The organism is Paraburkholderia sp. GAS33 (assembly GCF_050436645.1).
Classification (GTDB): Bacteria; Pseudomonadota; Gammaproteobacteria; order Burkholderiales; family Burkholderiaceae; genus Paraburkholderia; species Paraburkholderia phenazinium_B.
Map to the genome: position 1 here is coordinate 1 of NZ_JBNDMP010000018.1, position 115,343 is coordinate 115,343.

94 protein-coding genes and 1 rRNA gene (1 of these 95 running past the window's edge) are annotated in these 115,343 nt (G+C 61.2%); 39 read left to right on the forward strand and 56 right to left on the reverse strand.

Annotated features, from left to right (window positions below):
* Positions 1 to 313, reverse strand: a 16S ribosomal RNA gene (locus P3T24_RS35020); the annotation flags it as partial.
* Between the two features lie 771 nt (positions 314 to 1,084).
* On the opposite strand from P3T24_RS35020, the gene rpoD reads away from it, so the two are divergent.
* On the forward strand, positions 1,085 to 3,070 hold the full coding sequence (gene rpoD, locus P3T24_RS35025) for an RNA polymerase sigma factor RpoD (RefSeq protein ID WP_074266426.1): 1,986 nt from the start codon (positions 1,085 to 1,087) through the stop codon (positions 3,068 to 3,070).
* Positions 3,071 to 3,177: 107 nt separating this feature from the next.
* Here the strand turns inward: rpoD and P3T24_RS35030 are convergent, their stop codons facing one another.
* From P3T24_RS35030 to P3T24_RS35040, 3 genes are read right to left on the reverse strand one after another with little or no spacing between them, the layout of a single operon-like run.
* Complete coding sequence (locus P3T24_RS35030; protein ID WP_429441359.1) at positions 3,178 to 3,927, reverse strand: response regulator transcription factor; 750 nt, start codon at positions 3,925 to 3,927, stop codon at positions 3,178 to 3,180.
* A 12-nt stretch (positions 3,928 to 3,939) separates the two neighbouring features.
* On the reverse strand, positions 3,940 to 5,301 hold the full coding sequence (locus tag P3T24_RS35035) for an ATP-binding protein (RefSeq protein ID WP_429441361.1): 1,362 nt from the start codon (positions 5,299 to 5,301) through the stop codon (positions 3,940 to 3,942).
* A gap of 9 nt (positions 5,302 to 5,310) precedes the next feature.
* A complete protein-coding gene (locus P3T24_RS35040) occupies positions 5,311 to 5,988 on the reverse strand; it encodes a response regulator transcription factor (RefSeq protein ID WP_429441363.1) in 678 nt (225 codons plus the stop codon).
* A 257-nt stretch (positions 5,989 to 6,245) separates the two neighbouring features.
* Between P3T24_RS35040 and P3T24_RS35045 the strand changes: the two genes are divergently transcribed.
* Together P3T24_RS35045 and P3T24_RS35050 are read left to right on the forward strand one after the other, a co-directional pair.
* Positions 6,246 to 6,512: a DUF4148 domain-containing protein gene (locus P3T24_RS35045; protein ID WP_429441364.1), complete on the forward strand. Its 267-nt coding sequence runs from the start codon at positions 6,246 to 6,248 to the stop codon at positions 6,510 to 6,512.
* Between the two features lie 200 nt (positions 6,513 to 6,712).
* Positions 6,713 to 8,383 (forward strand): glycoside hydrolase family 13 protein, encoded by a 1,671-nt coding sequence (locus P3T24_RS35050; RefSeq protein WP_429441366.1) that lies wholly within the window; start codon positions 6,713 to 6,715, stop codon positions 8,381 to 8,383.
* Between the two features lie 52 nt (positions 8,384 to 8,435).
* On the opposite strand, the gene P3T24_RS35055 is transcribed toward P3T24_RS35050, so the two are convergent.
* The 8 genes from P3T24_RS35055 to P3T24_RS35090 form a co-directional block, all read right to left on the reverse strand.
* Positions 8,436 to 9,821 (reverse strand): FAD-binding oxidoreductase, encoded by a 1,386-nt coding sequence (locus P3T24_RS35055; protein ID WP_429441368.1) that lies wholly within the window; start codon positions 9,819 to 9,821, stop codon positions 8,436 to 8,438.
* Positions 9,822 to 9,858: 37 nt separating this feature from the next.
* Entirely contained in the window at positions 9,859 to 11,028 is a 1,170-nt protein-coding gene (locus P3T24_RS35060; RefSeq protein ID WP_429441370.1) for a fumarylacetoacetate hydrolase family protein, read from the reverse strand.
* 100 nt (positions 11,029 to 11,128) lie between these two features.
* Positions 11,129 to 13,168 carry an acetoacetate--CoA ligase gene (locus P3T24_RS35065; RefSeq protein ID WP_429441371.1) on the reverse strand — a complete coding sequence of 680 codons (2,040 nt, stop codon included), beginning with the start codon at positions 13,166 to 13,168 and terminating at the stop codon, positions 11,129 to 11,131.
* 25 nt (positions 13,169 to 13,193) lie between these two features.
* Complete coding sequence (locus tag P3T24_RS35070; RefSeq protein WP_429441372.1) at positions 13,194 to 13,907, reverse strand: ABC transporter ATP-binding protein; 714 nt, start codon at positions 13,905 to 13,907, stop codon at positions 13,194 to 13,196.
* A complete protein-coding gene (locus P3T24_RS35075; protein ID WP_074266435.1) occupies positions 13,907 to 14,680 on the reverse strand; it encodes an ABC transporter ATP-binding protein in 774 nt (257 codons plus the stop codon). The genes P3T24_RS35070 and P3T24_RS35075 overlap by 1 nt, the downstream gene beginning before the upstream one ends.
* The gene (locus P3T24_RS35080) at positions 14,677 to 15,993 is read right to left on the reverse strand and encodes a branched-chain amino acid ABC transporter permease (protein WP_429441373.1); all 1,317 of its coding nucleotides are present in this window, start codon (positions 15,991 to 15,993) and stop codon (positions 14,677 to 14,679) included. The genes P3T24_RS35075 and P3T24_RS35080 overlap by 4 nt, the downstream gene beginning before the upstream one ends.
* 3 nt (positions 15,994 to 15,996) lie before the next feature.
* The gene (locus tag P3T24_RS35085; RefSeq protein WP_074266437.1) at positions 15,997 to 16,944 is read right to left on the reverse strand and encodes a branched-chain amino acid ABC transporter permease; all 948 of its coding nucleotides are present in this window, start codon (positions 16,942 to 16,944) and stop codon (positions 15,997 to 15,999) included.
* 67 nt (positions 16,945 to 17,011) lie between these two features.
* Complete coding sequence (locus P3T24_RS35090; protein ID WP_074266438.1) at positions 17,012 to 18,256, reverse strand: branched-chain amino acid ABC transporter substrate-binding protein; 1,245 nt, start codon at positions 18,254 to 18,256, stop codon at positions 17,012 to 17,014.
* A 543-nt stretch (positions 18,257 to 18,799) separates the two neighbouring features.
* Here P3T24_RS35090 and P3T24_RS35095 point away from each other — a divergent pair.
* Positions 18,800 to 20,356: a class I adenylate-forming enzyme family protein gene (locus P3T24_RS35095; RefSeq protein WP_429441459.1), complete on the forward strand. Its 1,557-nt coding sequence runs from the start codon at positions 18,800 to 18,802 to the stop codon at positions 20,354 to 20,356.
* A gap of 24 nt (positions 20,357 to 20,380) precedes the next feature.
* On the opposite strand, the gene P3T24_RS35100 is transcribed toward P3T24_RS35095, so the two are convergent.
* Positions 20,381 to 21,526 carry an acyl-CoA dehydrogenase family protein gene (locus P3T24_RS35100; protein ID WP_429441374.1) on the reverse strand — a complete coding sequence of 382 codons (1,146 nt, stop codon included), beginning with the start codon at positions 21,524 to 21,526 and terminating at the stop codon, positions 20,381 to 20,383.
* 101 nt (positions 21,527 to 21,627) lie between these two features.
* Positions 21,628 to 21,777 (reverse strand): hypothetical protein, encoded by a 150-nt coding sequence (locus P3T24_RS35105; RefSeq protein ID WP_167379415.1) that lies wholly within the window; start codon positions 21,775 to 21,777, stop codon positions 21,628 to 21,630.
* Between the two features lie 133 nt (positions 21,778 to 21,910).
* Between P3T24_RS35105 and P3T24_RS35110 the strand changes: the two genes are divergently transcribed.
* A complete protein-coding gene (locus P3T24_RS35110) occupies positions 21,911 to 22,537 on the forward strand; it encodes a helix-turn-helix domain-containing protein (RefSeq protein WP_074266440.1) in 627 nt (208 codons plus the stop codon).
* On the opposite strand, the gene P3T24_RS35115 is transcribed toward P3T24_RS35110, so the two are convergent.
* Positions 22,455 to 25,490 carry an FAD-binding and (Fe-S)-binding domain-containing protein gene (locus tag P3T24_RS35115; RefSeq protein WP_429441376.1) on the reverse strand — a complete coding sequence of 1,012 codons (3,036 nt, stop codon included), beginning with the start codon at positions 25,488 to 25,490 and terminating at the stop codon, positions 22,455 to 22,457. The genes P3T24_RS35110 and P3T24_RS35115 overlap by 83 nt on opposite strands.
* 156 nt (positions 25,491 to 25,646) lie before the next feature.
* A complete protein-coding gene (locus P3T24_RS35120; RefSeq protein ID WP_429441378.1) occupies positions 25,647 to 26,684 on the reverse strand; it encodes a DUF1338 domain-containing protein in 1,038 nt (345 codons plus the stop codon).
* Positions 26,685 to 26,851: 167 nt separating this feature from the next.
* Here P3T24_RS35120 and P3T24_RS35125 point away from each other — a divergent pair, with 167 nt between their 5' ends.
* Entirely contained in the window at positions 26,852 to 27,784 is a 933-nt protein-coding gene (locus P3T24_RS35125; protein ID WP_174567543.1) for a LysR substrate-binding domain-containing protein, read from the forward strand.
* A gap of 70 nt (positions 27,785 to 27,854) precedes the next feature.
* Here the strand turns inward: P3T24_RS35125 and P3T24_RS35130 are convergent, their stop codons facing one another.
* Together P3T24_RS35130 and pcaQ are read right to left on the reverse strand one after the other, a co-directional pair.
* Positions 27,855 to 28,973 (reverse strand): 4-hydroxyphenylpyruvate dioxygenase family protein, encoded by a 1,119-nt coding sequence (locus P3T24_RS35130; RefSeq protein WP_429405567.1) that lies wholly within the window; start codon positions 28,971 to 28,973, stop codon positions 27,855 to 27,857.
* Between the two features lie 253 nt (positions 28,974 to 29,226).
* Complete coding sequence (gene pcaQ / locus P3T24_RS35135; protein ID WP_429441380.1) at positions 29,227 to 30,291, reverse strand: pca operon transcription factor PcaQ; 1,065 nt, start codon at positions 30,289 to 30,291, stop codon at positions 29,227 to 29,229.
* A 109-nt stretch (positions 30,292 to 30,400) separates the two neighbouring features.
* Between pcaQ and pcaH the strand changes: the two genes are divergently transcribed.
* Both pcaH and pcaG read left to right on the forward strand, forming a co-directional pair.
* A complete protein-coding gene (pcaH, locus tag P3T24_RS35140; protein ID WP_074266444.1) occupies positions 30,401 to 31,105 on the forward strand; it encodes a protocatechuate 3,4-dioxygenase subunit beta in 705 nt (234 codons plus the stop codon).
* Between the two features lie 3 nt (positions 31,106 to 31,108).
* A complete protein-coding gene (gene pcaG / locus P3T24_RS35145; protein ID WP_429441382.1) occupies positions 31,109 to 31,699 on the forward strand; it encodes a protocatechuate 3,4-dioxygenase subunit alpha in 591 nt (196 codons plus the stop codon).
* Between the two features lie 142 nt (positions 31,700 to 31,841).
* On the opposite strand, the gene P3T24_RS35150 is transcribed toward pcaG, so the two are convergent.
* The 5 genes from P3T24_RS35150 to P3T24_RS35170 form a co-directional block, all read right to left on the reverse strand.
* Positions 31,842 to 32,420: an NnrU family protein gene (locus P3T24_RS35150; protein WP_429441384.1), complete on the reverse strand. Its 579-nt coding sequence runs from the start codon at positions 32,418 to 32,420 to the stop codon at positions 31,842 to 31,844.
* A gap of 101 nt (positions 32,421 to 32,521) precedes the next feature.
* Positions 32,522 to 33,592 (reverse strand): substrate-binding domain-containing protein, encoded by a 1,071-nt coding sequence (locus P3T24_RS35155; RefSeq protein ID WP_429441386.1) that lies wholly within the window; start codon positions 33,590 to 33,592, stop codon positions 32,522 to 32,524.
* A gap of 59 nt (positions 33,593 to 33,651) precedes the next feature.
* A complete protein-coding gene (locus P3T24_RS35160) occupies positions 33,652 to 35,034 on the reverse strand; it encodes an LLM class flavin-dependent oxidoreductase (RefSeq protein WP_429441388.1) in 1,383 nt (460 codons plus the stop codon).
* A gap of 55 nt (positions 35,035 to 35,089) precedes the next feature.
* Entirely contained in the window at positions 35,090 to 36,319 is a 1,230-nt protein-coding gene (locus tag P3T24_RS35165) for an SfnB family sulfur acquisition oxidoreductase (protein ID WP_429441389.1), read from the reverse strand.
* Between the two features lie 4 nt (positions 36,320 to 36,323).
* On the reverse strand, positions 36,324 to 37,562 hold the full coding sequence (locus P3T24_RS35170) for an SfnB family sulfur acquisition oxidoreductase (RefSeq protein ID WP_429441391.1): 1,239 nt from the start codon (positions 37,560 to 37,562) through the stop codon (positions 36,324 to 36,326).
* A gap of 237 nt (positions 37,563 to 37,799) precedes the next feature.
* Here P3T24_RS35170 and P3T24_RS35175 point away from each other — a divergent pair, with 237 nt between their 5' ends.
* Genes P3T24_RS35175 through P3T24_RS35190 form a run of 4 tightly spaced genes read left to right on the forward strand, consistent with a single transcriptional unit; the run spans position 37,800 to position 42,358 of the window.
* A complete protein-coding gene (locus P3T24_RS35175) occupies positions 37,800 to 38,828 on the forward strand; it encodes a sugar ABC transporter substrate-binding protein (protein WP_429405576.1) in 1,029 nt (342 codons plus the stop codon).
* Positions 38,825 to 40,384: a sugar ABC transporter ATP-binding protein gene (locus P3T24_RS35180; protein WP_429441393.1), complete on the forward strand. Its 1,560-nt coding sequence runs from the start codon at positions 38,825 to 38,827 to the stop codon at positions 40,382 to 40,384. Before P3T24_RS35175 ends, P3T24_RS35180 begins: the two co-directional genes overlap by 4 nt.
* A complete protein-coding gene (locus P3T24_RS35185) occupies positions 40,381 to 41,406 on the forward strand; it encodes an ABC transporter permease (RefSeq protein WP_429441395.1) in 1,026 nt (341 codons plus the stop codon). The genes P3T24_RS35180 and P3T24_RS35185 overlap by 4 nt, the downstream gene beginning before the upstream one ends.
* Positions 41,399 to 42,358, forward strand: coding sequence for an ABC transporter permease (locus tag P3T24_RS35190; protein WP_429441397.1), 960 nt, complete (start codon positions 41,399 to 41,401; stop codon positions 42,356 to 42,358). The genes P3T24_RS35185 and P3T24_RS35190 overlap by 8 nt, the downstream gene beginning before the upstream one ends.
* On the opposite strand, the gene P3T24_RS35195 is transcribed toward P3T24_RS35190, so the two are convergent.
* From P3T24_RS35195 to P3T24_RS35205, 3 genes are all read right to left on the reverse strand, one after another.
* Positions 42,349 to 43,305, reverse strand: a complete 957-nt coding sequence (locus tag P3T24_RS35195; protein WP_429289304.1) for an ABC transporter permease — start codon at positions 43,303 to 43,305, stop codon at positions 42,349 to 42,351. The genes P3T24_RS35190 and P3T24_RS35195 overlap by 10 nt on opposite strands.
* Before the next feature lie 122 nt (positions 43,306 to 43,427).
* Positions 43,428 to 44,939, reverse strand: a complete 1,512-nt coding sequence (locus tag P3T24_RS35200; protein WP_429441398.1) for a sugar ABC transporter ATP-binding protein — start codon at positions 44,937 to 44,939, stop codon at positions 43,428 to 43,430.
* 221 nt (positions 44,940 to 45,160) lie between these two features.
* The gene (locus tag P3T24_RS35205) at positions 45,161 to 45,424 is read right to left on the reverse strand and encodes an H-NS family nucleoid-associated regulatory protein (RefSeq protein WP_074266457.1); all 264 of its coding nucleotides are present in this window, start codon (positions 45,422 to 45,424) and stop codon (positions 45,161 to 45,163) included.
* 373 nt (positions 45,425 to 45,797) lie between these two features.
* Here P3T24_RS35205 and P3T24_RS35210 point away from each other — a divergent pair, with 373 nt between their 5' ends.
* The 3 genes from P3T24_RS35210 (at position 45,798) to P3T24_RS35220 (ending at position 47,442) form a co-directional block, all read left to right on the forward strand.
* Positions 45,798 to 46,436 (forward strand): LysE family translocator, encoded by a 639-nt coding sequence (locus P3T24_RS35210; protein WP_074266458.1) that lies wholly within the window; start codon positions 45,798 to 45,800, stop codon positions 46,434 to 46,436.
* Between the two features lie 332 nt (positions 46,437 to 46,768).
* A complete protein-coding gene (locus P3T24_RS35215) occupies positions 46,769 to 46,972 on the forward strand; it encodes a cold-shock protein (protein ID WP_012428559.1) in 204 nt (67 codons plus the stop codon).
* A gap of 245 nt (positions 46,973 to 47,217) precedes the next feature.
* The gene (locus P3T24_RS35220) at positions 47,218 to 47,442 is read left to right on the forward strand and encodes a hypothetical protein (protein ID WP_074266459.1); all 225 of its coding nucleotides are present in this window, start codon (positions 47,218 to 47,220) and stop codon (positions 47,440 to 47,442) included.
* A 16-nt stretch (positions 47,443 to 47,458) separates the two neighbouring features.
* Here the strand turns inward: P3T24_RS35220 and P3T24_RS35225 are convergent, their stop codons facing one another.
* The 8 genes from P3T24_RS35225 to P3T24_RS35260 all read right to left on the reverse strand — a co-directional run bounded on the left by P3T24_RS35225 (position 47,459) and on the right by P3T24_RS35260 (position 64,065).
* Positions 47,459 to 49,132, reverse strand: coding sequence for an acyl-CoA synthetase (locus tag P3T24_RS35225; RefSeq protein ID WP_429405585.1), 1,674 nt, complete (start codon positions 49,130 to 49,132; stop codon positions 47,459 to 47,461).
* Between the two features lie 151 nt (positions 49,133 to 49,283).
* Positions 49,284 to 49,658 (reverse strand): transposase, encoded by a 375-nt coding sequence (locus P3T24_RS35230; RefSeq protein ID WP_074266461.1) that lies wholly within the window; start codon positions 49,656 to 49,658, stop codon positions 49,284 to 49,286.
* 154 nt (positions 49,659 to 49,812) lie between these two features.
* Positions 49,813 to 50,523, reverse strand: a complete 711-nt coding sequence (locus tag P3T24_RS35235; RefSeq protein WP_074266462.1) for a response regulator transcription factor — start codon at positions 50,521 to 50,523, stop codon at positions 49,813 to 49,815.
* A gap of 106 nt (positions 50,524 to 50,629) precedes the next feature.
* On the reverse strand, positions 50,630 to 52,780 hold the full coding sequence (gene recD / locus P3T24_RS35240) for an exodeoxyribonuclease V subunit alpha (protein ID WP_429405587.1): 2,151 nt from the start codon (positions 52,778 to 52,780) through the stop codon (positions 50,630 to 50,632).
* Positions 52,777 to 56,685 carry an exodeoxyribonuclease V subunit beta gene (gene recB / locus P3T24_RS35245; RefSeq protein WP_429441400.1) on the reverse strand — a complete coding sequence of 1,303 codons (3,909 nt, stop codon included), beginning with the start codon at positions 56,683 to 56,685 and terminating at the stop codon, positions 52,777 to 52,779. The genes recD and recB overlap by 4 nt, the downstream gene beginning before the upstream one ends.
* Positions 56,682 to 60,326: an exodeoxyribonuclease V subunit gamma gene (recC, locus tag P3T24_RS35250; protein ID WP_429441401.1), complete on the reverse strand. Its 3,645-nt coding sequence runs from the start codon at positions 60,324 to 60,326 to the stop codon at positions 56,682 to 56,684. Before recC ends, recB begins: the two co-directional genes overlap by 4 nt.
* Positions 60,323 to 62,950 carry an AAA family ATPase gene (locus P3T24_RS35255; protein WP_429405593.1) on the reverse strand — a complete coding sequence of 876 codons (2,628 nt, stop codon included), beginning with the start codon at positions 62,948 to 62,950 and terminating at the stop codon, positions 60,323 to 60,325. The genes recC and P3T24_RS35255 overlap by 4 nt, the downstream gene beginning before the upstream one ends.
* Positions 62,947 to 64,065 (reverse strand): metallophosphoesterase family protein, encoded by a 1,119-nt coding sequence (locus tag P3T24_RS35260; protein ID WP_429405595.1) that lies wholly within the window; start codon positions 64,063 to 64,065, stop codon positions 62,947 to 62,949. The genes P3T24_RS35255 and P3T24_RS35260 overlap by 4 nt, the downstream gene beginning before the upstream one ends.
* Positions 64,066 to 64,308: 243 nt before the next feature.
* Between P3T24_RS35260 and alr the strand changes: the two genes are divergently transcribed.
* On the forward strand, positions 64,309 to 65,376 hold the full coding sequence (gene alr / locus P3T24_RS35265) for an alanine racemase (protein WP_429405597.1): 1,068 nt from the start codon (positions 64,309 to 64,311) through the stop codon (positions 65,374 to 65,376).
* Between the two features lie 14 nt (positions 65,377 to 65,390).
* On the opposite strand, the gene P3T24_RS35270 is transcribed toward alr, so the two are convergent.
* A complete protein-coding gene (locus P3T24_RS35270) occupies positions 65,391 to 66,872 on the reverse strand; it encodes an ATP-binding protein (RefSeq protein WP_429405598.1) in 1,482 nt (493 codons plus the stop codon).
* The gene (locus P3T24_RS35275) at positions 66,869 to 67,618 is read right to left on the reverse strand and encodes a response regulator transcription factor (RefSeq protein ID WP_429405600.1); all 750 of its coding nucleotides are present in this window, start codon (positions 67,616 to 67,618) and stop codon (positions 66,869 to 66,871) included. The genes P3T24_RS35270 and P3T24_RS35275 overlap by 4 nt, the downstream gene beginning before the upstream one ends.
* A gap of 198 nt (positions 67,619 to 67,816) precedes the next feature.
* Here P3T24_RS35275 and msrB point away from each other — a divergent pair, with 198 nt between their 5' ends.
* The 4 genes from msrB (at position 67,817) to P3T24_RS35295 (ending at position 72,199) form a co-directional block, all read left to right on the forward strand.
* Positions 67,817 to 68,329 carry a peptide-methionine (R)-S-oxide reductase MsrB gene (msrB, locus tag P3T24_RS35280; RefSeq protein WP_074266471.1) on the forward strand — a complete coding sequence of 171 codons (513 nt, stop codon included), beginning with the start codon at positions 67,817 to 67,819 and terminating at the stop codon, positions 68,327 to 68,329.
* Between the two features lie 45 nt (positions 68,330 to 68,374).
* Positions 68,375 to 70,258 carry a cytochrome c biogenesis protein DipZ gene (locus P3T24_RS35285; RefSeq protein ID WP_429405602.1) on the forward strand — a complete coding sequence of 628 codons (1,884 nt, stop codon included), beginning with the start codon at positions 68,375 to 68,377 and terminating at the stop codon, positions 70,256 to 70,258.
* Positions 70,259 to 70,362: 104 nt separating this feature from the next.
* A complete protein-coding gene (gene msrA / locus P3T24_RS35290) occupies positions 70,363 to 71,070 on the forward strand; it encodes a peptide-methionine (S)-S-oxide reductase MsrA (RefSeq protein WP_429289303.1) in 708 nt (235 codons plus the stop codon).
* A gap of 190 nt (positions 71,071 to 71,260) precedes the next feature.
* Positions 71,261 to 72,199, forward strand: a complete 939-nt coding sequence (locus P3T24_RS35295) for a glycoside hydrolase family 6 protein (protein WP_429441403.1) — start codon at positions 71,261 to 71,263, stop codon at positions 72,197 to 72,199.
* A gap of 6 nt (positions 72,200 to 72,205) precedes the next feature.
* Here the strand turns inward: P3T24_RS35295 and P3T24_RS35300 are convergent, their stop codons facing one another.
* Entirely contained in the window at positions 72,206 to 73,105 is a 900-nt protein-coding gene (locus P3T24_RS35300; RefSeq protein WP_429441404.1) for a LysR substrate-binding domain-containing protein, read from the reverse strand.
* A 104-nt stretch (positions 73,106 to 73,209) separates the two neighbouring features.
* Between P3T24_RS35300 and P3T24_RS35305 the strand changes: the two genes are divergently transcribed.
* A complete protein-coding gene (locus tag P3T24_RS35305; RefSeq protein ID WP_429441406.1) occupies positions 73,210 to 74,493 on the forward strand; it encodes an MFS transporter in 1,284 nt (427 codons plus the stop codon).
* Positions 74,494 to 74,676: 183 nt separating this feature from the next.
* Positions 74,677 to 74,922, forward strand: a complete 246-nt coding sequence (locus P3T24_RS35310) for a hypothetical protein (RefSeq protein ID WP_429441408.1) — start codon at positions 74,677 to 74,679, stop codon at positions 74,920 to 74,922.
* A gap of 65 nt (positions 74,923 to 74,987) precedes the next feature.
* Here P3T24_RS35310 and P3T24_RS35315 read toward each other — a convergent pair whose 3' ends face one another.
* Positions 74,988 to 76,163, reverse strand: coding sequence for a porin (locus tag P3T24_RS35315; protein WP_429441409.1), 1,176 nt, complete (start codon positions 76,161 to 76,163; stop codon positions 74,988 to 74,990).
* A 395-nt stretch (positions 76,164 to 76,558) separates the two neighbouring features.
* Positions 76,559 to 77,473, reverse strand: a complete 915-nt coding sequence (locus tag P3T24_RS35320; RefSeq protein WP_429441411.1) for a LysR family transcriptional regulator — start codon at positions 77,471 to 77,473, stop codon at positions 76,559 to 76,561.
* A gap of 85 nt (positions 77,474 to 77,558) precedes the next feature.
* Here P3T24_RS35320 and P3T24_RS35325 point away from each other — a divergent pair, with 85 nt between their 5' ends.
* Positions 77,559 to 78,950, forward strand: a complete 1,392-nt coding sequence (locus P3T24_RS35325) for an NCS2 family permease (protein WP_429441413.1) — start codon at positions 77,559 to 77,561, stop codon at positions 78,948 to 78,950.
* Between the two features lie 27 nt (positions 78,951 to 78,977).
* Positions 78,978 to 80,072, forward strand: coding sequence for an adenosine deaminase (gene add, locus P3T24_RS35330; RefSeq protein ID WP_429441415.1), 1,095 nt, complete (start codon positions 78,978 to 78,980; stop codon positions 80,070 to 80,072).
* Positions 80,073 to 80,100: 28 nt separating this feature from the next.
* On the opposite strand, the gene P3T24_RS35335 is transcribed toward add, so the two are convergent.
* The gene (locus tag P3T24_RS35335; protein WP_429441417.1) at positions 80,101 to 81,057 is read right to left on the reverse strand and encodes a helix-turn-helix domain-containing protein; all 957 of its coding nucleotides are present in this window, start codon (positions 81,055 to 81,057) and stop codon (positions 80,101 to 80,103) included.
* 122 nt (positions 81,058 to 81,179) lie between these two features.
* Here P3T24_RS35335 and P3T24_RS35340 point away from each other — a divergent pair, with 122 nt between their 5' ends.
* A complete protein-coding gene (locus tag P3T24_RS35340) occupies positions 81,180 to 81,701 on the forward strand; it encodes a cysteine hydrolase family protein (protein ID WP_429441419.1) in 522 nt (173 codons plus the stop codon).
* Positions 81,702 to 81,794: 93 nt separating this feature from the next.
* Here the strand turns inward: P3T24_RS35340 and katG are convergent, their stop codons facing one another.
* The 5 genes from katG to P3T24_RS35365 all read right to left on the reverse strand — a co-directional run bounded on the left by katG (position 81,795) and on the right by P3T24_RS35365 (position 87,300).
* Positions 81,795 to 83,975, reverse strand: a complete 2,181-nt coding sequence (katG, locus tag P3T24_RS35345) for a catalase/peroxidase HPI (RefSeq protein WP_429441421.1) — start codon at positions 83,973 to 83,975, stop codon at positions 81,795 to 81,797.
* A 206-nt stretch (positions 83,976 to 84,181) separates the two neighbouring features.
* Positions 84,182 to 84,622: an ester cyclase gene (locus P3T24_RS35350; protein WP_074266479.1), complete on the reverse strand. Its 441-nt coding sequence runs from the start codon at positions 84,620 to 84,622 to the stop codon at positions 84,182 to 84,184.
* Between the two features lie 122 nt (positions 84,623 to 84,744).
* On the reverse strand, positions 84,745 to 85,632 hold the full coding sequence (locus P3T24_RS35355) for a LysR family transcriptional regulator (protein WP_429289251.1): 888 nt from the start codon (positions 85,630 to 85,632) through the stop codon (positions 84,745 to 84,747).
* A gap of 101 nt (positions 85,633 to 85,733) precedes the next feature.
* On the reverse strand, positions 85,734 to 86,489 hold the full coding sequence (locus tag P3T24_RS35360; RefSeq protein WP_429441422.1) for an aldolase: 756 nt from the start codon (positions 86,487 to 86,489) through the stop codon (positions 85,734 to 85,736).
* A gap of 40 nt (positions 86,490 to 86,529) precedes the next feature.
* A complete protein-coding gene (locus tag P3T24_RS35365) occupies positions 86,530 to 87,300 on the reverse strand; it encodes an SDR family oxidoreductase (protein WP_429441424.1) in 771 nt (256 codons plus the stop codon).
* Positions 87,301 to 87,593: 293 nt separating this feature from the next.
* Between P3T24_RS35365 and P3T24_RS35370 the strand changes: the two genes are divergently transcribed.
* The gene (locus tag P3T24_RS35370; protein WP_429441425.1) at positions 87,594 to 89,405 is read left to right on the forward strand and encodes an IlvD/Edd family dehydratase; all 1,812 of its coding nucleotides are present in this window, start codon (positions 87,594 to 87,596) and stop codon (positions 89,403 to 89,405) included.
* Positions 89,406 to 89,460: 55 nt separating this feature from the next.
* Here P3T24_RS35370 and P3T24_RS35375 read toward each other — a convergent pair whose 3' ends face one another.
* The 4 genes from P3T24_RS35375 to P3T24_RS35390 all read right to left on the reverse strand — a co-directional run bounded on the left by P3T24_RS35375 (position 89,461) and on the right by P3T24_RS35390 (position 93,133).
* Positions 89,461 to 90,609: an iron-containing alcohol dehydrogenase gene (locus P3T24_RS35375; protein ID WP_429441427.1), complete on the reverse strand. Its 1,149-nt coding sequence runs from the start codon at positions 90,607 to 90,609 to the stop codon at positions 89,461 to 89,463.
* A 121-nt stretch (positions 90,610 to 90,730) separates the two neighbouring features.
* A complete protein-coding gene (locus P3T24_RS35380; protein ID WP_429441428.1) occupies positions 90,731 to 91,561 on the reverse strand; it encodes a class I SAM-dependent methyltransferase in 831 nt (276 codons plus the stop codon).
* A 154-nt stretch (positions 91,562 to 91,715) separates the two neighbouring features.
* A complete protein-coding gene (locus tag P3T24_RS35385; RefSeq protein WP_074266485.1) occupies positions 91,716 to 92,006 on the reverse strand; it encodes a hypothetical protein in 291 nt (96 codons plus the stop codon).
* A gap of 161 nt (positions 92,007 to 92,167) precedes the next feature.
* Positions 92,168 to 93,133, reverse strand: coding sequence for a GlxA family transcriptional regulator (locus tag P3T24_RS35390; RefSeq protein WP_429441430.1), 966 nt, complete (start codon positions 93,131 to 93,133; stop codon positions 92,168 to 92,170).
* A 197-nt stretch (positions 93,134 to 93,330) separates the two neighbouring features.
* On the opposite strand from P3T24_RS35390, the gene P3T24_RS35395 reads away from it, so the two are divergent.
* The gene (locus P3T24_RS35395; protein WP_429441431.1) at positions 93,331 to 94,122 is read left to right on the forward strand and encodes an SDR family NAD(P)-dependent oxidoreductase; all 792 of its coding nucleotides are present in this window, start codon (positions 93,331 to 93,333) and stop codon (positions 94,120 to 94,122) included.
* A gap of 263 nt (positions 94,123 to 94,385) precedes the next feature.
* Positions 94,386 to 95,921, forward strand: a complete 1,536-nt coding sequence (metG, locus tag P3T24_RS35400) for a methionine--tRNA ligase (protein WP_429441432.1) — start codon at positions 94,386 to 94,388, stop codon at positions 95,919 to 95,921.
* Between the two features lie 137 nt (positions 95,922 to 96,058).
* Here metG and P3T24_RS35405 read toward each other — a convergent pair whose 3' ends face one another.
* The 3 genes from P3T24_RS35405 to P3T24_RS35415 form a co-directional block, all read right to left on the reverse strand.
* Positions 96,059 to 96,796 carry a dienelactone hydrolase family protein gene (locus P3T24_RS35405; protein WP_429441434.1) on the reverse strand — a complete coding sequence of 246 codons (738 nt, stop codon included), beginning with the start codon at positions 96,794 to 96,796 and terminating at the stop codon, positions 96,059 to 96,061.
* 229 nt (positions 96,797 to 97,025) lie between these two features.
* Complete coding sequence (locus P3T24_RS35410) at positions 97,026 to 97,325, reverse strand: ArsR/SmtB family transcription factor (RefSeq protein WP_429441461.1); 300 nt, start codon at positions 97,323 to 97,325, stop codon at positions 97,026 to 97,028.
* A gap of 65 nt (positions 97,326 to 97,390) precedes the next feature.
* On the reverse strand, positions 97,391 to 97,966 hold the full coding sequence (locus P3T24_RS35415; protein WP_429441435.1) for an AraC family transcriptional regulator: 576 nt from the start codon (positions 97,964 to 97,966) through the stop codon (positions 97,391 to 97,393).
* A 299-nt stretch (positions 97,967 to 98,265) separates the two neighbouring features.
* Between P3T24_RS35415 and P3T24_RS35420 the strand changes: the two genes are divergently transcribed.
* Both P3T24_RS35420 and mug read left to right on the forward strand, forming a co-directional pair.
* Positions 98,266 to 99,291: a GlxA family transcriptional regulator gene (locus tag P3T24_RS35420; protein WP_429441437.1), complete on the forward strand. Its 1,026-nt coding sequence runs from the start codon at positions 98,266 to 98,268 to the stop codon at positions 99,289 to 99,291.
* Positions 99,288 to 99,818 carry a G/U mismatch-specific DNA glycosylase gene (gene mug / locus P3T24_RS35425; RefSeq protein ID WP_429441439.1) on the forward strand — a complete coding sequence of 177 codons (531 nt, stop codon included), beginning with the start codon at positions 99,288 to 99,290 and terminating at the stop codon, positions 99,816 to 99,818. Before P3T24_RS35420 ends, mug begins: the two co-directional genes overlap by 4 nt.
* On the opposite strand, the gene P3T24_RS35430 is transcribed toward mug, so the two are convergent.
* Entirely contained in the window at positions 99,779 to 100,711 is a 933-nt protein-coding gene (locus tag P3T24_RS35430) for a LysR family transcriptional regulator (protein WP_074266493.1), read from the reverse strand. The genes mug and P3T24_RS35430 overlap by 40 nt on opposite strands.
* A gap of 241 nt (positions 100,712 to 100,952) precedes the next feature.
* Between P3T24_RS35430 and P3T24_RS35435 the strand changes: the two genes are divergently transcribed.
* From P3T24_RS35435 to P3T24_RS35450, 4 genes are all read left to right on the forward strand, one after another.
* Positions 100,953 to 101,627 (forward strand): antibiotic biosynthesis monooxygenase family protein, encoded by a 675-nt coding sequence (locus tag P3T24_RS35435; RefSeq protein WP_429289302.1) that lies wholly within the window; start codon positions 100,953 to 100,955, stop codon positions 101,625 to 101,627.
* Between the two features lie 105 nt (positions 101,628 to 101,732).
* Positions 101,733 to 103,304 (forward strand): MFS transporter, encoded by a 1,572-nt coding sequence (locus tag P3T24_RS35440; RefSeq protein WP_429441463.1) that lies wholly within the window; start codon positions 101,733 to 101,735, stop codon positions 103,302 to 103,304.
* Positions 103,305 to 103,315: 11 nt separating this feature from the next.
* Positions 103,316 to 104,392 carry an HlyD family secretion protein gene (locus P3T24_RS35445; RefSeq protein ID WP_074266496.1) on the forward strand — a complete coding sequence of 359 codons (1,077 nt, stop codon included), beginning with the start codon at positions 103,316 to 103,318 and terminating at the stop codon, positions 104,390 to 104,392.
* On the forward strand, positions 104,389 to 105,930 hold the full coding sequence (locus P3T24_RS35450; protein ID WP_429289237.1) for an efflux transporter outer membrane subunit: 1,542 nt from the start codon (positions 104,389 to 104,391) through the stop codon (positions 105,928 to 105,930). The genes P3T24_RS35445 and P3T24_RS35450 overlap by 4 nt, the downstream gene beginning before the upstream one ends.
* 12 nt (positions 105,931 to 105,942) lie before the next feature.
* On the opposite strand, the gene P3T24_RS35455 is transcribed toward P3T24_RS35450, so the two are convergent.
* Positions 105,943 to 106,869 carry a sterol desaturase family protein gene (locus P3T24_RS35455; RefSeq protein WP_074266498.1) on the reverse strand — a complete coding sequence of 309 codons (927 nt, stop codon included), beginning with the start codon at positions 106,867 to 106,869 and terminating at the stop codon, positions 105,943 to 105,945.
* Between the two features lie 302 nt (positions 106,870 to 107,171).
* On the opposite strand from P3T24_RS35455, the gene P3T24_RS35460 reads away from it, so the two are divergent.
* The 5 genes from P3T24_RS35460 (at position 107,172) to P3T24_RS35480 (ending at position 111,547) form a co-directional block, all read left to right on the forward strand.
* Positions 107,172 to 108,170: a hypothetical protein gene (locus P3T24_RS35460; protein ID WP_429289236.1), complete on the forward strand. Its 999-nt coding sequence runs from the start codon at positions 107,172 to 107,174 to the stop codon at positions 108,168 to 108,170.
* Positions 108,171 to 108,237: 67 nt separating this feature from the next.
* On the forward strand, positions 108,238 to 108,528 hold the full coding sequence (locus P3T24_RS35465; protein ID WP_429441465.1) for an EF-hand domain-containing protein: 291 nt from the start codon (positions 108,238 to 108,240) through the stop codon (positions 108,526 to 108,528).
* Between the two features lie 26 nt (positions 108,529 to 108,554).
* Positions 108,555 to 109,268 (forward strand): response regulator, encoded by a 714-nt coding sequence (locus P3T24_RS35470; protein ID WP_074266501.1) that lies wholly within the window; start codon positions 108,555 to 108,557, stop codon positions 109,266 to 109,268.
* Positions 109,269 to 109,270: 2 nt separating this feature from the next.
* The gene (locus P3T24_RS35475; protein ID WP_429441441.1) at positions 109,271 to 110,620 is read left to right on the forward strand and encodes an ATP-binding protein; all 1,350 of its coding nucleotides are present in this window, start codon (positions 109,271 to 109,273) and stop codon (positions 110,618 to 110,620) included.
* Positions 110,621 to 110,785: 165 nt separating this feature from the next.
* Positions 110,786 to 111,547: a DUF4410 domain-containing protein gene (locus P3T24_RS35480; RefSeq protein ID WP_429441443.1), complete on the forward strand. Its 762-nt coding sequence runs from the start codon at positions 110,786 to 110,788 to the stop codon at positions 111,545 to 111,547.
* A 90-nt stretch (positions 111,548 to 111,637) separates the two neighbouring features.
* Here P3T24_RS35480 and P3T24_RS35485 read toward each other — a convergent pair whose 3' ends face one another.
* Together P3T24_RS35485 and P3T24_RS35490 are read right to left on the reverse strand one after the other, a co-directional pair.
* Complete coding sequence (locus tag P3T24_RS35485) at positions 111,638 to 112,429, reverse strand: SDR family NAD(P)-dependent oxidoreductase (RefSeq protein ID WP_429405643.1); 792 nt, start codon at positions 112,427 to 112,429, stop codon at positions 111,638 to 111,640.
* 139 nt (positions 112,430 to 112,568) lie between these two features.
* A protein-coding gene (locus P3T24_RS35490; protein WP_429441445.1) for a sensor domain-containing protein crosses the window boundary here: on the reverse strand, positions 112,569 to 115,343 show its 3' portion. The gene runs 354 nt beyond the window's last position; the window shows 2,775 of its 3,129 coding nt (coding positions 355–3,129); the start codon falls outside the window, past its right edge — the gene reads right to left on this strand; it ends in the stop codon at positions 112,569 to 112,571.

A 115,343-nucleotide genomic window follows, 5' to 3' on the forward strand; every position in this document is an offset into this window, starting at 1 on the left:
CCAGTGTGGCTGGTCGTCCTCTCAGACCAGCTACAGATCGTCGCCTTGGTAGGCCTTTACCCCACCAACTAGCTAATCTGCCATCGGCCGCCCCTGTAGCGAGAGGTCCTAAGATCCCCCCCTTTCCTCCGTAGAGCGTATGCGGTATTAATCCGGCTTTCGCCGGGCTATCCCCCACTACAGGACACGTTCCGATGTATTACTCACCCGTTCGCCACTCGCCACCAGGGTTGCCCCCGTGCTGCCGTTCGACTTGCATGTGTAAGGCATGCCGCCAGCGTTCAATCTGAGCCAGGATCAAACTCTTCAGTTCAATTCCTGTTACTGTTTTCTATTCTTCCGAATAGGTCGCTCACTCAACGTACTGACGAATTGTTCAATCATCTTGCGATGAAAAAACCTTCCTTTCATTACTGTGTGAGACTTGATACTTTCGCTTTCGCGGCAAACCCCGAAAGGTCCACCGCCGCGTCGCCATCAAGCGCCCACACTTATCGGCTGTTAATTTTTAAAGAACTCTCGCTCAGAAGCTCTGCTTTCTTCGCGTCCGTCATCAAACGGGAGGCGAATTATGCGATGCGGTTCCGGGGCCGTCAACCCCATCCACGAAAAAAGTTTGCGAGCACATCGAAGTCAACGTTCATGACCTCCGCTGCGTTGATGAAGACGACGATCGCGCATGTATTGCGCCCCACGTCGCAAGCGCGCAGCTCGTTCCCCACGTATCTCGCAACAACATCTTGTTTGCCGCGAGGTCGCCCCTACATATGGAGGGCAACGCAAGGAACGTCGTCACGCGCGGGGATTCGTCATCATGGTGATCTGCCCCCAGGGCACACACCACTTGACCATTTTCAACATATATCTCACGAAAGAGAGGAGTTCGCCCTCTAGTTCGTATATAATCGTTGGCCGCGCGAATTTCGCGCGTCTCTATGGGCCCGCTTCGAGCGGGCCAATCTTTTCGCTCTTTGCGAGCATAGACAAACCAGCCGCATGTATCACTCAGGTGATGTTGCGGCCTAGCCGAAACGCCTGAGCGACGCGTCTTGCGCCTCATAGCGAAGCCTTCGAGGAGAAGACATTGAACCCTTTCGATCGGGATGATTCCGGAGACAACGCCGGATACTCAATCAAGGCCCCTGCCGGGCGAACCGCCAAAGGCAAGGGCGCGGGTAAAGCGATCCCGGTTGCTGCCGAAACGTCGCAGCAAGTCGAAGAACAGCAACGCCAGATGCGCGCCCTGATCCAGCTGGGCAAGGAGCGCGGCTACCTGACGCACGCGCAGATCAACGACCATCTGCCCGACAACTTCGCGCAAACCGCGGCGATGGAAACCATCGTCGCCACCTTCAACGACATGGGCGTGGCCGTCTACGAGACGGCGCCCGACGCTGAAGCGCTGCTGCTGAACGCCAACTCGCCGGTGGTCACTGACGACCAGGCCGACGAAGAAGCCGAAGTCGCGCTGTCGACGGTGGACTCCGAGTTTGGCCGCACCACCGACCCCGTGCGGATGTATATGCGCGAAATGGGTGCAACGGAACTGCTGACCCGCGCCGGCGAAATCGCCATTGCCAAGCGTATCGAAGATGGCCTGCATGAGATGGTGCAGGCGATCGCCGCCTGCCCGTCGGCCGTGTCGGCCATTCTGGCCAGCGCGGATCAGGTCGCGGCCGGTGAGTTGCGCATCGACGAGCTCGTCGATGGTCTGAACGAAAACATCAACGCCGAAGAAGTGGCGGATGACAGCGTCGAAGCCGCAGCGGATCTCGACACCGACTCAGCAGACAGCGACGAAGCCGACGGCGACGACGACATCGCCGCAGACTCGAGCGCGGTGGACGAAGCACGTCTGAAGAAGCTGACGGCCGACTGCCTCGAGATCTTCGACCGCGTGCGTACCCGTTTCGACGAAGTGGGCACGCTCCACGAGAAAGAGGGTAGTTCCTCGGAAGCGCATCTGCGCGCGCGCCAGGACATCCAGCAGGAACTCGCGGCGCTGCGCTTCACGGCGCGCACGATCGACCGCCTCTGTGGTGACGTGCACCATCAGGTCACGCAGGTCCGCGCTATCGAGCGGCGCGTGCAGCAAATTGTGCTCGAAAAGAGCGGGATGCCGCGCGAGCTGTTCATCGACTCGTTCCCCGGTCACGAAACCGATCTGGGCTGGACGATGCGCATGGCCGCCAAGTCGAAGGAATTCGGTGCCGCACTCGAGCGTAATCTGCCGGCCATTCAGGCCGAACAGCAGAAGCTGATCGCCATCGAAGCCGCCGTCGCCCTGCCGCTGAAGCAACTGAAGGACATCAACCGGAAGATGGTTGCTGCCGAATCGAAGATGCGCAAGGCGAAAGGCGAGATGATCGAGGCGAATCTGCGTCTCGTGATCTCGATCGCGAAGAAGTACGTCAACCGCGGGATGCAGTTCCTGGATCTGATCCAGGAAGGCAACATCGGGCTGATGAAGGCCGTGGACAAGTTCGAATACCGCCGCGGCTGGAAATTCTCCACGTACGCCACGTGGTGGGTGCGTCAGGCTGTGACGCGTTCGCTGGCCGATCAGGCGCGCACGATTCGCGTGCCGGTGCACATGATCGAGACGATCAACAAGCTGAACCGCATCTCGCGTGAGATTCTGCAACAGACCGGCCAGGAAGCGCATCCTTCCGTACTGGCTGCGCGGATGGATCTGTCGGAAGAAAAGGTCCGCAGTATCCTGAAGATTGCCCGTCAGCCGGTTTCGATGGAAACCCCGATGGGCGAAGACGGCGATGCAACGCTGGGCGACATGATCGAAGATTCCTCGGCCACGTCGCCGGCGGAAGCAGCGGTGCAGGCCGACTTGCGGATCGCGATCGACGACGCGCTTGATTCGCTGTCGCCGCGTGAGGCGAAGGTGCTGCGCATGCGTTACGGTATCGACACGAAGTCGGACCATACGCTGGAAGAGGTCGGCAAGCAGTTCGACGTCACGCGCGAACGGATCCGCCAGATCGAAAGCAAGGCGATGCGCAAGCTGATGCATCCTAGCCGCGCGGATCGACTGAAATCGTTCCTCGACCGGTAAATCGGTACGTTTAAAAAAGGGCTCTGGTTGTTGAAACCAGAGCCCTTTTTCTATGCATTCGGCAGATCGATCAAAGAGACGGGTGCGCAAATCCGCTCCTCGATCTGTCATGGAGAATTCTCCACGGCAGTGCGCTTCCGTGAATCGCCCGAGTACGGCTCGGAAGCATCTTGCATATTGAGGACTAGGCGATACCCTACCCGCGGCATCGTAACGAGGCGCAAGCCCCATGCGGACTCCACTATCCTGCGCCGTAACGCCGACACGAGGCGCTGCAGTGAAACGCCATCTGCCTCCGCATCGCCAAACACGTAACCGATCAGTTCATCGCGCTGCACGACGCTGCCGGCATTGCGCAGCAGGCATTCCATCAACAGGTACTCGCGCCTCGTCAAAGGCAATTCAGTGCCATCCGCGCCGATCAGGCTGCGCTTGGTGCGAGAAAGCACCGGACCGCCAGCCAAAGACGACGATGATGCGACCGGTACAAGCATGTCCGCATCCACTTGTGCACCATCACGCCAAAGCGCATGCAATCGCGCCTCCAGTTCAGCGTACTCATAGTCCCCAGTAAAACACGCGTCTGCGCCCGCATACAGCGCCTCAATCCGCGCATCCTGATTGCCTGGCGCATCGATGATCACCAGCACGGTATGGACCGGCCGCGCCACCATCGCGCGTGCTGCGTCCGCAGCGGCTCCCGCGCAGAGCACGATCGCCGCATCAATATGCTCGACTGCCACCAGATAAGCCGCATCGACAACGCGTTCCACGCTCGAAACACTGTGATTCGCTTCGATCAGCGCGGCGGCCAGATACTCGGCACGTGTCCCGCTTCCCACACACAAGATGCGCATGACATCCCCCGCTCATAAGCCGCGCCGCTCGGGCCAGCAATCGAGCGCGACACACGTGCCCGGATTGGCATCCTCGAGCGCCAGTCTGAAATCATGCAGACGAGCGACCGCCTGCACAACCGAAAGACCCAGCCCGGAGCCCGGCGTGTCGCGCGTGCGCTCGCTGCGATAGAACCGCTGCAGCACCGCGAGCTTTTCTTCGCGCCGAATCCCGGGGCCGTCATCGCGCACCGTGATACGCGGCCCTTCCGCGCATTGCGACACCGCGATCACCACTGTCCCATCTTCTGGCGCAAACTTGATCGCGTTATCGACAATGTTGACCAACGCTTCGTACATCAACGGATAATCGGCGCGCACATGAAGCACGGGTTGCAAATCGAGTTTCAATTCGACGCTTCTCGCAGCGGCAACAGGCGCATAAAGCTCGCCTATCTGCTGGCACAAGGCACGCATATCCGTATCGCTGAACTCTGCGCGACGATGCAATGCTTCGATCTCCGAAATACGAAGTATCGCGGCGAAGCGCTTGAGCACTTCGTCCGTCTCTTGCGCGGCTAGCTGCACACGCTGCGCATCGGCATCCCTGAGCGCTGTAGGCTCGATACGTGCAAGCAGCGACCGGATATGAATGAGCGGTGTACGCAAATCGTGAGCAATCCCATCGCATGCGCTTTTGACCTCGTTCATCAAACGCGATATTTCGTCGAGCATATGATTGACGATCTGCGACAACCATGCGAGTTCATCGCCGCCACGCTCCGGCAAGCGCGTATTCAGGTTGCCTTGCGCGATCAGATTCGCGAGACGGCGCATCTCCTTGATACGCCGCAGTTGCACAGCCGAACACAGGACGCCGAAACCGAGGCCACCCAGCAACGCAATCGCGCCGCTCCATGCGATGCCGCCCAGCATGTAATCGCGCAAACGTGTCATTTCGTCCACGTCACGGGCAATCACCAGCACATCGCCATCGGCAAGCCTCGTGGCCTTGGTCCGCATATATTGTGGCCGCTCGATTTTTAGCGATGTCAGCTGCGGCCTGAACCAGACGCCATCTCCGTTGGGCTCGACAACGGTCGGCCGCACGGCGATATCACCCTTGAGATACTGGCCATCCGGCGCGAACACACCGTAGTAGTTAACCGGCCGGTGGATCGTCGTCCTGATACGCGCATCGATCTGCTCGAGCATGAGATTGCGAGGCAATGCCGCGAAGTACTGGAATTGCCAGTTGATGTTGTAATCGGCCTGGGTCGCCGTGTAGTTCGCAGAGCTACAGTAGTTAACCCATACGAGTCCCAACACGGAGCCGGCAAACACCAGCGCGTAGATCATCAGCAAACGGAATATCGTGCTACGCCACAAGCTCATTGTCATGGCCTAGCCCAGCATGTAACCCGATCCACGCACGGTCTTCAACAACGGACGCATGCCTGCGAGATCTATCTTCCGCCGCAGCAACCCAACGTACACCTCAATCAGATTGGTGCCCGGATCGAAATGCATGTCCCATACAGACTGAAAGATCATCGTGCGGGTCAGGATCTGCCCGGAGTTGCGCGCGAAGTATTCAAGCAGTTTGAATTCCACCGGCGGTAGCGCGACCACATGCTCGCCACGTGTCGCCGTGCGGGCAATCAGATCGATCTCGAGATCGCCGACGCGCAGCACCGTGGACGCAGCTTGCTGCCGACGTCCGCGCCTGCGTAGCAGCACTTCGATACGCGCCTTCATCTCCTCCGCGGAAAACGGCTTGGGAATGTAATCGTCACCGCCTGCGAGCAGTCCGCGCACCCGCTCGTCGACATCGGACAACGCGCTGATCATCAAGACCGGCGTTTCGATGCCCACGCCGCGGATTGTCTTGAGAATCGTCAGCCCATCGATGCCGGGCAGCACGCGGTCGAGCGTAATGACATCGAACTCGTCGTGCACCGCACGCGCGATGCCGTCCTGTCCGCTCAAAACCCACTCCACCTCGAAACCGGCGTCGCACAACGTATCCACGATGTCGCGCCCGACAATGCGATCGTCTTCAATCGTCAAGATTTTTGCCATGGTCTGCATGGCCGGCGTTATGGAAGCCGGCGCCAGGAAAGCGAACCTGCAGTATCTCAAATGCGCTGCAGTGCAACATGAAAGATCCTTTAGGTACGCATTCAATGCGACCCCATCACTCGTTAAACAAACCTTAATCTTTGCCAAGCGAGCGCCCGCGACCACGTTGCGAAGATGTGAATGCACCGCGTGCAGAGGGCAACAAGCGCCTGTCTCGCGGTGCGGAACCATTCACTCCCCTCCCAAGGTTGCCACTCATGAAACGCACACTCGCCACGCTGTTGCTTACCGGTACGCTTTCCCTGTTTGCCGCTGCTGCCCATGCCTCTCCCGCTCAAGTCCCTTCGCAGGGTTTGACACGGGAACAAGTGAAGGCGCAGTTGTACCAAGCATTCTTGAACGGCACGACCGCCGCCGACGAGAAGACGTCCTATCCGTCACCTCCCGAGGATCGGGCAGAAGTCGCGGCGCAGCGTGTCAAGGAAGCACGCGTGGACCCCGCCTATGCGAACTTCGTCAGGTAAGCGCTCGCGCGCTATCTGCCTTCGAGGCCGCATAATCACGGTTGCGCGCCGGCATGCTGTGCATGCCGGCTCTACGTCGGGGGTTCACCGTTAGCGGTTGCGACGTCGTGATGCCGTCGTGCACCTGGCACCTTGTCATCCTGCCAATCCGGGGCTTTACCAGAGGCTCTGTCCGGGCAGACTCACAAGAGGGGCGCAACATGAATATGCGCACGAAAGACTTCACCACCCCCGCAGCCTGCACCAATCTGGAATGGTGGCGCAGCGCGGTGATATATCAGATTTATCCCCGTTCTTTCGCAGACTCGGACGGCGACGGTATCGGCGATCTGCCGGGTATCACGGCAAAACTGCCCTACCTGGGGCGTCTTGGTATCGACGCTATCTGGCTGTCGCCGTTTTATCTCTCGCCGCAAGCGGATGCCGGCTACGACGTCGCCGACTATCGCGTCGTCGATCCGTTATTCGGCACACTGGACGACTTTGACCGCATGCTTGAGCAGGCGCACGCGCTGGGCATGAGGGTGATCGTCGATCTGGTGCCCAATCACACGTCCGACGAACACGCATGGTTTCAGGCCGCGCTGCAATCGCCGCCCGGCAGCGCCCAGCGGGCGCGTTACCTGTTTCGCGACGGCAAAGGCGAGCACGGCAATTTGCCGCCGAATAACTGGCAAAGCGTGTTTGGCGGTAACGCGTGGTCGCGTGCACCGGGCGACTCGCAGTGGTATCTGCACCTGTTCGACCGCAGGCAGCCAGATCTGAACTGGGACCACCCCGACGTTCGTTCGGAGTTCGAAGATGTACTGAAGTTCTGGCTAGACCGCGGCGTGGATGGCTTCCGCGTCGACGTCGCCCACGGCCTCGTCAAGGCGCCCGGGCTGCCCGACTGGGCCGGTCAGGCCGCAATGGTGGAAGGCACCGAGGGCGGAGACGACAATCCGGGCCCCATGTGGGATCAGGAGGACGTGCACGAGATTTACCGGAGCTGGCGCCGGCTGCTGGACAGTTACCCCGGCGAGCGCATGATGGTGGCGGAGGCATGGATCGCGCCGCAGGCCCGGCTTACCCGCTACATTCGCCCCGATGAAATGCAGCAGGCCTTCAATTTCGACTACCTGCTGACGCACTGGGATGCGGCTGAAATCAAGGCTGTCGTCGACAGTTCGCTGGCTGCCTCGGCAGCAGTCGGCGCGCCCACGACCTGGGTGATGTCCAACCACGACTCCGTGCGTCATACGTCGCGCTATGGCTTGAGCAAACCGGGGGCTCGACCTAAAGGCATCGCTGCGGACGGCGAGCAGCCAGACGAAGCGTTGGGATTGCGCCGCGCGCGTGCCGCCGCCTTCCTCACGCTTGCGCTGCCGGGATCGGCATACATCTATCAGGGCGAGGAACTGGGTTTGCCCGAGCACACCACGCTCGAAGCGCATTATCGGCAAGACCCCGCCTTTTTCCGCACCAATGGCGAAGAAATCGGACGCGACGGCTGCCGGGTGCCGCTGCCCTGGCTAGCGGACGCACCGTCCTTCGGCTTCGGTCCGAGCGAGAAAAGCTGGTTGCCGCAGCCGGAAAATTTCGCGCGCTATGCGGTGGATCGCCAGGAAGGCGTGTACGGTTCGACGCTGGAACTGTATCGACAACTTCTTCAATTGCGGCATGACTACAAGCTCGGCAATGGCCAGTTGCGCTGGCAGTCCGGCGATTCGTCAGATGTGCTGAGCTTTGACAACGGCACGCTATGCGCGGTGATCAATCTGGGAATGCGCCCCGTCACACTGCCGCCCGGTAGGCTGCTGCTATCGAGCGAACAGCGAGACGCATCGGGACGCTTGCCTGGTAACGCGGCGGCGTGGCTGGCTTTGCGCTGAGACTAACGTTAAAGACCAAGAGGCCACCTACTCCATCGGAGAGGTGGCCGCCCTAAAATATCTTCCCCGGATTCAAGATCCCATTCGGATCGAGCGCGGCTTTCACGGCACGCATCGCGGCAACATCCGCATCGCTGCGCGTGAACTCAAGATACGCTTTCTTCTTGGTGCCAATGCCGTGCTCGGCGGAAACCGATCCGTGGAATTCGCGCGTGACATCGTAAATCACGTCGTCGATCTCGCCATGCAAAGTCTTGCCTGCTCCCGGCACATCCACAACGATATGGATGTTGCCGTCGCCAAGGTGACCGTAAATCATCACCACGGCCTGCGGCCAGCGCTCACGCAAACGGACGTCGCATCGCTGGGCGACATCGCCAACGTTGCTGATTGAGAAGCTCACGTCGAACGCGGCATGATCTGGAATGAACTTCGGATACTCGCCCGGCGCATCGCGGATCGCCCAGAACGCAAGCGCATCCGACTCCGAGACAGCTAACGCCGCATCACTGACTATCTCCGCCTCCAACATACGGCCGAGAAATTCCTCAAACGCTTGCGCATGCCGCACCGGATCACCGCCTACGCTTTCGAGCAACACGTAAAACGGATAGCGCTCCGCCACAGGCGCACGAAGTTCAGGCAGATTCGCAAGCACCGCGTCGTAGTAACCGGCCCACATCACCTCGAAGGCGGAAACGCCAGCCGCGAGTCCGGCCTGGGCTTCTTCGAGCAACTTCGTCACCGCACTGTATGACGGCAGCGCGCACCATGCAGTCGCAACCGCTCGAGGCCGCGGCCTCAAACGCAGCACCGCACTCGTGATGACACCGAGGGTGCCCTCGCTGCCGATCAGCAGATTCCGCAGGTCGTAGCCGCTATTGTTCTTGATCATCTTGTGCAGCGCGCCTACCACTTCGCCGCTCGCCAGCACCGCTTCGACGCCAAGCACCTGGTCTCGCATCATTCCGTATTTAATGACGCGGTTACCGCCTGCATTCGTTGCGAGATTGCCGCCAATCGTGCAACTACCGCGCGCGCCCAGATCGAGTGGGAAGTAAAGATCCGCGTCGAGTGCGGCCTCCTGCACGACCTGCAACGGCGTTCCGGCTTCGACCGTCATCGTGCCTGAAATACGATCGATTTCGACGATGTGGTTCATCCGGTCAAGACTCAGCGCCAGTTCGGCATCGAGCACATTCGCACCACCAACGAGCCCAGTCAGTCCGCCTTGCGTAACGACAGGCTGGCGATATTCGTTGCAGATCCTCATCGCCGTTGCGACTTCGTCCGTATTGCGCGGCCGGATGAGAGCGCGCGGCGTCTTGCCCGGCAACCCGCTCCAATCCACCACCTGACGTGAACCGAACTGCTCCGGCAACGTCACCACGTCTGCACCTAGCGCCTCAAGCAACGCCTTCACAACATCGCCTTGCATGACTGTCTCTTTTAAAGGAATGCGCTTCAGGAAGGATCTACAGCAGTCCGCGTTTTGCAAGACTCTGATAGAGCGCTCTGACACCAAATGTCCACGGAGGAATCTCGGTCGAAAGCTGCACTGTGTTCACCAAAGCACCTAGCGAAGGCGTCGCAATCGTCACCACATCGCCGAGATGGTGAGTGAAACCCGCACCGGGCGCATCGCGATCCTTGATCGGCGAGAACATCGTGCCGAGGAACAACATAAAACCATCGGGGTACTGATGATGCTTTCCACTGGTCTGTGCGACGAGATCAGCCGGATCGCGACTAATCTCCTTCATATGACTCACACCTTCCAGCACAAAATCATCTGTGCCTTCGATGCGCAGCGACAAACTCGCTGCGCGTACTGTATCCAGTGTGAAGCGCTCGTCGAACAGACGCACGAACGGCCCAATCGCACACGAGCCGTTATTGTCTTTTGCCTTGCCGAGCAGCAAAGCCGAACGGCCTTCGATATCGCGCAGATTCACATCGTTACCGAGCGTTGCGCCAACAATCTGAGCCGAGCTATTTACGGCCAGCACGATCTCCGGTTCCGGATTGTTCCACACGGACGTGGGGTACAGACCAACGTCCGCACCGAGCCCCACGGCCGACATCGGCTGGGACTTAGAAAACACCTCGGCGTCCGGCCCGATACCGACCTCCATGTATTGGGACCATGCACCACGTCGCTCGAGTTCAGCTTTCAGTTTCATCGCCGCGTCCGAGCCGGGTTTGATCTTCGCGAGGTCGGTGCCGATCAGTTCCGTGATGGTCCGGCGCACTTCGTCAGCCTTGCCGGCGTCGCCGCCCGCCTGCTCCTCGATCACCCGTTCCAGCAGGCTCACGGCGAAGGTTACGCCGCACGCCTTGATCGCCTGCACATCGCAAGGCGCAAGCAGTCGTATGCCAGCTTGACCCGCCGACGCCAAACTTGCTTCTAGCAACGCATGGACTGATCCCAGCGCCTCACCGGGCGCAGTGCGGGCGATTTGCACGGCGTCGGCCCGATCGAACAGATCGGCCGTCGTGGGCACCGTGGAAGTGATATCGAAGACCTGCCCGCCGCGAACTACCACGACAGACGGTCCATTAACCGGCGCGGGGCGCCATACGCGGCCTACGAGCAGCGCCTGGTCGAGATCGTTGGGAAGCAAGGAAGCGGGTTCGATTCGCATATCGTCATGTCCGGAGCATTGACCAAAAACCGATCCTATCCATGACGACGCAGAGTGTCCACCTCTTGATGCACGCGGCACGTTCTGGGAACGCGCCGCACTACGCCTGACGATGCGCCGCGTGCAGGGCGGCTTGCCGCACATACCAGTCCAGACACTGCGGATTGGCCATGGCTTCGCGATTGACCACCTTCTCGAGTGCGTGGCCGAGAAACAGTTTCTTGATCGGTACTTCCTGCTTCTTGCCGGACAGGGTGCGCGGAATTTCCGGTGCCTGCAGAATCTGATCCGGCACGAAACGCGGCGATAGCGATGTCCTGATTGCTGCCGCCAAACGCGATTCGAGCGCAGCGTCCAGCACGATGCCGTCGCGCAGCACCACAAACAGCGCCATATAGCTCTCGCGGCCGAGAAACTCGAGATCGATCACCATTGAATCGAGCACTTCAGGCAAGGCCTCGACCGCGGCGTAGATCTCGCTTGTGCCCATGCGCAAGCCGCTACGGTTGATCGTGGCGTCGCTACGGCCGTAAATGATGCATCCTCCGTCCGCTTCGATCTTGAGCCAGTCCCCGTGACGCCACACGCCGGGATAAACGTCGAAATAGCTCGAAAGATAGCGGGCGTTGCCTTCATCCCCCCAGAAATACAGCGGCATGCCTGGGATGGGCCGGGTGCATACCAGTTCGCCGACCTCGCCAATCACCGGCTGCCCCACTTCGCTCCAGACCTCGACTGCAGCGCCCAGTTGACGGCACTGCATTTGCCCCGGCACCTGCGGCAGTTCCCGGTTACCGGTGGCGAAGTTGCAGCACAGATCGGTGCCACCCGAGATATTGATCCACCAGATGTCCGGCGTACCGATTGCAGCAAATTGCTCAGTACCCCAGCGCTGGACATCTTCCGGCAGCGGCGAGCCAGTGCTGCCGATCGCACGCATCCGCGAAAGATCGCCGCAGTCGGCCAGAGAAAGCCCCGCCTTCTTGCAGTTGCCGTGAAAAGCCGCGCCTGCTCCCAACACGGTAATGCGATGGCGGGCGGCGAAGCGCCACAGCACGCCCCAGTCCGGATATTCCTTGCTGCCATTCGGACTACCGTCGTAAAGGCAGATCGTCGTGCCGGCCAACAAACCTGAAAGCTGCACGTTCCACATGATCCAGCCGGTCGACGTGTACCAGTGGAATCGTTCGCCAAGATTGTTGCTGCTATAGCTCGCGCCGAGGTCGTTAAGCAGCGCGACGGCCATTGCGGTCACCGCGACGCCGCCCTGGCTTTGCACAATCGCTTTAGGCAGGCCCGTGGTGCCGCTCGAATACACCACCCATAGCGGATGATCGAACGGCAGCCACTCGGGAACAAACGCGGCCGTAGCCGCATCGTCGCGCGCGACCGCGTCGGCAAAGCTGAGCGCATCGTCCACGCGTGATGCCGCATGCGGCGTTTCCAGCACGATCAACGTATGCACATCCGGCAGCGCGGCACGCAACGAGGCCACCACCTGGCTGCGGTCCATTGGACGGCCGGCATAGTGGACACCATCGGCCGCGATCAGAACGCGCGGCTCGATCTGACGAAACCGGTCGATTACAGCGTTAAGCCCCATGTCAGGTGCACACACGCTCCACACCGCCCCGATACTGCTGCAGGCGAGAAACGCCACAATCGTCTCTGGCACATTGGGTAAATAAGCCACAACGCGATCGCCGCGCTGCACTCCACGTTCACGCAAGGTCAGTGCAAGCGAGGCAGCCTGTCGTTTCAGTTCGGGCCAGCCTAGCTCTCTTGTCCGGCCCTGCTCGTCCTCGCTGACGATAGCTGGCATACCTGCGGCATGTGCGGCGTCCGCATGCCTAAACACCTGATGCGCGTAGTTCACCTGTGCACCAGGAAACCACCGTGCCCCCGGCATGCGTTCCTCGGCCAGCACCGCGCTGTAGGGTGTCGGCGAGAGCATGCCGCCAAACTCCCAAACGCTTGCCCAGAACGCGTCGAGGTCGGAGACCGACCAGCGCCACAGCGCATCGTACGAATCGAAGGAGAGGCCGCGGGTTTGCTGCAACCACTCCTGGTAGAGGCGAATTTGCGGAACGCAGGTGGGACCAACAGCCGGGTCTCTAGCGACAGAATCTGCTTGGTTCATATTTTCGATCGGCAATAGAGGAACACTAAACCTCCAGCCACTCCTTGCGTACCTGCGCGTTGGCCTTTAGCTCGGCAGGCGTGCCTTCGAACACGATGTTTCCGTGGCCCATGACATAGACGCGCTGCGAGATGTCGAGCGCAATGGCGAGCTTCTGTTCGATCAGCAGCACCGACACGCCGCGCTCCTTGAGCGCCTGCAGATACTCACCCACCAGCGCCACCAGCTTGGGCGCGAGTCCTTCTGTGGGCTCGTCGATGAGAATCAGATCCGGGTCGCCCATCAGCGTTCGGCACAGCGTCAACATCTGCTGCTCGCCGCCCGAAAGCACGCCCGCTGCGGTACTCTCGCGCTCCTTGAGGCGCGGGAACATTCCGTACATCTCCGCTAGCGTCCAGCGTGGTTTGTGTTGTCGACGGTTACGCTTTTCGCCTAACAGCAGATTCTGGCGCACCGTTAGCGTGGGGAAGATATCGCGGTTCTCGGGAACGTATCCAATGCCTAACTGGGCGATCTCAAACGTGCGGCGCCCTAGAATTTCTTCGTCGCGAAATCGCACCGACCCCGCAGCCTTGACCATCCCGAGGATCGTCTTAGCCATGGTGGAACGCCCTACCCCGTTGCGCCCTAGCAAGGTGACGATCTCGCCCTCGTCGACATGCACATCGACGCCTTGCAGAATATGGCTCTTGCCGTAGTAGGCGTGCAGACCTTGCACGTCGAGCATGCGCTGGGTCATTAGTGCGCTCCTTCCGTGGAGCTTTCGTCGAGGGAGGCGCCGAGATAGGCCTCCTTGACCTTGCTGTTGTTGCGAATCGCCTCAGGCGTATCCGTTGCGATGACCTCGCCATAAACCAGCACCGAGATACGGTCCGCGAGACCGAACACCACGCCCATATCGTGCTCGACCATCACGAGCGTCTTGCCTACCGTTACATTGCGAATCAACTCCACCGCCTGATCCGATTCCGAGCGGCTCATGCCCGCTGTCGGTTCGTCGAGCAGGATCACCTCGGCGCCGCCGGCGATAGTGATGCCGATCTCCAGCGCGCGCTGTTCCGCGTAGGTCAGCAGGCTCGCCTGCGTATCGCGGCGACGTTGCAGCCCGATCAGTTCGAGCACCTCGTCGGCACGCTGACGCGCGTCGTGCAACTGGGACAGCCGATGCCAGAACGAGTATTTGTAGCCAAGCGACCAGAGCACCGCGCAGCGCAAGTTCTCGAACACCGAAAGCCGATGAAAAATGTTGGTGATCTGGAAGCTGCGCGAAAGGCCCATACGGTTGATCACAAACGGCTTGAGTCCGCCGATCTCGGTACCGTTGAGCTTGACCGAGCCTGAACTCGGCACACTGCGCCCCGAAATCAGATTGAAGGTGGTCGACTTGCCCGCACCATTGGGGCCGATCAGCGCATGGCGTTCGCCCTTCGGAACGCTCAGGTTAACGCCGCGGATGATCTCCGTCTGTCCGAAGTTCTTGCGGACGTCTGTTAGCTCAAGTGCGGCCGTCATCGTGCGCCTCCTGCCATTTCCGCCTGCACTGCGTCCCAGGCCTGATGCACACGCGCCACCGCTGCGCGCCAACCCAGCGCACCCGCTAGCCATAGCACCACGGCAACCGCCCAAGGCTTGAACGACGACGCATCGAAGCTAAAGCCGGCGAGTGTCATGCCCGTGCCGTTGTCACTATCGATCTGCAGCTTGTAGGTCAACTCCACCGTCAGGATCAACGCGGCCAACAGGATCAGGCCCGCCCCCAACGCGACTGAGTACGTCGGCAACATGCGGCCAAACTTGCGCTTAGCTAGCAACGGCACCTGCTTCATCAGCAGACTGGAGACGCCGCCGGGCACGAACATCACCATGAGCACGAAGAACAGCCCCAGATACAGCAGCCACGCCTGTGTCAGGCTGGACAGGGCGACTGCAAACAGCACAAAGACCACAGCACCGATGACGGGCCCGAAGAAAAAGCCACCACCGCCGATAAACGTGGCCAGCAACACACTGCCCGAGTGCACGGCACCCACGTTCTCCGCCGAGACGATCTCGAAGTTGATAACCGACAACCCGCCGGAAATGCCCGCAAAGAACGCCGAGAGAATTACCACCAGATAGCGTACGCGCTGCGTGTTGTAGCCGACAAACTCGGCCCGTTCCGCGTTGTCACGCACGGCGTTGGCGATGCGACCCAAAGGAGTCTGCGTCCAGGCATACATTGCGATCATCGACAGCAGGCACCACACCGCGATCAGGTAATACACCTGGCGCCCGGGTCCGTACGTAATGCCGAGCACCGCATTGCCGACGACCCGGTTAGTCGAGACGCCACCTTCTCCACCAAAGAAGTCGGGAAACATCAGCGAACTGGCGAACACCATCTCGCCGATACCGAGCGTGATCATGGCGAATGTCGTGCCCGCTTTGCGCGTCGTCACGTAACCGAATAGCACGCCGAACAAAGCCCCACCGAGGCCTCCCACCAGCGGCAACAACGAGACCGGAAACCAGTACGCCCCCGCACCGACCTGATTGAGCACATGCACGGCGATGAACGCGCCCATGCCCGAATAGACCGCATGACCGAAGGACAACATGCCAGACTGCCCGAGCAGCATGTTGTACGACAGCGCGAAGATGATCATGATGCCCATCTGCGACAACAGGGTGATCGCGAAGCCGCTGGAGAAGATTAGCGGCGCGATCGCCATCACAAGAGCCGTTATCCCCCAGATCAGGTAGCGCGCGAGATGACGCGGTGGAGAAGCCGCACGTCCCTCTTGTGCCATGGCCCGTTCGTAGCTCTGCCTCATGGTTGGTTTCATGACCTAGCCCTCCCGGGTTCCCATGAGACCACGTGGGCGCACAATCATCATCACCACCATCAAAAGATAAGGCAGCACTGGCGCCATCTGCGAGACGGTCAGCTTCCACACCGAGGACAGCGGCGTGGCACTCGTCACATGCAAGCCAATGAAGCCGAACAGGTCGGCTAGTGAGGAGTCGATGGTGACGGCGAATGTCTGCAAGAGTCCTATCAATAGCGAAGCGATGAACGCCCCTGCAAGCGAACCCATGCCGCCCACCACCGCCACGACGAATACGATGGTGCCCACTGAAGCAGCCATCGATGGTGAAGTGACAAACGCATTGCCGCCGATCACGCCCGCGATGCCCGCAAGCGCTGCGCCGCCGGCGAACACCAGCATGAACACACGCTGCACATTGTGGCCGAGCGCCTCGACCATCTGCGGATGCGTCAGCGCAGCCTGAATCACGAGCCCGATGCGCGTGCGAGTAAGCACGAGGTACATCGTCACCAGCATCAACACCGACACGAGCATCATGAAGGCACGATACTTCGGAAACACCGACGAGAACACCTGAAACAGCGGACCATCCAGTTCCTGCGGAATCCGATAAGGCACCGCGGACTGTCCCCAGACGAGCTTGACGGCCTCTTCAATCAGATAGGCAAGACCGAACGTAAACAGCAGTTCGGCCACATGCCCGTACTTGTGCACGGTGCGCAAGCCGAAACGTTCGACGAGCGCCCCGACAACCACGATCAGCAATGGCGCTAACACGAGCGCGGGCCAAAAGCCGATCTTGCTGGCGATGGCATACGCAAAATAAGCGCCCAGCATGTAAAAGCTGGCGTGAGCGAAATTGAGCACGCCCATCATGCTGAAAATCAGCGTAAGCCCCGATGACAACAGGAACAGTAACAGCCCGTAGCTGATGCCGTTCAACAGGGAAATGACGAAGAATTCCACAGACAATATTCCTTGCTTCTTGCGCCAGTATCGGGAAACTCGTGCCGCACGATGGAGAGCGCGCCGCCTAGTTCGGTCGCTTCATCTGGCAGGTTGTCGGCTGCACTGACGACGAAGTATCGAGCACCGCATCGGTTCGCCAGCCATAGCCGGTTTTCTCCTGGTCGTACTTGACGTCTTTGCCATCCGCCTTGACCCACGTGGCGATCACGAGGGGTTGCTCAGCCTGATGGTCCGACGCCCGCATCTCGACGGTGCCGTTCAGGCTTTGTACCTTCATGCCCTCCATCGCCTTGGCCACCTTGACCGGATCGGTGGATCGGGTGTCCTTGATCGCCTTGCTCAGCAATGCCACGCCCGTATAGGCGGCCATTTCGAAGAAATCGTCGTCGTACTTCTTCTTGAAGCCGTCCATGATCTGATTCGCTTGCGGCGGATTGCTCGCGGTATTCGCGCCCATGTAACCCACGTATCTGACGCGCCCGGCGCCAGCCGCTCCCATCGCCGTCGGCACGCCAGTGGTCGAGGCATAGTAAGTATAGTAATTGGCGGTCACACCTGCGTCCTTACCGGCCTTGATGAGCAGCGCCAGATCGCTGCCCCAGTTACCCGTGATAACCGTATCGGCACCGGATGCCTTGATTTTGCTCGCATAGGGCGAGAAATCTTTGACCTGTGCAAGCGGATGAAAATCGTCGCCCACTATCTGGATGTCCGGACGCTTGCGCTTGAGGTATTCCTGCGCAGTACGCGACACATCATGGCCGAAGGAATAATCCTGATCGATCAGATAGACCTTCTTGACGTTCGGATCCTTGGCAAGAAATGTCGTCAACGCTTCCATCTTCATGTCCGAGTTTGCATCGAGACGGAAGTGCCAGTAGTCGCACTTGGCGTTGGTCATGGCCGGATCCACCGCCGCAAAATTCAGGTAGATGATCTCCTTGCCAGGATTGCGCGCATTGTACTTGGACACCGCATCTTCGAGCGCAAGGCCTACGGAAGAGCCGTTACCCTGCGTGATGTAACGGATGCCCTGATCGGCCGCTTCGTTGAGCAGCGTAAGACTCTGTTGCGGAGACAACTTGTTGTCGAACGGGACCATTTCGAATTTTGTTCCACCGGCCCAGTCCTGCTGGTTGGCCACCTCGGTCACGTATTGCCAGCTCTTCAGTTCGTTGTTGCCTAGCGCACCCATCAGGCCCGACAGCGTATCGATATACGCAATCCGGACCGTTTCCGCCGAGGCGATACTGGACGCGAGCGCGAAGACAATCGTTGCGCCAGCCATTAAGGAACGCATCTTGTTCATGCAGTTGTCTCCTACGATTCTGGAATCGATTCTTTCTTAGGTATAACTAACTATATGCGAAGCTGAAGCGGCCCTGCACGTTTGCGCTGGGCGTTATGAGACGTTGGGAACGGTGCTGCCGCGACACGTAAACAGGAACGGCTGGCCGACATGCTTCGTATCTCCGTGTCAGTTGAAATCGCTTCAATTGACGAAGTGATGCGCGTCTATCCGGGATGGCTATCGAGGGGATTCGACACACAATTTCGCACGACCGTTCGTAGCGTGTCAACGGGCAAACCGCGCAAAAGTCCTCCCCGGCAGGGGTTGGCCGGGAAAACACCTAGCGCAGTGATGCGCCCCACGAAGTGAATGAACGTGCTTTTATTTACACGGCACAAGTGCGCACGTATGATCGTCAAACAATACGCGCGTACGCCTGCGCCACACAACAACATCGAGGAGCGCTGTAATGCCTGTGAAAGACGTGTTTCATCCGCTTCGCAAGACGATGCTATCTGTTACATCGAATGGTGGCATGAAGACCTGCTGGGGCACGCGCAAATGACATGGCTCGACACATTGGTGGACGAACCGTTCGTCTGCATCACGGATACGTTACGCCGCTTCGCCACCGAACGCGGCGATCATCCCGCCTTGATCTGCGACGGCGAGGTTGTGACGTACGCTGAACTGGCCGCAAGAGTCGACCGCTTCGCGGCCGCGTTACAGCGCGACGGACTTAAGCCGTGCGATGCGGTGGCGCTATGCGCGGCGGCTTCGGTTGAATACGTAGTCGCTTTTCTTGGCGGCCTGAGGGCGGGCGCAGCGGTTGCGCCGCTTGCACCGACGTCGAGCACGGCGAGCCTTGTCAGCATGATCGGCAATTCAGGCGCGCGATTGCTGTTTCTGGATGCCGAGGTCAAGCGTCTGCTCGAGCCGCTGGCCGGCGACATCAACGCCAAGGCCATCGGACTTGATGGGCACTCAGGCAGCATCGCCCTGCAGACATGGCTCGCGCCCGAGGGTACGGCGCCCCTGCCAGTCGCGATCAATCCTGCATGGGCATTCAACATCATCTATTCCTCGGGTACCACGGGTACGCCGAAAGGCATCGTGCAGTCGCACGGCATGCGTTGGGCTTACGCGCAGCGCAGCGTCGAGCGTGGCTATGGACCGCACGCCACAACGCTGATCTCGACGCCGCTGTATTCGAACACCACGCTCGTGAGCTTCATGCCGACGCTCACCTTCGGTGGCACCGTCGTGCTGATGCCGAAATTCGATACCACGCGTTACCTGACACTCGCGCAGCAATACCGCGTGACGCATACGATGCTCGTTCCGGTCCAGTATCAGCGGCTGATGGCGCACCCCGAGTTCGACCGTTACGACTTGTCCAGCTTCCAGGCCAAGTTTTGCACCAGCGCGCCATTCTCGGCCAGTGTGAAGGCCGACGTGGTACGGCGCTGGCCCGGCAAGCTCACCGAGTACTACGGCATGACCGAAGGCGGAGGTTCATGTCAGCTGGAAGCACACGCGTTCCCCGACAAACTGCATACGGTTGGCAAACCCGTGGAAGGGCACGATATCCGCCTCATCGACGAGCACGGCAAAGAGGTCGCGCAAGGCGAAGTCGGTGAGATCGTCGGCAACTCACCGGCAATGATGACCGGCTATTACCGGCAACCCGAAAAAACCGCTGAAGCGGAATGGTACGACCCGAGCGGCAAGCGCTTTATCCGCACCGGCGATATGGGACGTTTCGACGAAGACGGCTTTCTCACGTTGCTCGATCGCAAGAAGGACATGATCATTTCGGGCGGCTTCAATGTGTACCCAAGCGATCTGGAAGCAGAACTGCATAGGCATCCTGATGTTGCGGATGCCGCCGTGGTCGGCGCGCTGTCCGAGCAATGGGGCGAAACGCCTGTGGCCTTCGTCGTGCGCCGCCTGGGCGCAACGCTAGACGAAGACGCGTTGCTAACGTGGATCAATGCGCGTCTGGGGAAGATGCAGAGGCTCTCCGCGCTGAGATTTGTCGATACACTGCCGCGCAGCCCCATCGGCAAGGTGCTGAAACGGGAGTTGCGCGAGCAGTTCAGTTCGGGAACGCGTTGAACGTTCTCGCCGGGCATTCGTCCGTTAGAACCTGTAAGTACCGGGGTGCATACCGAGCAGCACGCGCCCGGCGGTTTCCATATTGCGTTGGGAAAACGCCAGGTGCTGGGCCGCCGCCTGCGCGTCCCGCAGATACGCACTGAACGGCGAACGCTCGTGTAGAGCCGAGCCGCCGGCCGCCTCGAACATCTGCATCGCAACCTTCTTTCCCATATCGACGACATTGCAACTCGCCATGCGGACGAGCGCGCGCTGCTTCATATCGTCCGGTTGCCCTGAAACGCGGCGATCCCATAGATCCTGGACCGATTCAAAAAGAAATCCCCGCGCCGAACGAAGCGCTGTTTCAGCTTGAGCAACGGCAGCCTGGACACTGGCTTGCTCTCGCAACGGGCCTTGTGCGCCCGCGGCGACCTTGTGCTGTGCCAGTTCAACCAGCGCATCGATAGACCCACGAGCGACACCAAGCGATACGGCCGTGATCCCTAAAGCAAACATGGTAATGAAAGGCAGTCCGTAAAGCGCCCCTTGCTGGCACGGTTCAGGGTTGAAGTCGGTTAAGGCGAATGTACGTGCGTCTTCGACAAACCCATTCTCGATAGCGAAGTCATGACTGCCCGACGAGCGTAATCCACCGCCGTCCCACGTGCGGATGATATTAACTTCGCGCGTGGGCAGCAGCGCTGCTCTGAGCACCGGGCCGCCTTCACGGGTTGAACGTGCGACGCCGTCTTCGTACTCCACGCAGACCGCCAGCGTGACCTTGCTGTATACGATGAAGCTTCCCCAAGGCCAACGTCCGTTAATTCGCCAGCCGTCCTTTTCCTTGACGATCTTACCGGTCGGACTGAGGCTGCCCGAGACAAAGCCCCCGTCTGCGAGCAATTGCGCTGCGGACGACTGCGGTATCAGGCCAGCCGCGCGCGTTCCCGTGGACGCAATGCTCGCGCACCAGCCGACTGAACCGTCGTGTCTGGAAACCGCTTCCATTACGCGGAAGTAATCTACTGGAGATAGCTCCATGCCTCCAATATTTCGGGGAAGCCACAGACGGGTTAAGCCCGCGGCCTCGAGTGCCTCGGCGATTTCAAGCGGAAGATCCGGGCCCAGTGCCAGTGCTTTCTTATGCTTTGCGACGATGGGGCCGAGTGCATCGGCCGCATCGATCAAGGCTTGCGTTGCGTCGGGGGCAGCGGTATCGGTCATTTGTGTTCTCGTCTCTTAAGATCGGCAACAACTGCGCGATATCGTTTTATAGAACGCATGAGCGACTACTTTATTCCATGCTGGCGGCGCACACCGTAGCGCAGCACGTCAGGGGCACCGTACTCGGTAAGGATGATCGCTTCCAGTGGTGTCTTCCCCTCGGCGCTCCAGGAACCGTTGGCGTTTCCGATGAGAAAACCTGAGCGAAATGCCATAAGGTCGGGCTCCAGGCGCACCGACTGTTAAGCCTGTTTTGGACGACCTCCGACAGAAAAGGCTTGGGAGGTCACCCAATGTTATGATCGGAAACATTACCCGCCAAAAGGCGAACGTCGGTCCCTACATTTCATGGATACCCATCTCACCAAACCCGCGGAGCCGTCCACCTCGGATCTGGGCCGGCGCGTGCGTGCCGCGCGCCAGGCGCAGGACCTGACGCTCGAGACCGCGAGCCGCCTGTGCGGCGTGTCGCGCTCGACGCTTTCGAAAGTCGAAAACGGCCTGATGTCGCCGACCTTCGACGTGCTGCAAAAGATCGTGCTCGGCCTGAAGATCGAGATCGGCGAGCTGTTCGGCTCCACGCCGAAGGTCAGCGCCGGCGGTCGCCGTGCGCTGACTCGCAAGGATGCGGGTCAACGCCACGCGTATCGCGGCTACCAGATGGAGCTGCTCGCCACCGACCTCGCCCACAAGGCAATGCTGCCGTTTCGCATCCGTATCTCGGCGCACACGCTGGATGCATTCGACGACTGGGGGCGTCACGAAGGCGAAGAGTTTCTGTATGTGATCAGCGGCAGCGTGTGCCTGTACTCCGAGCTCTACGCCCCTACGCATCTGAATGCGGGGGACAGTATCTATTTCGATAGCCGCACGGGTCACGCTGCGGTTTCCACTAGCGATGAAGATGCCGAAGTACTCTGGATGGCGACCAGCGCGGACATTCCACAAGTAGCGGCTGATTCGGCGAAGAAATAGGCGCCGCGCGAGTCGCTGCGTGCACGGCACCTCGTTTTAACAACGCCCGCTGCGCCAACTGCGCAATATGCAATGCATGACGCCCCGTGCCGTGCTCGATCTGCTCACGGCAGCTAAACCCGTTGGTCAATACGATGGTTTGCGCCGCCGCGCCGCGAATCGCCGGAAACAGTTTGTCTTCGCCGATCTTCTCCGAGAGCTCATGGTGTTCCGCGTTAAAGCCAAATGAACCGGCCATGCCGCAGCAACCGGTATCGAGCAGCTTCCATTTCACACCGAGCCGTTCCAGCAGTGCCGTATCGCCTTGCATGCCGAACAGCGCCTTCTGATGGCAGTGGCCGTGTACGACCACCTCGGCGTCGAGCCTGGGCCAGTCGTACGGCTCGCGCACGACGAAGTCCGAGAACAGGAAAGTCTGTGCCGATAGACGCTTCGCCTGGGCATGATCGGGTAGCTGCTTGAGCAGTTCATCCTTGAACACCGACAGGCAGCCGGGCTCAAGACCGACTAGCGGCACACCTGCTGCGATATCGTCGGCGAGGTCGTCAAGCACGTTCACGAGCAATTGCCGCGCACGGTCCAGCAGGCCGAAGTCGTACAGCGGGCGACCGCAGCACAAGCGATTTTCAGGCAGCACGACCTGCCAACCGAGTTGGGTTAGCACGTCCGCGGCGGCCTCGGCGATCTCCGGCGAGAAGTGATCGCTGAACGTATCCACCCAGAGGATGACTTTGCGAGCGGCCGGCCTAGGTGCGGCCGGCCCAGGTGCGACCGGCTTAGGTGCGGCCGGCTTAGACAAGCCCAAATCAAACGCCGTCAGCCTCGCACGTTCCCGATACGTCTGCTTCGCAAACTTCGGCAACTCACGCGCCTGCGCCACCCCAGCCATCCACTTACCCAACGACGCCAACCCCGGCGCCGAAGTCATAAAATTGGCCAACCGTGGAAAGCGCGCTGCAATCGGCGCCCACTCGCCAATCCGGCCCATGAACATCGCCTGGCGTGGCCGGCGATTCGTTTCATAGTAATGCGAAAGAAATTCCGCTTTGTACGTGGCCATGTCGGTATGCGTGGGGCAATCGGACTTGCAGCCCTTGCAGGCAAGACACGTATCGAGCGCTTCCTTGATTTCCCGGCTCTGCCAGCCATCTTTAATGACTTCGCCTTGCAGCATTTCCCAAAACAGGTGAGCGCGGCCGCGAGTCGAATACTTCTCTTCGCGCGTAGCCCGATAACTGGGACACATCGTGCCTCCTTCCAGCGAACGGCACTTGCCCATGCCAATACAACGTTCCACCGCGCGCTGAAAACCATCGCCCTCCTGACTGGCGAACGTCAGTCTGGTCTGCAAGGTCACCGTCCTGTACGCCGGCCCCATGCGCAAGTTTTCATCGGCACGATACGCATGCACTACCTTGCCGGGATTGAGACGGTTAGCCGGATCCCAGATCGCCTTGAACTGCTCCATCGCCTGCATCAGTTCAGGCCCATACATGATGGGCAAAAACTCAGCCTTCGCCTGACCATCGCCATGTTCGCCCGACAACGAGCCGCCAAATTCCACCACCAGTTCGGCCGCTTCACGCAGAAAACCGCGCCATGTCGCAATGCCCTCTGCCGTACGCAGATCGAAGGTGATGCGCGCGTGCACGCAGCCGTCGCCGAAGTGGCCGTACAAGCTGGTTTCATAGCCGTAACGATCGACCATCGCCTGAAAAGCACGCAGATAATCGCCGAGCCGTAGAGGATCGACCGCCGCATCTTCCCATCCGACGATCGGATCGGGACGCGCAGGGTCAACGGAAAGCGCCACCGCCGATGCACCCGTCTCGCGAATCGACCAGACCTTCGCCTGCAACGCACGATCTTCGACGAGCACCATCGAAACATCAGGCCCTGCCGCGCCCGATGCAAAATACTCAGCCGCCGCGCGAGCCTGCAGCACTGCCTCGTCGTGCGTATCCGCGCCGAATTCGAGCACGACCCACGCATCGCCCGTGGGCAGGAGCGCAATCTCTTCCTTTTTCAGACCACGCGCCTGCAGGCCACGAATGATTGCCCGGTCGAGTCCCTCGATGGCGATCGGTCCGCAATGCATGAAATGCGGTACCGCGTCGGCGGCCGTGAAGATATCCGTAAAGCCAAGCGTGAGCAGCACGCGCTTCGCGGGACTTTTCACCAGCCGTACTTTCGCCTGCAAGGTGATCGCACACGTGCCCTCAGTCCCAACTAGCGCACGCGCGACATTAAAGCCGTTTTCCGGCAACAGCTGGTCGAGATTGAAGCCCGACACGCGCCGTTTGATTTGCGGGAATTTCGCGCGAATCAGGTCGGCATACTTATCGCGCAGTTGTCTGAGTGCCGCATAAATCTCGCCCTGCCGACCGCCAGCCGCAATGATGCGTTCGAGTTCATCATCCTGCGTAGGACCGACCCAGAAGCGCGCACCGTCGTAAGTGACGATCTCGAGCGCTTCGATGTTCTCGACCGTCTTGCCGGCCATCACCGAATGCGCGCCGCAAGAATTGTTGGCGATCATGCCGCCCAGCGTGCAGCGACTGTGCGTAGCCGGATCCGGAGCAAAGGTCAGCCCGTGCTGTTCCGCGGCATCGCGCAACGTGTCGCAGACGACGCCCGGTTCGACGATCGCGGTGCGCGCCGCCGGGTCCACCGAGACGACGCGATTCACATACTTGCTTGCGTCCGCGACGACTGCCACATTCACGCACTGTCCATTCTGCGACGTGCCCCCGCCGCGCGGCAGGAACGGCACATCGTTGCGTCGGCACACGGTGACGGTGGCAACGAGATCGTCGACATTGGCCGGCACGACCACCGCAAGCGGCACCTGTCGATAGTTCGACGCATCCGACGAGTACAGCGCTTTGGATGCGTGATCGAACCGCACTTCGCCGCGCACATGCTGCCGCAGATCGGCTTCGAGCGATTGCATGACGGCCGCCGTACCGCGAAACGGCGTAGCGACGGATGGGGTGCCAGTTGCTTTAACCCGTGTCTCATCGGTTGACGATTCCACCTCGACTGCCCTCTCGTGCGAATGAGCGCGGCACGCTCATAGACCTGCTAATCAAGCAGCCCGGAAGCGTATTTACGCAGCCTGACTGGCGGTCATCTTGAAGATCCCCTGCGCATTACCCGCATCGAAACGCAGGTCCGTTTCCCAGCGGCGCGTATCCTGATCGAACGTCCGCTTGCGCGTGATGAACTCGTAGAACGATCCCGGCACCTCACGCGTCACCGTGCTGCCATCCGCCGCGCGGAATTCGCGCTTCACGATATCCGCCCGGTAAGCGGTCTGAAATACCCGGCCCGAACGCGAACGCTCGACTTCCGGTTTCATCGGACGTCCCTTGGCTTTTTCGTCATCCGAAAGCTGGAACACGTCGGCGACGCGATCCGTCGCGTGATTGAACGCATTACCTTCGGTGGCGATCCACGCCATTTCCGCCGACTCCTTCAACAATACTTCGTAATCGGCCTCGCGTGGCGTCTCGTGTTGCCGCGCAAACGCGCCCACGATCACCGGTAGCAATTCGTGCGCCGCCGCGAGCGGCAGCACGCCTTCACGCTCGAGCTCCCAAAGATGCGCCGTGGCGAGCGGCGTCAACGGATCGCGCGATGTCCCGATCACATTCGTGACGGCCTGCTGAAATTCAGGCGAGAAGCGCTCCGGATGCAGTTCGCTGACGAAGAACTGGGCGATTTCATCGGGTGCATCCTCATGCGCCCATGCGCGGCCCGTCATGCCAAGACGATCGAGCGGATAGCGTCCGTTGATGCGAAAACCGAGCGGCCGCAAAATGCGAGCGAATGCGGCCTCGCCCGGCGGCAGCGCTCCACTCGACGCCCAACGCACCGTGCGCAGCGCCCCGTGATCGAAGTACACGCTGCCGCCCGCGGTCAGCGCGTCCTGCGTGTAGGCGCGGCCGTTCGCCGAGCGCGCCAACAGGTCTTCGAACAGGACCATGTTCATCGCCTGCGCGAGCTCCGCGCGGGTGACCACGCCGGGTTCCCATTCATTGAGTACTTGCGGATGGTTCAGCGTCTTGAAGAGCGCCGCGGTCTTCTCGGCGCCGATCAGTTTCAGCAGCAGTTGTTCGACATTTGCATTTCGCGGGTTCTGCACGGTCTTTCTCCGGAGCACGGGCTGCATGAGCCAACGCATGTAGGGGGATCCGCCAGTGCCGCGTCGCTTGGACGCAAGCCCGGCATCGTTCGACGGCAATTATTCAAATCCACGCGGGTGCCGTAAAGCGAGATAAACTTCAGACTTGATGCGTTTTCGGAATCAACGTGCGAAAGTTCAAGATCCCCAACATGGGCGCGCTGCTCGCTTTCGAAGCGTCGGCACGGCATGAAAGCTTCACCCACGCAGCACGCGAACTCTTTCTCACCGAGAGCGCGGTCTCGCGGCAGATTGCGACGCTCGAGGGCAATCTCGGCGTACGGCTATTCGTGCGGGTCAAGCAACGCGTCGTGCTCACCAAGGCGGGCAAGGTCTACAGCGCCCAGGTGCGCCGAGCGCTGGAAGGACTCGACCGCGACACGCTATCGATCGTCGCGCACGGCAGCGGCGGCGGTTACCTTGAACTGGCCGCCCTCCCCACCTTCGCATCGCACTGGTTAATTCCGCGCATGGGCGAATTCAACGCGCGCTATCCCGACGTCCGCGTGAACATGGGCGTGCGCACCGGCACGTTTCCGTTTGCAGAGACCCACTTCGAAGCGGCGATTCACTACGGCAAGCCGACCTGGCCCGGCACGTCTGCGGACTTCCTGTTTCGCGAGGAGGTCATTCCGGTCTGCGCGGCGAGTCTATTGAAGCGGCCCGTGACCACGCCCGCCGAACTGCTCGACTACCCGCTGCTGCACTCGACGACGCGCCCGGATGGCTGGGCGAACTGGTTCGAGAAACTGGGTGTGGACGATAACCGTACGATGCAGGGCGTACGCTACGAATTGCATACGATGTTGATCAGCGGCGCCGCGGCGGGGCTCGGCATCGCACTGGTGCCGCGCTTCTTCGTGGATGCGCAGTTCGCTCGACTCGGGCTGATCGTGCCGTTCGACGCGCCGGCGATTGCCGAAGCCGCCTACTACCTGGTCTATCCCACCGAGCTCAGCCACGGTCGCCCGCTAGCGAGCTTCCGCGAGTGGTTGCTGGAGCAGGCTGCGGCCTATGGGGCCGCGAATCCTGTGTTGGCCAGCGAGGCAGACGAAGACTGAGCGGCCGCTTCCGGCCTTCTGGCATTCGATTCGCTAACGCTTCTGGTCGATTTGGCAATAGAGACGTCGATCAACGGGCCTTGGCGAGCGCGCTCAGATTGCCCTCGCCGAATCCGTGATGTCCCTTGCGCTGCACGATTTCGAAGAAGATCTCGCCGGCGCGGCGCCGCACAAACGTCTGAAAGAACAGCAACGGCACGCCATCCACACCGATCTCGCCGTCCACCAGAATCCGCCCGCGCTTGAGGCGCTCGAGATCGAGCCCATGCCCCGGCAAACGCGCATCGATCTGCTCGTAATAGCGCGGCGGCGGTTCGACGAATTCAATGCCATTGGCCATCAGTTGCTCGACGCAGGCAAAGATATCGCCGGTGGCCAAGGCGATATGCTGCACACCCTCGCCCGGATGGTCAGGCAAATACTCATGCATCAGACTCGTGCGCTGCGTGCCTTCCTCGTAGAGCGGAATACGGATCGCCCCGCACGGCGACACCATCACGCGCGATTCCGCGGCGACATGCCAGTTGGCGTGCAACTCGTGAATCTCGCGGAAGTTAAGCAGGTCGCGATAGAAATCGAGCCACTCCTGCATCCTGCCCGCGCCGACGGTTTGCGTCAGATGATCGATGGCGACCAGACCCGTGCCGGCATGACTCAGATCCGCGTGGGCGGTGTCGATTTCGATAGGACGAAAATCGATGTCGAAGATCGAGATGTCGCCTACACCGCCGCGCAGACCACCCCGGCCGCGCCAGCGGTCGACGAAGTAGATATGCGAATCGCCGATGCCCTGGATGGACGGGATCACCAGTTCGCCCTTGCCGACCTTCTCGCCTTCGAAGGCCCAGGCGCCTAGCTCGACGGCCCGGTCGAAGGCCCGCTGGGCGTCGGCTACGCGAATGCCCACAGCGCAGATGCCCGCGCCGTATTCCTCTGCGTAGCGCGCAGCGAACGAATCCGGCTCGGCATTGAGCAGAAAATTCATCTCGCCCTGGCGGTATAGCGTGACGTCCTTGCTGACGTGCCGCGCAATCGGTTTGAAGCCGAGTTGCTCGAAGGTCTGCCCGAGCCCCTGCGGATCGCGCGCGGCGAACTCCACGAACTCAAGACCAGCTGTGCCGAGCGGATTGTGTTCCGGGTCCGATACGGCCTGCATCGCGTCGCCCGGAGTGGGCAGGTCGCTGGGCATGGCACTCTCCTTGTTCATACGTTCCGACGCTCTTCCTGATGTTGTACGCAGGCCATCGCGATTGCGCAATGCCGCTGCGACCTGGGGATGTTACGCACTACGCAAATTGCGCCATGACTTTCGCACCGTGTTTGTACACCGGAGACGGGGCAGCCCGCAACTGCATTTTGTACTGAATGGTTCACTTTCGCGTGAGCTCGCTGGATTGGCGGTACTGTCTCGCTGAACGAGCCTGGGCGCGGCGGAAGCAGGCTCAGGCGGGCTTGCGGCGGCGCTTTGACGCCTTTGGCGCGCCGGTGTCTGCGTTTGCGCTGACGCTGGTGCCGTTGCTCCCGCGTGCTCGGGCACCGGCACTAGCGCTGGCCTTGACCGGCGCCGCCGCCGTATCCGCCATGCGTTGCCGCGCGACCGTTCGCAGCGCATCGATCAGGGCCAGCCCCACCGGCGACGGTTGCGTATCGGAGCGCCGGATCAGGCCGACTGGCTCGCCGGTCCCGGCGAACGGCAACGGGAGGCGTACCAGCATGCCATGTGCCAACTCGTATTCGACGGCGCTTTGCGGCACGAACCAGACCGCGTCGTTCTCGAGCGCCAGCGCGCGGCCCGTCGATACCGACAGCACCTCGACGAAGGCCGAAAGCGGCGGCACACCCCACGCCGCCAGCAGACTATCTGCGGACTGCCGGATCAGCGTGCCGAACGGAGGCACGACCACCGTGAGGCCTTCGAGCAACGCGGCCGGCAACCCGGCGCTTGCCTCGAGCGGATGCCCGGCGCGCACGACCGCAATCAGCGGCTCGGTGAAAAGTTGCTCGAAGCTAAGTCCGACCATTCGCTCGGGATCGGCCAGACGCCCCACAGCGAACTCAATCGAACCGGCCTTCAAACGCTCCAGCAGTTCCGCGTTCGCGCCGGTCGCAAGACGCACGATCACGCGTGGCCATTGCTCGCCGAACAGCTTGAGCACCCGCGGCACCAGCGCGCTGGCGACGGTGGGCAGAATACCGATCTCCAGCGTCGCCGGCGCCGCGCCTTCGGCCCTCGACAGCAGATCGACACCAAGCCGCAACGCACTGACGCAGGCGCTGGCGTGCGGCATGAACAACTGCCCCTCGCGGGTGATCACGGCCCCATGACGGCCGCGCTCGAACAGCCTGACGCCGAGAATGGCCTCGAGCTCGGCCACCGTCTTGGAGACCGCGGGCTGAGTGATGGACAGGCTCTCAGCGGCCTTCTGGACCCCGCCGAACTGCGCGACGGCCAGAAAACACTGGAGATGACGGAATTTGACGCGGCTATCCGCGAGGCTTCGTTGCATAACGACAGGTTATACGAAAGGCGAGAAAACGTCATTTTTCATAACTTCTCGGATTAGTTAAAGTCCCGACATAGCCTGCTATCCCATAATTCATCCAAGGAGACGCCCCATGGACGAGTCCATCCTCACTCCGCGCGATTTCGAATCGCACCCCGCTCACGTGTATCCCAGCTACGGTTCATCCGTGAAGCGCGGCCCGACACGCCCGCTGATTCCGCTGAAGGAAAAGCTGCGCGATCAGCGCGTGCCGGTGTATGGCGCGGAAGACCTCGGCGAACTCGACAACGACCTGACGCGCAACGCCGCACGCAATGGCGCGCCGCTGGGCGAACGCATCATCGTGACGGGCCGCGTGCTCGACGAGGGTGGCCGCCCGGTACGCAATACGCTGGTCGAAATCTGGCAAGCCAACGCAGCCGGCCGTTATGTGCATAAGGCCGACCAGCACGATGCGCCACTCGATCCCAACTTTCTGGGCGCCGGACGTTGCCTGACCGATAACGAAGGCCGGTATCGCTTTCTGACGATCAAACCAGGCGCGTATCCGTGGGGCAATCATACGAACGCGTGGCGTCCGAATCACATCCACTTCTCGCTATTCGGCGATCACTTCGGTTCGCGACTCGTGACGCAGATGTATTTCCCCGGCGACCCGTTGCTGGCGTTCGATCCGATCTTCCAGGGCACACCTGAGCAGGCACGCGAGCGTCTTGTATCGCGCTTCTCGCTGGATACGACCGAAGAAGCCTACGCGCTCGGCTACGATTTCGACATCGTGCTGCGCGGCCCTAACGAAACTCCGATGGAGCGCTAAGCCATGACCACACTCAAGCAAACGCCTTCGCAAACGGTCGGACCGTACTTCGCGTATGGGCTGTGCCCCGAGCAGTACAACTTTGATTTCAAGAGCCTCTTCACTCCCGCGGTTGCCGATTACGAAGCCGCTGGCGAGCATATTTCGGTTGTCGGCCAGGTGTTCGATGGCGATGGCAAGGTAGTAGGCGATGCGATGCTGGAGATATCGCAAGTGGACAGCCAGGGGAAGTATCCGGCTTCGCGCGAAGAGATCGCGTCGAGCGGATTCCGCGGGTTTGCTCGGGTTGGCACCGGGACGGATCCGCAGAAGCGGTTTATCGTCGAAACGGTAAAGCCGGGGCGGGCTTCAGCGAATGAAGCGCCGCATCTGAATGTGATCCTGACGATGCGCGGGATGTTGCTGCATACGTTCACGCGGATTTATTTCGACGACGAGGCGGCGGCCAATGAGAGCGATCCGGTGTTGGCTGCTGTGCCAGCGGAGCGGCGCACGACTTTGATCGCGCGACGTGTGCCGGGAACCAGCAAGACCGTTTACCGGTTTGATATCCATATGCAGGGCGAACAGGAAACCGTGTTCTTCGATCTGTGATCGATCTTTCACAGGGCTTTCATATTGGCGCGATAGGATTGCCTCTCGCGATCTTGATCGCGAAACTCCGAGTACTTTGGGCCCGCTTGTGTGCGGGCTTTTTTTCGTTGTGTCGTGGTTGGCGGACTGCTCATCGACGCCCTCACCCCAACGGCTTCACCCCAATCCACCACCCGTGCAACCAGAACACAAACACGACCCACGCCACCACCCCAACCACCACCGCCAACGCATCCATCGCCACCGTCCCGGCCGGATAAACCGCCCCTGAAACTAGGTCCCGCCGCCGCGCAGCGCGATAGCCCAGCACACCCCAAACCAGAAAAGCTGCAAACAGGACAACCGCGTTCAAAGTCCCATTAGCCAGCAGATGCCCTAAAGCCCACAGCGCGGCGCTAAGCGACATCGGATGCTTGACCCAGGTCTTAAAGTGATTGTGCGGGACGTAAGCCGCAACAAAGAGAACAAACGCAATCAGCGTCAGCAATGCAGTAAGATGCGGCGCCCAAACCGGCGGTGCCCACAGCAAGACAGGATCGCGTCGCGCGATCCCGTACCCCCAGATGATCAGCACCAACCCCACGCCAGAGGTTACCGAATAGAGGCCCTTCCACCCATTCGCCCCCAAGCGCGCAATCTGCCGCGTACGCCACGACTCGGCAAAGATTCGCACCGAATGCGCGCCCAGAAAAATCACCAACCCCAGTACCAGTACCGACATGGCAAGCTCCTCGCGACGGGTGTCGACCGATGGCCGCGATTGTCGCTCAAGACACCCGTCCTGCCAATGCCGGATTGCCGGGCCTCAGCCCGGCCGTGAATTCACTCCGCAGCCGGAATCCACGCCGCGCTGGCCGCGTCACTCGCGCGAAAAGCCGGGAATTTGGCGCCCAGTTCGGCAACCGTCTTGATGTCGTTCTTCACGAGGTCGTCGCGTGTGATCAATGTCGGCTTCACCACGATGTGATGCCCGGGATCGTCTCCTGCCACTTCCAGCGCCGCCGCGCGTACCGACACTGCGCCCACGACCGCCGGATTGGTTGCGGCTGTGGCGACCCACGGGCTATCCGGCGCGCGGATCGCTTCGATGTCCGCGGTCGAAATATCCGCGCTGTAAATGCGGAGCTTCGAGCCGAGGTTCGCCTCGTTCGCCGCGAGCGTCGCACCACGCGCAAATTCGTCATACGGGGCAAACACCACGCGAATCTCCGGATGCGCACGGTAAGCAGCGGCCGCCTGATTCGCGACGGATTGCGCGATCGGGTTGTCCACCGTGCCCCAACGCGCTTTCTCCTGCACCTGCGGATGCGCGCTCTTGAAATCGCGCCACACCGCATCGCGGCGATCGAGCGGTGCGAAGCCCGCTACGTACACATACCCTGCCGCGAATGAATCGCCATTGTCTTTCACTGCCTGAGTCAGCAACAGCGTGGCCAGATCATGATCGCTCTGCTCGATCTGCGGCACTTTGGGATTATTCAGGTCGACGTCGAATGCGACCACCTTGATGCCCTTGTCGAGTGCGCGCTGCACCACATCCTTCAGCGATTCCGGTAAGCCGTGATTCACGATGATCGCCGAGACCCCCAGGCTGATCGCCTGCTGGATCTGCTCACGCTGCTCGGCGGCGTCCTGCCGTCCTTCGTAAATGCGCAGATCGATGCCGAGCGCCTTCGCCTGTTTCTGTGCGCCAGCCTCATAGGCCTGGAAGAAGTCCCCAGTCGACAGGTAGTTGACCAGCGCGATTTTCACGCCACCCTTATTGAACGGTGCTGGTGCGCCCTTGAGCGGCTCGGCCTGGATTGTCTGACCCAGCAACACGGTTGCAGACAAGAGCGCCAACGCGCCGACCACGCGACGCGCACCCGATTTACGACGAAACAGTGATTTCATGAATGCTCCTCAGCGCGTTGTCTAATAGTTCGTGAAGTTTTAAATTCGAAGGCGAAGCGTTAGCCCGCATGGACCGTGTGATGAGCGCGATAGCGTGCGCCCGGGTGTGGCTCAGCCAGACGCGCACTGCCGCCGTGCAGCTTTTCGCGCAACGTGCCGCTCTCATACTCGGTCTTGTAGACGCCACGTCGTTGCAGTTCGGGCACAACCAGATCCACGAAATCGCTAAACGTCTCGTGCGTCAACGCGTAGGCGAGGTTGAAGCCATCGACATCGGTCTCTTCGACCCATGACTGCAGTTCGTCGGCAATCTCCTGCGGATCGCCAACCGAGAGCGGCCCAAGGCCGCCTATGCCGCCCCACTTCGCGATCTCACGCACGGTCCACACACGCGTAGGATCGGCGCTCGAGAGCGCTTCCACCGCGGACTGCACCGCGTTGCTCTCCACGTGACGCAGCGGTTCGTCGAGGTCGTACTTCGACAGGTCGATACCTGTCCACCCCGACATCAACGTCAGCGCGCCCTCATCGCTCGTATAGCGCCGGTAGTCCGCATGCTTGGCGTGCGCTTCGGCCGAGGTCTTGCCGGTAATCACGGTATGCAGATTAAAGATCAGCACGTCGTACGGATCACGGCCGAACGACTTCACGCGAGCGCGAATATCGGCCACAAACTGCTTCAGAATGGTTCGCGAAGGCGCTGCTATGAAGATGCATTCGGCGTGCTGCGCCGCGAAATCCTTGCCTCTCTTCGACGCGCCCGCCTGATACAACACCGGTGTACGTTGGGGCGACGGTTCACAGAGGTGAATACCTGGTACGTCGAAATACTGTCCGTGGTGATCGATCGGATGCACCTTGGAGGGTTCGGTAAAGACCTGCCGTGTCGCATCGCGTACAACGGCATCGTCTTCCCATGACGATTCCCACAGCTTGTAGCAGACATCCAGATACTCTTCGGCCAACGCGTAGCGTTCGTCATGATTGGCCTGGCTCGGCAATCCGACGTTGCGTGCCGCGCTGTCCAGATACGACGTGACGATGTTCCAGCCGACTCGTCCGTTGGTCAGGTGATCGAGTGTGGACATACGCCGCGCGAACGGATAAGGATGTTCGTACGAAAGCGAACACGTCACGCCAAAGCCGAGATGCCCGGTCACGTGAGCCATTGCGGACACCAGCAACACCGGATCGTTGACCGGCACCTGCGCGGCCTGACGAATCGCCGATTCGCCGTTGCCCTTGAAAACGTCATAGATGCCGAGCACGTCAGCAATGAACAGGCCGTCGAATTTGCCGCGCTCGAGCAGCTTCGCGAGATCGGTCCAGTAATCGAGGTGCTTGTAGCGCCAGGATGTGTCGCGCGGATGCGCCCACAATCCCGGCGATTGGTGTCCGACGCAGTTCATGTCGAATGCGTTTAGACGGATCTGTCTGGCCATATTCGGATCCAGTTAGGTGATGCGCACAATGCCCACGGCAAGCGCGAATTGAACGTCAAATCGCGCCGTGACGCGGGGGCAATACGTCGTTCAGGTAGTAGTTGCCAACCGCGATGTATTTCCACCGCACCGGGTCGTGCAAGGTATGGGTGCGTGCATTGCGCCAGTGACGATCGAGGTTGTGCTCGGCAAGCGTGGCCTGGGTACCGGCCAGCTCGATCAGACGCGTGGACGCCTGCAGCGCGATCTCGGTGGTCGCGGCACGTGCTTCGGCCACGGCAATGGAAGCCGAAGCGACCGTCTGCGCCGTCGACTCTTTAACCGCAGCATCCACTCGCCGTCCGGCACGTTCGAGAAGCGCCTCGGCCGCGTGCAATTGCAGTGCGAGCTTGCCGAACAGTTCGAGCGTTAGCGGATCATCACTGGCTCGCTCAACCCCGCTATCGATCCACGGTCGCGAACGTTCGCGCACGAAACGCCGTGCGTCGGCAACAGCGGCGCGTGCGATGCCGAGATCGACCGCAGCGTGAATCAGTTGACCGATCGGCCCGACCGTCGTGGGCCGCGCGTCGAACGCCGAGCTGTAAGGCACGACGGCGGATGCCTCGACGTACACGTTGTCGAGCGTAGTCGTGCCGCTGCCGGTCGTGCGTTGGCCGAATCCGGACCAGTCATCCACCACGGACAGCCCCGGTGTCTGCGCGCTAGCGAAAGCAACATACAAGGTGTCGTCCGCCGCCTTTGCGACAATCGGAATCCACTGCGCAAACAGCGCACCCGTCGAGTAGAACTTCGTGCCGTTGATGCGAAAGCCATCGCCGTCCGGCACGAGCGTGGTCCGATAATCGGCGACTGTTTTTGTGCCGCGCTCGGAGAGCGCATTGCCGAATCGCTCTCCCGCCAGTGCACGTTCGAAATAGAACGCCTGTTGTTCGCGTGTACCGCTTACGCGCAGCACGTCGAGCATGTAAAAGTGGTTCTGCGGAATCTGGCCGAGCGCCGGATCCGCCTCGGAGATGATTGCGGTCACCTCTGCAAGCGTGGCGTACGAGACCTCCGCGCCGCCAAACTCGCGCGGCACAGCAATGCCCCACAGACCGCTCGCCGAATAGATGCCGATCTCGGCGTATGGCAAGCGGCGCTCGCGGTCGCGCTGCGAAGCGCCTTCCGCAAGCGTGCCCGCAACCGCATGTGCAACCTCGAGCGCCTGCTGGTCGTTCGCAATACGCGCTGCCTGCGGCGCATGAGGCGCGTGAGAAGCCACGGTTTCTGCAAAAGCATTCATAGCGTCAATTCCACGGATGACGAGCCGGTTTGACGCCGTTCAGATAGTAGTTGCCGACCAGGTGATATTTCCAGCGGACGGGATCATGCAACGTATGTGTGCGTGCATTGCGCCAGTGCCGGTCGAGATTGTGTTCGCCCAGCGTGGATTGCGTACCGGCCAGTTCGAAGAGCTTTTCGCTCGCCAGCAACGCAATCTCAGTGGTCAACACCTTCGCTTCACCTACTGCCACCGACGCCACCGCAACATCGTCCTCGGTCGTGTCGCCTTTCGCGGCGGTCACATCGAGTGTCCTTGCGGCGCGTTCGAGCAGCGCCTCGGCCGCGTGCAACTGGATATGCAAGTGCCCGACTTCGCGCACGGTCAAAGGATCGTCGCTGGCGCGCTCGACGTTACTGTCGATCCACGGGCGCGAACGCGTGCGCACGAACTTCAGGGTATCCGCTATCGCCGCTTGCGCGATGCCGGCGTCGATTGCCGCCTGGATGATCTGCGAGATCGGGCCATTCAGCGTGGGAAAATCGGAGACGCGATGCGCGGGAAAGACATGCGACGCCGGCACGCGCACCGCTTCGAGCACCACAGTGCCACTCGCAGTAGTGCGTTGCCCGAAGCCCGACCAGTCGTCGATCACATTCAGGCCCGGAGTGCCCTTCGGGATATAAGCGAGCCAGCCCTTGCGCTCGTCGTCGAGTCCCAGCACCGGCACGAAATGCGCAAACAGTGCACCGGTCGAATAGAACTTGGTGCCATCGACCACATAGTCGCCGCCATCACGCCGCACGCGCGTCTTCAGATCGAGTACGTGCTTCGTGCCCTTCTCGGAGAAGCCGTTGCCGAAGCGCTTGCCTTCCAGTATCTGGGTAAAGAAATAGCGCTTCTGATCTTCCGTGCCGGTCAGCGAAATCACATCGACAAGGCCGAAGTGGTTTTGCGGCAACTGTCCCAACGACGGATCTGCCGCCGCGATGATCTTGATCACTTCGGTAAGCGTGACGAAGGAAACACCCGCGCCACCATAAGCCTTCGGCACGGTGATCGCCCACAGCCCTGATTGCGAGAACCACTCGATCTCTTCATGCGGCAAACGGCGCTCGCGATCCCGCTGCGGCGCGTCTTGCGCGAGGCGAACCGCCAGTTCGTGCGCCACGGCGATGGCCTGGGCGTCGTCCCGAATGAGGCGCACCGCATGCTTACCTGCACCGCTTGTATGCGATGAGGTCGCTTCGTAAAGCTCGGCCATACAAATCTCCGCTTGAGTGACTGTTCGCACAATCTATCAGCGGGTACGACACGCGCAAACTGAACGTTTGAGAAATAGATATTCCTTCGGATGGCAAACCAACTGCCACGGAATCGCGCATAAGCACTTCGGCTAAAGCGTGATAAGCATAGTTGGATTTGATGGTTTCATGCGCAGCGGGTTGTTGATTAAAGTCGTCGCAAACTGGACACCTTCTGCCTCTTTGATCTGGACAACATGAAACGCTTGCACAACACTCTCTCTTCGTTGCTGGCCGCGACAGTCTTTGGCCTGGTCGGCGGTATCGCCATTCACGCTCACGCCCAGGGCGCTGCACCCGCAGCAGATGCAACCGACAACGCGGCTTCCGTGCCTTCGCTCAAAGGCAAGCGCATCGGCATTACCGCTGCGGGCACCGACCACTACTGGGACCTCAAGGCCTACCAGGGCGCCGTCGACGAAGTGAAGCGCCTCGGCGGCACACCGATCGCACTCGACGCGGGCCGTAACGACAATCGCCAGATCGCGCAGATTCAAACCTTGATCGCGCAGAAGCCCGATGCAATCGTGGAGCAATTGGGTACTGCAACGGTGCTCGAGCCGTGGTTGCAGAAAATCCGCCAGGCCAACATCCCGTTGTTTACGATCGATACCGCTTCGCCGTCGAGCATCAACGACACCACCTCGGATAATTTCTTCATCGGCGAGCAGCTCGCGCTAAAGCTCGTCAACGACATCCACGGCGAAGGCAACATCCTCGTCTTCAACGGCTTTTACGGTGTGCCGGTTTGCGCGATCCGCTATGACCAGTTGAAGGCCGTGCTCAAGTACTACCCGAAAGTGCACATCATCCAGCCCGAACTGCGTGATGTAATTCCTAACACGGTGCAAAGCGCGTATGCGCAAGTGAGCCAGTTGCTGCAGAAGTATCCGAAGGGACAGGTTGCTGCGATCTGGTCCGCCTGGGACGTGCCGCAGGTTGGCGCCACTCAGGCCGTGGATGCCGCGCATCGCGACGAGATCAAGACCTATGCGGTCGATGGCAGCCCTGACGTCGTCACGCTCGTCAAGGATCCGAAATCCAGCGCTGCGGCTGTCGTCGCGCAGCAACCCGCGTTGATCGGCAAAACCGCGGTCGATAACGTTGCGCGCTATCTCGCCGGCGATCACACATTGGCGCCGTACACCTATGTGCCGTCCATTCTCGTCACCAAGGACAACGCCGGTACGATCCAGCAGACCCTCGGTCAGCTCGCTGCAAAATGAGCGCCGAAATCCCTGCTGCGCTCGAGCTACACCACATCGTCAAGCATTTCGACGGTGTGCCCGCGCTGCGCGGCGCATCGCTGAAGGTAGCGCGCGGTACCGTTCACGGTCTGATCGGACAGAACGGTGCGGGCAAGTCGACGCTCATCAAGATCCTCGCCGGCATTCACGACGCCGACTCGGGCACGACTGCCGTCGACGGAGTCTCGCAAGCGCTCGCCGCATCGGCCCGCTCAAGCGCCACGGGGATTGGTTTCATTCACCAGGAGCGCTTGCTGCCGGCCACCTTCACGGTGGCCGAAGCGCTCTGGCTCGGCGACGAACGCGCCATAGGTCCAAAGGCGGCGAACGGCTTCCGGCTGCTCGACGTGCGACGCATGAACCGCGACGCGCGCGACGCGTTGCACAACCACTTTGGGGTCGACATTCCACCGAACCGGCTCATCGGGGACCTGAGCGTCGCTGAACAACAGATCGTGCAGATCACGCGCGAACTGGTCCGTGAGCCGCACATTCTCGTCTTCGACGAACCGACGGCCGCACTGGTTAGCCGTGAAGTGGACCGTCTGCTGCAAACCATCGACCGTTTGCGGCAACGCGGCCTGACGATCCTGTACGTGTCGCACTACCTCAACGAGATCGCTGCCATCTGCGATCAGGTCACCGTGTTGCGCGACGGCGTGGATGTCGCCCATGTCGACGCGCGCTCGACGCCTACCGAAGCCCTCGTCACTGCAATGATCGGCACTCAGGCGGAAGCGCGAGCTGAAACGTCAGCGCGCACGCCAGGGGCAGTTGTCCTCAACGTGCGCAATCTGAGCGCGCCGCGACGCTTTGAAGACGTGTCGTTCAATGTGCGACGCGGTGAAATTGTCGGCATCACCGGTTTGCTCGGCTCCGGTGGCAAGCCCGTAGTGCGCAGCCTGTTCGGCCTCGAACGCGGGGTGCAGGGCGAAATAGAAGTGGACGGCAAGGCGGTGCGCCTGCGCCGTCCCCAAGACGCCGTGCGCGAGCACATCGCTTTCGTCCCCGAGGACCGGCGCGCGCATGGCGTAGCGCCAGCGCTCTCGGTGCGAGAGAACACGACGCTTGCAAGCCTCGCCCGTTTCAGTCGTTTCGGACTGCTAGCGCAACGCCGCGAAACGGATACCGTGCAACGCCTGATCGAAGAACTGGCGGTGCGCACGTCCAGTACGGAAACTCCTGTACGGCATCTCTCCGGCGGCAACCAGCAGAAGGTCGCGCTCGCCAAATGGCTGAGCCGCACCTCTTCGCTCTATCTGCTGGACGAACCCACGGTCGGCGTCGACGTCGGCGCAAAGATCGAAATCTACCGGCTACTCGACCGGCTCGCCCGCGATGGTGCCGCCGTCTTGCTGTTCTCCAGCGACCTGATCGAACTGCTCGGCGTCACCGACCGCGTGCTCGTGATGGCGCGCGGCCGCATCGTGCGCGAACTTGTTTCGAGCGAAGCCGATAGTCAGGACGTGCTCGCATGGGCCACCGGAGCACGCGGTACGCACGGTTCGACAGGACAACAGGAGATCGCAGCATGAGCAAGGTACTCGATGCCGCGCCGCGTACCAGCAAGTTCGAATTGCCCGAGCGGCTCTTCGGCGCTCAATGGTGGCTGAGAAGCGGCGCTGCGCTCGCGTTCGCCGTGGTCTTTATTGGCTTCGCGGTGAGCTCGCCGTTGTTTTTCACGGTTGGGAATCTCGCGAACGTGTTGCAGCAATCCATTGTCGTTGGGATTCTCGGTTTCGGTTTGACGGTTGTGCTGATCGGTGGCGGTGCGGATCCGCTTAGAGGCGGTCTCGATCTTTCGGTGGCGGCCAATCTCGGACTGTGTGCGGCCGTTTATGCCGTAGCACAACGCGAAGGCATCGCACCTGACAATGCCCTGCTGTTGACGCTCGCAGCAGGCGCGGGAGTCGGTGCGCTTAACGCGTTCGCCGTTATCGTACTGCGCATCTTTCCGCTGCTCGCCACGCTGACCACGATGAATCTCTGTGCCGGATTCGAACTGGTGCTGACGCAGAACACGTCGGTGCCTGCGAGCGGCACACTGCTGAGCTTTCTGCTCGATAACGGCGCATTCGGCGTGCCGCATCTTGCCTACGCGCTGCTCGTCGTTGCCGCGTTGTTTACGGTAGTGGTTCATTACACGCCGTTCGGGCTGCGGCTACGCGCCACCGGTGCGCATCGCGATGCGGCGCAGGCCGCCGGCATACGGACGAACCGTTATATTGCCGCGAGCTATATATTGAGTGGGATTGCCGCAGCGCTCGCTGCGTTGGCGTCTACCGCACTGCTCAGCGGTAGTTCGCCCGGCGCCGGGGAGAATCTGCTCGCCACCGTGGCCGCAGCGCTACTGGGCGTCGTATTTTCGCGGCGGCTAGTTCCGACCATCCCCGGCACACTGCTCGCCGTTCTCTTTATCGGCGTCATCAGCAACGGGTTTCAGCTCGACAACGTATCGAGCTATTGGGTCAACGGTGTCGAAGGCGCATTGATCCTGTTCGTCGTTGCCACTACGGCGCTCGTGCGCCGCCATGCAGGGAATCAAGCTCATGATTGAACAGATTGGCCGCTTGCAGCGCTTCGCGCTGGTGGCGGCACTGATTGCGGTGATCGCTTTCTTCGCGGTGTTCGCGCCCGGTTTCGCGCGAGCGGATAATCTTGCTAACGTGCTGTTGAACAATTTCGCACTGCTGGCAATTGCTTCGCTTGGGATGACGCTCGTGTTGTCGCTGGGTGCCATTGATCTATCGCTCGGCACATCAATCGATGTAGCCAGCCTCGCGTTTGTCCTGCTAAGCGCACACCAGGTTGGCGTCGTGCCCGCGGCGCTCGGCGGCCTTGCTGCAGCGCTCGTCGTCGGCGCGTTTAATGGCGTGCTGATCGGTTGGCTCGGCATTGCACCGTTTCTTGCTACGCTGGGCACGCTCTTTATCGGCCAGACTGTCCAACAGCTCGCCACCGATGGCGGTCAGCCGGTATACCTGCTCAACGTCGCGTTGCCGCCGCTCTTTAGCGCGCTGGCACACGGCACATTTGCGGGCCTGCCTGTGCCGCTCTGGATCGTGGCGGTACTGGCGCTCGGCGTGCATGTCACACTCGCGCATGCCGCGTTAGGCAGGCAGCTTACCGCGCTCGGCGCACAACCCGGCGTGGCACGTTATTCCGGCCTGCCGGTTGCGGCCGTCACGCTGGTGACGTTTATTGCCAGCGCCTTGATTTATGGTGTCGTCGGTTTGATCTTGTCTTCAACCGTCAAAGCTTACGTACCGCAGGCCGGCAACGGTTATCTGCTCAATGCGATCGGCGCGACCTTCATTGGTACGACGCTGTCACCGACGCGCCGTCCTGGCGTCGTCGGCACACTGCTTGGTGTCCTGCTGCTAAGCCTGGTCGCAAACGGTTTGCTGCTGATTGGCTGGAATTTCTACTGGCAGCAGGTTGCGACCGGTGCGCTGATCTTCGCCGTGCTGGCCGTCAGCTTCGCGCAAAGGCGTGGCCGCTATGCGTGAGATTCGGTGCCACGCCCCACGCTGAACGTGAACGCCAACGCACCCACCAGCAATACGCCCTTGATGAAATCCTGCATGTAGTACGGCGCGTTTAGCATCGTCAGGCCGTTAAGCAAAACGCCGACGAATACCGCGCCGACTACCGTACCAAACACGTTGGGCCGCTTGGCGCCCCAAACTGCATAGCCGACCAGCGCAGCCGCCACCGCATCGAGCAACATCGAATGGCCTGCGCTGACGTCGCCACGTCCAACACGTGCGGCAATCAGCACGCCACCCAGCGAGGCAATCACGCCCGACGCGACATAGGCAGCGACGCGATATCGCGCGGTCGGCGCACCGGCGAGGCGTGCCGCTGTTTCGTTGCCACCGATTGCGTAGATGACCCGCCCCCAGCGTGTGGTTTCCATCACGACACACGCCACTACGGTGAGCACGAGCAGCACGATCACCGGCAATGGCACGACATCGAACAATCGCAGGCGCCCGAGCGCGAGAAACGCATCGGGAAAGACACCTGTCGTTTCAGTGCCATCGGGCAGAATCGTGCCAGTTGCGAGCGAACGGCCGCCCGTCGGAATCAATTGCAGACCGGCAAGCAGAAACAGCGTGCCAAGTGTTGCCAACTGGTCCGGCACACGCAGACGTGTAATCAGCAGGCCATTAAACAGGCCTGCGGCGACACCGAGGACGAGGCATGCCGCAACCGCTTCCAGCGCATTGCCGTGCCAGACGATTAGCACATAGCTCGCCGCCATCTGCGCCGACGCCGCTACACTGCCCACGGAAAGATCGAAGCCGCCCGCGGCAAGCGTCACTGTTACGCCAATCCCCAACAACGCGACAATCGACACCGCTTGCAAAATGCTGAAGAGATTGTCGATGTTCAAAAACGCCGGCTGGTTGACGGCGAATACGATGACGAGCAACGCAAGCACGAGCAGCATGCCGGTCCGTTCGAGTTGCACGCGCAGCCTTTGCAGCCAGCTGGGGCGAATTCGACCAGCAGACTCTTGGATAGCGGGGACGCCTTCAGAGTGAACGTCGGAGGCAACCGAAGGGCTGGATTTCATGAGTGAACGTAGGAAGTGAGATCGGAATGGGAAACATGATCGAGCGTCGCGCGGTCGAAGCGAACGACGCGATCCGCGATCTCGAGTGCCTCTTCGAGATCGCTGACGAAGACGAGAGTGGCGCGTTCGGGCGCATGACGACGCAGCGTATCGACGATATCGGCGCGTGCCCCGGCATCCACGCCTTGAAACGGTTCGTCCAGCAATAGCAGGCGTGCGGGCTGCGCATGCCAACGCGCTAGCACTACCTTCTGCTGGTTGCCACCGGAAAGCCGCGTGAGACGATCGTCAGGGCCTGTGCAGCGAATCCCGAAGCGTTCGATCGCTTCAGTCGCGGCACGCTGTTCGCGTGCGCGTTGCACCCTGCCGTGCTTGAACCAGTGTGACAGGAACGGAAAACTAAGCGTGCCCGCAATCGAAGCGAAAGGCACGCTATCCGGAAACAGCGAGCTTCGCCAACGGTCCTCACCGGCGAGGAACACGCCGGCACGGATTGCATCGGCGGGTGCGCGAGGACGCCAAGGCTTGCCATCGAGCGTCATCGCCCCCGCCGCCGCACGCGACGCGCCGAAAATGGCTCGCGCGAAGCGGGATTTGCCACCGCCAACCGGGCCGGCAATCGCGACAATTTCACCGCGCTGCACATCGAGATCGAAGGGGGTGCTGCCGGGCGTCAACTGAAGATCGCGCACGCTGAAGTACGGCACCTGTGTCGCAAAAGCGGAAGCAGTGCCGAACGCCGCCGTTGCGCTCGCATCAGCAGCTTTAGTACGCAACGGGCGGCCGATCATCGTTTCAACCGCGGCATCGAAATCGATCGGTGCAGACAGATCGGCGACGATGCGCCCATCGCGCACAATCGTCACGCGTCCGGCAATGCGGCGCAGATCGCCCAGCCGGTGCGACACCAGCAGGATCGCGACACCCTCGGCGCGCAACCTGTCAAGCAGACCGAAGAGACGCTCGGCCTCAGGTGCAGACAGACTGGCGGTGGGCTCGTCGAGAATCAGCAGCGCGGGCCGCGTCGCCAACGCACGCGCCAACGTCACCAACTGCTGCGACGCGAGCGACAACGAGGCGAGCGGTGCGGACAGATCAACCTCGAGCCCAACACGCTCGGCCAACGGCGCGGCCGCCTGAAGACGGGCGGCAGGCGTCGCGCGCCACGGCGAGGACGGATCGCACAAGCGGTCGAGCAACAGGTTGTCCGCGGTCGAAAGCGTCGGCACCACTGCATCCGCAATCGATTGATGAACGGTCGAAACACCGCTCCGTTTGGCATCGTGCGGTGAAGCCGGACGAAACGGTTGCCCGCGCAACGAGAGCTCACCTTCATCGGGAGAATAGACCCCGCTAAGAATCTTCACGAGAGTCGACTTGCCGGCGCCGTTCGCGCCCATTAGCGCAACGACTTCGCCCGCATGAATCGACAGATCGACACGATCGAGCGCGAGCGTAGGACCAAAGCGTTTGGAAACCGCGCGAGCGGTCAGAACAGGAACAGTCATCGAAGGGGACGCGCGCTTTACTGCGCTCGTAAAGGATGACCGTTCATCGTAGCCACCCGCTACGGGTGTGCCAACGAAGCGTTGTTCATATCGATAGCTTGTCTGGGGATGACAAAGCCTCTACCCGGACCGATGTGTCCGAAGGCTAGCAGGAAGGAGATGGCATATCGCAGGCCGGCGCGTATTCAGCGCCCACTGGAAAAGCCCGATTCAGCAGGGGTTTAACAGCGGAAATGCTCGATGTTCTGACCGGCGTAAATCGCACGCGCGAGCCAATCGGGTTTATCGCCCTGGCCGTCCCATGTGTTGCCGTAGGCGTCCCGGTACATTATCGCCTTGGTTGCATGAGCGTCCGCTTCAATCGCCGCGGCCAATGCTTCCATCGTAATGCCGTATTCGTCCATGCGGCGACGTATCCACAGGACCAGCCGCTCACGCGCGTTCCCGTCGAGGTCGAACATCCGTTGTTCTTCTCGCTCTTTCATAACGTACCGATGTCGCGGCTGATATTGCGCGCGTTTTGAAAAAATAAAAGGCTTCGCTGAGAAACGCGAAGCCTATGCGTGATTCGGGTGAGCCGAACGCCGTTCGACCTCACCTTGCCTTTTGCGCAAATGCGCCCCCGGAAATGATGCCCGACAAATCTATTGATCAGGAAATCCGTTCGGCAAGCGGCTCGAATCGTCGCCCGTCTGGCCCTTTACCCTCAAGGGCTGCTTCAGCGTCTATATCTGGATTTTAGCACCCATTTTTTCCGCCGCGCACGGCAATACGCGGTGGAGACCTCGATACCGCGGCAGTAGCGTGCTATTTTGTCGTTCCAGACTTTCTTTCGCCCTACTCTAAAGGAAAGCAGCCATGTCGCCGTCAACTGCAATCGCCGCTATTCTCACTGCGCTTTTGATCGGCGCCATGAGCCCAGGACCGAGTTTTGTCATCGTCGCGCGCAACTCGATCGGTCTATCGCGGCGCGACGGACTGGCGACCGCGCTTGGCATGGGAATCGGCGGCGTGTTCTTTAGCGGCATCGCCTTGCTAGGGCTGTACACGTTGCTGGCCGCGGTCACGTGGTTGTATGTGAGCCTCAAGGTGGCAGGCGGCCTGTATCTGATCTATCTCGCGTCGAAGATCTGGCGCGGCGCAAAGACCCCGCTCGCGTTCAACCAGGGGCAAGCGAATGCCAGCGCCAATCCGAGAAAATCTTTCTGGATTGGTTTGAGCACGCAACTCAGCAATCCGAAAACCGCTATTTATTACGGCAGCATATTCGCGGCCTTGTTACCCCAGCATCCGCCGCTGTGGTGTTATTTCGCGTTGCCTCCAGCGATCTTCTCGATTGAAGCCGGGTGGTATACGGTCGTCGCATTGTGTTTTTCCAGCAAGCGTCCACGCGAGCTGTATCTGCGGGCGAAGACCTGGGTCGACCGGCTTGCGGCCGGCGCGATCACTGCCCTGGGCCTCAGATTGATCATTGCGGCACATCGCGTCGGACTTTAACGCGTCTCGAGGTGCGGAGCCTCGGCCCGCTCCGAGCCGAATCCTTGCAAGCCATGCCAGGCATGACATCCAGAGGGTTCGCCGCGCGCCGTTTTCTTAAGGGGGGCTGACCATTTGGCGCTCCGCCGCACGCCGCCCGACGGAAACTTTACAAGATAGTTCTTGACGACAGTAGTCCCGAACCGCTATTGTGGCCCTCGAAGTTCAAGAAGTTCGATTGCTGTTCATCAATTGCTCGCTCCCTCAGCGGTATTCGTTGTCCATTCCCTCCTTGACGCTTCACGTGCTCCATAGCGAGCGATTTCTTACTTTTTCTACCTCAAGGATTCTTCATGGATACCGGTACCGTTAAGTGGTTCAACGACAGCAAAGGCTTTGGCTTCATTACACCGGACAAGGGCGGCGACGACCTGTTCGCTCACTTCTCGGAAATCAGCGGCGACGGCTTCAAGACGCTGGCTGAAAACCAGAAGGTGAGCTTCGAAACGAAGCAAGGCCCCAAGGGTCTGCAAGCGGCTAACATCAAGCCGCTGTAAAGTTTGAAGGGTCCGGTATCCGGCATCGGGTACCGGGCTGCAGCGACACCCTCGCGGAGCTTGTTCTCCCACAGTTGGCGTAATCGCTTAGCAGTTTCTTTGCGCCAAACGCATCGCTTGCCCCCTCATCCTCCCTGGCTTGACCGGCTTTAACGCCTTTCCCCGCCTTTTCCATCAGGCATTCGCTTCGGCTCGAACGGGTTCGTCCTGATCGCCGTGAGCGCGTACGAATATTTAAAATTAAAATGCAAAACAAACACATTCATCATTACAACGGCTATGCCGTCCAACCTTCGGCACATCGTTTGCCTGACGGTTCGTTTTCCTCCAACCTGTTGCTCGAGCGTGCCGACACGGCTCGCACCGAAGCGCGCTATCAGTTCTACTCGCTCGACTACTTCAACGACGAAGAACAGGCGCTGCAGCACTCATGCCGCTGGGCCCGTCATTGGGTCGACAGCCGCGGTTAATAGCGTCCGGCCCGCTTCACGGTTTGGCCTGCGGTGAGCTAGCGCTCCCGTCGGCCAGATCAATCGCACTGCCGGATTTCACCCGTGCGCGCAGTTCGAATTTCTGGATCTTCCCGGTCGACGTTTTAGGTAGCTCTCCAAAGCGAACTGCCTTGGGCAACTTAAAACTCGCCAGGAACAGACGGCAATGCGCGATGATCTCTTCGGCAGTAGCCTCTGCGCCCTCTTTCAGCTCGACGAAGGCGCAGGGCACCTCGCCCCACTTCGCGTCGGGCATCGCCACCACGGCGGCCACCGAAACCGCCGGGTGCCGGTATAACGTGTCTTCGATCTCGATGCTCGAGATGTTTTCCCCGCCCGAAATAATGATGTCCTTGCTGCGGTCGCGAATGCGCATGTAGCCATCCGGCATCATCACGCCCAGATCGCCGGTATGGAACCAGCCGCCCCTGAAGGCATCTTCGGTGGCGCGCTCGTTCTTCAGATAACCCTTCATGCAGATGTTGCCGCGAAACATGATTTCGCCCAGCGTTTCGCCGTCGTTCGGTACCGGCTCGAGCGTGTCCGGATCCAGCACGGTCGCGGCGGCTTGCAGGTGATAGCGCACGCCCTGACGTGCGTTGAGCCGCGCGAGTTCGTCGTCGCCGACGCTGTTCCAGTGTTCTTGCCTGGCACAGACAGACGCCGGTCCGTAGACCTCGGTGAGGCCATAGACGTGAGTCAGATCGAAGCCAATCTCCTTCATCCTGGCTATCACTGCAGGCGCAGGCGCCGCGCCGGCCACCATCGTGGCGACCCGGTGCCCGATACCTTCGCGCCACGCTTCAGGCGCATTGGCCAGCGCGCTCTGGACGATCGGCGCGCCGCAATAATGGGTGACACCCTCTGTGCGAATCAGCTCGAACACGGTCTTCGCGTCGAACTTGCGCAAGCAGACATTGACGCCCGCACGCGCCGCCACGGTCCATGGAAAGCACCAGCCGTTGCAATGAAACAGCGGCAGCGTCCATAGATACACCGCGTGCTTCGGCATATCCCATTCGAGGATGTTGCTCACGGCGTTCAGATAGGCGCCGCGATGATGGTAGACGACACCCTTCGGATCGCCCGTCGTACCGGACGTGTAGTTCAGCGCGATCGCGTCCCATTCGTCGGCCGGCGGCTGCCATGCGAATTGCGGATCGCCGCCTTGCAGGAAGGCTTCGTAATCGGTTGCGCGTGGAAACCTGTGCGGATCAGCAGGCATCACGTCATTGACGCTGACAATCCGCAGTTCCGGAAACTCCAGCGAAGCACGATGCGCCAGTTCGGCGTACTCGGTATCGACGATCAACACCTTGGCCTCGCCATGCCGCAACATGAACAGGATCGACGCGATATCGAGCCGCGTGTTCAGCGTATTGAGCACCGCTCCTGCCATCGGCACACCGAAATGCGCTTCAATCATCTGAGGGATGTTGGGCAACAGCACCGCGACGGTGTCGCCACGTCCTATCCCTGCCTGTTGCAGCGCGCTGGCAAGGCAGCGCGTACGCTCATACGTCTCGCGCCACGTGCGTCGGACCGCACCGTGAACCACCGCGCAACGCTCGCCATAGACCTGCGCAGCACGAGCGATGAAATCGATCGGCGTGAGCGGAACATGGTTCGCCTCACGGCGGCCGAGACCTTCGTCGAACATAGGCATCATTGGGTCGTCTCCTCGGGAGCCAGCGGCTCCGCTGTCCTTCTGCGTCTTATGGCCAATCAGCTTATCGTACTCGCGACTTCCCATGCGGCATAGCGGGAAGACGCCGTGCGATCAAGCGTGAATGGTACAGAAGGGAGACGACGCGTCGAAATCAGGCAGCTTTGTTTTCGTGCTGCTCGCGCTTGCGGGAGACGTAACGGGCTAGCACCGCGTCGGTATGAAACAACTCGAGCGCGATGTCCGACAACACACCCGCCTCACGCCAGCGTAAGTAGTACCGGTGCGAGGTCTGATAGGGAGGGTAGTTCTGCGGCATGGCGTTCCATGGTTTGCCGGTACGCAACACCCACAGAACGCTGTTGACCACGCCACGCAGATTCACGCACGGACGCCCTCTGCGCACAACGCTCTGGTTAAGCTCGGGCAGCAGCGGCACGATACGTTCCCACTGCGCGTCGGTCAGATCGTAGACCGAAAGCGCGAACGGTAGCGGCGAATGCGATTGGGTCGACTCGAGTGTATTCATACAAGTGAGGAACGCTAACGACGCGACTGAGGGTGGCATCCGCAGGACGACTATCCGGCCGCCCTTCCGATGCCTTGCATTCAGCTTAACTGATGCGCCGGTCGAAGAAAGTCAAATCTTGTTAGATCGATCTGTAGGACTCGCCGTGGGACTGCTAGTCGCGCGTGTCGATCACTTCATCGCCGATCTGTTCGAGCCGGTAGCCATAACCGTAGATCGGCGTGAGGCGGTAGCCATTTTCCGGGCGCAGGCCCAGTTTCGAGCGCAACATCGACACATGGGTGTCCATGGTGCGCGTGGGAATGTCGACGGTCTGCTTCCAGACCATATCGACGATATGCGCCCGCGACAACGGGCGGTTCAAATGCTGGAACAGCAACAATGCGAGTTCGAATTCCTTCTGCGTGAGATTCACCAATTGTTGCTTCACGTGTACCTGTTTAGCGTTCAGGTCGAATTCGAAATCGCCAAAGGTCGCTTTGACGGCAGCCGCGTTGAGCTGATAGGTGCGCCGTAGCAGCGAGCCGACCCGCGCTAGCAGCACACTCGCGGCGACCGGTTTGACGACGTAGTCGTCCGCGCCGGCATTTAACATTGCAACGATGTCGCTTTCGCGGCCGCGCGAGGTCATGAAAATCACTGGCACGCGCTCGGCTAGCGTCGAGCGCACCCAGCGCAATACTTCTTCGCCGGACAGGTCCGGCACGATCCAGTCGAGGATCAGGAGATCGAAGGTCTGACGGTGCAACTGCTGGACGAGTGCGCGACCTTCGGAAAAGGTATGGCAGACATGGCCCGCCGCTGACATCGTTTCATGCACGAAAGCGGTTTGGGCGGGGTCGTCATCGAGTACCGCGATTCTCATGCTCGCCTCTTGAAGTGACATGCAACATGGGCGCGAAATTATTGTAGCCCGGTGGGACAAAAGTCGCTGATAAGCCTGAACCCTGGTGACGCATCCATTAGTCCGACTACTGCGTTTCGCGCTCAAACCCCGCCATCAACCCGCTCGCCCGCTGCACCTTCGCGCACACCGCCTGTTCGAGCACGGGCTTACCTTGCGGGATCGCCAGAGTCAGAAACGCCCGCGCCCGGGTGATGCCTGTGTAGACGAGTTCGCGCGACAGAATCGGACTAAACGTATCGGGCAACACCAATGCGGCATGCATGAATTCCGAGCCCTGCGATTTGTGTACGGTGAGCGCGAGCACTGTTTCCACTGCCTGCAAACGGCTAGGCAAAACCCACTTGATGCCGCCTGTGCCGTCGGCCGCCGGAAAGGCCACTCGCAACACCGGGTTCTCATCCGTCGTGCCCGGAAGCTCCAGCGTGATGCCGATGTCGCCATTCATCAGCCCCAACTCGTAATCGTTACGGGTTACGAGCACCGGCCGTCCCGGATACCACTCGCCGCGCATCGCAATCAGCCCGTCTTCCTGCAGCAGCCGCGCAATGCGCTTGTTGAGTCCTTCGACACCCCACGGTCCGCGGCGCAACGCGCACAAAAGCTGGAATTCGCCGTGCGCCTTCAGCACCGCGCGCGCCCAAATGTCAAATGCTTCGGGCGCGTCGTAGCGGTCAGGCTGCTGGGTGCGCATCGTCTCCAGATAATGCCGATAGCCATAGCGTGGCCGGCCCAGCTCGCCATTGGCGCCGAACAACTGCGCTGACGCCGATGCATCGCTAGCGCCGCCGTATCCATCTATAACAAGTGCCTTAAAGGACGCATCGTCAGTAGCCGAGCAAACCAGCAACGCGAGATCCGCGTGACCGTGTGTCCAGATCCTGGCGACAGCCGCAGCGTCACCCGCATTGACGAGCGTAGCGAGCTGGCCGATCCCGCTCTGTGCGGAAAACCGATGACTGTGCCGCAACATCGCGATCGACTGATCGAGCGCCGTGCCCTGTTCGTCCAGCATGGCGCCCTCGATGCGCTCGCCGGTTGCGGCGAGCAACCAGTCGCGCGTGGCCGGCGTGTAATGCCCTTCGCCCGCACGCTGACACAGTTCCCCGAGCACGGCCCCGGCTTCGACCGACGCCAACTGATCTTTATCGCCCAGCAGAATCAGCCGTGCCGATGCGGGCAATGCGTCGAGCACGGCCGCCATCATCTCGAGATCGACCATGGAGGCTTCGTCGATCACCAGCACGTCAACCGGCAATGGATTGCTCGCGTCGTGACGAAAACGCCGGCTGTCGGGACGCGTGCCGAGCACGCGATGCAGCGTCGTCACTACGGTCGGGATCGCCTCGCGCACAGCCGCGCCGTTCGGCAGCGCGTCGACGGGCAGTTGCTCGACCGCGCCTGCAATCGACTCGTTCAGACGCGCCGCGGCTTTACCGGTCGGCGCTGCGAGACGAATCCGCAACGGTCGCGCGGGACGCAGCGGATTCGCTATGCCGTCGAGTGCAAGCGTCTGCAGCAACGCAAGCAGTCTGACCACGGTAGTCGTCTTGCCGGTGCCTGGGCCGCCGGTAATGATGCTGAACGCGCTGCGCGCTGCCAGTGCGCAAGCGAGCTTCTGCCAGTCCGCGCCCGTCACGTTGGCGGCGCGCGGTGGAAACAACGCGTCCAGCGCGGTGCGCGCAGAACCGGCCTGCAGCGACGCTTCCATCTGCGCCGACGCCGCGAGCCGACGCTCGATGCCAGCGCGCACATCCTGCTCGTATTGCCAGTAGCGACGCAGATACAGCCGCGTACCGACGAGCACGAGCGGCGTATTGCCGGCATCGGCGCCGACCAGCGCTGGCTGATCGAGCGCTCCCAGCCAGCGCGCGAGATTCACGCCTGCCAGGACTTCCGCCGGCGCCTGCGGCGGTTCCACTGTGGTGAGCGCCTGTGGTCCATCGGGCGGCAACGAAAGCGCGAAGGTCGGATCGTCCAGTGTCGCCTGCAGGTCGAGGCACACGTGGCCACGCCCCAACTGATGACTCGCGAGCGCGGCCGCCAGCATCAGCAGCGGCGGCGTCTGCGGTTCCTCCGTCCACAGGAAGCGCGCGAAGCCGGCATCGAGCGCGCGCAACCAGCCGCGCTCGACCCACTGGTCCAGCACGGCGAGCATGCGGCGCGTGTCGCCCTTGGCGTCAGTGATGGCTACGGTGTCGTTGGAACGGGGCGTCATTCGATTTCCTTCAACGCATACTCATCGACATCTTCGCCCGCGGAGCGACGATGCGCAAACAGCGCATCCAGTTCTTCGATCAACTCGCGCGGCGGCCGCTCGACATGCAAGCCCTGACCGGGCGCACGACCGCCCCGCAAAAACAGATACACCGCACCACCCACGTCGCGGTCGTAGTCGTAATCCGGCAGACGCACTTTTAACAAACGATGCAGTGCGAACAGATACAGCACGTACTGCAGTTCATAGCGTGAATGCAGGATCTGCGCGCGCATCCTCGCCGGCGTGTACGCCGCGTCATCCGGTCCGAGCCAGTTCGACTTGTAGTCCGCGACGTAATAGCGACCTTCGTGTTCGAACACCAGATCGATAAAGCCCTTGAGCATACCGTTCAGGCGGGCGGGTTCGAGCGCGGGCCGCGCTTCGCCATCGAGTGTCAGGTCGCACACGAGTTGATCGAGCACTTGTGTATCGACGGTGTGCGCCGCGAGCCAGAACTCCATTTCGGCCATGTATGACGCGGGGTCAAGATTCGCCAGCACGACTGGCTGCACCGTCTCGCCTTCTACTGGCGGCAGTGCGAGCGGCGTGCGCAGCAGGTACAGCAGCCAATCCGTCAACGGTTCGATCCAGCGCGGCCAGCCACGCAGATTGCAGCGGCGCGCCACGGTATCGCGCACCGTTTGCGGGTGGGCGGCGAGCTTCGCGAAGCCTTCGTTGGCCGCCCACTCCATCAGGTCATGCAGGAAACTGCCTGCGTCCGCGCCACGCAGAAAGCCGTGCAAGGTCTCATCGGCCGGCAACGCGAGCGCGGTCGCGGCCGCGGCGGGCGCTGCCGGTTGCACGTGCCGCGGCGGCGCTGTTGACGCAACCTCGTCGTCTTCGAGCGTTTCTGCTTCAAGCAACTCGTGGAAAACATCTTCACTGCGCGTTTCAGGGGCCAAGCGTGAATCGTCTGTCGCCGCGTCGTCGGTCGCGCTTACCGGCACGGAAACTACATGAGCACCCGTACCGCCGATCACACCATTGTCCTTGCGCAGACTCGAATAACTGGCGATCCACCACGATTCGCGCACGGGCCGCGTCAGCATGCGAGCTTCACCGCGCAACTGCTGTGTGCCGAGCGGCACGAACGGTTCGCCGGTCGGCGGCGGCGCCTCGGCAATACTGATATCGCCACACGCACCTCGCAATTGCTCCAGCAGCGCGCCTAGTTCAGTGCCGGCAATCGGCTTGCCACCACCGAGCAGATAGCCGAACGCGCTCAACTCGACGCTCTGGATCGGCGCAATCCCCACCCACGTCGCATAGCGCGCCCGCGTCAACGCCACATAAAGCTTGCGCAGGTCTTCGCCGAGCCGCTCGCGGTCCGCTCGCGGCAACACGTCGACGTCACCCAGCGTGATGTGCAACTTGCCCGCTTCGTCATGCCATTTGAGCGGCATATCGTCTGCATTGACCGGGCGGTAGGTGCACGCAAACGGCAGGAATACCAACGGATACTCCAGCCCCTTTGACTTGTGTACCGTCACCACCTGCACCAGACCCGCATCGCTCTCGAGACGCAGTTGCCGTGCATCGCCGCCCGCATTGGCGCCCTCATCCGCGCACTGTTCGTCCAGATAGCGAATCAGCGCGTGCTCGCCGTCAAGCTGCGCACTGGCCTGTTGCAGCAGCTCGGCCAGATGCAGCAGGTTAGTCAGCACGCGTTCGCCGTTGACTGCCGCGCCTGCCGTCTGTCCGAGCAGCCGCTGCGGCACGTGGAAATCGTTGAGCAGACGGCGCAGCATCGGCAGCACGCCTTTGTCGCGCCAGCAGTCGCGGTAGTCGCGGAACCGCAGCACGCACTTCTCCCACGCAAGTTCGTCGCGGTTGAACGTATCAAGCGCGGCCCAATCGAGTCCGAGCGTCGCGGTCGCCAGCGCCGTGCGCACCAGACGCCCGTCATCGGGGTCCGCACACGCCGCGAGCCAGTGATGCAATTCCTGTGCTTCCCCCGTCTGAAACACCGAATCCCGATCGGACAGGTAGACGCTACGCACGCCGCGTTCAGCCAGCGCAGCGCGGATCGCACGCGCTTCCGTGCCGTTGTTAACCAGCACCGCCATATGGCCCGGCTGCAGCGGCGTATTGCCACTAGCGCCTTCGAAGGCCGCGTTGCCGGCTTGCCCCAGGTTGAGAAGGCGCACCATCTCAGTCGCGCAACTGGCGGCCATCTCGCGCAGATATGCTTCCTTGCTGAGCGGCTTGCCTTCGTCGACGGAGGGCAGCCACCACGCACTCAGCGCAGGCACCTCCATACCCTGGACCTGCAGCGAGTCTTTACGGCCTGCTGCGTCGGCGGCAATAAACGGAAGCGGATTGGCTCCCCCCTCGGCGCTGCGGAACAGGAATGCCCCCTCGCCGCTCTGCCGCTCTTCGGCCGCCTCGAAACAGCGATTGACGGCGTCCACCATTCCCTGCGTCGAGCGGAAGTTTTTCTTCAGCGTGAACAACCGTCCAGCGCAGGCACGACGCGCTTCAAGGTACGTGTAAATATCCGCACCACGGAACGCGTAAATCGCTTGCTTCGGATCGCCAATCAAAACGATTGCCGTGTCCGGATCGTTCTCCTCAATGCGGTAGACGGCATCGAAAATCCGGTATTGCACCGGGTCCGTGTCCTGGAACTCGTCGATCAGCGCGACCGGGTATTGCTGACGGATGATCTCAGCCAAGCGTTTGCCGTTCGGCTTGTGCAAGGCTTCGTTAAGACGCGTGAGCAGATCGTCGAAGCCCATCTGCGAACGGCGCGCTTCCTCTTCCGTGAAGCGCTGCGCAATCCAGCGGGCCGAGTGCCGCAGCAATGCGCGTTGCGCAGTGGGCTGTGCGGCCAACGCGTCGCGCAGCGTCTCCATCGCGACGAAGGCAGGATGCGCCGGTGGCTCGCCGATGAGCCAGATTTCAGCGACGCCAGCCCGCGTAAACCGCGTCCACACTGCGGCGGTAGCCTCGAAATCGGGCCGCTGCATGTCGGGCGTGTTGGCCCAGTCGCGAAGCTTGTCGAGCCACTTCTTGCAGTTCGGCGCGTTCAGGCTCGTCGCCTTGAACTGCTTCTTCGCCCGCGCGTCGTCGAACAGCGTCTGGAGTTCGTCGCACCACTTTCCCCAGTTCGTCTTCAGATGGTCGACATGTTCGCGCTGCTTTTTGCGCGCCTCCTGCAGCGCTTCGAGCGGCGGCGGGGCCTCTTCCAGCAGATCGGCATGGCCTAGCAGACCGCGAATCGCCTGCTGCAGCTTCGCCGGGCTCGCGAACCATTGGCGAACTTCCGCCGCCGACTGCACATCAAGCGACGCAAGGAAGGTGCGCCAATAATCGCGCACGACTTCAGCGCGCAACTCGCTCTGGTCGGTTTCGAGCGTCTGCGAAAACAGGCTGTCGCTGTCGAACGCATGCTCGCTCAACATCCGGTTGCACCAGCCGTGAATCGTGGAGACCGCGGCCTCGTCCATCCATTCGGCGGCGAGCTGCAGGCGGTGCGCGCAGGCGGCCCACTGCTCGACGTCGTAGCTGTCGCGCAAGTCGTGCAACAGGTCCTTGCCGGAGGGGAGCGGCTCGACCTCCTCCGGCGACGCGCGGAAATAGGCGGCGGCCTCGATCAGCCGCGCGCGGATGCGATCCCGCAACTCCTTGGTGGCCGCATCGGTAAACGTCACGACCAGGATTTCGGGCGGCGTCAGTGGTCGTGCTTCGCTATCCGCTCCACGATGACCGAGCACGAGCCGGACGTACAGCATGGCGATCGTGAAGGTCTTGCCAGTACCGGCGCTCGCTTCGATCAGGCTGCTGCCCTGCAGTGGAAATTCGAGCGGCTTTAGTTCTACCGCGGTTCCCTCGGACTGGTGCGTTGTCAGGGGAGTATTCATTGCGCGTCTCCCGTTTGTGACGATGCATTTTTCGGTTTCGACACCGAGACCGGAATCGCGCGATGCAGCGGCAACAACAGTGCGACGGCAAGTGTCTCGAACTCGCCGCTTTCAGCGAGCGCGTCGAAATCCGGGTAGGCACGGGAGAGATACGCGTTGGTCTGCCGCTCGCCTGCCTGGCGACCCACGCCATCGTAAGTGAGACGGGCGGCTTCGCGCGCTTCGTTGAGCTGCGCAGCGAGCGTCTCACCGCCACCATTAAAGTCATGCTCGCCACCCGCGCCCGCGCGACTCTCGGCATCGGCGAAATCAAGCGCACCAGGCCGCTTTCTAAGCCACGCAAACGCCGTTCTAACGGCGAGCGGCAGCGGTTTGCGTGTGCCTTCGTCCCAGGCTCGCAGCAAGGTCAGCAGATGCGCGCGCGCCACGTCCTCCGCGAGCGGTGTGAACTCCACGCTCCCTACCTTGCTGACGATTACGGTCGTGACCGCGCCTGCAGCAAGCTGCGCGGCCAGGTGCCCCACCCAATAGGCGATAAGCCGGTCGCCGCGATACTTGCGGTCCTTGATCAGCGTGCCCGGTTCGAGAAACACCCGGCCACGGGTATGGTTGGGACCGGCCCGCAATTCGCCGACCCAGTCTTCGATCGTCAGCGTGCCCAAACCCGGGCCGCCCTCCACGCGCAGTTCAAACTGCTCGTCCAGAAGATCGGGCCAGCGCTGCAGTTCCGCCCGAAAGCGCTCGAACAGATCGGCCATCGGTTCCATCAACTCACCGGCGATAACCTCGCCGAAACCGCCTGCCGCCAGATCGCCGCTGCGATGCATGCGCTCGAGGCGGGCCATCGCCGCCGGCAACACATCCTCGTCACCGCGCTCCAACGCTGCAGCCTGTGCGCGAATCAGTTCATTCTGCAATTGCCACGCTTCAAGCTGATTGACTTCAAACGGCTCGTGATTCTCGCTGGCCGCATCTTCGGCTTCGAAAGCGACGCGCAAACGCTGCCGGAAGAAGCTCTTGACCGGATCCTTGAGGAAGTCCGCCAGCTCGCGCACCGATAACGGCTCGGTCCGCTCCAGCGGCGGTAGCGGCGCATCATCTGCAGCTGTGCCAAAGCCAGACCGCGGCACAGCCCGGCTCCATTCCCGTGCATACGTGAACAACCCCGACGCCTTCGGCTGCACCGGGAAATAATCCGCGCTGAACGGTTGCAGCTTGTGATCCACTGTAAGCGCCTTGAGGAGCGCATCCGCATCATCATCCGCTGCGCCTTCGAGACGCCAGCCCGCTTTCAGATGATCGCGCAACTGACCGACCAGCACCGACGGCGGACGCGGCGTGTTGTCGTTGACACTGCGCCCCACCCACGACACATGCAGATGCTCGCGTGCCGACAGCAGCGCCTCCAGAAACAGATAACGATCGTCCTCACGACGCGAGCGGTCGCCAGGCCGGTAGTTGCGGCGCATCAGGTCGAAGTCGAGCGGCATCCGGTTACGCGGATAGTCGCCGTCGTTCATGCCGAGCAGACAGACGACGCGAAACGGAATCGCGCGCATCGGCATCAGCGTTGCGAAGGTAACGGCGCCAGCAAAGAAGCGCTGCGTCAGGCCACCGCCTTCGAACTGGGACAACCAGTAGTCGCCGACAATCGAAAGCGGCAGCTCGCCCGTAAGCGCCGCCTCGTCGCACGCATCGCGCCAGGCTTCGAGTGCGGCGTCGAGGCGTTCCAGTGTGTAGGCGTCCTCGCTATCGTCGGTGGCGAAGAAAGTGGTCTTGAGCCAACGCAGACGGTTGCACCATTCCTCCACCGTAGCGGGCTCGCGTAGCGTCTTCCAGGTGTGGTCGAGCGCATCGACGAGGCGCGTCAGCGGCCCCAGCAACGCTGCATCCAGTCCGCCGATTTCCGCATACGGTTCGATCTCGCGCCACGCGCCGGCTTTGTCGCCCGCGGCGTAGCCGAGCAGCATCCGGCGCAGACCGAAGGCCCAGCTGTTCGGCGCGTTGTCGGCGCCGGCCTGCGGTAAGCCCAAACTCGCGCGCTGTTCAGCGTGCAGCCCCCAACGGATATTGGCCCCGCTGACCCACGTCCGCAGCTTCGGAAGATCGTCCGTACTGATGCCGAAGCGCGCGCGCAGCGCGGGCACTTCGAGCAGATCGAGCACATCGCTGACCGTCAGGCGCGATTGCGGCAGCGCCAGCAGCGTTTCGAGCGCGCCGATCAGCGGATCGAAATCGCGCTGTCCGCGGTCCGCCACGCTAAATGGGATGTTGCGCGGGTCTTCCTTGTCGAGCAGACCGAACACGGCCTGGATATGCGGCGTATAGACTTCGATATCCGGCACCATCACGATCACGTCGCGGGGACGCAAAGTCGAATCTGCGGCGAACGCGGCTAGCAACTGGTCGTGCAGGATCTCCACTTCGCGCTGCGCGCTGTGCGCGACGTGGAAGCGGATCGAGTGGTCCGTGTGCGGGTCCACCTCGTCCCAGAGATCACGCGTTTCCCGTATTGGCCGCAGATCGCGAATGTCGTCTTGCAGCTGCTGCAGCATGGTCAACGCGTCTTCGCTTTCGAACAGGTCGATCCGCTGCCCGATACCAGTGAACTGCGATGCGTAGCGTGCGCGTTCCTCCGCGCTGTCGTACTCATCGAGCAGACCGATAAAGTCGCGGCCCTGTTTCCCCCACGCCGCCAGCAACGGTTGCGCGTGCAGGTGCAACTGCGCATCGTCCATTGCGACAGGCGCACCCTGGCGGCGCTGCTGGCGCGAGCGCTCCGCCCGCAGCAAATCCTTGTCGGCGACGATGTCGGCCCAATAATGCGCACAAGGGTTATGCACGCACATCAGCACCTGGGTCCAGCGCGAGAGCGCGGCGAGCACTTCCACCGCCTGCCTCGGCAAACTCGAAATGCCGAAAATGATCACCCGCCGTGGCAAATCAGCCGGACGTTCGTCGTCAGGCATGGCGGCGGCACGCCGCATGAATTCTTCGTGCACCGCGGCGCGTCCAACCGTCGCCATGTCGATGCCATCCGGTGCATGCGCCTCAACGTCCTCCAGCAGCGAGCGCCATAGCGCCGCCTGCCAGCGGTATTCGTCCGGCAGCGGTGTGCTGTTGTTGCGCGCGTCGATCTGCACGTCCTTGCCCGCGGCCCATGCCGCGAGCCAGTCCGCGCGGTACACCTGATACTGATCGAACAGATCCGCCACCCGCTGCGCAAGCTGGAAGCGTTTGCGCTGGTCATCATCGCGGGACATGAAGCGTTTGAGCGGCGCGTACTCTGGCGATTCGAGCAACTCGGGCAGCAGACGCGTGAGCCGCCATACGAGGCGCGATTTGTCGAACGGCGAGATGGCCGGCACCGAGTCTTCGCCAAGTACCGCGCGATACACCTGCCACAGGAAGCTCGCCGGCAGCGACATATCGAGCGCTGCCGAAATACCGCAACCACCGTCTTCAGGATCGGCGGCCAGAGCGAGTTTTAGCCATTGAGCAATGCCGTTGCTCTGGACGAGGATGACCTCCTTTTCCAGCGGCCTCAGCGGATGCTGGCGAATCCATTGCACCATCAGATCGCGCAGGCGTTCCGGCTGATTACCGTGGACCAGCATAAGCCCTGCGGGAATCGAGCTCATGCGGCGACCCTCAGGTCATCAATAGCGCGTTGTTTGACGCCGAGGTCGTCCCATAGCTCCGGATGACAGGTGAACAACAAAATCTGATGGCGCGTCGCTGCGTCGAGCAGGGCGCGCTTCAATGCGTCGCGGCGTGTGCCGTCGGTGTGCACTGCGGCGTCGTCGAGCATCAGCAGCGTGGGACGTCCGGAGGCCTTCAGCAAGTCTGCGTAGGCTAGGCGCGCGAGGATCCCCATCTGTTCGCGAGTACCGAAGCTGAGGGCATCGAGTGTGTCGATGCGGCCGTCTCGCTGCAACGCGATGGGGCTCAGGTCGTCGCCAAGTTCGAGCGCCGACTGCGGGAACAGACGCTTCAGATAATGCCCGAGCCGTTCCGTCAACGGCGCGCGCAATTGAGCCACCGCCGCATCGCGTTCTTCGACCAGCACCTTGTCGAGCAGGCTCAACGCGCCAGCGCGCAGACTGAGTTCGGCTTTGCGGCGCTCCATCTGCTCAATCGAGGCGTGCACAGCGGCGAGCCGCTCGCCGAGCCCGGAAGCACCCATGGTTTCCAACTGGCTGCGCAGTTCGGCGATCCGCACTTGCCGCTCCTGCTGCTCGGTGCGTGCGAGTTCCGCCGACGCGCGATAGCGCTTCACCTCCGCAGCCGGATCGTCGGTGCGCGCGGCGCCGAGTTCCTGATTGCGTTCGTCGCGCTGCTTCGTTAAAGCGTCCACACGTGCGCGCTGTTCGACGATTTTTGCCTGCCATTGCGAGCGACGTGCGCGAAACGCTTCGTCCTGCAACTGTGCTTCCTTGCGTTGGACCTGTTCGGCAAGCGAGCCGCTCGACGCGAGTGCGGTCGAACGCCGCTCGCTGGTTTGAGCCAAAGTCCGCGTCGCGGACTCGATCGCCTGGCGTGCCTCATCTGAAGTGCGACGCGCTTCGTCGACGCCTGGAGCACCCGCGACATCGGGCAATTCGGCAAGACGTTTGTCAGCTGTTTGGTGACGCGCCAGTGCGCTTGCTAACGAAGCACGCAGCGGCTCGATGCCCTTCGGTGCATGCACCGCGAGAATCTTTTGCTGGCTCTGCAGATGCGCCACCTGTGCTTTCCATTGCTCATGCCGCGTCTGCGCATCGCTGAGTGAAGCTACGCCCAAGGCTCGCAACAACTCCGCTTGCTGCGCTTCGGCATCGGACAGTTCCGTACGCAGCGCTGCGAGATCCGATACGCCGGGCACAATGCGCAACTCGCCGACGCCCGGCAGCTCAATAGTCTGCTCATCGTCGAGCCGCAATACGCCTTCGCCTGTGAGCGTTTCGCCGCCCACCACGATCGCCCCGCCGCTCAACCGATAGTCGATGCGCGTCATCGCAGCTTCCTTGCGCGCCCGCAGCACACTGATGCGCGATTCAAGCGCTTGCAGCCGCTGCAATTGGGCCACATCGATTTCGAGCGAGGCTGCGCTGCGCGTCGCGTCGAGCACCGCGGTCTGCGCAGCCTCCGCAGCAGCGATCGAAGTTTCAAGCCGCGCGATCTCGTCCTTGTGCAGCGTGATCTGATTGTTCAATTCCTGCGCCATCACAGCGGCATTCGCGAGTTCGAGCGCGCGGGCTGCAGCATCACTAATCTGCTGGCAACGCGCCACTCCAGCGCTTGCTTGAGCGTGCTCAGCATCGGCTGTCAGCACCGCCGCCTTCGAACGTTCGAGTTGCTGCCGATCGTTGGCAAGCGTCGCTTCCAGTTCCGCCGCGCTTTGCTCCTGCTGCAACGACATGGCCAACTCGACTTCACTGACGTGTAGCGTTTGCGCCAGCCCCTGTACGCTACGCTCGAGTTCGGCCAGCGCGGCGGCACGCGCCTGCGCTTGCGCTGCCTTTTGTTCGTGAACTTCCCAAGGCCGCTTGCGTTGCGCATCCTCGAACGCTTCCTGCTGCGTCGCGAGACGCGTGAGGTTCTCGTCGAACTGACGACGTTGCGCATCGAGCGTGTCGCGTTCGCCCGCGAGCGTAGCCAAAGCCTGCTCAGCTTCAGCAAGCGGACCCGTCGAGCGTTGCGTGCGCGCGGTGAGCAGTTGCCGCAACTCGCGTTGCACCGCGCCGATCAACACATCTTCGCCGGCCGAGCTGTTACCGCCCGAAAGCTGCGTAAGCGCATCACGCAAATAGAGTGCCGCGTGGCCGCTCGCATCGCGCACGTCATGCGTTTCGCCTTGCTGTACCCACAGCAACCCCGGCACACCGGCCTGATCGGCCTTCATCGCACCACGCGTCGCACGCGAGAAACCAAGCAGCGCCGCCAGCCGGTCCTCGGCTTCATCCTCGCCGAACACCTGCTGACCGATCCGCAGATCGCAGCGCTGCCGCGTGACGAACTGTTTGGCGAGCATGCAGGCGACGCCATCAAGCGTGAAACTGACTTCCACCGACGGCTGCCCACTCGCCTTTCCCCAAGGCAACAGGTCTTTCAGATGCGAGGCTTTGTAGCGTTCGAGAAACACCGTGCGCACCGCTTCGGCGATCGTGCTCTTGCCCGCCTCGTTCGGTCCGATAAAAAGATTCAAACCCGGCTGCAGATCGCCGATGAACAGACGTCCGCTGAACTGCTTGAATTCCTGGATCGCGATGCTTTCTAGCTTCATGCAGGCCTCGCTTCACGCTGAAACTGGGCAAGCAGCAATAGCGCTTCCGCCGCGAGTTTCGCCTGCTGCGGGTCGGCCTGCAGATCGCGTAGACGCGCGACCACTTTGCCAAGGTAGCCGCTTTGCGCACCGAGCGCGGCGAGGTCGTCCTCAGTGGGCTGCACTTGCAGTTCGCTCATCTCCACGCGTAGTGCACGCACTCGTGCGCGGGCTTCGTCCACAGCAAGACGCACGGCTTCGGCGGAAGCGAGATCCGTTGTACCGCGCACGTCCAGCTTGAGCACGTCCGTCGCACCGAGCGCCTGCAGACGCGCTTTCAACGCGTCCACATCGCTCGGCACCACGATCTCCTCTTCCCAACGCAGCCAGCGATATTTGCCCACAGGCACCGCCTGCACCGACGGCAGCGCGCCTGGCTCGTCGAGCGTGACATCGAGCATGAAGCCCGGATCGTTGGCGCGGAAGCGGTCCTGCTCATGCGTGCCGGCGTACCAGGTGCGAGCGTTCACCTGGAAGTGGCCGTGCCAGTCGCCCAGCGCGAGATAGTCGAGGCGCGCGGTCTCGGCGCGGGTCGGCTCGATGGGATTGGTCGAATCGATTCCTTCCTGCAGGATGCCGCTCACGCTGCCGTGAGCCAGGGCAACGCGGAAATAGTCGGGCGGCGTCGACGTCTGGTCAAAAAACGCCGTGGTGTCGTCGTAGGTGATGCGCTGCGTAAGCGGCGCGCAGAGGAACGCGCACTTCAGCGCGTCGAACTGGACGACGCCCGGTGTCAGCACGACATGCACATTCGCCGGGATGCAGTTCAAACGCTGCGCACGCGTCCAGACACTTTCGACCAGCGCCGCATCGTGATTGCCGGGCAGCATGATCCACGCGCCGGTAAAGCCTGCGAGCGCGCCGAACAGGCGCCGGATGACGGTATCGGAGACAGTCTGCTGATCGAATACGTCGCCGGCCACCAGCACCGCATCGACGCGGCGCGTGGCGGCCTCACTGGCGATCCGGCGCACCGTTTCGAAACGCGCTTCAGCAAGATGCGCGGCTTCCTCGGCGTCGAACTGGCCGAATTGGGTGCCGATCTGCCAGTCCGCGGTGTGCAGAAATCTGATCATGAAGTTCCCATTCTATGGATGAGCGTAGCTGCGTGCGTCATGGATCATGGATGTTACCGTGACCGCGGCTCGAAACGGAGCCGCCCAGGTCATTTTCGCGGGCATTTTTTATACTGAAATTCGACAGAAATACAGTAACAAAACCTGAAAACGTCGATCTATGCTAGTGCCCGAAACTGGGTGGAGATCAAAAACCCAGTGCATGCCGCTGACTCCTAACCCCTATTTCCGCAGAGGACTTCGATGCCCCGCCCGATTGTTGCCCGCATTCATCCGGATGCCGTCCGACACAATCTTCAACTGATCCGGCAAAAGACCCCTGGCTCGCGGGTTTGGGCCGTCGTCAAGGCAAACGCCTATGGGCATGGAATCGAACGTATCTATTCGGGCCTGGCCGATGCCGACGGTATTGCACTGCTCGACCTCGACGAGGCGGTCCGCGTGCGCGAGCTGGGCTGGACGAAGCCGGTTCTGCTGCTCGAAGGCATCTTCACGCCGGGCGACGTCGCCGTTGCGGACGAGCAGCGCCTGAGCGTCTCGGTGCACTGCACGGAGCAGCTCGAACTGCTACGCGCCGCCAAGGTGACGCAGCCTGTCAATATCAACCTGAAGATGAACTCCGGCATGAACCGCCTGGGATTCAGACCGGACGTCTACCGGGCCGCCTGGGAACGGGCGCGTGCAGCGGAATCGATTGGCAACATCACGCTGATGAGCCACTTCGCCAGCGCGGACAATGACGATATCGACTGGCAGGTGGAGCGGTTCGATGCCGCCACCGCCGGGATTCCCGGCGAGCGCAGCCTTGCCAATTCGGCGGCGGCTCTGTGGCATCCGGGCGCCCATCGGGACTGGGTCAGGCCGGGTATCGTTCTTTACGGTGGCTCGCCGTCGGGCGTGTCGCGCGATATCGCGGACACCTCGCTGCGCGCGTCGATGAGCTTGACGAGTCAAATCATCGGCACGCAAACGCTGTCTGTGCAGGAGACCGTCGGCTATGGCCGAAAGTTTGCGGCCAACGAGGAAATGCGGATCGGCGTGGTGGCCTGCGGCTACGCGGATGGCTATCCGCGGCACGCACCGACAGGAACACCAATCGCCGTGGACGGCACGCTGACACGCGTGGTGGGCCGCGTGTCGATGGACATGCTGACCGTGGATCTCACGCCCTGCCCGGACGCACATGTCGGGTCGCAAGTCGAGCTATGGGGCGATCAGGTGAAGATCGACGATGTGGCCGAGGCGTCGGGCACGATTGGGTATGAACTGATGTGTGCCTTGGCGCGCAGGGTGCCCGTTGAAGTAGATTGAGCGCCCCAGGCACTCTAGGCATGCACTGCGGCGCTGATCGGCAACTCGAAAGAAAACGTCGTCCCGGTGCCACCATCGCGCTCAACCAGACGAATCCGGCTGTGATGCAATTGCAGCATGCGTTGAACAATCAGCAGCCCAAAGCCCCCGCCGCGATGCGCCCCACCCGCGCTGAACGGCCGCTCGAATAGTCCTTCGCGCATCTCGGCCGGAATACCCGGACCGGTATCGCTGACCATCACCTGCACCTTGCCATCGCGATACGCGAGCTCGACATCAATCGCCCCTTCTGCCGGCGTGTGGCGAATCGCGTTATCGAGCAGATTGGTCAGCACACGCTCGATCATCCCCAGATCGGCACTAACCGTCGGCAAGCGCGGCGGAATGTTGGCCCGCAACTGGATACGCCGAGCCTCGGCCGGCAATTCGAATTTCTGGAACACGTCCTGCACCAGATCGACCAGCGAAAAATCCTCCAGCGCCGGCTGCACATTGCCGTGCTCGAGCCGCGCCAGTTCAAACAGTGCCTGCGCAAGCCGCCCCACCTTGACGCTCTGCGCCAGCGCGATCCCCAGATAGCGCTTGCGTTCCACGTCGCTCAGCGTATCCGCCTTGAGCGATAGCGTTTCGAGGTAGCCGTGCAGCGAAGTCAGCGGCGTGCGCAGATCATGCGAAATGTTGGCGAGCAGTTCGCGCCGCTGCTGATCCTGCCGCGTCAGTGCGCGCCACTGTTCGCCGATGCGATCGGCCATCTGCGTGAAAGTGGCCTCCAGTACGGCGATTTCATCACGCCGCCCCGCCGACGATGAGCGCGGCACCTTCGGCTGCGTATCCGGCTCACCGTTGGCATCGAACTGGCGCATCGCCTCGGTCAAACGCCGCAACGGCCGTGTGATGAAGCCAAATGCCATCAAACCTGCCACGAGGCATAGCAGCGCCACCAGGGCCATCGACCACAGCGTCGTCCGCAAAACCGAGCTTGCGGCCACGCGCGCCGCGAGCTGGTCGTGCGCCTCGCCCTGCAGCACGACGTAGATGTAGCCCGAAGGCGGCTGCCCGGCCGTTTGCAATGGCGCGGCGCTGAACACCTTGCCCCCGTCGAGACTGCGCGGGTCGTCACCGAGGATCGGCAACGCATCGCCGGCAATGAAGCGTCGGATCGGCGCGAGGTCGATCTGCTGGCGCTTGACGCGTCCGGCGGGGGCATCATCGCCCTTGATGCGCCCCTCGTTGTCGAGCAGATAGACCTCGACGCTCGGATTGACTGCCATTAACTGGCCGAACAGTTGCCGCACGGCGTCGGGTCGCAGGCCATTGGCATCCATCAGTGTCGCGCTGCCGGCAATGTGTGCGGCAAGGTCGCGCGAGAGGCCCTGCACGACTTCCTTCTCGTGCAGGTCGCTGGAGCGAATCTGCAGCCACGCGGACGCGCCCGAACAGGCGAGCAACAGCACCGAGAAGACGATCAGGAGCCGCTGGGTAAGCGTCAGGTTCACGATGCATCCTTCTGCTTGGAGTCTTGGGAAGAAGCCCCTTCAGAAGGCGCCACGAGCTTGTAGCCGTGCCCCCAGACGGTCAGGATGCGCGAAGGCTGCGCCGGATCGGCTTCGATCTTCGCGCGCAGCCGGTTGATGTGCGTGTTGACCGTATGCTCATACCCCTCGTGCTGATAACCCCAGACGGCGTTCAGCAGATCCATCCGCGAAAACACCTTGCCCGGATGCTGGGCGAAGAAGTACAGCAGGTCGAATTCGCGCGGCGTCAGCTCGATACGGCGGCCATCGACGGCTGCTTCGCGCGTCAGCGGATCGATCGTCAAACCCGCGGTCTGCAATGTACCGGCGTCGATCCGCGAGTCTTTCGCCATTGCATCGACGCGCCGCAGCAGCGCCTTCACCCGCGCCACCAGTTCGAGCACGGAGAACGGCTTGGCGAGGTAGTCGTCGGCGCCCAGTTCCAGGCCAAGAATCCGGTGCACTTCGCTCGAACGCGCGCTGGTGATGATGATCGGCGTGTAGCGCGTCATCGCGCGGGCCCGCCGGCAGATTTCCAGGCCGTCGACGCCGGGCAGCATCAGGTCCAGAATCAAGGCATCCCAGCCGCCCTGCTCGAGCAGCCGCAGGCCCTCGTTACCGTCCGCGCTATGCACGACTTCATAGCGTTCGTCGCGCAGATGCAGGCTCAAAACGTTGGCAATGTCGACGTCGTCCTCGACGATCAGTACGCGCTTCGGATGATCCATAGGGGCTTCAAACGCCTGTCAGGCGGTGGTTGGAGGGGTGTTCGGTCATAGCAGCGCAGGAACGCCGCGTTGCCCCCATTGTGCAAAATTTCCAGCCGGCGAGTTATCACATTTAATTTAACTTTCTGTGAGGACTTCGACACCGCCTCCGTCCTAGTATGGCGCCACTATCCTCAGACTGGCACCAAGGAGCATCTCATGCAAAGTCGCAGACGTTTTCTGTTCTCGGGCGGCGTAGCCGTGGCGGCGCTGGCCGCCGTCAGCCGTTTGCCGAAGCTGGCCGCGGCGCCGACCGATACCGGCACGCCGGCCAAGGCCTTCGAAGTGACCCACACGGACGTCGAATGGGGCAAATTGCTGACCCCGGCACAGTACAAGGTGCTGCGCGAGGAAGGCACGGAGCGCCCCTACTCCAGCCCGTTGAACGAAGAACATCGCACCGGCGTGTTCTCCTGTGCCGGATGCAAGCTCGACCTGTTCTCGTCGCATACGAAATTCGACAGCCATACCGGCTGGCCGAGCTTCTGGGCGCCGCTCGATCACGCCGTGGACAAGCGCGAGGACAGCTCGTTTGGCATGTCGCGCACAGAAGTGCACTGCCGGCGCTGCGGCGGGCATCTGGGCCACGTCTTCGACGACGGCCCGAAGCCCACCGGCCTGCGTTATTGCATGAACGGCCTCGCCATGGAATTTACGCCGGCCGCCACCTGAACCCCAGTGGACCAAACATAGGCCAATAACCTTTCTGGACCAGTCATGTTGCTCATCGTTCTTGCCTACCTCGGCGGCGCCCTGACGATTCTCAGCCCGTGCATCCTGCCGGTGCTGCCGTTCGTCTTCGCGCGCGCCGATCAGCCATTCGTGCGCAGCGGCCTGCCGCTGCTCGCCGGCATGGCGCTCACGTTCGCTCTGGTGGCGACGCTTGCCGCGGTCGGCGGCGGCTGGGTGACCCAGGCCAACCAGTACGGCCGCTGGGTCGCGATTGCGCTGCTCGGCGTGTTCGGCTTGACCCTCCTGTTTCCGCGTTTTGCGGATCATCTGATGCGCCCGCTGGTGAGCGCCGGCAACCGCCTGTCGAACTTTGCCCAGGCCGATGGCCAGCAGGTGCGGGCGGGATCGTCGTTTCTGCTCGGCATTGCAACGGGACTGCTGTGGGCACCGTGCGCGGGTCCGATTCTCGGTCTGGTGCTGACGGGTGCGGCGCTGCGTGGTGCGAGCGTCGGTACTACGCTGCTGCTGGTTGCCTATGCGGCCGGCGCGGCTACCTCGCTGGCGGTGGCGCTGCTGATCGGCGGACGCGTGTTTACGGCGATGAAGCGCTCGCTGGGCGCAGGAGAATGGGTCCGTCGTGGGATCGGCGCGGCGATGCTGTGCGGCGTGGTTGCGATTGCGCTGGGTCTCGACACGGGCGTGCTGACCCGCGTGTCCACGGTGGCGACCGGCGGTATTGAACAGAAGCTGGTCGACCGGCTTGCGCCCCGCACGACGACGGCGATGGCGGCGGCCAACCCCCTCGCTGCTTCGGGCACGATAGCTGCCTCTTCCGACAACGACGTGGTCACCACAGGCAACGCGATGGTCGCGACGTCGGGCAGCATGATGGCGGCGTCATCCGGCGGCATGCTGCGCGCAGCACAACCCGTTAGCGAAAACGCACCGCCGTTGCCTGTCGAAGGCCAGTTGCCGTCGCTCAACGGCGCGGTCCAGTGGCTCAACTCGCCCCCTCTGACTGCCCAGAGCCTGCGCGGCAAGGTCGTACTGGTCGACTTCTGGACGTACTCGTGCATCAACTGCCTGCGCTCGCTGCCATATGTCAAAGCATGGGCCGAAAAGTACAAGGATCAAGGGCTCGTCGTGATCGGTGTGCACGCCCCGGAATTCGCCTTCGAACGCAATATCGACAACGTGAAGAAAGCCACGCATGACCTCGGTATCGACTATCCGGTAGCGATCGACAACAACTACGCCATCTGGCGCTCGCTGAACAACGAATACTGGCCGGCGCATTACTTTGTCGATTCACAAGGACGCATCCGCTATCACCACTTCGGCGAAGGCGACTATGCGGAGTCGGAGAAGGTCATCCAGCAGTTACTGGCTGAAGCAGGGCACGCGAACGCGACCAGCGTCCCGACGGGTTTGACCAGCACCAGCGTCATGGGCGTGGAAGCAGCGGCCGACAACTCGGATATGAAGTCACCGGAAACGTATATCGGTTACTCGCGTGCCGAGAACTTCGCTTCGCCTGGCGGCGAAGCAGAAGACAGGTCGCATACGTACGCGGCCCCCACACAGCTCTCGCTCAACGAGTGGGGTCTCGATGGCAAGTGGCGGGTCGGTGAAGAGCACGCGACGCTCGCCGCAGCGTCCGGTGGCATCGTCTACCGCTTCCATGCGCGCGATCTGCATCTGGTGCTCGGTCCGGACAAAGACGGCAAGCCTGTGCGGTTCCGCGTCAGCATCGACGGCGCCGCGCCGGGCGCAGCACACGGCAGTGACGTGACGGCCGACGGCACAGGCACGGTGACGGAGCAGCGGCTCTATCAACTGGTGCGGCAGACCGGCGACGTCAAGGATCACACCTTCTCGATCGAGTTTCTGGACCCGGGCGTCGAAGCTTATTCATTTACGTTCGGCTGATGCCGGGCGCGATGTCGATACGTTTGCAGTACTCAACACTTAAGACTTAACAGGTGATCATCGTGAGCAAAATTTCAGACAAAGTAGCTTCGTCATCTCCGTTAGTGAAGCGTGCATCGTTCGCGAAGCTGGCAGGCGTTGCAGCGCTCGTCCTCGGCGCAGTCGCCGTGCAGCGCGTAGCAAACTCCGCGGAAGCGGCAACCCAGGTCCCGCCGCCCGCGCAGGACGAGAAAGTCACCGCGACCCATAGCGAAACCGCGGTGTTCGCAGGCGGCTGCTTCTGGGGTGTGCAAGGGGTGTTCGAACATGTGCGCGGGGTGAAACAGGTCGCGGCAGGCTATAGCGGCGGCGCGGCCAGCACCGCGCAATACGAAACCGTTAGCGGCGGCGACACCGGTCACGCTGAATCAGTGCAGATCACCTACGACCCGACGCAGATTACCTACGGCCGGCTGCTGCAGATTTTCTTCTCGGTTGCACATAACCCGACCGAACTGGATTACCAGGGCCCAGACCACGGCACGCAGTATCGTTCCGCCGTGTTTCCGGTCAATCCGGAGCAACGTATCGTCGCGCAGGCATATATAGCGCAACTCGACAAGGCGCATGTGTTTTCGCAGCCGGTGGTCACGCGCGTGGAGAACTTCAAGGGCTTTTACCCTGCGGAAAACTATCACCAGAACTTCCTCGTGCTGCATCCCGACTACCCGTATATCGCCATCAACGATTTGCCCAAGGTCACCGATCTGAAGAAGATGTTCCCGGATCTCTATCGCAACGATCCGGTGCTGCTGAAGGTTGCTTCGTCATAGAAGGGCACGTTACGCTGTATCCTCAGGAAGATGATCCTGTGCTTGCGCAAGTTGGACACCTCCTCGCAATGAGGTGTCCAACTTGCTGCGCGGGCACGCGGGAACCTGCGGAGTTGGTAGGATTCAGAGTTCTGGTGCGGTTCGCTGTCCGCGGCGGTCGCCGCCCGCTGCCACCTCTCTGCGATTAAAAATGAAAAAACGCTTCGCGCAAGTCCTTGGTATGGCGTTGGCCACCCTGTTCGTCATGGGACAGACGTGGGCCGCCGGTTCGTTCTACGTCGATCCCAACTCCCAGCCGGCCGTATGGGCTCGCAATCATGCGGACGATCCGCGCGCGGCAAAAATCACCGAGTCGATCACACACGTGCCTACCGCCCAATGGTTCGGTAGCTGGAACAAGGACGTTCATGCGGCAGTAAGTCAGTTCGTGGCTGCCGCCGACGCGGCACATCAGGTGCCAATCCTCGTCGCCTATAACATTCCCAACCGCGACTGCGGCGGCGCGTCTGCGGGCGGAGCCGCGGATGCCGACGCCTATCGCGCATGGATCGACGCGTTCTCGCAAGGCATAGGCAAGAACCAGGCGGTCGTTGTCGTCGAACCGGATTCTTTGGCGCAGTTCGACTGCCTGAAGACGACCGACGCACAGGACGCCCGGCTGAACCTGCTGAGCTATGCGGTATCGCGCTTGCGACTCAACGCACCGGCAGCCGACATCTACCTTGACGCCGGCAATGCTCACTGGACTGCCGCGGATGTCATGGCGAACCGTCTGCACGATGCAGGCATCGGCGAGGCGAAGGGGTTTGCATTGAACGTGTCGAATTTCTACCCGACTCAGGAATCGATCGCGTATGCGAACGCAGTGAATGGCGTTCTGGGGAGCAGATTCGGCTATACGAAGCCAGTTGTGATCGACACCAGTCGCAACGGCAACGGTTCAAATGGCCAGTGGTGCAATCCGGCCGGCGCGAAACTGGGCGAGCCGACCGGCGACGCAACAGGTCAGATCCTGCTTGCCTGGATCAAGAACCCTGGCGATTCCGACGGGCCTTGCGGCGTTGGACCGACTTTGAAAGCGGGGGTATTCAGCCCCGATCTGGCAGTGCGGTTGATTGAGGGAAACTGACAAGCCCTACCGCTTCCCCAACTCCCGCGCCAGCGTCATGAACAACGCCTCCTGCGGCGACAGCTTGCCGGCGCGCAGCACCATCCACATGGCGGAGCGCGCGGCTTTCCCACGTAGCGGCCGGTATGCCACGCCGTCCACATTGATGCTGCTCAGAGAGGCCGGCACGATCGCCACCCCGAGCCCGGCCGCCACCAACGCCACGATGGTGGCCGACTCCCGTGCCTCTTGGGCAAGCCGCGGCGCGAACCCCGCTTGCTGACACAACGCGATGATCTGGTCGTACACCCCTGTGCCACGCTCGCGCGGATACATCACGAAGCCCTCGTCCTTCAGGGCTTCGATGGAAAGCGCACTCTCTCGCGCGACGAGCGGATGCTGCGCAGGCAATACGACCACGAGCGCATCCTCGAAAAGACGCGTGACTTGCAGCGACGACGGCAAATCCGGCGATGTCATACCGCGCACAAATGCCACCTCCAGCCGTCGCTCCAGCATCGCCGTCAATTGCTGCTGAGTGGTCAGTTCTTCAAGCCGTAAGTGCACCTCCGGCAGGCGGCGGCGGAATTCGAAGATCAACTTTGGGATGACCGAGCCGAAGGCAGCCGAACCGGTAAAGCCGACGCGCAGCTCACCGAGTTCGCCCAGCTGGGCCCGCCGCGCCACCTCACCCGTGCGCTCCGCCTGCGCCACGAGTGCGCGCGCCTCGGGCAACAGCGCCTTGCCGGCGGCCGTCAATTCCACGCGCCGGTTGCTGCGGTCAAACAGGCGCGCGCCCAGTTCGTCCTCCAACACCCGGATCTGCTGGCTCAGCGGAGGCTGCGCGATGTTCAGGCGTTGCGCTGCCCGCCCGAAATGCAACTCTTCGGACAGCACGATGAAATAGCGAATGCGGCGGAGATCCATGATATCGATTATGTATCAATTCCAGTTGAATCGATATTGGACTATGGAACGAGCCGGCGTCATTATTCAGTCTTAAGGAAATGGCACACGGAGCTACTGGAATCATGGGAAAGCACGACGTCAATCTGCTGACGCCCAACACGATGGCCGCGACGCTGGCCGCCGGCGAGGCGCCTCGCGCTCACGGGACGGCAGGCAAAATCGAGCACGGCACGCCGGCGTTCTGGCAAACCAATTTCGCCCTGTTCGCAGCCGGCTTCGCGACTTTCGCCCTGCTGTACTGCGTGCAGCCGCTGATGCCGCTCTTCTCCGCAGACTTTCATGTCAGCGCTGCAGGCGCGAGTCTCTCCCTTTCGCTGACCACCGGGCTGCTCGCGGTCACCATGCTCGTGGCAGGCGCGCTGTCGGAGGCATGGGGCCGTAAGCCGATCATGGTCGCCTCGCTGATGCTCTCGGCGGTGCTCACCGTCGTCTGCGCCGCGGTGCCGCACTGGCCGACCTTCCTCGTCATGCGCGCACTGATGGGAGTCGCGCTCAGCGGCCTGCCGGCGGTCGCAATGGCTTATGTCGGCGAGGAGATGCATCCGCGTTCACTCGGTCATGCGATGGGGCTGTATGTCGGCGGGACCGGCCTGGGTGGCATGGCCGGCCGTCTGTTGACCGGCGTCATAACCGATGTCTGGGGATGGCGTTCCGCGGTGCTGGTGATCGGCGTGCTGGGCATACTGAGTGCCGCCACCTTGTGGCGCTTCTTGCCGCCGTCACGCCACTTCGAGAAGCGGGAACTCCGCCTTGCACCTCTCGCGAGAGCCTTTGACACGCACCTGCGCGATGGCGTTCTGCCGTTGCTGTTCGTCGAAGGCTTCCTGCTGATGGGCAGCTTCGTCACCGTGTACAACTACGTCGGCTATCGCCTGATTGCCGCTCCGTTCTCGCTGAGCCAGACGAAGATCGGCCTGATTTTCGCGGTGTATCTGTTCGGTATCGTCAGCTCGGCCTGGGTGGGTAGTCTCTCCGGCAAGCTCGGAAGGCGGACTGTGTTGCCCGCCACGCTGATACTGATGCTCGCGGGAACGGCCATGACGCTGTCAAACCAGCTCTGGCTCATCATCCTCGGAATCACCGTTTTGACGATCGGTTTCTTTGGCACGCACTCGATTGCCAGTGCGTGGGTCGGCGCGCGAGCGCAGGTCAGCAAGGCACAGGCATCGTCGCTGTATCTGTTTGCGTACTACCTGGGGTCGAGCGTGGTCGGATCGCTCGGCGGGGTGTTCTGGAATCTGCGTGGATGGCACGGCGTCGTTGCAATGGCTAGCGCGCTGTTGTTGCTCGCGATCGTTATCGCGCTCTGGCTCTACCGCACGCCGACGCAACCCGCACAACGTTAGGTTCCTGTCCCGAACGAGGGAAAAAGGAAGTAAGCCAGGCCACACTATTTCATCTGTAACGGAACTGATCACGTTTGATTGCCGACTTGGCTGAAGAGATCGTGGGACCCGTGCTAGCATTTCCCCACACTCTTCGCTTGTCGTTCGAGTGATCTAAATTTCGTTGTGTGTCTGGAGGTTGTCGTGGCGTTGGAACATCGTGGCTTTCGAGTAAATGTTGACGTGGTACCGGATGAACTCGGCGTGCAGTGGATTTGTCGGGCGCTGATCGAGCGCATTGATGGCGATAGCAAAAAAGGCGCGCCGGTCGGTCCCGAACTGACCATTCCTCGAGTCAAGATCGATCCGCTGATGGCAATCAGCACGCTCGAGCACAGGTCCACACTGTTGATCGACGAATTCTGCGAGCAGGGTCAAGCGGTAGCCTGAGCCTGCCGCGTCATGCCTCAGGTCTTGGGCATGACGCCTGATATCCGAGGCGTAAAACGGCTTGCTCAGAAGTGCGTGAGAATGCCGGCAAACACGCCCGTTTGCGACCCACCAAAGTTCGGATCGGTCCGGCTATTCGCCGCACCGCTCGCAGGATCGTCCACGACATTTGCACCGTACGGATCGCTATAGCCGTCGCCCAGGCCAATGTTGGACGTCGAGCTGTTGCGCACCGTCGCGACTTCCGAATACAGCACCGTACGCTTGGACAGCGCGTAGGTCGCCGTCAATGTCCACAACGTCGCGTTACCGTTCCCGTGATTCGCATTCGTGTGATAAACGGCCGCGCCGAATCCGGTGGTGGGCGTCGCATTCCAGCGTGCGCCGATCCATTCCTGATCGACCGCTGTCGGCAAAGACACACCGGATGGAAGCGACGTGGGAGCCCCATCTCCGAAGTAACCTTCGTCCGACGCTTGCGGCGCACTCAGGTGCTGATAGCCGCTATACAAGGTCACCGGGCCCATCGCCAGCGTGCCACCCGCCATCACCGAGCGTGAATTGACATAGACGTTATCGAACTCGCCATTGCTGTCGCGGATCTCGTCGTAGATTGCGAGCAAATGCGCGATGCCCGCGTCGTAGTTCAGTTCGATGCCGTCTGAACGCCCTTGTGCTCCGCCAAGCTGACCCGGGCCACTGCCCGGATCGCCCGAGTTCCAGTTCGTGCTATTGGTCAGTTCGTACTGTCCTTTGACTCGCAAGCCACCCAAGGTGGGCGACGTGTACTCGAATCCATTCGAAGCGTCCGACCAGTTACGGCCGCGCACAAGCGTCTGGATACCGTAGAGCATCATCAACTGTGGGTCGAGATCGAAACTGTCCTGCTGAAGTTCGTACGCACCCATATTGCCCACCTTGAAGGTACCCCACGCAGGGTTCGCGGCGCCGATCGTCGCCTGCCGGCTGAACAGCGTGCTGCCGATACTCCCGTCCAGAGAGTTAAAACCGGCCTCCAGGGTGAAGATAACCTTGGTGCCTGCGCCAATATCCTCTGAACCCTTCAGGCCAAAACGAGGCGTGTCCCAGTTGCCGGTTTCCATGCTGAAGAGATTGCCCTGCGGCATGCCTGTCTGATACTGGATGCCCGTATCGATGCGGCCGTACAAGGTGACGCTGCTTTGTGCGTAGACCGCGGCAGACGATCCCAGCAAAGACGCGAAGAGAAGCCACTTTTTCATAGAACAGGTCCCCGTTTCGGAAAGCATCGTTTGTTCAGGCGATAGAAGTGAAGGACGCCGTCAAACGAAGCGTCCAGTCATTACGAAGGAATACTATTTAATTGGATCTGCAGGAGGACCGATAAGCAATCGCTCTGTTGGCGACGAGTCCCGCTGAACGGTCACGTCACCTGCCGACTGACCGCAGTGTATTTAGGCCGCTCGAAAAATAAAAACTTATTATTGTTATCTACCCATAAATTCAATTTATGATCGATGCGATCCAACTGGCCGCTTGTGGAGGTTATCGCCACCCCATAAAATCGATCTATACATCAATAAAAAAACAAAATTATTTTTTATTCACCGGATCCGTATAGTAGTGCTGCGTCGCTGCAGATCGGCGTCGAGGGGCTTCAGAAGTTGGCAGCAATCCATTCGCGGCACGCGCTCACGTGGGGTCCGCGGTCGTCGTCCGCGAGCGAGATCAGCGCGATGGCCCGCGTGACGCGTGGCTTGTCCAGGCGAAGCGCTATGAGTTCGGGATCGTGCAGATGCATCGTGTAGAAACTCGGCAGCACCGCAACGGCGAGACCGTTGCGCACCAGCGCATAGAGCGACTCGGTGTATTCCATGCGATACGCGACGGTGAGGCGCAGGTTTTCCGCCATGCCGGTTCGGCGCAACGCATCGCTCACGCTGCCGCGCACGAACACCGCAAGCTCCCGGTCCACCAGCTTGCTCCAGTCCACCGATTTACGTCGGGCAAGCGGATCGTCACGGCGAATCACGACGACGATCTCGTCTTCGAGCAGGTTCTGGTAGCGCAGCGAGTCGTCGTTCTCCGCGCCATCCGGTTCATGCACGCCAATGCCAAGATCGGCTCGCCCTTCGCGGATCGCTTCGAGCAAGGCGCTATTCGGCATGTCCTCGAAGATGAAACGCAACGATGGTTCGCGCTCGCGCAACGGAGCGAGGACGTGCAACAGGCGTCCCGCAACCGACGGAATCAGACTGATGCGCACCGACTGCGTTTGTTCGGCAAAGGTGCTCGCCATGTCATCGAACGTACCACGCGCGTTGTTCAGGAGGCGTTCGGCGAGCGGCAATACGCTAGCGCCGGCATCGGTGAGGGTAAGCCGATGAGCGGAGCGTGCGAACAAGGGGCCGCCCAGCAGATTCTCGATCTGACGAATCGCGGCGGTCAATGCAGGCTGTGTTAGAGAAAGCGACCGGGCGGCCTGCGTGAAACTACCCGCATGCGCGAGCACGACAAAGTACTGGATCTGCTTCAGGGTAAGCGCGGGCAGCAAAGACGAACGGGTAGCCATGGCGAGCGCCCTGATAGACACGATGCGCCGCAGTATAAAGTCGAACGGTAACAAGAGGAAACGATTGATGAGTGAGGAATCTTCGATGACGAGGCGCGTAAGCAGCGCACCGGATGCGCCGCCGTCTGCGAACCTGCCGGGCAGTGCCTCGGCCTCTGCGCCGCCGCCCGGTTGGCTCGAGCGGCGCTTTGCACTGCGCGCACGCAACACCACGGTACGCACCGAAGCGCTTGCAGGCATCACGTCGTTTCTCGCCGCAGCATACCTGCTCGTCGTGATTCCGTCGCTGCTGGCGATGGGTGGCATGGATCGCGGCGCGACAACCACGTCGACGATCATCGTGTTCGTTTTGAGCACTATTTTCATGGGGCTTTATACGAACATGCCGTTTATGGTCGGGCCGGGAATCGGCGGCGCGGTAATACTTGGCGTCACACTGGCCGGCGAGCACGTTGCATGGCAAACGGGCCTCGGCATCGCCTTCATTTCCGGCCTGCTGTTCCTGATCCTGACGCTGGTTGGCGCGCGCAGTCTGGTGGTGCGGCTGATTCCCGCGCAGATCAAGCTGGGGCTAGGCGCGTCGATAGGCCTGTTCATCGCGGTGCTCGGCTTTCGCAACGCAGGGATGGTGATCGCCAATGCGAAAACCAATGCGCTGGCACTCGGGGATTTTTCGCGGCCCGGCACGCTGGTCGCGTTGATCGGTCTCGCCGCAGCCGTCGTGTTGCAAGGCCGCCGGGTGCCAGGCGCAATTCTCTGGGCAATACTGATTGCGGCCGGCGTCGGCGTGCCGCTTGGCGTCACGCACCTGCCGCCGTCATTGATCGCGCTGCCTCACGACATCATGCCGGTGTCGTTCAAGCTCGATATTCCCGGCGCGTTGACGGTGGCAGCCATACCCTATCTGTTCGTTTTCTTCGCCGCTGAATTCTTCTCGACGCTCGGAACAACGCTCGCTGTCGGCGCCAAAGCGAATCTGCTGGACGAGAACGCAAACCTGCCCAATATCAACCGGCCGTTTCTGGTCGACTCGATCGCGGCTACGCTAGGTCCCGTGTTGGGTGTTCCAGCGCTGACGGCATTGGTAGAGTCAGCGGCAGGCGTTGAAGCCGGTGGGCGCAGCGGGCTGTCTTCATTGGCGGCGGCTGCAATGTTCGCTCTGATGCTGCTGTTTGTGCCGGTCGCGCTCGCGATTCCCAAGGAAGCTACCGCGCCTGCGCTAATCCTGATTGGCCTGTCGATGTTCAGCACCATCCGCAACGCGCATTTCGACGACTTCACGGATGCGTTCCCAGTCCTCTCGATGGTGCTGCTCACGCTGATGTCGAACAGCTTTGGCACCGGCATCGCGGGCGGCCTGCTTTGCTTCGTGCTCGTCAAACTGCTCGCCGGACGCTTTCGCGAAGTGCCGTGGGGACTCATCGTACTGGCCGGTCCCCTCGGTTATTACTTCTGGACCGTGGTCAAGCATCACTAATCCTGCACTACACGAACACCTAAAAAGATGAACGAGAGATTTGGCAACGTGCCCGCGTCCCTTACCGGCATCACGATTACGCCTGCACACAGGGACTTCTTCAACGCGATTCCCAAAGTCGAACTGCACTGCCACCTGCTGGGAGCGGTTCGGCAGGAGACGTTCATCGCATTAGCGGAAAAAAGCAACGCGCCCATCGAGCGCAGCGAGATCGACTCGTTCTATACACGCGGTGAAAAACCAGTGGGCGTATTGCGTGTACTGCGTGCGCTCGACGAATATCTCCTGACCGACCCGGACGATTTGCATCGTATAACTTACGAATATCTCGCAGACGCCGCGGCGCACAACGTGCGTCATAGCGAATTTTTCTGGAATCCGACTGGCACCGTACGAGTGTCAAAGATCGAATACGGCAACGCGCAAGCGGCCATCGTTGCAGCGATCCGCGACGCAGCAGCCGATTTCGGACTTTCCGCACGTCTGATCCCCAGCATCGATCGCGAAGCGGACCCCGATGAAGCGGTAGCCCTGGTGGAATGGATGAAGCAGCATCGTGCCGATGAAGTCGCCGGCATAGGCATCGATTACCGCGAAAACGACCGGCCACCCGAACTGTTCTGGAAAGCCTATCGCAACGCGCGCGAAGCGGGCTTCAAGACCACAGCGCACGCCGGGGAGTTCGGCATGCCCTGGCGCAACGTCGAAACCGCGGTGGATCTGCTCAAGGTGGATCGTGTCGATCATGGCTATACGATCGTCGACAACCCCGAACTGGCCGCACGCTACGCGGAATCCGGAATCGTCTTCACCGTCGTTCCGACCAACTCCTACTATCTGCGCACGCTGCCACCGGAGCAATGGGCGGAGCGTCATCCGATCCGTAAAATGCCGGAACTCGGCCTGAAGATCCACCCGAATACCGACGATCCAACCTTGCACAAGATCAATCCGAGCGAGGCGTGGGAATTGATGTTCAGCCACTTCGGCTTTGGCATCGACGATCTGCGCAGCTTTATGATGAACGGGATCGATGGTGCGTGGGTCGACGCGACGACCCAGAATACGTGGCGCAAGCAATGGGCAGAGGACTTCGACGCACTGGCTACGAACCTCGCCTAGACGCCCGATAAACAGCCAGGCAAACGAATCAAGCGTCCTGACCTTTGAAACTCTGCCGCCACACCGTTGGCGAGACACTAAACGCTCGCCTGAAGTGAAGCCGCAGCGACTCCGGCGATCCGAAACCGGCGAGCACCGCAATCGCATCCACTGAGTGATCGCTGGTCTCCAGCAATCGCTGCGTCAAGGCCAGTCTCTCGTTCAGCAGCCACTCGCCGACTGTCATGCCGGTCAGTTGCCGGAATTGCCGGGTGAAGGTACGGCGAGTCATCAATGCCTCGCCGGCGAGGCTGTCCAACGTGTGCGCTTCATCCAGCGTACTGCGTACCTGATCGATCAACCCTGACAGCCGCGATTCTCTCGCGGTTGCCGGCATAGGCTGCTCGACGAATTGCGCCTGGCCGCCCTGACGATGCGGCGGCACGACGAGGCGTCGCGCCAGGCTATTGGCAGACTCGGTCCCGTAACGCTGGCGCACCATGTGCAGACAGCAGTCGATGCCCGCAGCAGTGCCCGCGGAAGTCAGCACGTTGCCGTCCTCCACATACAGCACATCAGCGTTCACCGTGACCATGGGGTAGCGTTGCGCGAAGTCGCGCGCATACGCCCAATGCGTCGTAGCGCGACGTCCGTCCAGCAGTCCCGCTTCCGCCAGCACATAAGCGCCAAGACAGAGGCCGACAATCTGCGCACCTCGTCGCTGTGCAGCCACCAATGCCTTAAGAAGCGGTTCTGGCGGCCGTTCCTCGATGTCACGCCAGGTCGGAACGATGATCGTATCCGCCGTCTTTAAAGCGGACAAACCGTGACCTACGCCGAGGGAAAAACCAGCCGTCGTATTGATAGCACCGGGCTCGGCTGCGCAAACCTTGAATTTGACGGGCGGCAGGCCCGGATGAGGCTCACCGAACACAACACAAGGTACGGAGAGGTGAAACGGACTGATCCGGTCGAACGCCACGACGGCGATGATAGGTTGGGACATGGATGCACCTGACGACGAACCCGCAATGGCCCGATCTTACCGGATATTGTCATGACGGCCACTTCCGTTGAAAGGCCGGATGGCGAAGAATGCATCTATCCCGACCTCACCTGGGGTCCATCGTGTCCAAACAAGCGTTGATCGTCATCGACCTGCAGAACGATTACTTCCCTGAAGGCAAATTCCCGCTATGGAACGCCGACGCCACTCTGGCCAAAACCGAAACTGCGATCGCGCAGGCCCAGGCGAAGGACATTCCGGTCGTTCTGATCCAGCACGTTGCTGACAAGACCAAGGGTACTGCACCGTTCTTCAACGAAGCGACGCCGGGCGTCGAAATTCACCCACGCATACTCGCAGCCGCGCCGGATGCACCTGTCGTCATCAAGTCTTTTGCTGACGCGTTCCACCGCACGACACTCGAGGAAACGTTGACGCGACTGGATGCCGAAGAACTTCTGATCTGCGGAATGATGACGCAAAACTGCGTCACGCACACGTCGATCTCGAAGGCAGCGGAGAAGTATTCCGTGAAGATTCTGGCCGATTGCTGCACAACCGTAACCGAGATGATTCACCTGATCGCGCTTAGCGGTGTATCGACGCGTGTTGAATTGGTGCAAGCGAAAGACGTGCTCTGGTAGGGCCGCGTTGGCGCGCAAAAAAAAAAGCGGCCGGTCACAGCGACCGGCCGCTTCACACTTCAGCTTAAGAACTTTAAAACCTGACCTGCAGGCTCAAGCAAGGTCAAAGCGGTCACTGTTCATCACCTTGTTCCAGACCGCGACAAAGTCATGAACAAACTTCTCCTGCGCGTCCGCGCTCCCATAGACTTCGGAGAAAGCCCGAAGCTGCGAGTGTGAGCCGAAGATCAGATCGACACGTGTGCCGGTCCACTTGAGCGCACCCGTTGCACGATCACGACCTTCGAACACATCGTTAGCGTCCGATACCGGCTTCCACTCCGTGCCCATATCGAGCAGATTGACGAAGAAGTCGTTGGTCAGCGCTTCCGGACGCTTCGTGAAGACACCATGTTGGGTCTGACCGAAGTTGGTGTTCAGAACACGCAAGCCGCCAAGAAGCACCGTCAGTTCCGGCGCGGTCAGCTTCAGCAATTGCGCCTTGTCCACCAGCAGCGCTTCGGCTGTGACCGTGTATTTGCCCTTCAGATAGTTGCGGAAACCATCGGCAAGCGGTTCGAGCACCGCGAAAGCATCCACATCGGTTTGCGCCTGTGACGCATCCGTGCGGCCCGGTGAAAACGGAACCTTCACGTCATGGCCGGCATTCTTCGCCGCCTTTTCGACGCCGGCACAACCGGCCAGCACGATCAGGTCGGCGAGCGAAACCTGCTTGCCACCCGCGTGTGCGCCGTTGAACTCGCGCTGGATACCCTCGAGTGTTTCGAGCACCGTCGCCAGTTGAGCCGGCTGATTGACTTCCCAGTCTTTCTGCGGCGCGAGACGGATTCGAGCACCATTTGCACCGCCACGCTTGTCCGAGCCGCGGAACGTCGACGCCGATGCCCAGGCCGTCGAAACCAGTTGCGACACCGGCAACCCTGAAGCGAGGATCGTGCTCTTGAGCGCGGCGATGTCCTGCTCATCGATCAAGGGATGATTGACCGCAGGCACAGGGTCTTGCCAGAGCAACTCCTCTTTCGGCACTTCCGGACCGAGATAACGTGCGAGCGGCCCCATGTCGCGGTGCGTCAGCTTGAACCAGGCTCGCGCAAACGCGTCGGCCAACTGGTCCGGATTTTCCAAGAAGCGCCGTGAAATTTTCTCGTAAGCCGGATCGAAACGCAGCGCGAGGTCCGTGGTCAGCATGGACGGCGCACGCGGCTTTGACGGGTCCTGCGGATCGGGCACCGTACCCGCGCCTGCATCGCCCTTCGGCTTCCATTGATGCGCACCGGCCGGGCTCTTCGTCAATTCCCATTCGTAGCCGAACAGATGCGTAAAGAAGTCGTTGCTCCACTTCGTCGGCGTAGTGGTCCAGGTGACTTCCAGACCGCTGGTGATAGCGTCACGGCCCTTGCCGCTGCCGTAGGCGCTCTTCCAGCCAAACCCCTGCTGCTCGAGCGGGGCCGCTTCCGGCTCGGGGCCCACAAGCGTCGCATCGCCTGCACCGTGGGTTTTGCCGAACGTATGGCCGCCTGCGATTAGCGCCACCGTCTCTTCGTCGTTCATCGCCATGCGGGCAAACGTCTCGCGAATATCGCGGGCGGCCTTGAGCGGATCGGGGTTGCCGTTCGGGCCTTCCGGGTTGACGTAAATCAGGCCCATCTGAACGGCGCCAAGCGGGTTTTCGAGGTCACGGTCGCCGGTATAGCGCTTGTCGTCGAGCCACTTGGTCTCAGTGCCCCAATAGATGTCGTCATCCGGTTCCCACGAGTCCTCGCGGCCGCCGGCGAAGCCGAACGTCTTGAATCCCATCGACTCCAGCGCGACGTTGCCCGTCAGGACAATGAGGTCGGCCCAGGAGATTTTTTTGCCATATTTCTGCTTGACCGGCCAGATCAGCCTGCGCGCCTTGTCGAGGCTCACGTTGTCAGGCCAGCTATTGAGCGGCGCAAAGCGCTGCTGACCACCGCCGGCACCGCCACGGCCGTCCGCAATGCGGTAGGTGCCTGCGCTATGCCATGCCATGCGGATAAACAAAGGGCCGTAGTGGCCGAAGTCCGCCGGCCACCAGTCCTTTGAATCGGTCATTACCGCGAGAAGATCTTTCTTGACGGCCGCCAGATCGAGACTCTTGAACGCTTCAGCGTAGTTGAAGTCCTTGTCCATGGGATCGGACAAGGACGAATGCTGGTGCAGGATTTTCAGGCTTAGCTGATTGGGCCACCAGTCTCGGTTCGACGTGCCGCCACCAGCGGTGTGGTTGAACGGGCACTTCGTTTCAGTCGACATGCGCTTTCTCCTTGAGATCGTTTTCACTCAACTGCTCGGCTAAGCTTCGACTACTCAACCCAGTTTAGCGTTCGGGCGCGCACTGCGAGTATTAATTCTTCCAAACGGACTGATAGCCGAACACGTTGCGGCTTCAAGGTGCAGGTGCAGCAAAATTCCGGCGTCAATCTCGAGACATCGCCCCGCGCCCAAAGTGTCAACACGGCTCAACCGCCCGGAACGCCTTGAGGAAACGCGCCGAGCTGCCTGAATACCGAAAGCCAGTCTTCGATATGCCAGGTCTTGGCGACCAGGCCATCGCGGATTTCATGAAAGGAATGAATCGCAAATTTCACTGGCTTTGCAGTAGCCTCGATACCGAGCAGCTTGCCTGACTGTGTGCCGCTTACTTCCGCCCGGACGGCAACGCGATCGCCGTGAATGAGCACGTCCAGCAGCTGAATCGACATGTCGGGCAACGCGCTATCGATCCTTGCGAAGACCGCGGTCATCTGATCCGGTCCCGGCTGGGCACCTGCAGGCTCGGGAATGTACTCCCAATCGGCCGCGACCACCTGACGCAATAACTCGACGCTCCTGCGCGAAAACGCATCGTAAAGCCGAGCGATCAGGTCCCGGGTTGCCTGCTCATCCAAAACGGTATTCATGGTGACGCCTCCGGGCGACGAGAGTCTCGATTGATCACTGAAACGGAACACACCTGATCCACTACGCAGCGCTCCCCATAAGATAGCGCAATCTGGTCGTCGACGTCACAGTGCGCTGCGCGCTACGCTGTGGGTGCGCTTGCGCGGGCAATCTCGAGAATCAGCGAGGTCATCGCCGAAAGCGGCCGGCCGCGCCGGGTAATGGCGACGATACGCCGGCGCATCACCGGCTCCTCGATCGGAATACGTTTAAGTTCGTATTCGCGCAGCAACTTTTCAGGAATCAGACTGGGCAAGATGCACTGACCGTTGGTCAGCGAAACGAGTTTTAGCATCGCATCCACTGTCTCGACTTCAGCCGCGACAGTGGCATTGAAAGCCCGGCTATGCAGCATACGGCGCAACGCATAGCCCGCGGGAAAGACGACCAGCGGAGGGGTCTCTTCGTTCAACGAGACACTGGCGAGTGTCGCAAACCGCGAATTCTCGTGCACCACGAAACTCATTTCCTCCTCGAACAGCGGAGTGATTTCCAGCTCGTCGGAGGCGACCGCCGAATCGTAGACGAAGCCGATCTCCGCGCGGCCCGCCTCGACCAGTTCAACCACGCCGGGCGAGCTGCGTCCGAGCAATGCGACGTTCGCTTTAGGCCGCTGCGCCATGAATCGCGCCACCACCTCGGCCATGAAGTAGTAGCTCAGCGTATGAATGGTGGCGACGTTCAGGCTGCCGGCGGTCACGCCGTGCTGGTCGCGCAACTGTACCAACGTGCTATCGACCAGCTGATACGCCGAGGATGCAGCCTCCAGCAGTTTCTGTCCGGCCTCGGTGGGCTCCACGCCACGCCCGTGCCGCACGAAGAGCGGCTGACCGATGTAGCTCTCGAGGCTCGAAAGCTGCCGGCTCAGACCCGATTGCGTCAGCGATAGCGCCTCGGCCGCAGCGGACAGCGACTTGCTGTTCGCGATCTCAACAAACAGGCGCACCTGGTGATCGACGTTGGCTTTCATTCGGTCTTCCTGGCATTGCGTGCGGCTGAACGGCGCCGCAACCTTTAAGCGATTCACGCTTCTCCTGCCGGCACTATGCCACGCCTAATGAAACCACCCGCTCACACCCGGTCCGCCTGACGGCACCAGTAATCGAACGTACCCTTCACGATCGATTGCTTCAGCAGATAATCGTGTGCCTCGGCCGCGAGGTCGTCGGGCACCGGCGTAATCGGGCCAAACACGCGCGCGCGCACTTGCATGCGAGCTGCCCGCTCCAGGTACACAGCGAGATACGTAGCCTCTTCGACGTACGCACCCGTCGTGAGCTGGCCATGATGAGCCAGCAGAATGCAACGCTTGTCGCCGAGCGCCTTCGAAATGATCACCCCTTCCTGATCGGCGATCGGTACACCGGGCCAGTCGGCCAAAAACGCGCAGTCATTATGCAGGGGGGTCATGTCCATCTGCGCGATCACCAGCGGCTGACGCGCTGCGACCAACGCGGACACATACGGCGAATGCGTATGGATGATCGCATTCGTCTGCGGCCGCGCTTCGTAGACCCACAGATGAAAACGCGTCGCGGGATTGGCCATTCCCTTGCCGCTGATCGTGTTCAGATCGGCATCGACCTCGATGAAATCGTCGGCCGTCGCTTCATCGAAGCCCAAGCCGAAACGCAGCGTCCAATAGCATTTCGGCTTGTCCGAACGAGCCGTGATCTGCCCGGCCAGTCCGGCTTCCTGACCCGTCATCGCGAGGATGCGACAGGCGTACGCCAGCCTCTCCTGAAGCGTCCGGTCCTGCGGCTTCAGGTTCTCTTTCATTTCCTGAGTCGCACGCTCGTCGAAATACTGCTTTGCTCGCAATTCCATGACTGCCTCCGTTGCCCGAACTCCGCCAGCCGTCTGAACCTCAAACGCCTTTGATTTCGCCGCCATCCATCCGCAACGCCGAGCCCACCATCCAGCGGCCCGCTGGCGACAGCACGAACGCCATCAATTCCGCGATGTCCTCAGGATTGCCGTAACGCGTGATGCCGACTTGCGCGGGAAACTTCTCGAGCGCTTCTTCCAGCGTCATACCGTGAGCCGGCGCGTACTTCTCCATATACGTGCGGCGACGATTGGTCATCACCGGGCCCGGCAGCACACTATTCACCTGCACGCCGTCCGCAATGCCGCGATCTGCGAAAGCCTTGGCCATCGCGACGATCGCCGCGTTGACTGTCCCAACCGCGCCGTAACCCGACTTCGGGGCCTGGGCCGAATTTCCCGATGTGAAAATGACCGAGCCTTCCGACTTCTTGAGCGACTCCCACGCGTGAACCGCGAGCCGCCGCGCGCCATGCAATTTCAGCGCAAAGCCGTCGTCCCACTGCTCGTCCGTCATGTCGAGCACATCGATCTGAGGAACCGCGCCGGCGATATTCACCACCGCGTCGATACGCCCGAACTTCGCCAGTGTCTGGTCGACGGTTTCCTTGGCGGCGGCCGGTATGCGCAGGTCCGCGCCCAGCGGCAGCGGTTCGGTGCCCGCGGCGCGCACCGCCTCGGCAGTCTCTTCCAGCAACTCCGTGCTGCGGGCCACCAACACAAGGCCGCCAAAGTCTTTAGCGAGGCGAATTGCAGTTGCCCGTCCGATCCCACGGCTGGCCCCAGTTACGATCGCGATACGATTGCTCATGTCGAATTCCTCCGGTTGGTTTAACGCGTTTCATTGCGCCGTCACGTCTCGGCGCTTGAGACCAGTATCGGACAAGGAGCCATGACGAGCTATGCAGTTGGGTTCATACCTGCTATGACAGACCGACCCGGCCGTCCACGTGATTCCCAGGGTTTTCCGAAAGACACGGCCCGGCCCGATGCGCTCCGGGCCCAATGCGCTCTAGAATGGCAATTCGCCTTCCCGTATGGCGGTTGCGCTGCTCAGAGGGCGCCTATATCCACAAGCCTCCACAAGCCGAACGGAATAACAGCATGTCAAACCACTCATCCCCCGACAGTCCTCAGAATGGTTCACCGTCACGCCTGCGCAGCCGCCGCTGGTTCGACGATCCCGCCGATCCGGGCATGACGGCGCTGTATCTCGAGCGCTACATGAACTACGGGATTACCCGAGAGGAGCTGCAGTCGGGCAAACCGATCATCGGGATTGCGCAGACAGGGTCGGACCTTGCGCCATGTAACCGCCACCATCTCGAGCTGGCGACGCGTGTGCGCGACGGCATTCGTGACGCCGGCGGCATCCCCCTTGAGTTTCCGGTCCATCCGATCCAGGAGACGGGCAAGCGCCCCACTGCCGCGCTCGACCGCAATCTGGCGTACCTCGGCCTCGTCGAAATCCTGCACGGCTATCCCATCGACGGTGTCGTGCTCACCACCGGTTGCGACAAAACCACGCCGGCGTGCCTGATGGCGGCGGCGACCGTGAATATCCCGGCCATCGTGCTCTCGGGCGGCCCGATGCTCGACGGCTGGTGGCACGGCAAGCTCGCAGGTTCCGGCACCGTCATCTGGGACGCGCGCAAGCGCCTCGCCGGTGGAGAGATCGACTACGAGGAATTCATGGAAATGGTGTCCTCGTCGGCACCCTCGGCGGGTCACTGCAATACGATGGGCACCGCCCTGTCGATGAACTCGCTCGCCGAAGCATTGGGTATGTCGCTGCCGGGCTGCGCGGCGATTCCAGCGCCGCATCGCGAGCGCGGCTGGATGGCGTATCGCACGGGCAAACGCATCGTCGAGATGGTCGCGGAGAATCTGCGCCCGTCGGATGTCATGACCAAAGAGGCTTTCGAAAACGCGGTCGTGGCCGCTGCCGCACTTGGTGCATCGTCGAACTGTCCGATCCATATGGTCGCGATCGCACGGCACATGGGCGTCGAACATTCGCTCGACGACTGGCAACGACTGGGACCGGACGTTCCGCTGCTTGTCGATTGCCAGCCGGCCGGCCGCTTTCTGGGCGAAGCATTCCATCGCGCAGGTGGCGTTCCCGCCGTGATGCGCGAGCTGCTCAACGCAGGCAAGCTGAACGGCGATGTGCGTACGGTTTCCGGCCGCACGCTTGCCGAGGATCTGGCGGAAGTCGTCGAGCCCGATCGCGAAGTGATCCGCAGCTACCAGCAGCCGCTCAAGGAAGCAGCGGGTTACGTGGTGATGTCCGGCAACCTGTTCGATAGCGCCGTGATGAAAATCAGCGTGATCGACCAGGCGTTCCGCAAACGCTTCCTCGCCGATCCTGAGCATCCCGATGTGTTCGAAGGTAAAGCGATCGTATTCGAGGGGCCGGAGGACTACCATGCGCGCATCGAAGATCCGCAACTGGGCGTCGACGAGCGCTCTATCCTCGTGATTCGCAACTGCGGGCCGGTCGGTTATCCGGGCGGTGCCGAGGTGGTCAACATGCAGCCGCCTGCGGCGTTGCTCAAGCAAGGTGTCGACACGCTGCCGACTCTTGGCGACGGCCGTCAAAGCGGTACCTCGGCCACGCCTTCGATTCTCAACGTTTCGCCGGAAGCGGCAGTCGGCGGCGGGCTTGCGTTGCTGCGAACCGGCGATCGGGTCCGCATCGACCTGAACTCGCGCAAGGTCGACGTGATGATCCCCGAGAGCGAACTGGCAGCACGCCGCGCACAGTGGAAAGCGCCTGTTCTGCAGAACAAAACGCCGTGGGAAGAGATCTATCGCAGCATGGTAGGTCAGCAGGCGAGCGGCGCATGCCTCGAGCCGGCAACGCTGTATCTCAACATCCTGGAAACGCGCGGCGAATCGCGCCATAACCACTGATAAGGACGCGCCGATACGGCTACCAGCAAGCAGTCGTGCCGGCGCACCTTCTTCTTTAGAACCCCTGGAACGACTCTTCGAGCATGGCCCGATAGTCCGCAGGGCTTGCCTCGCGCGGATTAGTCTTGTGACTATGATCGGCGAGTGCGCCTTCGATAATCCTGTCGAACTGCTCGCGCTCGACCCCAAGCGTCGACAAACGAGTCGGCAGCCCCAGGTCGGCCGTCATGCGCTCAATCGCGCTTTCTACGTTCGCTGGCGATTCCAGCCCCATTGCGCCTGCTAACCGCACCATTTTCCCTTCGCCCTGGACTGTAGGGGCTTCGCGATTGAAGCGGATCACCGCGGGAAGAAAGATCGCGTTCAACGTTCCGTGATGCAGTTTCGGATTGATGCCGCCCAGCGAGTGGCTCAGGCTATGGACACATCCCAGCCCTTTCTGGAAGGCAAGCGCTCCCTGCAATGAAGCGCTCATCATGTTCAGACGTGCGGCGACGTTGCTGCCGTCACACGTTGCAATCTCGATGTGACGCCATGCACGCCAAAGTCCGTCGAGGGCGATGCCATCGGCAGGCGGGTTAAACGCCGGCGACAGGAACGTCTCGATGCAATGGGCAATCGCATCCATTCCCGTTGCTGCGGTGAGCTGCGCGGGCAACCCTAACGTGAGTTGCGGATCGCAGATTGCGGAACGGGGCACGACGTAGGGGGAAATGATGCCGAGCTTGCGGCCGTCATCGAGAATCAGGATGGCGCCGCGCCCCACTTCGCTGCCCGTACCGGCAGTCGTTGGGACTGCGATAACCGGCGCCGTAGCCGCTGTGATGCGCTGCAAGCCACCTTCGATAAGCGCGAACTGGCGCAAAGGCCCTTCGTGGGTCGCGCACACTGCGACGCCCTTGGCCAGATCGATCGAACTGCCCCCTCCTACCGCAATGACGCCATCGCACTGATTCTCCTTGTACATCGCGACAGCGGCCCGCACAGCCCGTTCGTTGGGGTTAGGAGGGGTGTCCAGAAAGATAGGGGGCTCGTGATCTGCCCGAAGAGCAACGAGCACCTTGTCAATGAGGCCCGCGGCTTTCACGCCCGCGTCGGTGACGATCAGAGGTCGTTTGATACCGATCCGTGTGCATTCGTCAGGCAGTTTCGCAATCGCGCCGAAATCGAACTGGATCTGCGTGATGTAATTGATGAGCGACATGGATCGGAAGCCTCCAGAGTGGGGTTCGTGGCGACCGTCGGCACGGGATGAACAACGCGGCAGAGTGCATCGACTACATGGAAGTCGCAAAACATTGTCGCACCTTCTGGCTCAAGCATCCTCAGACCTTTTCGCAGATAGCCTGGATAAGCGCCGCACGCCCCTCGCTCAGATTGCGGCGAAGGTTGACGGTCGCTTGCCCGAACTCGGGGCCCATCACAGCGCCGAGTGCAAGCAAGGGTGGCGTCGAAGACTGCCTGCGTTCGGCTTCGCGCTCCAGAAACCAGCTGATCCCGGCTTCCGTGCAGTCGGTCCAAGACGTGATGCGGAACCCCTCCTTAGCGAGAACAGTGCGCATCTCGTCCGCCGTCACCAGGAAGCTTGACTCAGGCACGCTCGCCCACGGCACAGGGAAATGCAGGGGTTCGTTGGATGCAGCGATGACATCGAAGATGGCGAAATGGCCGCCAGAACGTAAAACGCGGCATGTTTCACCGTAAAGCGCAGCGCGGTCGCTAATGTTCATGGCAACGTGCTGCGTCCACGCGAGATCGAAAGCGTCGGCGGGGAACGGCAGCGAGAGCGCGTTGCCGCGCTGATACGTGACCTTGCCTCCGAGACCCGAACGCTCGGCCAGAAACGTAGCAGCCTCGACGAACGACTGACTGAGGTCGACGCCGTGCACCGTGCAGCCATAGGTTTCCGCCAGATAGCGCGACGGGCCGCCCAGCCCAGATCCGATATCGACAACACGGGTCGCCTCGGTGATCGGCAACGCCTTCGCCAGTTCTACGGTGGCCGCGAGGCCGCGCGAATGAAACTGGTCAAGTTGAGCAAGATCTCGCGCAGAGAGTTGTTTCTCGCCGAGTCCGCTTTTGGCCAGAGCCGAGCAAAGGTGCTCGACCAGGCTCTCGCGCTCGTAATGCCGGGTGATCTCTGCTGCGTCGTCCATCTTCGTACTCCTTCGTGATGCACATCTCGATGCGGCTACGGATGCCGTAACTGCAGGCGATCCATCATCGGTGAAATCTCATCGAATGGTTCTTCAACGAGATCCAACACGTCAAACGGATCGCCATAAGCTCCGGCTTATGACTTCACTGACTTCACTTGTTCTGGATCAGCATGCCAAGCGGGGCCAGCGGGCCGACTGGCAACAGTTCGTAGCTCATGACGCCGTCAGCCACGAGCGGCAACGTATCGAGCGTCGCCTTGGCTTGCTCGACCGATTCGACGTTCATCAGAAAGATCGGACCGCCCTTCTCACGAAACCAGAACTGCTCGACCTTGCCGTCGAGATAGAGCTTGAGTGTGGCCGGAACTTCGTTTGGCATATGCTGCTGGAGCTTCTCCGGTGTGAGGGTCGGCTTGGCGGATGCGATGGCAAAAACTTTCATGGATAACTCCTGGTTCAACGTTCATTGACAGAGACTGCGTGTTCATTGCTGCAAACAGCGCGATCGAGTCTAGTCTCTGTCGAGTCTAGTCTCTGAACCCTAGAACTCACACAGTCACAAACGCCAACTTTAGAGCCATTCGCGCCAGGCGCATCCGCGTGTCAGAGCAGGTCGGAACGGAGGTCGCGCACACCCCGTCCCAGACGTTGGCGCAGCAGCGTACGCAATGTCGCACCATCGCCGTAGCCGACTTCGCTTGCGATCGCTTCGAGGTCGAGGCGTCCCCCGCGCAGAAGCGATTGTGCGTGCTCGACTCGCAGGTCCTGGAAGTAGGCAAGCGGCGATTTGCCAAGCACCTCCTGGCAACGGCGTTGCAGCGAGCGCGTGCTCGTCGCGAGTGCGCTGGCAGCTTCCTGGAGCGAAAAGCCCGAGCGAAGATTTTTCCGCGACCACTGTTCGAAGCGTTGAATCAGCGGATCTGCCTGCGCGAGGTGATTGGGAATGATGTACGGCGCCTGCGAGGAGCGTATGTCGGCCAGCAGATAACGCGAGACGAGCGTGGCCAACTCGGGGCTCGCGCGCCGTATCAGCCAGAGGGCGAGATCAAGATGTCCCAAAGCCGCGCCGGCTGTCACGCCTACATCCGACGGTACCAGCATGCGAGACTCGTCGAGCGACACATTGGGGTAGCGTTGTCGAAACAGCGGGCCGAGCCACCACGTCGTCGTCGCTTCCTGCTGATCGAGAAGTCCGGTTTCCGCCACAAGAAATGTTCCGATACAGGACGCGGCGATCAGCGCTCCTTCGGCATGCCATTTCAGCAGTTGCGCTTTGGCCTGAACCACATCCGGTCTCGTGAGAGCGGGAATGAGCTCCTCAGGCGTGCCAGTGCTCAATGCCGGAACAACTACCCAGTCCGGTTTCAAACCTGCCGTTACGGGTTGCACAGGTATCGTCAGCCCTTGTCCGGACCGAACCCGCTTGCGCACGCCTACGATCGATACATCGAAACGCGGTGTGCCACCTAGTTGCGTGGCCGAGAATTTGTTGGCGAGCCCGAACGCGTCGAGCATGACAGTGAGCCCCGTATCGAAGAGCCCTTCAAGAGCGAGCACAGAAATGCGCATGGCGTAAATACCTCCAAAGCCGGTATTTGCGACTCTACCAGCTATCACCTTCATGCGTATCCGGCGAGCCAGACATGCACATACGCAACAGGCGAAGGCCTTTACAACGCAGCTCTGCGCAAGCACAGTGGTGAGGTCAATGACGCCAAAGCAGCCTTAGGCGTCGAGCCTGGACTATCAAAAACGGAGACAACGAAATGGATCTGAATTTACGCGGTAAGGTGGCCGTATTGACGGGAGCCAGCGTGGGTATCGGGCTGGCTGTGGCAGAGGCGTTCGCAGCGGAAGGCACGCATCTTCTGCTCGCGGCGCGCAATGAGGAGCGCCTGTCCGCTGCCGCAGCAGGCATCGCAACGAAGTTCGGCGTGACCGCTGTGCCGGTCGCTTGCGATGTGTCGACTTCGGCAGGCGTCGACAAACTGGTTGCCGCCGCGAAGGAAAATTTCGGAGGCGCGGATATTGTCTTCAATAACGCGGGCACGGGCAGCAACGAAACGATCATGAACGCGCCCGATGAAAAGTGGCTCGCATACTGGGATCTTCACGTGATGGCTGCAGTGCGCATCGCACGCGGCCTCGTACCTTTAATGAAAGCACGCGGCGGCGGCACGATCCTGAACAACGCATCGATTTGCGCAACACAGCCGCTCGGCTACGAGCCGATCTATAACGTGACGAAAGCGGCGTTGATGATGTTGTCGAAGAATATGGCGAACGAATTCATAGAGGACAACATCCGCGTGAATACGATTAATCCGGGGCTCGTGCTCACACCCGACTGGATCAAGACCGCCAGGCAGTTGACGCAGGATTCAGGCGGTGATTGGGAGGGACATCTGCAGCAGGTCGCGGACGAGCACGCGCCTATCCGCAGGTTTGCGTCTCCGGAAGAGTTGGCCAACTTTATTGTGTTTCTTTGTTCCGACAAGGCTAGCTACAGCGTCGGGTCGACCTACTTTGTCGATGGTGGGATGTTGAGGACGGTTTAGGGAGACTGCATGCGCCATGCAAGTGCAAGCAACAATCGACGCGCCCGGCGCTAGACAACCATTAAATTAGCTGGCAGGATTCATCCATCGCGGATGAATCCGCCGATTCTTCGTTGAATTTAACCCCAACACAATGCAAGCTAGCCAAGTCCTCCTTCGTTCGATGCGTATGCCCCTGGCAGGTTCTCCCCCCGGGCGCTGAGGGCTTTTTTGCTTCTGAAAAAGGGACGCCGCAGGCGTCCCTTTTCTTTTTTGGAGCAGCAATGTCGTACCGATACATCACCACGCCGATTTACTACGTGAACGACCGGCCGCATCTGGGCCATGCTTACGCCAGCGTGCACGCCGACATCATGGCCCGATACCTGCGTGCTGCCGGTCACCAGGTGCTGCTGCTAACGGGCGCTGACGAGCACGGCGAGAAGATCGCCAAGGCTGCCCTGCAGGCTAACGAGGCGCCGCAAGTGTTTGTGGAACACCACGCACAGAGCTTCAAGGAAGCGTGGCGTCGCCTGGCAGTCAAGCCCGACATATTCGTTCGCACCACGAACCCCGCGCACGCCGGGGTGGTGTCCGATTGCCTGACACGGCTCTTTAATGCAGGGGATATCTACCTGGCGGACTACGAGGGGCTTTATTCGATCGGTCAGGAGCGCTTTGTCACTGAGAAGGAACTGGTGGATGGCAAACTTCCTGAAGACAAGGAACCGCCTGTGTTGCGGCGCGAACCCAATTATTTCTTCCGCATGGAAGCACATCGCGAATGGATGCGTCAGCTGTTGCTGGACACGCCAGACCTGATTCAGCCCGTGCAATACCGTAACGAGATATTGAAGCTGCTGGAACAGCCGATAGGTAACCTGAGTATTTCGCGTCCCGTGGATCGTCTCGACTGGGGCATCCCGATTCCGTGGGATGCCGGACATGTTACGTACGTATGGTTCGACGCGCTCCTCAGCTACGTTTCGCCGCTGGGTTATCCCGACCAGCCTGCCTTCGCTGATTACTGGCCGTCGGTGCGGCATGTGATCGGCAAGGACATCCTGCGCACGCACACGCTCTTCTGGTTGAGCATGACCCATGCGTTAGGAATCGCGCCGTATCAGCGTTTGCATGTTTCCGGGCACCTGCTCGGTTCCGATGGTCGCAAGATGAGCAAGTCGCTCGGCAATGGCGTCGATCCGCTGGAGGCCGCCGATACCTACGGTGTCGATACGCTGCGCTACACGCTAATCCGGGAGGTCAGCTTCGGCTTCGACGGAATCGTTAGTAACGCAGTGATCGAACAACGCCTGAATCGGGATCTCGCCGACGACCTGGGCAATCTGGCCGCACGCACGCTGGCCATGGCGATGAAATATCGCGGCGGCACGGTGCCTGCGCCGAAGGCCTATGAAGCGCGCGAGGAAGCGATCATCGGCTGGTCGAACGAACTGCCCGGCATCGTTCTGGCGCTAGTGGAAGAAATGAAACTGAGTCGCGCGGTGGAACAGGTAATGGATTTCGTCAAACACCTGAACGGCTACGTTGCGAGTAGCGCGCCATGGGCACTGGCGAAGGATTCCAACGCGTCGGACCAGTTGGATACGGTGCTCTATACGCTGTTAGAAGCGCTTTGCAGCGTCAGCAATCTTTTGCATCCTGTGATGCCGGGCAAGATGGAGGAGTTGCGAGGCTTGCTTGGGGTTTCCGCCGAAGCGCAGTGGAATCTGCCTTGGGGTCATGGCGTAAGACCGGGGACGCAGGTCAAGGAAGGCATCCTGTTTCCAAAGCGGCCGGGCGCTGAACACCCGGACTAGCCATTTGATCTGATCTGTTCAATCCGCAATCCACCGTCTTTATCAGAACGGTGTTTGCGGATCTGCACAGCAATCAAAGGTACCGGTTCAAGCCCGACGGCTCACTGCGCGCTGAGTCTCCCGCGCATCAGGAACTGTTATTTGAGCGTTCGAGCGTACAACGCGAACAGCTCCTTCCAGCCCCGCTCGGCCGCCTCTGCGTCGTAGACGGGCATGTCCGGCTTCATCCAGCCGTGCGCCTTGCCTTTGTACAGTTCGCTCTTGTGCTTCACGTCCGCGGCGCCCAGTGCGGCTTCGAAGCGCTCGCCCATTTCGGGCGGGAAGCTGTGATCGTTGTCGGCAATGCCGATGTAAAGCTCGGCCTTGATCTTGTCGAGAAGCAGGTGGGGACTCGTCGGCTGGTCGGTCGCGAGATTGCCGCCGTGGAAGCTCGCCGCCGCAACAACGCGATCCGGGTAGTAAGCCGCTGCCGTGAGTGCCATGCCGCCGCCCATGCAGAAACCGACGGTGCCAATCTTCTTACCGGCTACATCAGTGCGCGTATCGAGGTATTCGATAAAGGCCGCGGTGTCTTCAGCGGCTTTGTGGTTGTCGCTGCTCGCCATCATGGGCCCAACGGTGGCACGGAAGTCGCCCTTCAGCACTTCCTTGGGGTCAAGCGGCCCGTAAGCTCCGAAGCGGTAAAACAGGTCGGGCAGAAGCACAACGTACCCTTTGCTCGCCACGTGCTTTGCCATCTGGAGCATGCCTGGCCGGATGCCAAACGCGTCCATGTAGAAGATCACAGCGGGCCATTTGCCCTCGCCTTCGGGCGTCAGGACCCACGCCTTACAGGCACCTTCCTGTTCCTGAATGGTGACTTGTGATTCGCTCATGCTCTACGCCTCCGTGTGTGTTCGCCGCGGGTTCCCGACATCGGCCCAATGATCACGACGATCATGGTTATTCAGGGAAAACTTAATTGTAACGGGGATCGTCGTTACAAGCATGGGCGGACGGCGCCTTCAACTCGGCCAGGCCTTGAGGCCTGCCGCCACCGTGCGATGGAGATCGTTGCAAGCGTTCGTGCCCTCAGCTGGATGCAGCCTTAACCATCTGATGCGACTATATTTCTTTCCTTATCTGTTCCGCGAAGGCGCGAATCACTTCATCGTTTCGCATCACAAACATCCACTGACCGACGCGCGTCGAAACAAGCAGTCCGGCTTCGACCAGGGTCGCAAGGTGGGCCGACACGGTCGACTGGGATAGCCCACTGAGCGCGTGAATTGCGTTTAAAGGTACCCCGCATCCAAGATCGATTCGACTTCGCAAAAAGTATTCTTCTGGCGTCTTTAACCATCTCAAGATCTCGCGCCGGAACGGATTTGCGAGTGCCTTATGGATCAGATTTTCGTCAAACATACATTTCATTTCGACCATCGGCTCGTGAAAGGCAGATCCGTCACATTCGACGATAGGGTCCCGGGTCATGACTGCCTCGACAATGACCGTGCGAGGCTCGTGGCGAATTCGTCACCAAGGTCCTCCCTGACCAGGGCCAACGCGACCCGCATACCGTCACTGATGCCGCGCGACGAGTGGAGGTTGCCGTCCTTCACGCAGCCTTGATTGCTCATGACGTGTACCAAGGGGTAGTCGCTGGAGAGACGTTCGGCGTCGCGCCAATGCGTGGTCAGCGAGCGATGGTCGGCGAGGCCGGCGCGCGCGATTAAAAAGGCCCCATTGGACACCGACGCGAGCCTTCGCACCCGACGGCCGGCGTCACTGAGCCACTCCACCAGCTCGCGATGCGCGTGCCTCGGGCCGACCACCGGCGAACCTGGCACTACGACGATGTCAAATGGAGCGCTCACATCCAGCAGACACTCAGTCGTGCTAACCGCCACGCCACTCGAGCACACCACCGGCCCTCGGGACGGCCCCACGAGATGCTGCTCGTACATCGTTGCGCCGCACAAGCGGTTCGCTTCGTGGAAAACCTCCATCGGGCCCGTCACTTCGAGCAGCCGAAATCCTGCGTAGAGCATCATTGCAACATGCATGCGCCGTCACTCCTGTCCCTGGTTGTCGTCCCGTGTCAACGTAGACCGCGACGAAGGGGCGGCTATAGCCGTATCCATGGGATAAAGTCTAATCAGACGGCATGGGAGAGGAAACACGCGGATGGCACGATACCGGGCCAATCAACGTGAGATTTGGGCCAGGCACGGCTGGACGCCCGTCCGCTTGTTACACGGCTGCAAAAGTCAATTACCGGTTAGTGCGTCCCTCTTTCTGGGCCATTGCGGTAAGCTGCAATACCGCTCGGAAACGGGTCCATTCACTCCACGAAGGTCACGGTATGAAAGTCGCCATTGTCATATTCGATGGTGTCCAGGCGCTCGACGTTGCAGGCCCCCTCGACGTGTTCGCGGAAGCAAACACGATCCTGCCCGAACATCAGAAGTACGAAGTCTCGCTGGTGGGCGCGCGCGCCGGTACCGTGACCTGCTCGAACGGGATGGGACTTTCCGTGCCGTTCGGCTACGCGGACCTCGACACGCAATGGGATCTGCTACTCGTCGCAGGCGGCCCGCAATTGCCCGACGCTCAACCGTCCAGTGACTTCCTGACGTGGCTGCAAAATCAGGCAAGCAACGCGACGCGGTTTGGCTCCGTTTGCAATGGTGCATTCGTACTGGCTCATGCGGGACTGCTCGACGGCAAGGAAGTGACGACTCATTGGTCGGACGCAGATCGCCTCGCCCACGAATTTCCGCAGGCCTCCGTGCAGCCCGACAAGATCTTCGTTCGTGACGGACGCCTGATTACCTCGGCAGGTGTGACGGCCGGCATCGATCTGTGCCTCTCGCTTGTCGCCGAAGACTGGGGGCATGAACTGGCGGTGCGCGTCGCAAAGCGTCTTGTCGTCTACATCCAGCGCGAAGGTGGTCAGTCCCAGTACAGCCCATACGTCGGAAGCGGAAGGGATGAAGATCCGATTATCGGCAAGGTCCACCGCTACGTGACCGAGCACATCACCGAAGCGCTATCGATCGAACAGCTCGCTGGCGCAGTTGCGGTGAGTCGAAGAACCTTCTCGCGAGTATTCGCGAAGTATGCCAAGGTGACGCCCTCCGCGTTCGTCGAACAGGTTCGCGTCGACACCGCGAGAAAGTTGCTCGAAGACTCGGATGCACCGCTGAAAACCGTCGCATTCAAATGCGGATTTCGGAGTGCCACACATATGCGCACGACCTTCTCGCGCCGCCTCGAGGTCACCCCGAAACAATATCGGCAACGATTCCGCGGCGAGGCCGGCGCGCAACCGTGGGCCAATCAGGGTGTCGGCAAGCAGATATCGCTTCAAGGACTGGCTCATCTGTGACCGAAGCTGATTCCATTCAGCCGCTTCCTGACATCCTTGAACCGGGCCTGTCGGTAATCTTTTGCGGGATCAATCCGGGTCTGCGTGCGGCGTCGACAGGTCATCACTTTGCGGGCCGCGGCAACCGGTTTTGGCGGGTGCTGCATCTTGCAGGCTTCACGCCTGAACAGATCCTTCCCGAAGACGACCGCTCGCTTCTTCGATACGGTTGCGGTCTCACCGCGGTGGTCCCGCGCGCCACAGCGCAGGCCGCCGAGTTGTCGCGCTCGGAGATCGAGCTGGCCGGGGAGGCTTTTCGGCTAAAGATCGAGCGGTGCGCCCCGCAACACGTCGTTTTCCTCGGGAAGATGGCACTCGCGGCCATCTCCGGCACGCGCGATATCGATTGGGGGCTGCAAACAAAGCCCTTCGGCGGCGCATGCGCGTGGGTCGTACCCAATCCAAGCGGATTAAACCGGGCGTTCGGCCTTGACGCGCTGGTGGCCGCCTACCGGGAAGTTCGCGTCGCCGTAGCGTCCACGTCCTGAAGGTGCGCGTTTTTGCGTAGCGCCTCGGTCACGAACTCCACGAAAGCGCGAATCTTGCCGCTGGTGCTTCGCCTTTCTACGTGAAGCAGGCTCACCGGTGTCGCCTCGGGCTCGAATGAGGTCAGCACAGGTTGGAGCCTGCCATCGGCTACATCAGGCGCTGCCTGATACGACAGAAACTGGGCGATTCCCACTCCATCGACGGCAGCGAGAAGAGCAGCAGGACCCAGGTCGACAATCATCCGCGGCTGAAGTCTCACAGGCAGCCGCGAACCGTTCTCGTTGAACGCCCACTCGAGCGGAAGCGAGACGCCCGTGAAAGATACACAGTGGTGATCGGCCAGATCTCTGGGGTGAAGGGGCTCCCCATGCTCGGCGAGATAGGAAGGCGCTGCGTACGTCCGACGCCGCACAAAGCCTAGCGGAACGGCGAATGCCGAAGAGTCGCCGAGATGGCCGATACGGATGGCAATATCCACACCCTCTTCCAGAAGCCGCGTCGTTCGATCGGCGTACACCGCATTGACGTTGACGTCCGGATAACGCAGCACGAAGGCGTTGACCAGCGGCGCAACATATCGCTGGCCGAACAGGACCGGTGCAGAAATAGTCAACGTCCCCACGGGATTGAGTTGATCGGCCGCCAAGGTCGCTTCTGCATCCGTGATGGTGTCCAACACCTTCCGGCAGGCTTCGAGGTATGACAGGCCGGCATCGGTCGGACGAACCGTTCGGGTCGTGCGGGCCAGCAGATGTGTGCCGAGACGCGATTCCAGCGAATTGACCGCCCGTGAGACCGCAGCGGACGACATGCCAACTTTGTCAGCCGCACCCGTGAAGCTGCCCCGGTCGACGATGGCCACGAAAATCTCCATCTCACGCAATTTGTCCATTTCGCTCCCTACCCTCATCACGCGTCCATAAGCCGTGATTCTATGCGTTGTGATCGAGGTGCCGGAGATCGGCCTGCAAAAGACTCTTTCAGGCCGTGAGGGTTATGCAGAACGTCCTTGAAAGCATGGCAAATTTCGATCACTCATTGGCCCAATACCAACCCGTTTGGACTCCAATGAATCGGGCCGATCCTGGACAATCTCTACACGTTGTACGACTAACCAAACGAGAGAGGTCCACATGTTCTCCGCAATGCTTGAAGTTCACCCGATCCCCGAGCAGGTCGATGCCTATCTCGGCATGGCCAAAATGCTGCGTCCTGAACTGGACAAAATCGACGGATTTATCGACAACAACCGCTACGCCAGTCTCACACGCGAGGGGTGGCTTCTTTCGCTGTCGAGTTGGCGCGACGAGAAATCGCTCATCCGCTGGCGTACCGAAGCGACGCACAACAGGATCATGCAGGCTGCGCGCGACCGCGTGTTTTCCGACTATCGCCTGCGCATTGGTCAGACCGTTAGCGATACGCATGTGCCCGCGGGACACGCCTTGCTCGAACAGCGCCTGGATGTCACCGAGACGGGAAAAGGTAAGGCAGTGACGCTACATGACGGGAAATTCTCGCCGGCATGGGTGAAGCAGAGCAGCGCAGACGAGGTGGCGAAATCACTCGGAGTGGATACGAGCGCGACTGACCTCGTTTCCTGGGACGTCTTCGACGCACTGCTAGCACCAGGAGACGTCATCGCCGTTCTGACGTGGCGCGACCATGCAGCAGCTGAAGCGTTCCTGGCCAAGGCGGCTACGGCGGATGCATCGCGCGTGCGCAATATCCGCGTTATCCGGGAGTACGGCATGTTCGATCGCCGGGAAGCTCCGCAGTACTTCAAAGAGGCGCAACCGAAGATGTAACCCGGCCGCCGGTCGCTATCGGTGCCGGAGAGTCTTCGCTTCTCATGTGATCTCCAACACCGACATTTAGAAGCCCTATTGAACCTGAACAGTAACGGGATTGCCATGACTACAGCCAACCTTTTAACGACGACAGCCGCTCCTGCGCAGGCGGCGCCCGCACAATCCGCGCTTCCGCTTCGCCTGGCGATTGGTCTCGTTGGAATGCTGCTCGCGTCTTTATTGGCTATTCTCAACGAACAGGTCACCGCGCAGTCCCTGGCGGACATTCAGGGCGCGCTCTTGATAGGGCATGACGACGGAACCTGGCTGACCGCTTTATTCGAAGCAGCCAATGTCGCGACGATGGTGTTTGCTCCGTGGTTTGGCATCACGTTCACGCTCAAGCGATTCACCATCGGCGCCGTGATCGCGACGATGCTGTTCGGGATCCTCTGCCCCTTCGCACCAAACCTGCTGACGCTCTATGCGCTGCGCGTCCTGCAGGGAATTGCAGGGGGATGTCTGCCCCCGATGCTGATCATCGTGGCGCTGCGCTACCTTCCGCCCAAGGTGAAGCTATACGGCCTCGCGGGCTACGCCCTCACGGCGACCTTTGGACCGGCGCTCGGCACGCCGCTCGCTGCTTTGTGGACCGAGTATGTCGGCTGGCAGATGGCGTTCTGGCAAATCGTGCCGCTTGGTATCGCGTGCTGTGTGGCGATCCAGCAAGGGCTTCCCGCCGATCCCCTCAAACTCGAACGGCTCAAGGCATTCAACTGGACCGGGTTTCTGACGGGATTTCCGGCCGTCGCGATGCTCGTGACGGGCCTGCTGCAAGGCGATCGTCTGGACTGGCTCAATTCCGAGCTCATTCGCGTGATGTTTATTGGCGGGGGGCTTCTGTTTGCGATATTCCTCGTCAACGAGTGGTTTCACCCGCTGCCTTTTTTCAAGCTGCAGTTGCTGTCGCGCAGAAACTTCACGCACGGACTGACGACCCTGCTGGGCGCGGTGATCCTGCTGGTGGGTGTGGCCGCAATACCCGGCCAGTATCTCGCGAGCGTTCATGCCTACAGGCCGCTGCAGACTGCGCCCTTGTCGTTGCTGGTTGCTATCCCGCTCCTGATCACGCTCCCACTGACCGCTGCCGTTCTGAATCTGCGGCGGGTCGATCACCGCTGGGTCATGGCGATCGGCCTGTGCCTCATGCTTGCCACGTGCCTGATGGGGAGCTTCATTACCTCAGAGTGGATTCGCAACAACTTCTACTGGCTTCAATCGATCCAGATCGTCGCGCAGCCGATGGTAATCCTGGGAATCCTGATGGGTGTGACGACGGGCCTGGCCCCGACAGACGGCCCATTTGCTTCGGCGATGTTCAACTCGCTCAAAACCTTTTCAGCGGCTGTGGCAACGGCGCTCATCGAAGGGCTGAGCACCGATCGGGAACACCTTCATTCGAACATGCTCGTGGACCATTTAGGCAACCACGCGCTTGTAGCAAGTCAAAGCGTCGACGCAGCAAATAGCCTCGGCGAACTTGCACACCGGATCCACGAGCAGGCAGTGGTGCTGACGTCGGCGGATCTTTACCGGGTCATGGCGGGTGTTGCCATCGCCCTCCTTTTCCTGGTGCCCGTGTTACCCGTGCGGATCTACCCGCCGTGGTGCACGACGCCCTCCACTTCACGCTAAGGACGGTTCTTATGTCATCCGCTGCTAAATCTCCCCTCAGGATTATTCGTGTTGCCGCGTTGCTTGTTGCGGCCGGCATTGGTGCGTGGGCTTGCACAAGCCTGACCGGCAACTCGAATACCGAATCCACTAACGACGCTTACGTTGAAGCCGATTTCACCTTGGTGGCGCCGCGTATCGCCGGTCAGATATCCGACGTATTCGTCAACGACAACGAGTCGGTCAAGGCCGGGCAATTGCTGGTCCGTATCGATGATCGCGACTTCAAGGCCGCTTTGATGAGTGCGGAAGCGGACGTGGCTGCGGCAAAGGCGTCCGTTGCGAACTACGACGCCGAGATCGCGCGGCAGCCCTCGCTGGTCGAGCAAGCGAGCGCGACGCTCAAATCGGACGATGCGTCGATCGGGTTTGCAAGAGCCAACGCCTCGCGATATCAGGACCTCTCGGACGCAGGTGCGGGAACAACCCAAGAGCAACAGCACGCGTCGAGCACGCTCGCCGAGCAACTCGCGCAACAGGCACACGACCGGGCCGCGCTGGCGTCGACCGAGCAGAATCTCGACGTATTGCGTACCCAACGCGATAAGGCAGCCGGCGCACTCGCACGCGCCGAAGCGGCGCTCGATCAGGCACAGCTCAATCTGTCCTATACGGAGGTTCGCGCCCCGGTGGACGGCAAGGTTGGACGGCGTTCCGCACGGGTTGGAGCGTTCGTGACGCCAGGTGCGCCGGTTCTCGCGATCGTGCCGCTTTCGGACGCTTACGTTGTTGCTAACTTCCAGGAAAACCAGATCACCAACATGCGCCCTGGCGAGAGCGTACGCATCAAGGTCGACAGCTTTCCTGGCGTTGTGATTCATGGTCGTGTCGATAGCCTCGCGCCTGCAACCGGCGTGGCCTTCGCGCCTATCGCACCCGACAACGCGACGGGCAACTTCACGAAGGTGGTGCAACGCGTGCCGGTGAAGATCACGATCGATCGAGGTCAGGAGGCAGCGTCTGCGCTGAGCGTGGGGCTGTCTGTCGAAACGGAAGTTGCCGTGGGTCAGCATAGCGATACCCTGGCCGAAGCAGGAGAGAGAAAATGAATACGAACGGCTTTTCTTTCAGCGCGCTGGTGTTGGAGATACTGGCGTGCCTCGTGATAGCGGGCTGTACGGTTGGGCCGAACTTCGAACCTCCCGTGACGTCCACGCCGCCGCAAGTGTTCGATCGCACTCAGGCGGCGCAGGCTCCAAGCAAGGCTGTCGAGACCGACTTCGATACGGACTGGTGGACCCTGTTCAACGATCCCACCTTGAATACGCTCGAACAGCAACTGGCCAATGCGAACCTCGATGTGGCCGCGGCATCGGCGCGCCTTCGCCAAAGCCGGGCTGAGCAGCGCGTCGCAGGTGCAGCAGAATATCCCACGTTGGACGGCGCTGCGTCGTATGACCGCGAGCGCGGAAGTCCGAACGGCATCCTGTCGCTGCTCGGGGTTAGTCCGACCGAAACGCAGTCACAATCCGCTTCGGGTAATACGCCGCTTGGCGTCGCGCCGTTGCCGGGCTCCAAGGGTTCGCCGGCGTACAACCTCTATCAGGCGGGCTTCGACGCCTCCTGGGAACTCGATATCTGGGGCCGCAATCGACGCGGAGTGGAAGCTGCGACTGCCTTGACGCAAGCTTCTTACGAGGATCGAAATGCTGTGCTGCTGTCAGCCCGCGCCGAACTCGCGCGAGACTATATCGAGCTTCGCGATACACAGTCGTTGCTGCGCATTGCGAAGCAAAACCTCGAACTTGCTCGCGATACCACGAAACTCACGCAAGTCCAGGTACGCGAAGGCGTGACGACGGATCTGGACGTGGCCAACGCTTCCGCGCAGGTGGCTTCGATCGAGAGCCTGATCCCGACGCTCGAATCGCGCTGCGAGACCACGATCAACGCGATTGGCGTATTACTCGGCGAAGAGCCAGGCGCGCTCGCGCAAACACTGAGCGAGCCGCATGACGTCCCCGAGCTGCCTGCGCAGGTACCCATCGGCTTTCCGTCGGAGCTGGTGCAACGCAGACCGGATATCCGGCAAGCGGAGGCACAGCTGCATGCTGCCACTGCCTCGATCGGTATGGCAAAGGCCGATTTTTATCCGCGCATTTCGCTGAATGGCAGCGCAGGTTTTCAGAGTCTGCAGCTCTCGAGCCTCGCCAACTGGGCGTCGGGGCAGTTTGTTGTCGGACCCTCCATCACGATGCCGATTTTCGAAGGCGGACGGCTCAAGGGGACATTGCATCTGCGTGAGGCGCAACAACAGGAAGCCGCGATCGTCTATCAACGCACCGTACTTGAAGCGTGGCGCGAGGTGGACGATGCGCTGGTGGTCTACGATGCCGAGCAGCAGCGGCGTGACCGATTGACGGAGGTGGTGGCTCTGAACCAGCGCGCACTGTCGGTCGCGCAGCAGCGTTACAAGGCCGGTGCACTCGATTATCTCGACGTGCTGAACGTACAGAGGCAGTTGCTCGATGGCGAAAGCAATCTTGAACAAAGCAAGGCAACCGCTGACGCGAATCTGATCACGCTTTGCAAGGCGCTTGGCGGTGGCTGGGAGTCGACTTATGCCAGGCAAGACGTGTCGCGTTGATGGGAGCATCGCTCACCGTCCCTGGGTAGTACTCACCGGAACGGTACGCGCTGCAACCAGGCTCTGCCGACGCAGTGCCTCAGTTGTTTCGCCGGAACCATCAGCGCGCCAGCCCGGCGGCAAGATCACATAGCAGATCGCAGCCCACACGCTCCGCGCCGACGCGATATCCCGTGCAAGACTAACCCAGTGCTCGAATTCGACGACAAGCGGATTGCGTGAGCGCGTCGGTGTCGTGAGACCGTAACGGCACGGCTCATCGGCGCGTTCTTCCACATAGGTGCCGAACAGGCGATCGAAGATGACAAGCACGCCGCCAAAGTTCGCATCGAGATAATCGACATTCGATGCGTGGTGCACGCGATGTGCCGAAGGCGTATTGAACACGTATTCAAGCCAGCCGAGTTTCGGCGTCCACGTGTTATGCAGCCAGAACTGGTAAAGCAGATTGAAACTCAGCGTCGCCAGCACGATTTCAGGGCGCACACCGAGCCACACGAGCGGTGCGAAGAAGATCGCCGAGCCAGTCAGTTTGCCGGTCAGGCCGAGGCGATAAGCAGACGAAAGCGTCAACTGGTTCGGCGAGTGATGAACCGCATGCGTCGCCCAGAAAAAGCGGATGCGGTGCGACGCACGGTGATACCAGTAGTAGCAGAACTCCTGTCCGATAAAGAGCAGGAACACCATCAACGCGCTGTTGAGCGTGACGGTAAAGATCCGGTGATCCCAGGCAAGGGCGAAGACCGGCGTCGCGAGCGAAAGCGGCAACAGCGCGAGCAGCTTGCGGCCGGCTACATCCGCCAACGAAATCCATACTTCATACCAGTCGAACGGCAAAGCGCTATTGCGCTGTGTGCGGGTGAGCACCCATGCCTCGATCAGCGAGACACCAATGACGAACAACGTAACAAAGAGCGCGATTTTTCCAGTAGTCAACATGATGGGCAGATAACGGGTTGAGAGGTGAGACGCGTCGTCTGCGGGTAAAGCCGCTATCGCGTCGGGTGAAGCTAATGTAGTGGGCTGCCCGGCCAAAAACCACGCGTAAACCATGTCGCCAGATGTCACGGAACTCCGGCCGCGACGGCAAGCCGGCCGCGCAGCCCGGCTGCTGGCGGCGCGCCGCCATGGTGTAACACCGCGACATCTTTTACCGGGCGATTATTTCGCGAGCTCCTTTTATAGTTCGTCCCGTTGCCACGCCGCAGTGCGTGACTGAACCGAACCTTGAAGGACACCTCATGAAACTCCGCCACCTCACCGCAGCCAGCGCTGCGCTGCTCATCGCCCTCAGCACACCCGCCTTCGCCGGATGGTCGGGTCATGGCACTGCCTACACGCCGCACGGCACCTACAACGGCGCACATTACGGCTCCTGCACGGGCGGCAGCTGTACGCACGCAGGCGGCGTCGCGAATCCCTATGGCGGTATCGCCACCAACACCGGCACCGTCACTCGCACTGCTCCCGGCCAGTTTTCGAATTCGGGCACAGCCACCGGCCCTAACGGACGCCAGGTCCAGCACTCGGGTGACACAAGCTGCGCAGGCGGTACGTGCGACCACACCGGCACCCTGACCGGCTCGGACGGCCACAGCGCCACGACGTCGGGCAGCGTGACGCGTAACGCGCCGGGTCAGTATTCGTCTTCGGGCACGATTACTGCCGCGAACGGCAACACCACTAGTCACACGGCATCGACAGACTGCGCCGGTTCCACCTGCACCCGTTCCGGCACCGTGACGGGCACCGACGGTGGAACCGTCACGCATTCGGGCAGCGCGACACGCGTGGCCGCTGGCGTAGTCACGACGGGCGGCGGCACGACGGTTGTGCACGGCGGCACAGTGACCACCGGTGGCACTGTCACGACGGTGGGCGCTACGGTTGCCGTGGGTACCGCACCGGTCGTGGTCGCGCCGGCACCAGTCGCCGTCGCACCCGCACCGGTGGTCGTGGCGCCGGCACCCGTGGTCGTCGCGCCTCCGGTTGCATACGTGCCACCGCCGCCCGTCGCCTACGTTGCACCTGCTGCACCGAAGACCGTCTACGTTGCACCGCCCCCGCCCAAGGTGGTCTACGTCGCGCCGCCTCCGCCGCGTGTCGTGTTCATCGCGCCGCAGTCCCGCACGCTGTATGTCGCGCCGCGTCCTGTGTATGTAGCGCCCGCGCCGCGTCCTGCTGTATTCGTGCCGGGCCACTGGGTTGGGCGCTTCTGGGTGCCGGCGCACTGGGCGTAACGGCAAACATCAGATCAATGAATTAACCCTGCCGGCCATGAGCGTCGGCCACACCACGGAGTAAATGATGAAAAAGATGATCGCGGTTCTTGTCTTGTGTATTGTTTCGGCAACGGCTTCGGCTCAGAGCGCACTGCCACCTGCGGATACCCCGCGCGGCGAGCGTGCGATGCAACAATTGCAGGCTCGCTTTGCCAGTGCCAACACGACGGGCGACGGCAAGCTGACGCGGGAACAGGCGGCTGCGGGTATGCCGATGGTCGCGAAACATTTCGACGAAATCGATACGCAGCACGTCGGTTATGTCACGCTGCCGCAAATCGAGGCACGGATGCAACAGAAAGCAATGTCACGCTGAATGCCAATGAAGCCAGGAGACGCGTCATGGAGCAGGTGAACAGGATTATCGTGCTGGACGACGAAGCCGAGTTGCGCAACATGCTGCAACGGTTTCTGACCGGCCACGGGTTCCATGTGCGCGTCGTCGCCGACGGCAAGCAGCTCGACCGCTACCTGCAGCGCGAACCGTACGACCTGCTCGTGCTGGACCTGATGATGGAACCGGAAGACGGGCTGACGATATGCCGGCGGCTGCGCGCCGAAGGGCAGACGCTGCCCATCCTCATGCTGACCGCGAAAGGCGACCCGGTCGACCGCGTGGTCGGCCTCGAAACCGGTGCCGACGATTACCTCGCGAAGCCGTTTCTCCCTGATGAACTCGTCGCGCGCATCCGTGCGCTGCTGCGCCGCCAGAAAATGGCCGCGGGCGTGCCGACCGTGACCTCGCAAACGCTGCGCTTCGGCGAATACCAGTTCGACGTCGGTACGCAAACGCTGCTGCATCGTGGCGAGCCGGTCGAGGTGCACTCCGCGCAGATGTTGCTGCTGCATGCGCTGGGGTCGTCGCCGAACCGGCCGGTGAGCCGCGAAAACCTGCTTGCGCGGGCGCGCGGCCGCGACCATGACGCGCTCGATCGCAGCATCGACGTGCAGATTCTGCGGTTACGCCAGATCGTCGAAGACGATCCGTCGAAACCGCGCTTCATCAAGACCGTCTGGGGCGTCGGCTACATGCTCGTGGCAGGCATCGACTCGTGAGCATGCCTACGCGTTCAAACCGTCGCGGCAGATGGCTGCCGCGTTCGCTGCTGGCGCGCAATATCGTGCTGCTGGTGGCGCTCGTCGCACTGACCCAGGCATGCTCGTTTGCGGTGCTGCTGCATTTCGTGCAGCGCCCGCGCATCGACCGTGCTGCGATCATCTTCGCCGACTACGTCAAGACGCTCGATGGCGTGCTGGCCGCCATGCCACCCGACGAAGGCCGTGCCGCGGCCGCGCGCCTCGGCGCTCAGACAGAGACGCCCGAACATCTTGGCGTCGAACCGCAGCGCAGCCCGGTCCGCCTGTTTCGCACGTGGCAACGCGACGTCTTCGTCGGCGCACTGCAGCACTATCTACCGCCCGACATGCTGGTGCGCTGGCAGACCGGCGATGGCGAGCGGCTCTGGATTCGCGTGCACGTAGCCGGCGCGCCCTGCTGGATTGCGCTGCCGATGACCGAAGATGCGCAGGCGAGCGGCATCACCACGACGCTCGTGCTCTCCGTGGGCCTCGCGTTGCTGGCCGCGCTAACGGGTTATCTGATCCAGTTGCACATCAACCGACCGCTCAAAGATCTGGCGCGCGCCGCGCGACACGTGAGCGCGGGCGAAGCGCCCGTCGTTCTCCCGACCGACGGGCCGACCGAAATCGCCCAGGTGAGTAGCGCGTTCAACCAGATGACCCAGGCGTTGCAGCAGGCCGAAGCGACGCGTGCGCTGATGCTCGCTGGGGTGTCTCACGACATCCGCACGCCGCTCACCAAGCTGCGTCTCGCGATGGCGATGGCGATTCCGCGTGGCGCCGACGATACGTTCGTGGCGTCGGCGGAAAGCTATCTCGACCACATCGACACGATTCTCCAGCAGTTCATGGATTACGCCGGCAGCGGCGAGCGCGAGGCGCCGCTGCCGGGCGATCTCAACGCGCTCATCGGTCAGCTCGCGGCGGATTTCGCGGGGCTCGGACACGAGTTCGAACTATCGCTCGGCGAAGTCGCCGTGTTCGCGTACCGGCCCGTGAGCCTGATGCGGCTCCTGATGAACCTGATGCAGAACGCGGTTGTCTATGGGCGCACAGGTCTCGCTGTGCGCACGTGGACCGAAGACGATGTCGCATGCGTCGCCGTCTGCGATCGCGGCAGCGGAATTGCCGCCGGGGAAATGGAAAAGCTCAAGACGCCGTTCAGCCGCGGCACGAACGCACGGACGCATTCGGGCGGCACAGGTCTCGGGCTCGCCATCGTCGAGCGCATCGCACGCCTGCACGGCGGCTCGCTTCAGTTTCGCACGCGTGAAGGCGGCGGTCTCGAGGCGCACGTCACGTTGCCGCTAAACCGGCATTCTTCATAAAAAACGCGGGTATCCCCTGCCCGCGTGCGACGAATCCCGGCGACATCGCGCGACACAATTCCTGAATGGTGTGCGGAGCCACTTCCTCCCATACTCACGTCTGCGTGCTGCGGCACACCTCCCCCCGACATTTTCCGGCGCCACGGTGCCGATGACAGGATCGACATGCAAACCTCATTCAAATCCCTCGTTCGCAATGCAAAACGTTTGGCAGGCATGGCACTCGTGGCAGGATCGCTACTCTTGACGGGCTGCGCCTCGGGCATCAACGGCACAACGCAAACCAGCGCTGCGCCGCACGTTCGTGCTGACGTCATCTATGTGTATTCGTTTAACGCCACGCCCGGGCAGGTGAAAATGGACAGCGGCATCGCACAGAAAATTGGGTCGGCGATGAGCGGCGAATCGTCTGCGCAAAAGCAGGTTCAGACCGCGATCGATACGCGCGAACAGGTCGCTAACGAAATCGTCCGCGACCTGCAATCGATGGGGCTGCACGCGGTGCGCGTGGATGGCCCCGCACCGGCGAACCAGAATGCGCTGGTCGTCGAAGGCAGCTTCCAGACGATCGACGAAGGCAAGCGTCGCCGTCGCATCCTGATTGGTCTTGGGGCTGGCAAAAGCGAAGTGAGTGCGTCGGTGCAGATCCTGTATAAGCCCGCCGCAGGCACACCGATCGCACTGCAAAGCTTTTCCGCTAACGCCGACAGCGGCCATATGCCGGGCATCGCGGAAACAGCGGGGGTCGGTGCAGCGGCTGGTCATATTGCAACAGCTGCAGCGACAGGCACGGCGTTGCATGGCGTGTCCGAGGTGAAGCAGGACGGCGTGAGTGGTGACGCGAAAAAGCTGGGCGATTCGATCGCGAAGCAGATTGCAGCGGCAAACACCGCAAACGGGTGGATGTCGGCTAAACGTATCGACTGACGCCAGTCTCAACCTGGCGGCATCTGGCCGGACGCGTGCGGAGTATAGGGCACCTATCGAACCGGCCCAGGATGTCAGTCGTGGTTTCCGTCACTCCGGCAGTGCTACGCCGAGGCTCGCCATCAGCCCCCCGTCAACCCTGAACTCCGCGCCTGTGCAAAAACTTGCGCGATCGCTGGCCAGAAACGCGACGACCTCGGCGACTTCTTCCGGGCGCCCAATACGGCCGAGCGGCTGTGCTTTACCCCACTCCCGAAGGATTTCTTCCTCTCGCCCAGGAGCGGTTTCAGCGGCCGAAAAGCGTGTCATCGGCGCATCGATGCAGCCCGGACAGACTGCATTTGCGCGTATGCCGGCAGGACCAAAATCGACTGCGAGAGAGCGCGTCAAAGCAAGCATGCCACCCTTCGACGTCGCATAGGCGGCAACCCGGGCCTGGTTAGCAAGGGCCTGAACTGAGGCGATGTTGATGATCGAACCGCGTTGCAGTTTGAGCATGTGCGGCAATGCGTGATGACATGCCAGATACGTACCTCGCAGATTGACACCGATAACGCGGTCCCACTCGGCGGAGCCCATGGACGCAACAGTGCCATAGGGCTGAATTGCCGCATTGTTGACCAGTATGTCGATCGAACCCAGAAATGCGGCGGACTGCTCCATCGCGGCGGCAACCTGGTCCTCGATGCAAACATCGGCGGCGATCGCGATGACATTGTGTCCTTCGGCACGTAACGTCAGGGCTGCCTGTTCCAGCACTTCGCGGTCCTCGCCCAGCAGTGCTACGGATCCGCCGCGCTGCGCAATCAACCGTGCGCATGCCAGCCCGATACCGCGTCCGCCACCGGTTACGATCGCGCCCTTCCCTGTCAGCTCACTCATAACGCCCCCGTTTTCCCGCCTGCTGTTATGCAGGCAACAGTAGATGCATCAGCATGAGAGGTTACGTCTCAAGAAGTCAATATAGACGATTTGAGGCTGCCAGCGGCGTGTAGTGCATCGGTCCACTAGACCCTGCTCCTTACGATCTTCGTGCACCACTCCGATTGACGTCGAACCCCACAACCGGCTCTTCGCCGACTTCAGCGGCCGGTTTTGCAGAATCATTCAAGGGAGTTTTGAATCCGGCCATGTATGTCATCGCATGGCGCGCCGGCATGGGTTTCGCGAAGTAATAGCCCTGCACAAAATCACATCCGAGGTCTACGAGGAAGGACAATTGCGTCGCAGTCTCCACGCCTTCTGCAACGACAGAAAGCCCAAGGCTGCGGCCCATTGCGAGAATGGCGGTAATAATCGCCTCGTCTTCACGGTTGAGACTGATGCCCCGTACAAACGACATATCGATCTTGAGGCGGTCGGCGTGAAATGTCCGCAGGTAGGAAAGGCTCGAATAGCCCGCACCAAAATCGTCAATCGCGATGCCCACGCCCAGTTCGCGCAAGTCCTTCAGAACCTCCGTCGCGCCGGGCGCCACCAGCACACTTTCGGTGATCTCCAGTTCCAGTAACCGGGACGGCAACCCCGCTCCCGCAAGGGCACGCTGGACGACCTGAAGGAAATCGCCCCGCACGAACTGGAGTGGGGAAACGTTGACTGACATGCGCAGTCCAGGCATCACCTGCTGCCACGCTCTGGCCTGCACACAGGCCTGCTCGAGAACCCATTGGCCGATTGGGCCAATCAGCCCGTTTTCCTCTGCAACGGGGATGAAGGAGGCGGGATTGACGTGCCCCAACTCGGCATCGTGCCATCTGATCAGCGCCTCGACGCCAGTAATGCGGTTCAACTGTATGTCGACCTGCGGCTGGTAGACGAGCTTGAATCCACCGCTTTCGAGTGCAATGCGCATGCGTCGCGACAGTGTCGTACGCACCTGCGCTGCCTGCGCAAAACTCAGGTCGAAGCGCTGGATGGCATTGGGTCCCGACGCTTTTGCGCGGTACATGGCGAGGTCGGCGTGCCTGAGGAGGGTTTCGACGTCGTGCCCATCATCGGGAAAGCAGGCGATGCCGAGACTCATCTGCACGTGCACGAGGACATTTTCGAGCGAAACCGGTTCTTTCAGGCACGCGTGTATCAATGACAGCACGCCTTTCAGACGATCATCGGTTTCCGGTTTGGCAACAGCAAGGACAAATTCATCCCCGCCGTAACGCACCACCAGATCATCTGGCCCAACACAGGTTCGCAGTTCTCTTGCGACATGCTGCAGCAGACCGTCACCGGCTCTGTGGCCGAGCGTGTCATTGACGTCCTTGAAATGATCGATATCCATGAACAGGATTGCGAAAGTCACCTCGCCCGGCTGTGCATGCCGGACAGCGCGTTCGATCCACTCGCGCAACACGGCACGATTGGGCAGTGACGTCAGTGCATCGCTGCGCGCCTGCATATGCAACCGATCTCTCGATTCAACCAGTTCGGTAACGTCGTTCAGCACGCTGATGTGGTGGGTAATCGCACCGCTCTCATCGCGCACCGGCGCGATGTAGAGCTGATTCCAGAACAGGGAGCCGTCGGCCCGGGTGCTGTGCAGCAAGGTGCTGACTTCCCGCTGCGCGGCCAGTTCGTGACCCAGTTGATCAAAGCCAGGCCGCGAACGATCACGTGCCAGCAGGAATGCGCCATCGCGCCCAAGAACGTCTTCCGGCGCATAACCGGTAATCCGCCCGAAAGCAGGATTGGCGTATTCGATAACCGCACCGCCCGTGGCGGTCACACGCGTAATAAGCACGGCGTTGACGCTCGCGTCCAGCGCGCGGCTTCGCAAACGCAACGCGAGTTCGGCCCTTTTCTGCGAGGTGGTGTCCTCGTAGCAGGTCAGCACTCCTGTCACGTTTCCCTGCGCGTCGGACAATGGCACTTTTGTTATGCACAGCCAGTGCAGGCTGCCGTCCTGCATTCGCAGGCTTTCTTCCTGCGACACCAGAGGCTCACGCGTTCGCATGACCTGGGCATCGAGATTGATGAGCTGTGCTGATGACTCCTTCCACGGCATGTCGAAGTCACCCAGACCAGCGACCTGTTCGACCTCGGTGAAGCCGGCGTCGGCAGCAAACGGCCGGTTACAGCCGACATATCGCAGATCGCGGTCTTTCCAGCAGATACGGTTCGGCACGCTGTTGATGACCGTCTCCAGCATCTGCTTGGCCTGCTGGATTTCCTGCTTGGCCTGCTCGCGTTCGGTCACATCGATGGCTGTGATGAAACAGGCGTCGTGACCACCGTACTGCAGGAAATGATAGGACATCTGCACGGTGATCACGCTCAGGTCGCGTCGCATATGCAGGCAGGTGTCACTGGCCTCGCTGCCCTCCGCCCCGCGGTGGAATCGCTCTATTTTTTCCTCGAACGAGACGCGCTGAGCGGCCGGAAAAAGCGCGGTGATGCGCATGCCGCTCAAACCGTCCGCACCATACGCATATTGACGCTGCGCGGCCCCGTTTGCCGCGAGAATGGTGAGTGACTGGACCTCGAAGATCAGCATTGCCACCGGGTGTTTCTCGAAGTATTCCCGAAAGCGCTTTTCCGCTTCGTCCGCAACGATCTTTGCGCGCGAGCGGGCAAGTGAGATCCGGTAATTGGCGGTAAATCCGTAAGCGAGCAGGCCGCTTGCCAGTACGGCAGTGATGGCAAGGGCAGTCCGCTCAATGGCAAGCCGCTGCGCGGCGTAGCTGGCATCTGCCCGCGCGCGTGCATCTTCCTGTGCGCGCAGTCGTGCGACCGCCACGGCGATCACGCTGAATGTTTCGTTTGCTGCAAGCAGGGTCGAACTGTTGACCGCCGTGCCGTG

What these genes read in the sequence shown, in the direction of transcription:
- P3T24_RS35030 (WP_429441359.1), bottom strand. Translation starts at nt 3,927, where the DNA reads ATGCGCATCTTGTGTGTGGGAAGCGGGACACGTGCCGAGTATCTGGCC.
- P3T24_RS35035 (WP_429441361.1), bottom strand. Translation starts at nt 5,301, where the DNA reads ATGAGCTTGTGGCGTAGCACGATATTCCGTTTGCTGATGATCTACGCG.
- P3T24_RS35040 (WP_429441363.1), bottom strand. Translation starts at nt 5,988, where the DNA reads ATGGCAAAAATCTTGACGATTGAAGACGATCGCATTGTCGGGCGCGAC.
- P3T24_RS35045 (WP_429441364.1), top strand. Translation starts at nt 6,246, where the DNA reads ATGAAACGCACACTCGCCACGCTGTTGCTTACCGGTACGCTTTCCCTG.
- P3T24_RS35050 (WP_429441366.1), top strand. Translation starts at nt 6,713, where the DNA reads ATGAATATGCGCACGAAAGACTTCACCACCCCCGCAGCCTGCACCAAT.
- P3T24_RS35055 (WP_429441368.1), bottom strand. Translation starts at nt 9,821, where the DNA reads ATGCAAGGCGATGTTGTGAAGGCGTTGCTTGAGGCGCTAGGTGCAGAC.
- P3T24_RS35060 (WP_429441370.1), bottom strand. Translation starts at nt 11,028, where the DNA reads ATGCGAATCGAACCCGCTTCCTTGCTTCCCAACGATCTCGACCAGGCG.
- P3T24_RS35065 (WP_429441371.1), bottom strand. Translation starts at nt 13,168, where the DNA reads ATGAACCAAGCAGATTCTGTCGCTAGAGACCCGGCTGTTGGTCCCACC.
- P3T24_RS35070 (WP_429441372.1), bottom strand. Translation starts at nt 13,907, where the DNA reads ATGACCCAGCGCATGCTCGACGTGCAAGGTCTGCACGCCTACTACGGC.
- P3T24_RS35075 (WP_074266435.1), bottom strand. Translation starts at nt 14,680, where the DNA reads ATGACGGCCGCACTTGAGCTAACAGACGTCCGCAAGAACTTCGGACAG.
- P3T24_RS35080 (WP_429441373.1), bottom strand. Translation starts at nt 15,993, where the DNA reads ATGAAACCAACCATGAGGCAGAGCTACGAACGGGCCATGGCACAAGAG.
- P3T24_RS35090 (WP_074266438.1), bottom strand. Translation starts at nt 18,256, where the DNA reads ATGAACAAGATGCGTTCCTTAATGGCTGGCGCAACGATTGTCTTCGCG.
- P3T24_RS35095 (WP_429441459.1), top strand. Translation starts at nt 18,800, where the DNA reads ATGACATGGCTCGACACATTGGTGGACGAACCGTTCGTCTGCATCACG.
- P3T24_RS35105 (WP_167379415.1), bottom strand. Translation starts at nt 21,777, where the DNA reads ATGGCATTTCGCTCAGGTTTTCTCATCGGAAACGCCAACGGTTCCTGG.
- P3T24_RS35110 (WP_074266440.1), top strand. Translation starts at nt 21,911, where the DNA reads ATGGATACCCATCTCACCAAACCCGCGGAGCCGTCCACCTCGGATCTG.
- P3T24_RS35115 (WP_429441376.1), bottom strand. Translation starts at nt 25,490, where the DNA reads ATGCAATCGCTCGAAGCCGATCTGCGGCAGCATGTGCGCGGCGAAGTG.
- P3T24_RS35130 (WP_429405567.1), bottom strand. Translation starts at nt 28,973, where the DNA reads ATGCCCAGCGACCTGCCCACTCCGGGCGACGCGATGCAGGCCGTATCG.
- pcaQ (WP_429441380.1), bottom strand. Translation starts at nt 30,291, where the DNA reads ATGCAACGAAGCCTCGCGGATAGCCGCGTCAAATTCCGTCATCTCCAG.
- pcaH (WP_074266444.1), top strand. Translation starts at nt 30,401, where the DNA reads ATGGACGAGTCCATCCTCACTCCGCGCGATTTCGAATCGCACCCCGCT.
- pcaG (WP_429441382.1), top strand. Translation starts at nt 31,109, where the DNA reads ATGACCACACTCAAGCAAACGCCTTCGCAAACGGTCGGACCGTACTTC.
- P3T24_RS35150 (WP_429441384.1), bottom strand. Translation starts at nt 32,420, where the DNA reads ATGTCGGTACTGGTACTGGGGTTGGTGATTTTTCTGGGCGCGCATTCG.
- P3T24_RS35155 (WP_429441386.1), bottom strand. Translation starts at nt 33,592, where the DNA reads ATGAAATCACTGTTTCGTCGTAAATCGGGTGCGCGTCGCGTGGTCGGC.
- P3T24_RS35160 (WP_429441388.1), bottom strand. Translation starts at nt 35,034, where the DNA reads ATGGCCAGACAGATCCGTCTAAACGCATTCGACATGAACTGCGTCGGA.
- P3T24_RS35165 (WP_429441389.1), bottom strand. Translation starts at nt 36,319, where the DNA reads ATGAATGCTTTTGCAGAAACCGTGGCTTCTCACGCGCCTCATGCGCCG.
- P3T24_RS35170 (WP_429441391.1), bottom strand. Translation starts at nt 37,562, where the DNA reads ATGGCCGAGCTTTACGAAGCGACCTCATCGCATACAAGCGGTGCAGGT.
- P3T24_RS35175 (WP_429405576.1), top strand. Translation starts at nt 37,800, where the DNA reads ATGAAACGCTTGCACAACACTCTCTCTTCGTTGCTGGCCGCGACAGTC.
- P3T24_RS35180 (WP_429441393.1), top strand. Translation starts at nt 38,825, where the DNA reads ATGAGCGCCGAAATCCCTGCTGCGCTCGAGCTACACCACATCGTCAAG.
- P3T24_RS35185 (WP_429441395.1), top strand. Translation starts at nt 40,381, where the DNA reads ATGAGCAAGGTACTCGATGCCGCGCCGCGTACCAGCAAGTTCGAATTG.
- P3T24_RS35190 (WP_429441397.1), top strand. Translation starts at nt 41,399, where the DNA reads ATGATTGAACAGATTGGCCGCTTGCAGCGCTTCGCGCTGGTGGCGGCA.
- P3T24_RS35195 (WP_429289304.1), bottom strand. Translation starts at nt 43,305, where the DNA reads ATGCTGCTCGTGCTTGCGTTGCTCGTCATCGTATTCGCCGTCAACCAG.
- P3T24_RS35200 (WP_429441398.1), bottom strand. Translation starts at nt 44,939, where the DNA reads ATGACTGTTCCTGTTCTGACCGCTCGCGCGGTTTCCAAACGCTTTGGT.
- P3T24_RS35205 (WP_074266457.1), bottom strand. Translation starts at nt 45,424, where the DNA reads ATGAAAGAGCGAGAAGAACAACGGATGTTCGACCTCGACGGGAACGCG.
- P3T24_RS35210 (WP_074266458.1), top strand. Translation starts at nt 45,798, where the DNA reads ATGTCGCCGTCAACTGCAATCGCCGCTATTCTCACTGCGCTTTTGATC.
- P3T24_RS35215 (WP_012428559.1), top strand. Translation starts at nt 46,769, where the DNA reads ATGGATACCGGTACCGTTAAGTGGTTCAACGACAGCAAAGGCTTTGGC.
- P3T24_RS35220 (WP_074266459.1), top strand. Translation starts at nt 47,218, where the DNA reads ATGCAAAACAAACACATTCATCATTACAACGGCTATGCCGTCCAACCT.
- P3T24_RS35225 (WP_429405585.1), bottom strand. Translation starts at nt 49,132, where the DNA reads ATGATGCCTATGTTCGACGAAGGTCTCGGCCGCCGTGAGGCGAACCAT.
- P3T24_RS35230 (WP_074266461.1), bottom strand. Translation starts at nt 49,658, where the DNA reads ATGAATACACTCGAGTCGACCCAATCGCATTCGCCGCTACCGTTCGCG.
- P3T24_RS35235 (WP_074266462.1), bottom strand. Translation starts at nt 50,523, where the DNA reads ATGAGAATCGCGGTACTCGATGACGACCCCGCCCAAACCGCTTTCGTG.
- recD (WP_429405587.1), bottom strand. Translation starts at nt 52,780, where the DNA reads ATGACGCCCCGTTCCAACGACACCGTAGCCATCACTGACGCCAAGGGC.
- recB (WP_429441400.1), bottom strand. Translation starts at nt 56,685, where the DNA reads ATGAATACTCCCCTGACAACGCACCAGTCCGAGGGAACCGCGGTAGAA.
- recC (WP_429441401.1), bottom strand. Translation starts at nt 60,326, where the DNA reads ATGAGCTCGATTCCCGCAGGGCTTATGCTGGTCCACGGTAATCAGCCG.
- P3T24_RS35255 (WP_429405593.1), bottom strand. Translation starts at nt 62,950, where the DNA reads ATGAAGCTAGAAAGCATCGCGATCCAGGAATTCAAGCAGTTCAGCGGA.
- P3T24_RS35260 (WP_429405595.1), bottom strand. Translation starts at nt 64,065, where the DNA reads ATGATCAGATTTCTGCACACCGCGGACTGGCAGATCGGCACCCAATTC.
- alr (WP_429405597.1), top strand. Translation starts at nt 64,309, where the DNA reads ATGCCCCGCCCGATTGTTGCCCGCATTCATCCGGATGCCGTCCGACAC.
- P3T24_RS35275 (WP_429405600.1), bottom strand. Translation starts at nt 67,618, where the DNA reads ATGGATCATCCGAAGCGCGTACTGATCGTCGAGGACGACGTCGACATT.
- msrB (WP_074266471.1), top strand. Translation starts at nt 67,817, where the DNA reads ATGCAAAGTCGCAGACGTTTTCTGTTCTCGGGCGGCGTAGCCGTGGCG.
- P3T24_RS35285 (WP_429405602.1), top strand. Translation starts at nt 68,375, where the DNA reads ATGTTGCTCATCGTTCTTGCCTACCTCGGCGGCGCCCTGACGATTCTC.
- P3T24_RS35295 (WP_429441403.1), top strand. Translation starts at nt 71,261, where the DNA reads ATGAAAAAACGCTTCGCGCAAGTCCTTGGTATGGCGTTGGCCACCCTG.
- P3T24_RS35300 (WP_429441404.1), bottom strand. Translation starts at nt 73,105, where the DNA reads ATGGATCTCCGCCGCATTCGCTATTTCATCGTGCTGTCCGAAGAGTTG.
- P3T24_RS35305 (WP_429441406.1), top strand. Translation starts at nt 73,210, where the DNA reads ATGGGAAAGCACGACGTCAATCTGCTGACGCCCAACACGATGGCCGCG.
- P3T24_RS35315 (WP_429441409.1), bottom strand. Translation starts at nt 76,163, where the DNA reads ATGAAAAAGTGGCTTCTCTTCGCGTCTTTGCTGGGATCGTCTGCCGCG.
- P3T24_RS35320 (WP_429441411.1), bottom strand. Translation starts at nt 77,473, where the DNA reads ATGGCTACCCGTTCGTCTTTGCTGCCCGCGCTTACCCTGAAGCAGATC.
- P3T24_RS35325 (WP_429441413.1), top strand. Translation starts at nt 77,559, where the DNA reads ATGACGAGGCGCGTAAGCAGCGCACCGGATGCGCCGCCGTCTGCGAAC.
- add (WP_429441415.1), top strand. Translation starts at nt 78,978, where the DNA reads ATGAACGAGAGATTTGGCAACGTGCCCGCGTCCCTTACCGGCATCACG.
- P3T24_RS35335 (WP_429441417.1), bottom strand. Translation starts at nt 81,057, where the DNA reads ATGTCCCAACCTATCATCGCCGTCGTGGCGTTCGACCGGATCAGTCCG.
- katG (WP_429441421.1), bottom strand. Translation starts at nt 83,975, where the DNA reads ATGTCGACTGAAACGAAGTGCCCGTTCAACCACACCGCTGGTGGCGGC.
- P3T24_RS35350 (WP_074266479.1), bottom strand. Translation starts at nt 84,622, where the DNA reads ATGAATACCGTTTTGGATGAGCAGGCAACCCGGGACCTGATCGCTCGG.
- P3T24_RS35355 (WP_429289251.1), bottom strand. Translation starts at nt 85,632, where the DNA reads ATGAAAGCCAACGTCGATCACCAGGTGCGCCTGTTTGTTGAGATCGCG.
- P3T24_RS35360 (WP_429441422.1), bottom strand. Translation starts at nt 86,489, where the DNA reads ATGGAATTGCGAGCAAAGCAGTATTTCGACGAGCGTGCGACTCAGGAA.
- P3T24_RS35365 (WP_429441424.1), bottom strand. Translation starts at nt 87,300, where the DNA reads ATGAGCAATCGTATCGCGATCGTAACTGGGGCCAGCCGTGGGATCGGA.
- P3T24_RS35370 (WP_429441425.1), top strand. Translation starts at nt 87,594, where the DNA reads ATGTCAAACCACTCATCCCCCGACAGTCCTCAGAATGGTTCACCGTCA.
- P3T24_RS35375 (WP_429441427.1), bottom strand. Translation starts at nt 90,609, where the DNA reads ATGTCGCTCATCAATTACATCACGCAGATCCAGTTCGATTTCGGCGCG.
- P3T24_RS35380 (WP_429441428.1), bottom strand. Translation starts at nt 91,561, where the DNA reads ATGGACGACGCAGCAGAGATCACCCGGCATTACGAGCGCGAGAGCCTG.
- P3T24_RS35385 (WP_074266485.1), bottom strand. Translation starts at nt 92,006, where the DNA reads ATGAAAGTTTTTGCCATCGCATCCGCCAAGCCGACCCTCACACCGGAG.
- P3T24_RS35390 (WP_429441430.1), bottom strand. Translation starts at nt 93,133, where the DNA reads ATGCGCATTTCTGTGCTCGCTCTTGAAGGGCTCTTCGATACGGGGCTC.
- P3T24_RS35395 (WP_429441431.1), top strand. Translation starts at nt 93,331, where the DNA reads ATGGATCTGAATTTACGCGGTAAGGTGGCCGTATTGACGGGAGCCAGC.
- metG (WP_429441432.1), top strand. Translation starts at nt 94,386, where the DNA reads ATGTCGTACCGATACATCACCACGCCGATTTACTACGTGAACGACCGG.
- P3T24_RS35405 (WP_429441434.1), bottom strand. Translation starts at nt 96,796, where the DNA reads ATGAGCGAATCACAAGTCACCATTCAGGAACAGGAAGGTGCCTGTAAG.
- P3T24_RS35410 (WP_429441461.1), bottom strand. Translation starts at nt 97,325, where the DNA reads ATGTTTGACGAAAATCTGATCCATAAGGCACTCGCAAATCCGTTCCGG.
- P3T24_RS35415 (WP_429441435.1), bottom strand. Translation starts at nt 97,966, where the DNA reads ATGCATGTTGCAATGATGCTCTACGCAGGATTTCGGCTGCTCGAAGTG.
- P3T24_RS35420 (WP_429441437.1), top strand. Translation starts at nt 98,266, where the DNA reads ATGAAAGTCGCCATTGTCATATTCGATGGTGTCCAGGCGCTCGACGTT.
- P3T24_RS35430 (WP_074266493.1), bottom strand. Translation starts at nt 100,711, where the DNA reads ATGGACAAATTGCGTGAGATGGAGATTTTCGTGGCCATCGTCGACCGG.
- P3T24_RS35435 (WP_429289302.1), top strand. Translation starts at nt 100,953, where the DNA reads ATGTTCTCCGCAATGCTTGAAGTTCACCCGATCCCCGAGCAGGTCGAT.
- P3T24_RS35440 (WP_429441463.1), top strand. Translation starts at nt 101,733, where the DNA reads ATGACTACAGCCAACCTTTTAACGACGACAGCCGCTCCTGCGCAGGCG.
- P3T24_RS35445 (WP_074266496.1), top strand. Translation starts at nt 103,316, where the DNA reads ATGTCATCCGCTGCTAAATCTCCCCTCAGGATTATTCGTGTTGCCGCG.
- P3T24_RS35450 (WP_429289237.1), top strand. Translation starts at nt 104,389, where the DNA reads ATGAATACGAACGGCTTTTCTTTCAGCGCGCTGGTGTTGGAGATACTG.
- P3T24_RS35455 (WP_074266498.1), bottom strand. Translation starts at nt 106,869, where the DNA reads ATGTTGACTACTGGAAAAATCGCGCTCTTTGTTACGTTGTTCGTCATT.
- P3T24_RS35460 (WP_429289236.1), top strand. Translation starts at nt 107,172, where the DNA reads ATGAAACTCCGCCACCTCACCGCAGCCAGCGCTGCGCTGCTCATCGCC.
- P3T24_RS35465 (WP_429441465.1), top strand. Translation starts at nt 108,238, where the DNA reads ATGAAAAAGATGATCGCGGTTCTTGTCTTGTGTATTGTTTCGGCAACG.
- P3T24_RS35470 (WP_074266501.1), top strand. Translation starts at nt 108,555, where the DNA reads ATGGAGCAGGTGAACAGGATTATCGTGCTGGACGACGAAGCCGAGTTG.
- P3T24_RS35475 (WP_429441441.1), top strand. Translation starts at nt 109,271, where the DNA reads ATGCCTACGCGTTCAAACCGTCGCGGCAGATGGCTGCCGCGTTCGCTG.
- P3T24_RS35480 (WP_429441443.1), top strand. Translation starts at nt 110,786, where the DNA reads ATGCAAACCTCATTCAAATCCCTCGTTCGCAATGCAAAACGTTTGGCA.
- P3T24_RS35485 (WP_429405643.1), bottom strand. Translation starts at nt 112,429, where the DNA reads ATGAGTGAGCTGACAGGGAAGGGCGCGATCGTAACCGGTGGCGGACGC.